The organism is Streptomyces sp. ASQP_92, assembly GCF_025399895.1.
Lineage (GTDB): Bacteria > Actinomycetota > Actinomycetes > Streptomycetales > Streptomycetaceae > Streptomyces.
This window is the reverse complement of the sequence record NZ_JAODUA010000018.1, coordinates 1-114,512: the sequence shown is the minus strand read 5'-3', so window position 1 is coordinate 114,512 and position 114,512 is coordinate 1. Positions and strand designations below refer to the sequence as shown.

The 114,512-nt window shown below is 72.3% G+C and carries 96 protein-coding genes and 1 tRNA gene (1 of these 97 running past the window's edge); 55 read left to right on the top strand and 42 right to left on the bottom strand.

Features of this window, described 5'->3' with window-relative positions; translation table 11 throughout:
- Positions 1-1,269: the 3' portion of a PAS domain-containing protein gene (locus N4G70_RS29930; protein ID WP_261715876.1), read on the top strand. Its footprint begins 114 nt before the window's first position; 1,269 of the gene's 1,383 nt are visible here — the last part of the coding sequence; the start codon falls outside the window, past its left edge; the stop codon is at positions 1,267-1,269.
- 641 nt (positions 1,270-1,910) lie between these two features.
- On the opposite strand, the gene N4G70_RS29925 is transcribed toward N4G70_RS29930, so the two are convergent.
- The gene (locus tag N4G70_RS29925) at positions 1,911-2,666 is read right to left on the bottom strand and encodes an SIS domain-containing protein (RefSeq protein ID WP_261715875.1); all 756 of its coding nucleotides are present in this window, start codon (positions 2,664-2,666) and stop codon (positions 1,911-1,913) included.
- 202 nt (positions 2,667-2,868) lie between these two features.
- On the opposite strand from N4G70_RS29925, the gene N4G70_RS29920 reads away from it, so the two are divergent.
- Both N4G70_RS29920 and N4G70_RS29915 read left to right on the top strand, forming a co-directional pair.
- The gene (locus tag N4G70_RS29920; RefSeq protein ID WP_100573958.1) at positions 2,869-3,561 is read left to right on the top strand and encodes a metal-dependent transcriptional regulator; all 693 of its coding nucleotides are present in this window, start codon (positions 2,869-2,871) and stop codon (positions 3,559-3,561) included.
- A gap of 690 nt (positions 3,562-4,251) precedes the next feature.
- Entirely contained in the window at positions 4,252-5,115 is an 864-nt protein-coding gene (locus tag N4G70_RS29915; RefSeq protein ID WP_261715874.1) for an alpha/beta fold hydrolase, read from the top strand.
- A gap of 505 nt (positions 5,116-5,620) precedes the next feature.
- On the opposite strand, the gene N4G70_RS29910 is transcribed toward N4G70_RS29915, so the two are convergent.
- From N4G70_RS29910 to N4G70_RS29900, 3 genes are all read right to left on the bottom strand, one after another.
- The gene (locus N4G70_RS29910) at positions 5,621-7,228 is read right to left on the bottom strand and encodes a transporter (RefSeq protein ID WP_261715873.1); all 1,608 of its coding nucleotides are present in this window, start codon (positions 7,226-7,228) and stop codon (positions 5,621-5,623) included.
- The gene (locus N4G70_RS29905; protein ID WP_261715872.1) at positions 7,225-8,049 is read right to left on the bottom strand and encodes an ABC transporter ATP-binding protein; all 825 of its coding nucleotides are present in this window, start codon (positions 8,047-8,049) and stop codon (positions 7,225-7,227) included. The genes N4G70_RS29910 and N4G70_RS29905 overlap by 4 nt, the downstream gene beginning before the upstream one ends.
- Positions 8,050-8,116: 67 nt before the next feature.
- Entirely contained in the window at positions 8,117-8,800 is a 684-nt protein-coding gene (locus N4G70_RS29900) for a bifunctional DNA primase/polymerase (protein WP_261715871.1), read from the bottom strand.
- A gap of 259 nt (positions 8,801-9,059) precedes the next feature.
- On the opposite strand from N4G70_RS29900, the gene N4G70_RS29895 reads away from it, so the two are divergent.
- Together N4G70_RS29895 and N4G70_RS29890 are read left to right on the top strand one after the other, a co-directional pair.
- Positions 9,060-10,442, top strand: a complete 1,383-nt coding sequence (locus N4G70_RS29895; protein WP_261715870.1) for a transcriptional regulator — start codon at positions 9,060-9,062, stop codon at positions 10,440-10,442.
- A 91-nt stretch (positions 10,443-10,533) separates the two neighbouring features.
- On the top strand, positions 10,534-12,126 hold the full coding sequence (locus N4G70_RS29890) for a hypothetical protein (RefSeq protein ID WP_261715869.1): 1,593 nt from the start codon (positions 10,534-10,536) through the stop codon (positions 12,124-12,126).
- Between the two features lie 54 nt (positions 12,127-12,180).
- Here N4G70_RS29890 and N4G70_RS29885 read toward each other — a convergent pair whose 3' ends face one another.
- The gene (locus N4G70_RS29885; protein WP_261715868.1) at positions 12,181-13,542 is read right to left on the bottom strand and encodes an ABC transporter substrate-binding protein; all 1,362 of its coding nucleotides are present in this window, start codon (positions 13,540-13,542) and stop codon (positions 12,181-12,183) included.
- Positions 13,543-13,715: 173 nt separating this feature from the next.
- Between N4G70_RS29885 and N4G70_RS29880 the strand changes: the two genes are divergently transcribed.
- Positions 13,716-14,162: an SCO4402 family protein gene (locus N4G70_RS29880; RefSeq protein WP_261715912.1), complete on the top strand. Its 447-nt coding sequence runs from the start codon at positions 13,716-13,718 to the stop codon at positions 14,160-14,162.
- Between the two features lie 56 nt (positions 14,163-14,218).
- Positions 14,219-15,070 (top strand): formyltetrahydrofolate deformylase, encoded by an 852-nt coding sequence (gene purU / locus N4G70_RS29875; RefSeq protein ID WP_261715867.1) that lies wholly within the window; start codon positions 14,219-14,221, stop codon positions 15,068-15,070.
- A 35-nt stretch (positions 15,071-15,105) separates the two neighbouring features.
- Here purU and N4G70_RS29870 read toward each other — a convergent pair whose 3' ends face one another.
- Positions 15,106-16,515 carry a zf-HC2 domain-containing protein gene (locus N4G70_RS29870; RefSeq protein WP_261715866.1) on the bottom strand — a complete coding sequence of 470 codons (1,410 nt, stop codon included), beginning with the start codon at positions 16,513-16,515 and terminating at the stop codon, positions 15,106-15,108.
- Complete coding sequence (locus N4G70_RS29865; RefSeq protein WP_261715865.1) at positions 16,512-17,093, bottom strand: sigma-70 family RNA polymerase sigma factor; 582 nt, start codon at positions 17,091-17,093, stop codon at positions 16,512-16,514. The genes N4G70_RS29870 and N4G70_RS29865 overlap by 4 nt, the downstream gene beginning before the upstream one ends.
- A gap of 211 nt (positions 17,094-17,304) precedes the next feature.
- Between N4G70_RS29865 and N4G70_RS29860 the strand changes: the two genes are divergently transcribed.
- Positions 17,305-17,679 carry an STAS domain-containing protein gene (locus N4G70_RS29860; RefSeq protein WP_120722821.1) on the top strand — a complete coding sequence of 125 codons (375 nt, stop codon included), beginning with the start codon at positions 17,305-17,307 and terminating at the stop codon, positions 17,677-17,679.
- A 78-nt stretch (positions 17,680-17,757) separates the two neighbouring features.
- Complete coding sequence (locus tag N4G70_RS29855) at positions 17,758-18,279, top strand: EF-hand domain-containing protein (protein WP_261715911.1); 522 nt, start codon at positions 17,758-17,760, stop codon at positions 18,277-18,279.
- Between the two features lie 18 nt (positions 18,280-18,297).
- Here N4G70_RS29855 and N4G70_RS29850 read toward each other — a convergent pair whose 3' ends face one another.
- A complete protein-coding gene (locus tag N4G70_RS29850) occupies positions 18,298-19,242 on the bottom strand; it encodes a phosphatidylinositol-specific phospholipase C (RefSeq protein ID WP_261715864.1) in 945 nt (314 codons plus the stop codon).
- Between the two features lie 37 nt (positions 19,243-19,279).
- On the bottom strand, positions 19,280-20,815 hold the full coding sequence (locus tag N4G70_RS29845; protein WP_261715863.1) for a class I adenylate-forming enzyme family protein: 1,536 nt from the start codon (positions 20,813-20,815) through the stop codon (positions 19,280-19,282).
- 125 nt (positions 20,816-20,940) lie between these two features.
- Here N4G70_RS29845 and N4G70_RS29840 point away from each other — a divergent pair, with 125 nt between their 5' ends.
- The 4 genes from N4G70_RS29840 (at position 20,941) to N4G70_RS29825 (ending at position 25,162) form a co-directional block, all read left to right on the top strand.
- A complete protein-coding gene (locus N4G70_RS29840; RefSeq protein WP_261715862.1) occupies positions 20,941-22,140 on the top strand; it encodes an amidohydrolase family protein in 1,200 nt (399 codons plus the stop codon).
- 28 nt (positions 22,141-22,168) lie between these two features.
- Positions 22,169-23,332: an acyl-CoA dehydrogenase family protein gene (locus N4G70_RS29835; protein WP_261715861.1), complete on the top strand. Its 1,164-nt coding sequence runs from the start codon at positions 22,169-22,171 to the stop codon at positions 23,330-23,332.
- Complete coding sequence (locus N4G70_RS29830; protein WP_261715860.1) at positions 23,332-24,192, top strand: acyl-CoA dehydrogenase family protein; 861 nt, start codon at positions 23,332-23,334, stop codon at positions 24,190-24,192. The genes N4G70_RS29835 and N4G70_RS29830 overlap by 1 nt, the downstream gene beginning before the upstream one ends.
- 448 nt (positions 24,193-24,640) lie before the next feature.
- Positions 24,641-25,162, top strand: coding sequence for an ATP-binding protein (locus N4G70_RS29825; protein ID WP_261715859.1), 522 nt, complete (start codon positions 24,641-24,643; stop codon positions 25,160-25,162).
- A gap of 252 nt (positions 25,163-25,414) precedes the next feature.
- Here the strand turns inward: N4G70_RS29825 and N4G70_RS29820 are convergent, their stop codons facing one another.
- Entirely contained in the window at positions 25,415-26,341 is a 927-nt protein-coding gene (locus N4G70_RS29820) for a cyclase family protein (RefSeq protein ID WP_261715858.1), read from the bottom strand.
- 87 nt (positions 26,342-26,428) lie between these two features.
- Here N4G70_RS29820 and N4G70_RS29815 point away from each other — a divergent pair, with 87 nt between their 5' ends.
- From N4G70_RS29815 to N4G70_RS29805, 3 genes are all read left to right on the top strand, one after another.
- Positions 26,429-27,340: an SDR family oxidoreductase gene (locus N4G70_RS29815; protein ID WP_261715857.1), complete on the top strand. Its 912-nt coding sequence runs from the start codon at positions 26,429-26,431 to the stop codon at positions 27,338-27,340.
- A 377-nt stretch (positions 27,341-27,717) separates the two neighbouring features.
- Entirely contained in the window at positions 27,718-28,857 is a 1,140-nt protein-coding gene (locus tag N4G70_RS29810; protein ID WP_261715856.1) for an acyl-CoA dehydrogenase family protein, read from the top strand.
- Positions 28,854-29,903 (top strand): Zn-dependent alcohol dehydrogenase, encoded by a 1,050-nt coding sequence (locus N4G70_RS29805; RefSeq protein ID WP_261715855.1) that lies wholly within the window; start codon positions 28,854-28,856, stop codon positions 29,901-29,903. Before N4G70_RS29810 ends, N4G70_RS29805 begins: the two co-directional genes overlap by 4 nt.
- Positions 29,904-29,931: 28 nt before the next feature.
- Here N4G70_RS29805 and N4G70_RS29800 read toward each other — a convergent pair whose 3' ends face one another.
- A complete protein-coding gene (locus N4G70_RS29800; protein ID WP_399037313.1) occupies positions 29,932-30,891 on the bottom strand; it encodes a GlxA family transcriptional regulator in 960 nt (319 codons plus the stop codon).
- Between the two features lie 169 nt (positions 30,892-31,060).
- Between N4G70_RS29800 and N4G70_RS29795 the strand changes: the two genes are divergently transcribed.
- From N4G70_RS29795 to N4G70_RS29785, 3 genes are all read left to right on the top strand, one after another.
- On the top strand, positions 31,061-32,389 hold the full coding sequence (locus tag N4G70_RS29795) for an MFS transporter (protein WP_261715854.1): 1,329 nt from the start codon (positions 31,061-31,063) through the stop codon (positions 32,387-32,389).
- Positions 32,390-32,533: 144 nt separating this feature from the next.
- On the top strand, positions 32,534-33,844 hold the full coding sequence (locus N4G70_RS29790) for an MFS transporter (RefSeq protein ID WP_399037362.1): 1,311 nt from the start codon (positions 32,534-32,536) through the stop codon (positions 33,842-33,844).
- 72 nt (positions 33,845-33,916) lie between these two features.
- Complete coding sequence (locus N4G70_RS29785) at positions 33,917-34,600, top strand: hypothetical protein (protein WP_261715852.1); 684 nt, start codon at positions 33,917-33,919, stop codon at positions 34,598-34,600.
- A 69-nt stretch (positions 34,601-34,669) separates the two neighbouring features.
- On the opposite strand, the gene N4G70_RS29780 is transcribed toward N4G70_RS29785, so the two are convergent.
- From N4G70_RS29780 to N4G70_RS29765, 4 genes are all read right to left on the bottom strand, one after another.
- Positions 34,670-35,260 carry a flavin reductase family protein gene (locus N4G70_RS29780; protein WP_261715909.1) on the bottom strand — a complete coding sequence of 197 codons (591 nt, stop codon included), beginning with the start codon at positions 35,258-35,260 and terminating at the stop codon, positions 34,670-34,672.
- An 86-nt stretch (positions 35,261-35,346) separates the two neighbouring features.
- A complete protein-coding gene (locus N4G70_RS29775) occupies positions 35,347-36,285 on the bottom strand; it encodes an enoyl-CoA hydratase/isomerase family protein (RefSeq protein WP_399037309.1) in 939 nt (312 codons plus the stop codon).
- Between the two features lie 67 nt (positions 36,286-36,352).
- Complete coding sequence (locus N4G70_RS29770) at positions 36,353-38,578, bottom strand: acetate--CoA ligase family protein (RefSeq protein WP_261715851.1); 2,226 nt, start codon at positions 38,576-38,578, stop codon at positions 36,353-36,355.
- Between the two features lie 648 nt (positions 38,579-39,226).
- Complete coding sequence (locus tag N4G70_RS29765) at positions 39,227-40,369, bottom strand: NAD(P)/FAD-dependent oxidoreductase (protein WP_261715850.1); 1,143 nt, start codon at positions 40,367-40,369, stop codon at positions 39,227-39,229.
- 223 nt (positions 40,370-40,592) lie between these two features.
- Between N4G70_RS29765 and N4G70_RS29760 the strand changes: the two genes are divergently transcribed.
- From N4G70_RS29760 to N4G70_RS29750, 3 genes are read left to right on the top strand one after another with little or no spacing between them, the layout of a single operon-like run.
- The gene (locus tag N4G70_RS29760) at positions 40,593-41,045 is read left to right on the top strand and encodes a DoxX family membrane protein (protein WP_261715849.1); all 453 of its coding nucleotides are present in this window, start codon (positions 40,593-40,595) and stop codon (positions 41,043-41,045) included.
- The gene (locus tag N4G70_RS29755; protein ID WP_261715848.1) at positions 41,042-41,563 is read left to right on the top strand and encodes a Zn-ribbon domain-containing OB-fold protein; all 522 of its coding nucleotides are present in this window, start codon (positions 41,042-41,044) and stop codon (positions 41,561-41,563) included. The genes N4G70_RS29760 and N4G70_RS29755 overlap by 4 nt, the downstream gene beginning before the upstream one ends.
- A 45-nt stretch (positions 41,564-41,608) precedes the next feature.
- Complete coding sequence (locus N4G70_RS29750) at positions 41,609-42,181, top strand: GNAT family N-acetyltransferase (RefSeq protein ID WP_261715847.1); 573 nt, start codon at positions 41,609-41,611, stop codon at positions 42,179-42,181.
- 125 nt (positions 42,182-42,306) lie between these two features.
- On the opposite strand, the gene N4G70_RS29745 is transcribed toward N4G70_RS29750, so the two are convergent.
- Both N4G70_RS29745 and N4G70_RS29740 read right to left on the bottom strand, forming a co-directional pair.
- The gene (locus tag N4G70_RS29745) at positions 42,307-42,957 is read right to left on the bottom strand and encodes a pyridoxal 5'-phosphate synthase (RefSeq protein ID WP_261715846.1); all 651 of its coding nucleotides are present in this window, start codon (positions 42,955-42,957) and stop codon (positions 42,307-42,309) included.
- 547 nt (positions 42,958-43,504) lie between these two features.
- The gene (locus N4G70_RS29740; protein ID WP_261715845.1) at positions 43,505-44,692 is read right to left on the bottom strand and encodes a thiolase C-terminal domain-containing protein; all 1,188 of its coding nucleotides are present in this window, start codon (positions 44,690-44,692) and stop codon (positions 43,505-43,507) included.
- A gap of 161 nt (positions 44,693-44,853) precedes the next feature.
- Here N4G70_RS29740 and N4G70_RS29735 point away from each other — a divergent pair, with 161 nt between their 5' ends.
- Both N4G70_RS29735 and N4G70_RS29730 read left to right on the top strand, forming a co-directional pair.
- Positions 44,854-46,041: an acyl-CoA dehydrogenase family protein gene (locus tag N4G70_RS29735; protein WP_261715844.1), complete on the top strand. Its 1,188-nt coding sequence runs from the start codon at positions 44,854-44,856 to the stop codon at positions 46,039-46,041.
- A gap of 137 nt (positions 46,042-46,178) precedes the next feature.
- Positions 46,179-46,634 carry a nitroreductase family deazaflavin-dependent oxidoreductase gene (locus tag N4G70_RS29730; protein WP_261715908.1) on the top strand — a complete coding sequence of 152 codons (456 nt, stop codon included), beginning with the start codon at positions 46,179-46,181 and terminating at the stop codon, positions 46,632-46,634.
- A gap of 121 nt (positions 46,635-46,755) precedes the next feature.
- Here N4G70_RS29730 and N4G70_RS29725 read toward each other — a convergent pair whose 3' ends face one another.
- The gene (locus tag N4G70_RS29725; RefSeq protein ID WP_261715843.1) at positions 46,756-47,403 is read right to left on the bottom strand and encodes a TetR/AcrR family transcriptional regulator; all 648 of its coding nucleotides are present in this window, start codon (positions 47,401-47,403) and stop codon (positions 46,756-46,758) included.
- A gap of 477 nt (positions 47,404-47,880) precedes the next feature.
- Between N4G70_RS29725 and N4G70_RS29720 the strand changes: the two genes are divergently transcribed.
- From N4G70_RS29720 to N4G70_RS29710, 3 genes are all read left to right on the top strand, one after another.
- Entirely contained in the window at positions 47,881-48,672 is a 792-nt protein-coding gene (locus tag N4G70_RS29720; RefSeq protein ID WP_261715842.1) for a VOC family protein, read from the top strand.
- A gap of 163 nt (positions 48,673-48,835) precedes the next feature.
- The gene (locus N4G70_RS29715) at positions 48,836-51,184 is read left to right on the top strand and encodes a PQQ-binding-like beta-propeller repeat protein (RefSeq protein WP_261715841.1); all 2,349 of its coding nucleotides are present in this window, start codon (positions 48,836-48,838) and stop codon (positions 51,182-51,184) included.
- A 228-nt stretch (positions 51,185-51,412) separates the two neighbouring features.
- Positions 51,413-52,237: a putative protein N(5)-glutamine methyltransferase gene (locus N4G70_RS29710; RefSeq protein ID WP_261715840.1), complete on the top strand. Its 825-nt coding sequence runs from the start codon at positions 51,413-51,415 to the stop codon at positions 52,235-52,237.
- Between the two features lie 202 nt (positions 52,238-52,439).
- Here the strand turns inward: N4G70_RS29710 and N4G70_RS29705 are convergent, their stop codons facing one another.
- Entirely contained in the window at positions 52,440-53,249 is an 810-nt protein-coding gene (locus N4G70_RS29705; RefSeq protein ID WP_261715839.1) for a hypothetical protein, read from the bottom strand.
- Between the two features lie 183 nt (positions 53,250-53,432).
- Between N4G70_RS29705 and N4G70_RS29700 the strand changes: the two genes are divergently transcribed.
- Positions 53,433-54,032, top strand: a complete 600-nt coding sequence (locus N4G70_RS29700; RefSeq protein WP_261715838.1) for a hypothetical protein — start codon at positions 53,433-53,435, stop codon at positions 54,030-54,032.
- A gap of 41 nt (positions 54,033-54,073) precedes the next feature.
- On the opposite strand, the gene N4G70_RS29695 is transcribed toward N4G70_RS29700, so the two are convergent.
- The 3 genes from N4G70_RS29695 to N4G70_RS29685 are packed head-to-tail and all read right to left on the bottom strand — an operon-like array spanning position 54,074 to position 56,427.
- Positions 54,074-54,847, bottom strand: a complete 774-nt coding sequence (locus N4G70_RS29695) for an enoyl-CoA hydratase/isomerase family protein (RefSeq protein WP_261715837.1) — start codon at positions 54,845-54,847, stop codon at positions 54,074-54,076.
- A complete protein-coding gene (locus tag N4G70_RS29690) occupies positions 54,844-55,275 on the bottom strand; it encodes a Zn-ribbon domain-containing OB-fold protein (protein ID WP_261715836.1) in 432 nt (143 codons plus the stop codon). The genes N4G70_RS29695 and N4G70_RS29690 overlap by 4 nt, the downstream gene beginning before the upstream one ends.
- 3 nt (positions 55,276-55,278) lie before the next feature.
- Entirely contained in the window at positions 55,279-56,427 is a 1,149-nt protein-coding gene (locus tag N4G70_RS29685; RefSeq protein ID WP_261715835.1) for a lipid-transfer protein, read from the bottom strand.
- Between the two features lie 91 nt (positions 56,428-56,518).
- On the opposite strand from N4G70_RS29685, the gene N4G70_RS29680 reads away from it, so the two are divergent.
- Positions 56,519-58,111, top strand: a complete 1,593-nt coding sequence (locus N4G70_RS29680) for a FadD3 family acyl-CoA ligase (RefSeq protein ID WP_261715834.1) — start codon at positions 56,519-56,521, stop codon at positions 58,109-58,111.
- Positions 58,112-58,113: 2 nt separating this feature from the next.
- On the opposite strand, the gene N4G70_RS29675 is transcribed toward N4G70_RS29680, so the two are convergent.
- The 4 genes from N4G70_RS29675 to N4G70_RS29660 form a co-directional block, all read right to left on the bottom strand.
- Positions 58,114-58,383 carry a hypothetical protein gene (locus N4G70_RS29675; protein ID WP_261715833.1) on the bottom strand — a complete coding sequence of 90 codons (270 nt, stop codon included), beginning with the start codon at positions 58,381-58,383 and terminating at the stop codon, positions 58,114-58,116.
- Positions 58,376-58,735 (bottom strand): hypothetical protein, encoded by a 360-nt coding sequence (locus N4G70_RS29670; RefSeq protein WP_261715832.1) that lies wholly within the window; start codon positions 58,733-58,735, stop codon positions 58,376-58,378. The genes N4G70_RS29675 and N4G70_RS29670 overlap by 8 nt, the downstream gene beginning before the upstream one ends.
- Before the next feature lie 219 nt (positions 58,736-58,954).
- A complete protein-coding gene (locus N4G70_RS29665) occupies positions 58,955-59,158 on the bottom strand; it encodes a hypothetical protein (protein WP_261715831.1) in 204 nt (67 codons plus the stop codon).
- Between the two features lie 207 nt (positions 59,159-59,365).
- Positions 59,366-62,374 (bottom strand): BTAD domain-containing putative transcriptional regulator, encoded by a 3,009-nt coding sequence (locus tag N4G70_RS29660; protein ID WP_315904306.1) that lies wholly within the window; start codon positions 62,372-62,374, stop codon positions 59,366-59,368.
- Between the two features lie 206 nt (positions 62,375-62,580).
- Here N4G70_RS29660 and N4G70_RS29655 point away from each other — a divergent pair, with 206 nt between their 5' ends.
- From N4G70_RS29655 to N4G70_RS29610, 10 genes are all read left to right on the top strand, one after another.
- Positions 62,581-63,801 carry an amidohydrolase family protein gene (locus N4G70_RS29655; RefSeq protein WP_261715830.1) on the top strand — a complete coding sequence of 407 codons (1,221 nt, stop codon included), beginning with the start codon at positions 62,581-62,583 and terminating at the stop codon, positions 63,799-63,801.
- A gap of 90 nt (positions 63,802-63,891) precedes the next feature.
- Positions 63,892-64,305 carry a PaaI family thioesterase gene (locus tag N4G70_RS29650; protein ID WP_261715829.1) on the top strand — a complete coding sequence of 138 codons (414 nt, stop codon included), beginning with the start codon at positions 63,892-63,894 and terminating at the stop codon, positions 64,303-64,305.
- 400 nt (positions 64,306-64,705) lie between these two features.
- On the top strand, positions 64,706-65,131 hold the full coding sequence (locus tag N4G70_RS29645; protein ID WP_261715828.1) for a hypothetical protein: 426 nt from the start codon (positions 64,706-64,708) through the stop codon (positions 65,129-65,131).
- A 155-nt stretch (positions 65,132-65,286) separates the two neighbouring features.
- A complete protein-coding gene (locus N4G70_RS29640; RefSeq protein ID WP_261715827.1) occupies positions 65,287-65,562 on the top strand; it encodes a hypothetical protein in 276 nt (91 codons plus the stop codon).
- Between the two features lie 404 nt (positions 65,563-65,966).
- A complete protein-coding gene (locus N4G70_RS29635; RefSeq protein ID WP_261715826.1) occupies positions 65,967-67,175 on the top strand; it encodes a S8 family peptidase in 1,209 nt (402 codons plus the stop codon).
- Between the two features lie 142 nt (positions 67,176-67,317).
- Positions 67,318-68,226, top strand: a complete 909-nt coding sequence (locus N4G70_RS29630) for an LLM class F420-dependent oxidoreductase (RefSeq protein WP_261715906.1) — start codon at positions 67,318-67,320, stop codon at positions 68,224-68,226.
- A 58-nt stretch (positions 68,227-68,284) separates the two neighbouring features.
- A complete protein-coding gene (locus N4G70_RS29625) occupies positions 68,285-69,067 on the top strand; it encodes an SDR family NAD(P)-dependent oxidoreductase (RefSeq protein ID WP_261715825.1) in 783 nt (260 codons plus the stop codon).
- Between the two features lie 138 nt (positions 69,068-69,205).
- Positions 69,206-70,333, top strand: a complete 1,128-nt coding sequence (locus N4G70_RS29620) for an LLM class flavin-dependent oxidoreductase (protein ID WP_261715824.1) — start codon at positions 69,206-69,208, stop codon at positions 70,331-70,333.
- A 914-nt stretch (positions 70,334-71,247) separates the two neighbouring features.
- Positions 71,248-72,987 (top strand): amidohydrolase family protein, encoded by a 1,740-nt coding sequence (locus tag N4G70_RS29615; RefSeq protein WP_261715823.1) that lies wholly within the window; start codon positions 71,248-71,250, stop codon positions 72,985-72,987.
- Positions 72,984-74,459: an aldehyde dehydrogenase family protein gene (locus N4G70_RS29610; RefSeq protein WP_261715822.1), complete on the top strand. Its 1,476-nt coding sequence runs from the start codon at positions 72,984-72,986 to the stop codon at positions 74,457-74,459. The genes N4G70_RS29615 and N4G70_RS29610 overlap by 4 nt, the downstream gene beginning before the upstream one ends.
- A 17-nt stretch (positions 74,460-74,476) precedes the next feature.
- Here N4G70_RS29610 and N4G70_RS29605 read toward each other — a convergent pair whose 3' ends face one another.
- From N4G70_RS29605 to N4G70_RS29595, 3 genes are all read right to left on the bottom strand, one after another.
- A complete protein-coding gene (locus N4G70_RS29605; RefSeq protein WP_261715821.1) occupies positions 74,477-74,800 on the bottom strand; it encodes a putative quinol monooxygenase in 324 nt (107 codons plus the stop codon).
- Positions 74,801-74,926: 126 nt separating this feature from the next.
- Positions 74,927-75,514 (bottom strand): Uma2 family endonuclease, encoded by a 588-nt coding sequence (locus N4G70_RS29600; protein ID WP_261715820.1) that lies wholly within the window; start codon positions 75,512-75,514, stop codon positions 74,927-74,929.
- Positions 75,515-75,624: 110 nt separating this feature from the next.
- Positions 75,625-77,166, bottom strand: a complete 1,542-nt coding sequence (locus tag N4G70_RS29595; protein ID WP_261715819.1) for a CehA/McbA family metallohydrolase — start codon at positions 77,164-77,166, stop codon at positions 75,625-75,627.
- 811 nt (positions 77,167-77,977) lie between these two features.
- Between N4G70_RS29595 and N4G70_RS29590 the strand changes: the two genes are divergently transcribed.
- Positions 77,978-78,808, top strand: coding sequence for an LLM class F420-dependent oxidoreductase (locus N4G70_RS29590; RefSeq protein WP_261715818.1), 831 nt, complete (start codon positions 77,978-77,980; stop codon positions 78,806-78,808).
- 85 nt (positions 78,809-78,893) lie between these two features.
- On the opposite strand, the gene N4G70_RS29585 is transcribed toward N4G70_RS29590, so the two are convergent.
- A complete protein-coding gene (locus tag N4G70_RS29585) occupies positions 78,894-80,582 on the bottom strand; it encodes a CocE/NonD family hydrolase (RefSeq protein WP_261715817.1) in 1,689 nt (562 codons plus the stop codon).
- A gap of 193 nt (positions 80,583-80,775) precedes the next feature.
- Here N4G70_RS29585 and N4G70_RS29580 point away from each other — a divergent pair, with 193 nt between their 5' ends.
- Positions 80,776-83,415, top strand: coding sequence for a bifunctional FO biosynthesis protein CofGH (locus tag N4G70_RS29580; RefSeq protein ID WP_261715816.1), 2,640 nt, complete (start codon positions 80,776-80,778; stop codon positions 83,413-83,415).
- Here N4G70_RS29580 and N4G70_RS29575 read toward each other — a convergent pair.
- Entirely contained in the window at positions 83,412-83,930 is a 519-nt protein-coding gene (locus N4G70_RS29575) for a cupin domain-containing protein (protein ID WP_261715815.1), read from the bottom strand. The genes N4G70_RS29580 and N4G70_RS29575 overlap by 4 nt on opposite strands.
- Before the next feature lie 119 nt (positions 83,931-84,049).
- Here N4G70_RS29575 and N4G70_RS29570 point away from each other — a divergent pair, with 119 nt between their 5' ends.
- The 4 genes from N4G70_RS29570 to N4G70_RS29555 all read left to right on the top strand — a co-directional run bounded on the left by N4G70_RS29570 (position 84,050) and on the right by N4G70_RS29555 (position 88,952).
- Positions 84,050-84,661 carry a TetR/AcrR family transcriptional regulator gene (locus N4G70_RS29570; protein ID WP_261715814.1) on the top strand — a complete coding sequence of 204 codons (612 nt, stop codon included), beginning with the start codon at positions 84,050-84,052 and terminating at the stop codon, positions 84,659-84,661.
- A gap of 34 nt (positions 84,662-84,695) precedes the next feature.
- On the top strand, positions 84,696-87,158 hold the full coding sequence (locus N4G70_RS29565) for a tetratricopeptide repeat protein (protein WP_315904305.1): 2,463 nt from the start codon (positions 84,696-84,698) through the stop codon (positions 87,156-87,158).
- Positions 87,159-87,310: 152 nt separating this feature from the next.
- Positions 87,311-88,435 carry an ADP-ribosylglycohydrolase family protein gene (locus tag N4G70_RS29560; protein ID WP_261715813.1) on the top strand — a complete coding sequence of 375 codons (1,125 nt, stop codon included), beginning with the start codon at positions 87,311-87,313 and terminating at the stop codon, positions 88,433-88,435.
- Positions 88,436-88,517: 82 nt separating this feature from the next.
- The gene (locus tag N4G70_RS29555) at positions 88,518-88,952 is read left to right on the top strand and encodes a hypothetical protein (protein ID WP_261715812.1); all 435 of its coding nucleotides are present in this window, start codon (positions 88,518-88,520) and stop codon (positions 88,950-88,952) included.
- An 88-nt stretch (positions 88,953-89,040) separates the two neighbouring features.
- On the opposite strand, the gene N4G70_RS29550 is transcribed toward N4G70_RS29555, so the two are convergent.
- Positions 89,041-90,615, bottom strand: a complete 1,575-nt coding sequence (locus N4G70_RS29550) for a sodium:solute symporter family protein (RefSeq protein WP_261715811.1) — start codon at positions 90,613-90,615, stop codon at positions 89,041-89,043.
- A gap of 437 nt (positions 90,616-91,052) precedes the next feature.
- Entirely contained in the window at positions 91,053-91,835 is a 783-nt protein-coding gene (locus tag N4G70_RS29545; RefSeq protein ID WP_261715810.1) for an SDR family oxidoreductase, read from the bottom strand.
- 81 nt (positions 91,836-91,916) lie between these two features.
- Between N4G70_RS29545 and N4G70_RS29540 the strand changes: the two genes are divergently transcribed.
- Positions 91,917-92,756 (top strand): hypothetical protein, encoded by an 840-nt coding sequence (locus N4G70_RS29540; RefSeq protein ID WP_261715809.1) that lies wholly within the window; start codon positions 91,917-91,919, stop codon positions 92,754-92,756.
- 136 nt (positions 92,757-92,892) lie between these two features.
- On the opposite strand, the gene N4G70_RS29535 is transcribed toward N4G70_RS29540, so the two are convergent.
- From N4G70_RS29535 to N4G70_RS29525, 3 genes are all read right to left on the bottom strand, one after another.
- A complete protein-coding gene (locus N4G70_RS29535; protein ID WP_261715808.1) occupies positions 92,893-93,096 on the bottom strand; it encodes a DUF397 domain-containing protein in 204 nt (67 codons plus the stop codon).
- A gap of 174 nt (positions 93,097-93,270) precedes the next feature.
- The gene (locus N4G70_RS29530; protein ID WP_261715807.1) at positions 93,271-94,140 is read right to left on the bottom strand and encodes a helix-turn-helix transcriptional regulator; all 870 of its coding nucleotides are present in this window, start codon (positions 94,138-94,140) and stop codon (positions 93,271-93,273) included.
- Between the two features lie 213 nt (positions 94,141-94,353).
- Positions 94,354-95,103: a GPP34 family phosphoprotein gene (locus N4G70_RS29525; protein WP_261715806.1), complete on the bottom strand. Its 750-nt coding sequence runs from the start codon at positions 95,101-95,103 to the stop codon at positions 94,354-94,356.
- A 145-nt stretch (positions 95,104-95,248) separates the two neighbouring features.
- Here N4G70_RS29525 and N4G70_RS29520 point away from each other — a divergent pair, with 145 nt between their 5' ends.
- On the top strand, positions 95,249-98,068 hold the full coding sequence (locus N4G70_RS29520) for a serine hydrolase (RefSeq protein ID WP_261715805.1): 2,820 nt from the start codon (positions 95,249-95,251) through the stop codon (positions 98,066-98,068).
- 287 nt (positions 98,069-98,355) lie between these two features.
- The gene (locus N4G70_RS29515) at positions 98,356-100,269 is read left to right on the top strand and encodes an MFS transporter (RefSeq protein ID WP_261715804.1); all 1,914 of its coding nucleotides are present in this window, start codon (positions 98,356-98,358) and stop codon (positions 100,267-100,269) included.
- A gap of 19 nt (positions 100,270-100,288) precedes the next feature.
- Here N4G70_RS29515 and N4G70_RS29510 read toward each other — a convergent pair whose 3' ends face one another.
- Positions 100,289-100,591: a deoxyxylulose-5-phosphate synthase gene (locus N4G70_RS29510; RefSeq protein WP_261715904.1), complete on the bottom strand. Its 303-nt coding sequence runs from the start codon at positions 100,589-100,591 to the stop codon at positions 100,289-100,291.
- Positions 100,592-100,657: 66 nt separating this feature from the next.
- Positions 100,658-100,733, bottom strand: a tRNA-Arg gene (locus N4G70_RS29505).
- Positions 100,734-101,100: 367 nt separating this feature from the next.
- Between N4G70_RS29505 and N4G70_RS29500 the strand changes: the two genes are divergently transcribed.
- Entirely contained in the window at positions 101,101-102,117 is a 1,017-nt protein-coding gene (locus N4G70_RS29500; RefSeq protein ID WP_261715803.1) for an LCP family protein, read from the top strand.
- A gap of 158 nt (positions 102,118-102,275) precedes the next feature.
- Entirely contained in the window at positions 102,276-104,048 is a 1,773-nt protein-coding gene (locus N4G70_RS29495) for a class I adenylate-forming enzyme family protein (RefSeq protein ID WP_399037355.1), read from the top strand.
- A 34-nt stretch (positions 104,049-104,082) separates the two neighbouring features.
- On the opposite strand, the gene N4G70_RS29490 is transcribed toward N4G70_RS29495, so the two are convergent.
- Complete coding sequence (locus N4G70_RS29490) at positions 104,083-105,387, bottom strand: M6 family metalloprotease domain-containing protein (protein ID WP_261715902.1); 1,305 nt, start codon at positions 105,385-105,387, stop codon at positions 104,083-104,085.
- 441 nt (positions 105,388-105,828) lie between these two features.
- Here N4G70_RS29490 and N4G70_RS29485 point away from each other — a divergent pair, with 441 nt between their 5' ends.
- Complete coding sequence (locus N4G70_RS29485; protein ID WP_261715802.1) at positions 105,829-106,485, top strand: TetR/AcrR family transcriptional regulator; 657 nt, start codon at positions 105,829-105,831, stop codon at positions 106,483-106,485.
- A gap of 134 nt (positions 106,486-106,619) precedes the next feature.
- Positions 106,620-108,164, top strand: coding sequence for an MFS transporter (locus N4G70_RS29480; protein WP_261715801.1), 1,545 nt, complete (start codon positions 106,620-106,622; stop codon positions 108,162-108,164).
- 46 nt (positions 108,165-108,210) lie between these two features.
- Here the strand turns inward: N4G70_RS29480 and N4G70_RS29475 are convergent, their stop codons facing one another.
- On the bottom strand, positions 108,211-108,702 hold the full coding sequence (locus tag N4G70_RS29475) for a MarR family winged helix-turn-helix transcriptional regulator (protein WP_261715800.1): 492 nt from the start codon (positions 108,700-108,702) through the stop codon (positions 108,211-108,213).
- Positions 108,703-108,838: 136 nt separating this feature from the next.
- Here N4G70_RS29475 and N4G70_RS29470 point away from each other — a divergent pair, with 136 nt between their 5' ends.
- Complete coding sequence (locus N4G70_RS29470) at positions 108,839-109,624, top strand: class III extradiol ring-cleavage dioxygenase (RefSeq protein WP_261715799.1); 786 nt, start codon at positions 108,839-108,841, stop codon at positions 109,622-109,624.
- 101 nt (positions 109,625-109,725) lie between these two features.
- On the opposite strand, the gene N4G70_RS29465 is transcribed toward N4G70_RS29470, so the two are convergent.
- Positions 109,726-110,265, bottom strand: coding sequence for a GNAT family N-acetyltransferase (locus tag N4G70_RS29465; protein ID WP_261715798.1), 540 nt, complete (start codon positions 110,263-110,265; stop codon positions 109,726-109,728).
- A gap of 147 nt (positions 110,266-110,412) precedes the next feature.
- Between N4G70_RS29465 and N4G70_RS29460 the strand changes: the two genes are divergently transcribed.
- On the top strand, positions 110,413-111,411 hold the full coding sequence (locus N4G70_RS29460; RefSeq protein WP_261715797.1) for an RNA polymerase sigma factor RpoD/SigA: 999 nt from the start codon (positions 110,413-110,415) through the stop codon (positions 111,409-111,411).
- A 116-nt stretch (positions 111,412-111,527) separates the two neighbouring features.
- Here N4G70_RS29460 and N4G70_RS29455 read toward each other — a convergent pair whose 3' ends face one another.
- Positions 111,528-112,511, bottom strand: coding sequence for a YafY family protein (locus tag N4G70_RS29455; protein ID WP_261715796.1), 984 nt, complete (start codon positions 112,509-112,511; stop codon positions 111,528-111,530).
- Between the two features lie 63 nt (positions 112,512-112,574).
- Between N4G70_RS29455 and N4G70_RS29450 the strand changes: the two genes are divergently transcribed.
- Complete coding sequence (locus N4G70_RS29450; RefSeq protein ID WP_261715795.1) at positions 112,575-114,104, top strand: MFS transporter; 1,530 nt, start codon at positions 112,575-112,577, stop codon at positions 114,102-114,104.
- Positions 114,105-114,512: the final 408 nt, after the last annotated feature.

The window sequence follows — 114,512 nt, the reverse complement described above, 5'->3', positions numbered from 1 at the left end:
GACGGGATGGACGCCGCGCTCTGCGCGTTCGACGCGGACGGCGTGGTCACCCACTGGAACCGCGAGGCCGAGCGGATCCTCGGCTGGCCGGCCGAGGAGGCCGTCGGCCGCCACGGATTCGCGGGCTGGGCGGTGCGGGCCGCCGACGCCGAGGAGATCCACGGACGTCTGATGGCGGTGATGGACGCGCCGGGCCGCCATGTGCACGAGTTCGCCCTGCTGCGCAAGGACGGCAGCCGCGTCCTGGTCCGTACGCAGTCGGCGGGCGTGCGGGGTGCGGGCGGGGCGCCGGGCGGGGTGTACTGCGCGTTCAGCGAGGTGCACGCGCAGATCGACCTGGAACGGTCCATCGCGCTCAGCGAGGCGCTGTCCGAGGACGGCACCTGGGGCGTGGTCCTGGTCGACGTCGACCTGCGGCCCACCGTCGTCAACTCCTACGCCGCCCGCGCCCTCGGCACCGGGCGCGCGACCCTGCTCGGCCGCCCGTTCGGCGAGTTGATCGTCCAGGGCGTCGAGGAACTGGAGGGCGCCCTCCAGCACGTCCTGGCCGAGGGCGCCCCGGCCGGCCCCGCCGAGATGTGGGTGACGCTGCGCACCCCGGAGGGCGAGCGGCGGCGCTGCTGGCGCAGCGGCTTCCTGCGGCTCTCGTCCCCGCTGGCCGAAGAGCCCGTGCCGCTCGGGGTGGGCTGGCTCTTCCAGGACGTGACCGACGCGAAGCTCGCCGAACAGGACGCGGACCGGCTCCGCTTCCGCTCCAACCAGCTGCACCGGGCCTCGCGCACCGCCGCGGAGTACGAGGACCCGATGGAGGCGGTCGCCTGCCACCTGGACTTCGCCCTGGCCGGCTTCGCCGACCACGCCCTGGTCGACCTGGCCGCCGGGGACCGCCTGGTCCGGGCCGTCGCCACGCCCACCGGCTCCCCGGGCCCGGCCGCGCCGGTGGCGGCCGGCGGCATCCCGGTGCGCTATCCGGCGGGCCACCCCGCTCTCCAGGCGGTGGACCGGATCGGCTCGGTACGGGCGAGCGCGGGCGCGGGCGCGGGCACGGGAGCGCGGGCCGAGGAATGGGCGGCCGAGCGCCAATGGCCCCCGGACGCGGCCCACGCCCTGTGCGCGGTACTCCGCAGCCGCGGCCGCACCCTGGGCGTGCTCACCTTCCTCCGCGGCCCGACCCGCCCGGCCTTCGAACGGCCGGACGCGGCGTATGCGGAGAGTGTGGCGGTGCGGGTGGGGGTGGTGCTTGACCTTGCGGGGGTGCTGGGGGGTTGACGGCACCCCCCTGCGGCCCCGGCCGCCGACCGACGTCACGGGCCGCGGCGGGTGGCCGTCTTTTGCGCGGTTCCCCGCGCCCCTGAGTGCCCTGGGGTCTGCGGGCTGTGGTCACCTTTTGCGCAGTTCCCCGCGCCCCTAACCCCGCTTGACCTGCGGATCGTGGTCGCTTCTTGCGCAGTTCCCCGCGCCCCTAAAACCTGCTTTCGTCCGCGGGCCGTGCGTGGCTGGTCGCGCAGTTCCCCGCGCCCCCAACCCCTCTCGACCCTGCGGATCGTGGGCGCTTTTCGCGCAGTTCCTCGCGCCCCTGAAAACTCGTTTTCGTCTGCGGGCCGCAGGTGGCTGGTCGCGCAGTTCCCCGCGCCCCTTAGCGGTACTGATGCTGGCCCGCATCGAGGCATTTCAGCCCGTCCGGCGTTTGAGGACGAGCGCCGTTCAGGCGCGATACGGGGTCTGGGGCGGAGCCCCAGGGAGGCCCGGAGCCAACCAACCCTGCGCTTACGGGCGGGTGGGTGGGCGAGGTGCCTCGGGGTCTGGGGCGGAGCCCCAGGGTCCCGGAACCGACCAACCCGCTGCACGGGTGGGTGGGTGGGAAAACGCCCTCGGGGTCTGGGGCGGAGCCCCGGCGGGTTCGGGGTGGCTCAGTGGCGGAAGAAGATGCGGTCGCCGTATTCCGCCATGACCCGCCCGTTCCACTCATGCCCCCCATCGACGTTCCCCGAACGCAACAGCGGCGGCTCGACCCCCCGAGCGACGAGCGACTCCGCCGCCGCCGCCATCGTCGCCTGCATCAACGCACTCGTGACCACCGTGGACGCGGGAGCGAAGGGCGCCTCGATGCCCTCGTGCGTCAGCTCCGCGTCACCCACCGCGATCTTGCTGTCGAGCACGATGTCGCAGTGGTCGCGCAGAAACGTCCCTGAGACATGGCGCGACCTGGTGTTCTCGGCGTACGCCACCGACGTGACGCCGATGACCTTGAGCCCGAGCGCCCGCGCGTTCATCGCCATCTCCACGGGCAGCGCGTTGCGCCCGGACAGCGAGATGATCACCAGGACGTCGCCGGGCCGGGCGGGGCTCGAATCGAGCACCGCGCCCGCGAGCCCGTCGACCCGCTCCAGGGCGGAGCCGAGCGTGGCGGGCATGACGTCCACACCGACCACCCCGGGCACCGCGAGCAGGTTCATCAGGGCGAAGCCGCCGGCCCGGTAGACCACGTCCTGGGCGGCCAGCGAGGAGTGCCCGGCGCCGAAGGCGAAGAGCCGGCCGCCCGACTCGACGGCGTCCGCGATCACGGCCCCCGCGGCCGCGATGTTCAGCGACTCCTCGTCCCGTACCCGTCCCAGAAGTCCGATCGCGGCGTCGAAGAACTGTCCGGCCAGCTTGCTCTCGCTCATCGCCGAGGACCCTTTCCGGGGTGGGGTAACGACCGTGCGCCGCTCACGGTGCGGTCTGGACCTTTGCCCTGTCAATACGGTGTCCACGGGCGCCCGGTCAAGATGGGCGGTGCTCGCCGCGGCACGGTTGTCGGTGCGATGCGTCAGAATTGGTCCAGGGCCAGCGGTACGACGTTTCATGTCACAGCATCGAGGGGCACGTATGTCCGGACTGATCGACACCACGGAGATGTATCTCCGCACCATCCTCGAGCTTGAGGAGGAGGGTGTGGTCCCCATGCGCGCCCGCATCGCCGAGCGCCTGGACCAGAGCGGCCCGACGGTGAGCCAGACGGTCGCGCGCATGGAGCGCGACGGCCTGGTGCAGGTGGCGGGCGACCGCCACCTGGAGCTGACCGACGAGGGGCGCCGCCTGGCGACGCGCGTGATGCGCAAGCACCGGCTCGCCGAGTGCCTGCTCGTCGACGTGATCGGCCTGGAGTGGGAGCAGGTGCACGCGGAGGCCTGCCGCTGGGAGCACGTCATGAGCGAGGCGGTGGAGCGCCGCGTCCTGGAGCTGCTGCGCCACCCCACCGAGTCCCCGTACGGCAACCCGATCCCGGGCCTGGAAGAGCTGGGCGAGAAGGCCGAGGCGGACGCTTTCCTGGAGGACGGCATCATCAGTCTGGGTGAGCTCGACCCGGGCCCCGAGGGCAAGACGGTGATCGTCCGCCGGATCGGCGAGCCCATCCAGACGGACGCCCAGCTGATGTACACGCTGCGACGGGCGGGCGTGCAGCCCGGCTCCGTGGTGAGCGTGACGCAGTCGCCCGGCGGAGTCCTGGTGGGCAGCAGCGGCGAGGCCGCCGAGCTCGGCGCGGACGTCGCCTCGCACGTCTTCGTCGCGAAGCGCTGAGGCGGAGCCGCTCCACCGAGCGGTGAGGAGGGGCGCCAAGCGGTGAGACGGGGCGCCGGCCGCGAGGTCGGGCGCCGGCCGTGAGGAGGGCGCCGAGCGCCGCCCGTAGAAGCGCCGCCGGTCGAGAGGGGCGCCCGGCCCGCCCCTCCCCCTTTCCTCCCCGTGACGGAGTGTCATCACCCTTCCCCCCTAAGGCAGTTGGGGCCGCCTCGTGAAAGGTGGGGGAAGCTTGCGGGGAAGGCCGGTTTCCGGGTGGAATGGCAGCGGCCGGGCGGATCGCGTGCGAGGCTGTGCCTTGAGGCATATGACCGCAGAGGCGTGCGGCAGGGGAGGGGGCGGCGGGATGACGCCGTTCGAACCACTTGCACCACCGTGGACACGCGGGGCTGCCCGGGCCCTGCCCCCCGTCCACTGGCTTCGGGAAGACCAGGGCCCCGGCGCCTCGCGGCGCCGGGGCCTCTCCTCCCCGGTCTCGACCCGGAGCCCCGAGCTCCCAGGGTCGATCCCCGCGGACCGTCTTCCCCGAGCGGCCCGCCTCCCGCAGAAGATCTCCCCTCGGCACGTTCCGCCAATCCTTGAGGGTGGTCACTCGAACGAGGGGTGTTGCCCGAGAGACGCGAGTTTTCGAATAGAGGTTCGATACTCTGCCGGGAACTGACCACTCGGGGGTTGAAGGGGGTGCCAGGGCACATGGTGCGGCGCATCGACGTGACGGGGACCGGCGGGGTCCGCCTCGCCGCCTGGGAGTTCGCGGACCGGCCCGAGGCCCGCGCGGAGACCGAACCGGCTCCGGGGGTCCTCCTGCTGCACGGGCTGATGGGCCGGGCCTCGCACTGGGCCTCCACGGCCCGCTGGCTCACGGAGAAGCACCGGGCGGTGGCCCTGGACCAGCGGGGTCACGGCCGCAGCGAGAAGCCGGCCGAGGGCCCCTTCACCCGCGAGGTGTACGTGGCCGATGCGGAGGCCGCCGTCGAGCAGCTCGGCCTCGCCCCGGTCACCCTGATCGGCCACTCCATGGGCGCCCTCACGGCATGGCAACTCGCCGCCAAGCGGCCCGATCTGGTCCGCGCGCTCGTCATCTGCGACATGCGGGCCTCGGCGCTCGGCGCGGCCTCGCAGCGGGAGTGGGAGGACTGGTTCACGTCCTGGCCGCTGCCGTTCGCGACGCTGGCCGACGTACGCAAGTGGTTCGGCGAGGACGACCCCTGGGTGGAGCGGCCCAGCCCCGCCCGGGGCGAGTTCTTCGCCGAGGTGATGGCGGAACGGGCGGACGGCTGGCGTCCGGTCTTCTCGCGCCGCCAGATGCTGAGGTCCCGCGAGACGTGGGTGTACGACGCGCACTGGGAGGAGCTGGCCCAGGTGAACTGCCCCGCGCTGGTGGTGCGGGGCCTGGACGGCGAGCTCGGCCGGGCGGAGGCGCAGGAGATGGTTCGGGTGCTGCCGCGGGGGCGGTATGCGGAGGTGGTGGATGCGGGGCATCTGGTCCACTACGACCAGCCGGAGGGATGGCGGGGTGCGATCGAGCCCTTCCTGAACGGCGCCCTCACCCCCTGACCCGCCCGTCCCCCACCCCGCGCAGTTCCCCGCGCCCCTCAACCCCCTCGATCGTGCCGACCGCGCCCGCGTCTTGCGCCGTTCCGCGCCCCTGAGAAACCGGCCTTCGCCTGCGGGCCGTGGTCGCGTCTTGCGCAGTTCCCCGCGCCCCCAAGAAACCCGCCTTCGCCTGCGGGCCGTGCCCGCTTCTCGCGCAGTTCCCCGCGCCCCTAACCCCTCTAGACCGTGCGGATCGTGGTCGCTTCTCGCGCAGTTCCCCGCGCCCCTTAACTACTCGGTGCTGGCCCGCACGGTGCACCTCAGCCCGTCCGGCGATTGAGGACGAGCGCCCTTAAGGCGCGATCGGGGTCTGGGGCGGAGCCCCAGGGGTCCCGGAACCCTCTGACCCTGCGCCTACGGGCGGGTGGGTGGGAAAACACCCCGGGGTCTGGGGCGGAGCCCCAGGGGGCCCGGAACCAGCCAACCCCGGTGCACGGGCGGGTGGGTGGGCAGCCCCCCCAAAAAATCATCCCGCACTGACCGCCCCCAGAATCTCCGGAAGCCGATCCGCCGCCCGAGCCGCCCCCACCCGAAGCCCCGCCCAGCACACCAGCCCCCCGTACACCGCCCCCAGCGGCAACAGGAGCCACAGCCCGGCGTGCGGCCCCGCCACGTGCAGCCAGACCGCCAGGGCGATCACCGGTGCGCACAGCACCGCGCTCACCACCATCCCGCCCAGGACGGAGAGCGCCGCGATACCACCCTGCCCGGGCGCCACATTGCGGCGGCTGTCCTGTGGAATCGAGTACGCCAGCGTCGCCGACGCCACCGAGCCCGTCGCCAGCATCGCGCCGAGCAGGGCCAGCGCGAGCCCGACGACCTCGGGCAGCTTGGCCCAGTCGCCGAGCATCCCGGCCGTGACCGCCGCCACGAGCAGCGTGTACGGCAGCGTCACGAGCAGCAGCGCGAACGCCCGGGCCCGCAGCTCCAGATAGGCGTCCCGGGTCGAGGAGATGCTCAGGAGCACCATCCAGAACGCGGAGGTGTCCTGCCCGAACTGGTTGTACATCTGCATGCCGAGCATGCCCGTCGCGAAGCACGCGAAGTAGACGGTGCCGGCGCCCTGGAGGGCGTTGGAGACCGGCACGATCAGGCCGATCGCGAGCGAGGTGATCCACGCCGCCTTGGTCTTGGGATCCCGCCAGACGTAGCGCAGCGTACGCAGCATGACGGTGCCGGTACGGCCTTCGGGCAGCAGCGAGGTGAGCCCGCGCCCCGAGGACTCCTTGCGGGAGGCGTCCGAGGCGCCGAGCGTGGAGCCGTCCGGGGTGGTCATCAGTTTCACGAGCGAGCGCTGCCAGGCGTGGAGAAGGAGCCCCAACGCGGCCGCGCAGAGCAGGAGTTGGGCCGCCGCGCGACCGTACGCGCCCTCGCTCGCCGAGTCGACCGCCCCGATCGCGGCCGACGGCGGCAGCCAGCGCACCACCGTCGCGACCGGGTCGAGCGCGGACAGGCCGCCGGCCTCGCCGAGCCGCTGGGCGCCGAAGTTCACGAACTGGAGCCCGATCGCGATGATCAGTCCGCTCAGCACCGCGAGGTCCCGGCCCTTGCGGGAGGTCAGCAGCCGGGTGTTGGCGGCGGCGACGGCACGGGCGAGCGCGACGCACACGAGCAGCGCGAGCGGCACCGCGAGGACGGCGACCAGCGCCGCGCCCGACCCGTGCGCCACCGCGATCGCCGAGCCGAGGATCAGGCAGAGCGTGAACAGCGGCCCGATGCCGACCAGGGAGGCGACGAGCAGCGCGCCGACCAGCGGCTGCGGCCGCAGTGGCAGCATCACGAGCCGGGTCGGGTCGAGGGTCTCGTCACCGCTGGGGAAGAACAGCGGCATCACGGCCCAGCCGATCGCCATCAGCGCGACCAGGAGCACGGTCAGGGTCCCCGCGTGCCCGTTGCCGCGCAGCGCGATCAGGCCGAGCAGTTGCAGCGCCGCGAAGAGCAGGGCGAGTACGGCCGAGGTGATGTACGCGGCCCTGCGGCCGCCGGACTGGCGCAGCCCGTTCCTCAGGAGCGACAGCTTGAGCCGGACGAAGACGGGCGTCAGGGCGGAGGCGGGGGGAGAAGGCGCGGTCATCGGGCACCGCCGCCGAGCCAGTCCAGGGCTTCCCCGGTGTCGCGGCCGTTGGCGCCGACGAGTTCGAGGAAGGCGCTCTGGAGCGAGGGGGCCGTGCCGCGCACCTCGGCCAGGGTGCCCTGGGCGCGGATGCGGCCCGCGGCCATCACGGCGACCCAGTCGCACAGCGACTCGACGAGTTCCATGACATGGCTGGAGAACACGACGGTGGCGCCGGAGGCGGTGTAGCGCTCCAGAACGCCCCGGATGGTCTGGGCGGACACCGGGTCGACGCCCTCGAACGGCTCGTCCAGGAACAGGACTTGGGGGTTGTGCAGCAGGGCCGCCGCGAGTCCGATCTTCTTGCGCATGCCGGTCGAGTAGTCGACCACCAGCTTGTGCTGGGAGCCCGCGAGGTCCAGTACGTCCAGGAGCTGGGCTGCCCTCTTGTCGACCTCGGCGCCGGGCAGTCCGCGCAACCGGCCCGAGTAGCCGAGGAGTTCGCGCCCCGAGAGCCGCTCGAACAGGCGCAGGCCCTCGGGCAGTACGCCGATGCGGGACTTCACGGCGACCGGGTCGCGCCACACGTCGTGCCCGCCGACCTCGACCCTGCCCTGGTCGGGCCTGAGCAGCCCGGTCACCATCGAGAGGGTGGTGGTCTTGCCCGCCCCGTTGGGGCCGACCAGGCCGATGAACTTGCCCGCGGGCAGCTCCAGATCGACCCCCGCGACCGCGATCTGTTCGCCGAAACGCTTCCACAACCCCTGTACGCGGACGGCGGGCGGCGCCGTACGCGCTCCGCCCGCCGTGTCCGACGACCCTTCGAATGCCTGGTCCGGCATGGTGGTGCCTTTCGTCCCCGTGTTGGTGTCTCCCGGGACACCATAGGATCCTCGGGCGCCACGGGCACTAGGTGCGGCGGCCCCTTGCCGCGGCGGCTTCCCGGCCGCAGGCGTAGGCGAGCGGGCTGATCAGCTCCTCCGCGTCCGGCAGCCAGCGGTTGGCGGGGGTGGGGCGGCGCGCCCACTGCACCGCGCCCGAGCCGCCGATCCGGGTCGGCGGCGCCGCCACGTAGTCGCCCTCGCCCCGGGTGATCAGGTCCACCGAGGTGGGCGACCACCCCAACTTCCGTACCAGATCCGGGACTTTGGCGCCCGCGCCCGGCAGCACGAAGAACAGCATCCGGCGGTCGGGGGTGCAGGTGACCGGGCCGAGCGTGAGCTCCATCCGCTCCATGCGGGCCAGCGCGAGGAAGCCGGCCGACTCCGGTACGTCGATGGCGTCGAAGGTGCGCCCGGTGGGAAGCAGGATCGAGGCCCGGGGATTCTTGGACCACAGCCGGCGGGCCGCGACCGCGCTGCCGGTGGCCTGGGTCGCCCAGTCGGGCCGGGCGGGGTGCGCACCCGGTTTCGGACACGTCGTGTCACCGCAGGAGCAGCGCTCGACCCCCTCGTCGGCCTCCAGGCAGGTGCCGGGGAAGACGTCCCAGTGCCGTTCCTCCGCGTACCGTACGGCGCTGTCCAGGAGTTGTTCGCCCCGCTGCTTGGGGATCTGTGCGGGTTCCGTGTCCGTGCCCGTGATGGTTTCTTCCACGCCGCACTCAACTGTGCCCACCACCGAGGGTTACGGGCTCGGCGACCGTCGGATCGGCGGTATCGGTCCTGCATATGGGGCGCATGGGTGCATGGGCGGGGGCGCGCGTGCGGCTGTGCCTCGGCGGCAGGGTAGCCATATGCGGGGGAAGCACACCGGAATTCTGGCAATGACGCCATATTTCCGATTCCCCTCGTTTCTCTGCATATTCGCAGGGCAATGATCAGGGTGCTGATCACTGCCGCTCCAGGGGGTTCACATGGCAGCCAGGCCTCTCGTCGCCCGCCAGCCCAACGAACGCTTGCAGGCGCTCATCCAGGAAGCCGGATGTTCCAACGCCGGGCTCGCCCGCCGGGTGAACATGGTCGGCGCGGAGCGGGGCCTCGACCTCCGCTACGACAAGACGTCCGTGGCGCGCTGGTTGCGCGGACAGCAGCCGAGGGGACGGGCGCCGGGGATCATCGCGGAGGCGCTCGGCCGCAAACTGGGGCGTACGGTCACGATCGACGAGATCGGCATGGCCAACGGCAAGAACCTCGCGTCGGGCGTGGGCCTCCAGTTCTCGCCCACCGTGCTCGGCGCGATCGAGCAGGTCTGTGAGCTGTGGCGCAGCGACGTGGGGCGCCGGGACTTCCTGTCCGGGTCCACCGTGGCGGCCTCGGCGCTCGTCGAGCCGAGCCGGGACTGGCTGATCACCGGTTCCGACGCGCAGGTCGCGCGCAGCGCCGGGCAGCGGGTGGGCGCCGCCGACGTCGAGGCCGTCAAGGCGATGACCGACGCTTTGGTGGGGCTCGACCACCAATTCGGGGCCGGTCATGTGCGGCCGGTCGTCGTCCACTACCTCAACAGCGTGGTGTCCGGGCTGCTGGCCGGGTCCTACCGGGAGTCCGTGGGGCGGCAGTTGTTCGCGGCGGTGGCCCGGCTCACCGAACTCGCCGGATACATGGCCGTCGACACCGGCCAGCCCGGCCTCGCCCAGCGCTACTACATCCAGGCCCTGCGGCTCGCCCAGGCCGCCGACGACCGCGGTTACGGCGGCTATGTGCTGGCCGCGTCCATGAGCCATCTCGCCGCCCAGCTCGGCAATCCGCGCGAGATCGCCCAACTGGCGCGGGCCGCGCAGGAAGGCGCCCGCGGCCGGGTCACCCCGCGCGCCGAGGCCATGTTCTACGCGGCCGAGGCGCGCGGGCACGCGCTGCTCGGCGACGCGCGCACCTGCCAGATCGTGGCGGGCCGCGCCCTGACGGCGCTGGAGGCCGCGGACCCCGAGTCCGGCGACGACCCGAACTGGATCGCGCACTTCGACCACGCCTATCTGGCGGACGAACTCGCCCACTGCCACCGCGACTTGGGCCAGTCCGAGGCCGCGGCCAGGCGGGCCGAGGAGTCGTTGGCCGGGCACCCCGAGAGCCGGGCCAGGCGCCGCGCCATCGGCCTGATCCTGCTCGCCACCGCCCAGGTCCAGCAGCGCGAGGTGGAGCAGGCGTGCGCCACCGGCACCCGCGCGGTGGAGCTCCTGGCCACCCTGCGCACCAACCGGGGCGCGGACTACCTGGAAGACCTCCAACAGCGCCTGGAGCCGTACGGGGACGAGCCCGCGGTACGGGAGTTCGGGGAGCGCCTCGAGGTCCAGGCGGCCTGAGCGGGGCGGGTTGAGGGAGGGCTTGGCAAGGGCGTGGGGGGACCCGGTAGCGTGAACCGACGATTCCGTAGGTCCACGTACAGGAGTTCCGGTGACGCAGAGCCGACAGGGTGACGAGCCGCAGCTTCCGGCTGTGCGGCCCGCGCACGAGGGTGTCGTGCTGCCCGCCGACGGAAGCGGCCCCCGCGCCGGGGAGCCGCTGCCCGCACCTCCTGGAGCCCAGCCCTGGGGTCAGCCCTGGGGCCCGCAGGGGCAGGCCTCCACCCCGCCCCCCGGTGCGCCGCCGCAGGGACCCGCGACGTTCGGCCGCCCGCTGCCGCCCGAGAACACCGGCCAGGACGCCGAGGCCACCCAGTTCATCGCTCCTGTGCCGGGCGGCCCGGGCGGCTCCGGCAATGAGGCCACGCAGTACCTCGCCGTGCCGGGCGGCCCCGGTGGCCCGGGCGAATCCGGCAGCGAGGCCACGCAGTACCTGGCGCCGGTGCCGGGCGGGAACGGCGGCGCGGACGCGGAGGCGACCCGGTTCATCGCGCCGGTGCCGGGCGGCGCCGGGAACTTCGGAGGGGCGGCCCCCCGGCCCGGCACCTTCGGCGGCGAGGCCGCCCGGGCGGGGAACTTCGGCAACGAGGCCACCCAGTACATCGCCCCGGTCGCGGGCGGGCCGGGCGCGCTGCCGCCCGAGCACGCCGGTGAGCCGACGCGCTTCCCGGGCGCCCCGGCGTCCGGCGCCGACGCCGACCCGACGCAGTTCCTGCCGCCGGTGCCCCCGGCTCCGCAGGACGCCCCGTACGGGATACGTCCGGGCACCCCGGGCGAGCGGCAGCCCCCCGCCGAGTTCGACAGCCTCTTCCGCGCGGACGGTCCGCCCCAACAGGGCGCCGAGGGCGCGCAGTTGCCCCGCTTCCAGCCGTCCGTACCGCTGAGCCGGCCCCAGCAGCAGCCGCCCTACCAGCCGCCGCAGGCCCCGGCTCCTCAGTTCCGGACTCCGCCCCCCTACCAGGAGCCGCCGCAGCACTCCGGGTACGAGCCGGAGCCGCCGCGGCGCAAGTCGCCGGTCGGGCTGATCGCCGCCGTGGTGGTCGGCTGCGCGGCGATCGGGCTCGGCGCGGGCGCGCTGCTCAGCGGCGGCGGTGACGACGGCAAGAAGGACGACAAGCAGCCCGCGGGCGTCAGTTCACCCGCCACCGGCGACAAGGGCGGCACGTCAGACGACGCCGCCGACCCCGCCAAGGCGCAGGCCGAGGCCCTGGACAAGGTGCTCGCCGACAGCGGCAGCAGCCGGGACGCGGTGATCGGCGCGGTCGCCGACATACGCCGCTGCGACAAGCTCGACCAGGCGGCGGCGAGCTTGCGCGACGCGGCCAAGCAGCGCGGCGACCTGGTGACCCGGCTCGGCGGCCTCTCCCTCGACAAGCTGCCCGACCACGACCGGCTCTCGGGCGCCCTCACCAAGGCCTGGCAGTCCTCGGCCTCGGCCGACAACCACTACGCGGCGTGGGCGGACGCGCTCGCCGGGGACAAGGGCAAGAACTGCAAGGACGGGCACGCCAAGCGCACCAAGGACGCCGGCCTCGGGGACAAGGCGAGCGGGGAGGCGACCAAGTCCAAGCAGGAGGCGTCGGGCCTGTGGAACGCGATCGCCACGAAGTACGGGCTGACCAAGCGCGTGGCCACCCAGCTCTGAGGGAGCGGCCGGATCCGGGGGACCGGGGCCGCCCGCGCGGGGACGGCGGGCGGATCAGCCGTTGGCCGCGGACGCCTCCAGGGTGGAACTCACGTCCGTGAAGCCCTTCTTGAGGGAGACCAGGCGTCCCTCGCGCACCACCTGGAAGGTGACCCGGCGGTTCACGATGCGCGGGAAGTCCGCCGCGCCGAGCATGTCCTCGAAACGCCAGCGCAGTTCGGGCGTCAGGCCCCCGGTGTCCACGGTGACGCCGGTGTTGAGCGCGCGCACCAGGTCCACGGCGCGGACCGAGTCCCGGCCGAGCGACTCGACGACCTTCTTCAGGGCCGTGTACGCGATCCAGGTGGTCTGCACCCCGGCGTCGGCCGCGTCGATCGCGTTGTCCCCGAAGGCCTGTTCGCGGATGACCTTCTTCATCGGGTCCCAGCGCGGATCGTCGGCCTCCGGGTACCAGCCGGTGACGTAGGCGCCCTCGAAGGGGCCCTCCTTGCCGCCGGTGCGGTCCAGGAGGGGCTGGCCGATGGAGCCGATGACGGAGGCCACCCGCACCTTCTGCCCCTCGCTCTCCACCCGCCGGAAGGAGTCGAAGAACGTCTCCGTGCGGTCGCCGAGCACGGCCGTCACGCACCCCCTGTGCGCCTTCTGCTCGGCCGCCTTCCGGCCGATCCGGCCCACCAGGGCGGGATCGGCCCCGGCCTGGGCGAGCGCGCGCCGGGCCTCGGCCGTGTAGTCGCCGGCGTCCTCGGCGGTGCGGATGTCGGTGGCGGGCGCGCGGTGCGCGTCGAGCAGCCCGGCGTCGAGCACGGTCGGCAGGACGTCGCCCGCGATGGTGTCGGGCCGCACCAGCGAGACCTGGTCGCAGTCCTGGGCCAGCTGGCGGCCGCTGCCCGCGATCAGCGCGGCCTGCCCGCCGTTGACCGGGTAGGAGAGCGCGTTGGTGAACTCCTGGTCCGATATGCCGTATCCGCCCAGATAGGGGATTCCGGCGACTTCGAGCGGGGGCATGAAGGCGCTGCCGTACTGGCTGTAGGAGCCGACGACGGCGACCGCCTTCTCCTTCACCGCCCGCCGCGCGCAGTCCGAGGCGCCGACCGGGGTGTTGTGGTCGTTGCAGGTCAGCACCGTGAGTTCATGCCCGCCGAGGCCGCCGTTGGCGTTGACCCAGCGCGCGAACGCCTTGGCGAGGGCGGGCATGCCGGGGGCGTTGGTGGCCGAGGTGCCGTCGGGTGCCCAGGTCATCACGGTGATGGGCTCCCTGGAGCCCCCCGCGACTCCAGGGAGCACCCCGCAACCGGTCAACAGGCTCGCGCCGACCGCCGTACACGCGGCGAACACGGTGGTCCTCGTGCGACACGAACTGATCCAGCGGCGGGGCCCGGTCGTGCCCCGGGTGCGCTGCCATCCGTAACCGGTCATGTCCCCGCACCCTTCCGCCCCGCGGGTAACGGAAGTGTGTGGGCGCCTCGACGCAGGGTGACGTCCCGGTGAATTGCGGGGGCCGGTCAGCCGGTGCCTTTGGGGAACGTACGATCGAAATCGTGCAGCAAGGTTCAGCAAGCCCTTCCCGTCGCGGCCGTCGCTCCTCCACCATGGGCGGCATGCCGTTGAATGACATGCCGTGGTGGCGCTGGCGTACGAACGTACGGTCCGCGCTGCACATGCTCTCCGACCCCGTCTTCCACCAGGAGACCTGGCTCGCCGGGCGCGAGGGGTTCGGGGACGTCACCGACGCCGTGTACCGGCTCGTCGAGGACACCTGGCTGGACAGCTGGTCGGCCGAGAAGTACGTCGGCACGATCTTCCGCGACTCGGGCGAGGCCGCCCTCGTCGATGTCGCCGTCCTGCGGGTGCTGCGCATCATGCACCAGGTCGGCGCCGACGCCCCGGTCTCCGCCTACCTCGCCCACCACGCCTGGCCCGAGGCCGTACGGGCGGCGCGCGAGGCCCATGTGCGGCTCGCGCAGAGCGACGGCGAGGACCCGGACGCGCCGCCGCGCTCCCTCGAAGTGCTGAGCATCCTGACCCGCTCGGCCTGAGGTCCGGATTCTGGGCCGGGGGCCGCCGCGAGGCCCGTCTGTGGCATCCTGCCTGGATGACCGACCAGTACGTCCTCACGCTTTCCTGCCCGGACAAACAGGGCATCGTGCATGCCGTGTCGAGCTATCTGTTCATCACGGGCTGCAACATCGAGGACAGTCAGCAGTTCGGCGACCGCGACACCGGTCTCTTCTTCATGCGGGTCCACTTCTCGGCCGAGTCCCCCGTCACGGTCGACAAGCTGCGCGCCAGCTTCGCGGCCGTCGGCGACGCCTTCCAGATGGACTGGCAGATCCACCGCCCCGAGGAGCGGATGCGGATCGTCCTGATGGTGTCGAAGTTCGGGCACTGCCTGAACGACCTGTTGTTCCGCGCCCAGTCCGGCGCGCTGCCGGTGGAGATCGCGGCGGTCGTCTCCAACCACACCGACTTCGCCGAGCTCGTCGCCTCCTACGGCGTGCCCTTCCACCACATCCCGGTCACCAAGGACACCAAGGCCGCCGCCGAGGCGCGCCTGGTGGAGCTGGTGCGCGAGGAGCGCGTCGAACTCGTGGTCCTCGCCCGCTACATGCAGGTGCTCTCGGACGACCTGTGCAAGCGGCTCAGCGGCCGGATCATCAACATCCACCACTCGTTCCTGCCGAGCTTCAAGGGCGCCAAGCCCTACCACCAGGCGCACGCGCGCGGGGTGAAGCTGATCGGCGCGACCGCCCACTATGTGACGGCCGACCTCGACGAGGGGCCGATCATCGAGCAGGAGGTGGAGCGCGTCGGCCACGACGTCACGCCCGCCCAGCTCGTCGCGATCGGCCGGGACGTCGAATGCCAGGCGCTCGCCCGGGCCGTCAAGTGGCACGCCGAGCACCGCATTCTGCTCAACGGCCGCCGTACGGTCGTCTTCGCCTAGGCCCCGCCGACCCTGCCCGCCCCCCGGGCCCGCTGTCAGAGCCGGCTCAGGGAGGCGGCCGCGAACAGGACGTCGCTGATGGCCTCGCGGTCGCCGAGCTGACCCACGGCCGCCTCCTGCGGCGGGATGTGGCCCGCGGCCAGCCGGCAGAACTCCACGCCGTCCAGGGCGACATGGGCCACCTCGTGCTCGGCGGAGGCGACGGCGGCCGGCGAGTCGAGCGCGATGAGCCAGTCGCCGCCGCCCGCCCCCTCGATCTCCAGACGCAGCGAACGCCCCGGCGAGCCCGCGGCGACCAGGCCCCGCGGCGGCGAGGCGAGACCCGCCCGGCGGCGGTCGGCCAGGGTCGCGGGCAGGATGCGGACCGCCAGGTCGATCATGGAGTGCAGATGCGCTCCGGACGGCGGGGCGTAGGGGTAGTCCACCGCGTCGGCGATGTCCCCGGCGTGGATCCAGCACTCGAAGGCCCGGTCGAGCATCGCGTCCCGCATCGGCAGCGCGAACTCCCCGTAGTCGACGGCCAGTTCGGCCACGCCCCGGCCCGCGAACGACACCGTGCGGATCAGCGTGTGGGCCTGCTCGCGCCAGGGTTCGCGGACCGTGCGGGTCAGTGGGTACTGCCCGGCCCGCCACAGGGCCTCGGTCCGCGCGGTGGGGCCGCCCGACGCGTCCTCGGGGTCGAGCGGCACCGGCTCGTCGAGCCCGAGCGAGGTCGCGACCAGGGCGTCGACCGCCATCAGATGTCCGATGACCCCGGCGACCGTGGTCCGGCGCCCGGTGGGGCGCTCCGCCTCGAACCACTTCAGACGCACCGGCGCATGCCATTCGGCGTCCCCGAAGTCGTTGAGCAGCGCGTCCAGGCGCGCCGCCTCGGCGTCGTACGGGCTCGCCCAGGCGGGCACCGGGATACGGGCCGGGCGCCGGCCCAGGCAGTTCTCCAGGACGCGGGCGCGCAGCATCGGGTCCAGGTCGAGACTGCGCTCGGCCTGGAGCAGGCCCACCGCGTCGCGCAGCCGCAGCGCCTCGTCGGCGCAGGGCGCGCATTCGGTGAGGTGGGCCTCGACGGCGTCGGTCTCCTCGGTCGAGCACGCGGCCAGCGCCCAGGCACCGAGCAGCGACTTGAGCACGGTGTGCGAGGGCGGCCCCGCGAGGGGCGCCGTCTCCTGCGGAACGGGTTCGGGCACCGGTACTTCCGGCTCTGCCGCCGAGGGCGGTTCGGGTTCGGGGCGGGAGGGGGGCCCGGCGGCGGGCTCCGGTTCGGGCACGCTCCGGCGGCCGGGGCCCGGCGGGCCCGAGCCGCCGGCCTCGCGGGGCGCGGGCACGAAGGTGGCGCCGCCGTCCCGCTCGCCGGCCGTCAGGTCGTCACCGGCCGCCCGCGGCGACGGTATGCGCGGGGCGTTCCCGTCGTCGGGCACCGGCCCGCCCTGTTCCAGGGGCCCGCTCACAGGGCCCGTCCGTAACCGGGCGGTGCGGCTCCTTCCGGCGGCCGGGTGTTGGCCGAGGAGAGCAGTTGCAGGCCGAGCCGCAGGCGGCGGCGCGCCTCGTCCTCGGTGATGCTGAGGTCGGCGGCGGCCTGGCGGTAGTCGCGCCGCTGGAAGTAGGCCAGTTCGAGGGCGGCGCGCAGCGGGGCCGGCATCGACGTCACGATGTAGTCGGCGCGGGCCGCGGCCGAGGCGCGGCGCACCTTCAGCTCCAGCTCCTCCGTGGAACCGCCGCCGTTCTCCGCGTACGAGGACGCCTCGGCCTGGCGCAGGCGCTGCACGGCCTCGCGCTGGGTGAGCTTGGCGACCCAGGAGCGCATCGAGCCCTGCTTGGGGTCGTAGGCGTCCGGGTTCTCCCACACATAGCCGAAGACCTCGCGGGTGATCTGGTCCGCCGCCCGCTCGTCGCTCAGCACCCGCTGGGCCAGACCGTGCACCAGGGAGGCGAACCGGTCGTAGAACTCGCCCAGGGCGGCGGCCTCGCCGCGCGCGAGCCGCTGCTGCATCCGGCGGTCCCACCGAGGTGGTGCGTCCTTCGGCATAGGCTTCCCCACCCTGTCGTTCCCCGCGTGTGCCCCTGTGCGCCCGTCTCTGCGTATCTACGAATGTAATGCGACGGGCTGACAATGCACGGAGGTTTGCGTCAAGTACGCCCCCGCGAAGCCCTCCGGTGGTAATGGCCGGGTTTCGCGGGTGCGGGCATGGGCAGCCGCGCATGGCGGGGGCACGGCAGCACAGAGAGGGACCGGTGGCGTGACGCTGAGGGTGGACGAGTCCGAGCAGGGCACGTGGACGGTGCTGCGGATCAGCGGAGAGCTGGATCTGGTCACCGCGCCGAGACTGCGCCGCCAGGTGCACGAGGCGGTCGCCGAGGGCCGCCGCGATCTGGTCCTGGACCTCTCGGGGGTGCAGTTCTGCGATTCGAGCGGGGTGGGCGTGCTCATCGCGGCCCGCCGGCTGATGCGTTCCTGCCAGGGCCGGCTCCGGCTCATCCTGCCCGCGCGCGGCGCCCTGGAGGGCAGCCATGTGAACAAGGTGCTGGCCGCGCTCGGTGTGCGCCGCCTCTTCGAGGTGTACGGAGACGTGGGTTCCGCCGCCGACGAGTCGGCCGAACCGCTCTCCGCCTGACGCGGGCCCCGGGACCCACTCCTCGGCGTAAGCCCCGCGCCGGGGCCGCGTGAGTCGTACGCTCCCGACATGGACAGCATGGACAGTCCCGAGAGTGCCGCGTACGAACGCAGGGTGGCCGCCCGGTTCGCCTCCTTCGACCAGGACGGCAACGGCTGGATCGACCGGGAGGACTTCTCCACGGCCGCGGCCGCGCTGCTCGCCGAGTTCGGTACGACCGCCCGCTGCGACAAGGGGCAGGCCCTGTACGGCGGCGCGGAGGCGCTGTGGCAGGGCCTGGCCGGGATCGCGGACGTGGACGGCGACCAGCGGGTGACCCGCCAGGAGTTCGTGGGCGGCGCGATGAAAAGGCTGCGCGACCGCACCACCGGGTTCACCGAGATCGCCCGGCCGTTCCTGCACGCCGCGTTCGCGGTCGCCGACACCTCCGGCTCCGGCACGGTGTCCGTCTCCGACGCCGAGCGCGCGCTGCGGGCGCTCGGCGTCTCGCCCGGGGTGGCGGGGGCCGTGGCCGCGGCCCTGGACCGGGACGGCGACGGGCGGGTCACCGAGGCGGAGGCGGTGGCCGCCTTCGCGGCCTACTTCACGACGATGCCGTGACCGCGGGACCGGCCGGGCTCAGTGCCCGTTCCAGTCGATCAGGGTGCGCAGGGTGTCCGCGTGGAAGTCGGGGAAGTCCATGGGGACGACGCCCAGATGGGTCCGCTCGCTCAGGCGCGCGTTCAGATAGCTCTGCACCCCGGGCATGATCGCGTCCGCGTTGACCTTGGGCCAGCCGCCGCCCGCGTAGCTGGTGAAGTTGATGTAGAGCTGGGCGGAGTCCTGGTCGTGGAAGGCGTTGTCGAACTGCTGGGTGACCTTGGCGGTCTTCCTCGACGGCCAGGACAGGCCCTGGTAGATGTCCTGGAGCCTGATGTACTGGTTGGAGAGGAAGCCGTTGTCGCCGCCGGGCCATTGCAGCACCGGCCAGTCGTTGTCGAACTGGGCGATCAGCACGATCTTTCCGCGCGCCTCGCCGAGCGTGGGGACCCGGTCGGTCAGCAGGAAGCGGGAGCGCCAGCCCTTCTGGTCGAGGTAGACGTTCAGGACGTTCTTGAAGTTCGCGCCGACGTCGTTGCTGGTCCCGTTCTCCTTCTTGAGGCGCATCAGCAGGACTTCGCCGGGGTGGCTGTCGAGGAAGGCGGTGCTCTGGTCCAGGACGTCGCCGAACGTCATGCCCTGGTAGAAGGCGCCGTGGTAGATCCCGAACGCGTCGCCGAGATGGCCCTGGAGCCCGTTGGCGCGGATGTCGAAGAAGCGGATCCCCTGGTGCAACTGCTGGGTCAGGCCCCAGTTCTGGGTGTGCGACCACTCGGTGCCGTTGTTCGGATCGGTGCAGCAGGAGTCGTGGGTGCCGGGGATCGTCATGCGCAGCAGGGAGAGGCTGTCGGGCAGCGCGGCCATCCAGCGGCCCGGGTCGGCGCTGAGGCGCGGCGCCGCGGCGGCGTGGGCCGTGCCCGGCAGGAGCGCGGTCGCCGAGATGGCGGCGGCGCCCAGTATGAGGTGTCTGCGGGTGAGTTCCATCGGTCCGTCCTCGTGGGGGAGTGGCAGGGCGCAGGGGTCATGCCCCGCCGAACCGCTCCCGCAACTTGTATTTCAGGACCTTCCGCAGCGCCTCGTTCCTCGGCAGCGCCTCCACGATCTCCAGGCGCTCGGGCAACTTGTGCACCGAGAGCCCCTGTTCGCGCAGAAAGGAGGTGAGCAGGGGAAGAGTCAACTCACCTGCCCCAGGCGACTGTTCGATGACGGCGCAGACCAACTCGCCGCGCTCGGCGTCGGGAAGGCCGACCACGGCGGCGTCCCCCACCGCCGGATGGGTGTGGAGCAGGTCCTCGATCTCCTTGGCGGAGATGTTCTCGCCCTTGCGGATGATGATGTCCTTGATCCGCCCGGTCAGGACGAGGTGTCCGGACTCCCTCACATGCCCCACGTCCCCGGTGACGAGGAAGCCGTCCGCGTCGAAGACGGCCTCGGCCTGTACGGGGTCGAGATAGCCCCGGCACACCGCCTCGCCGCGCAGCCGCACCTCGCCGTCGACGCCGGGCGCCACCGGCGCGGCCGCCTCGTCGGTGATGCGGATCTCCATGCCGGACGGCGGGCGGCCCTCGGTGGTGGCCAGGTTCTCGGCGGTGTCGTCGGGGGCGCCCATGGTGATCATGGGTACTTCCGTCATGCCGTATCCATGGGTGAGCTGGACGCCCATCTCGCGGACGACCGCGTGGTAGATCTCGGGTGGCTTCGGGGCGCCGCCGCCCGCGAGCAGCCGCAGGGTGGGGATGATCCTCTCGCCGGGCTGTTTGCGCTGTTCGGTCAGGAACATCGAGTAGAAGGCGGTCGACCCCCCGGCCACCGTCACCCCGTGGCGCCGGTACTCGGCCAGCGCGTCCGGCAGCGCGAAGTGCTCGAACATCACGGCGGGGAAGCCGTAGAGCAGCAGCATCACGGTGTAGTCGGGGCCGGCGATGTGGGCGAACGGGAAGGCCATCGAGCCCACGTCGGCGGCCGTCAGGCGCAGGGCGTGCGCGAGGCAGGAGCCGCCCGCGATCAGCGAGCGGTCGGTGTGCAGGACGCCCTTGGGGTCCGAGGTGGTGCCGGAGGTCCAGTAGATCCAGCGTACGGAGGTGCCGTCGGACGGGGGCGGCGGCAGCAACACCGGATCTCCGTCCGGCAGTTGGTCGTACGCCTCGAAGACGCCCCGGGCGCCGAGGCGGTGGGCAAGGGCGGTGTGGTCGTAGCCGCGCCAGGTCCCCGGCACCGCGAAGAACTCCGCCTTGGACTCGCGCAGCGCGAAGCCCACCTCGCGCTCGCGGTAGAAGGGGATCACCGGGGACTGGACCGCGCCGAGCCGGGCCAGGGCGAAGGAGAGCACCGCCGTCTCGATCCGGGTGGGCAACTGCCAGGCGACCACCGTGCCCGCCCGCACGCCCATGCCGTACAGGCCCGCCGCGACCCGCTCGCAGCGCTCACGCAGGGCTCCGAAGGTGAGGACGCGGTCGCCCTGGAGCAGGACCGGGCGGTCCGGGGTGAGCTCGGCGCGGCGCTCGATCAGCTCCCAGAGTGTGCGCGAGGAGCCCAGTGCGTGTGCGGTGCCGGTCATGGCGAACCCCCGAACTGACGGGCTGTCAGATATGGCGGAGAGCGTAGGCCCCCGCTCCTTGCTGGTCCAGAGGTGCGGGGCTAGCCTGCTTTCTGACGGGCCATCAGATATGCGGAGGGGACCTCATGACCGAACTGCCGCGGATCGTCAGCGTCGACGACCATGTGATCGAACCGGCCCACCTCTTCGACGTCTGGCTGCCGGCCAAGTACCGCGAGCGCGGGCCGAAGCCGCTGACCGCCGGCATCGGTGAACTGGCCTACGTGGCGGGGAAGTACCAGATCACCATGGACCCGGACGGGCCGCCCACCGACTGGTGGATCTATGAGGACCTGAAGTTCCCGTACAAGCGCAACATCGCCGCCGTGGGCTTCGACCGGGACGACATGACCCTCGAAGGCATCACCCGCGCCGAGATGCGGCGCGGCTGCTGGGACCCCAAGGCGCGCCTGGACGACATGGACCTCAACCACGTCGAGGCCTCCCTCTGCTTCCCCACCTTTCCGCGTTTTTGCGGCCAGACCTTCGCCGAGGCCCACGACAAGGAGGTCGCCCTCGCCTGTGTGCGGGCCTACAACGACTGGATGGTGGAGGAGTGGTGCGGCGACAGCGGGGGTCGGCTCATCCCGCTGTGCATCATCCCGCTGTGGGACATCGGCCTCGCCGTCGCCGAGATCCGGCGCAACGCCGCGCGCGGGGTGCGGGCCGTGACGTTCTCCGAGATCCCCACCCACCTCGGCCTGCCGTCCATCCACTCCGGCTACTGGGACCCGTTCTTCGCGGTGTGCCAGGAGACCGGCACCGTCGTCAACATGCACATCGGCAGCAGCTCCCAGATGCCCGCCGCCTCCCCCGACGCCCCGCCCGCCGTGCAGGCCTCGCTGAGCTTCAACAACGCGATGGCCTCGATGATGGACTTCCTCTTCTCAGGCGTCCTCGTCAAGTTCCCCGCCCTCAAACTCGCCTACAGCGAAGGGCAGATGGGCTGGATCCCGTACGCCCTGGAGCGGGCCGACGACGTCTGGGAGGAGCACCGCGCCTGGGGCGGGGTGCGCGATCTGATCCCCGAGCCGCCGTCCACGTACTACTACCGGCAGATCTTCTGCTGCTTCTTCCGCGACAAGCACGGCGTGGCGTCCCTGGACGTGGTGGGCCGCGACAACGCGACGTTCGAGACGGACTATCCGCACGTCGACTCGACCTTCCCGCACACCAAGGAGGTCGCCCTCGACCACATGAAGGGCCTGGACGAGGAGACGGTCTACAAGCTGATGCGCGGCAACGCCATCCGCATGCTCGGCCTCGACCTCGACCGGTCCCGCTGATGCGGGGCGCGCGGGGCGGGGAGCGCCGATGGACCTGACGTACACCGAGGAGGAAGAGGCCTTCCGGGCCGGGCTGCGCGACTGGCTGGCCCTCGCGCTGCCCGAACTGCCGCCCAGGCCGGTCCCGTCGGACTGGCCGGGACGCCGCGCCTACGACACCACCTGGCAGCGGATGCTGTACGACGCCGGGTACGCGGGGCTGCACTGGCCCGAGGCGGCCGGAGGCCGGGGCGCCACGCCCACCCAGCACCTCATCTTCCTGGAGGAGGCCGAGAAGGCGGGCGCGCCGTACGTGGGCGCCAACTTCGTCGGGCTGCTGCACGCCGGACCCACCATCGCCGCCGAAGGCACCCCCGAGCAGCGGGCCCGCTGGCTGCCGCCGGTGCTGCGCGGCGACGAGATCTGGTGCCAGGGCTTCAGCGAACCGGACGCCGGATCCGACCTCGCGGCGCTGCGCACCCGAGCGGTCCGCGACGGCGACGACTACGTCGTGACCGGATCCAAGATCTGGACCTCGCACGCCGAAGTCGCCGACTGGTGCGAGCTGTTGGTGCGCACCGAGCCCATAAGCGAGAGCGTCCCCAAGCACCGGGGGATCACCTGGCTGGCGATGCCGATGGACGCGCCCGGCATCACGGTCCGGCCGCTGCGGACGCTGGCCGGATCGGCCGAGTTCGCCGAGGTGTTCCTCGACGAGGTGCGCGTCCCGGTCACCTACCGGGTCGGCGCGGAGAACGACGGCTGGCGGGTCACCATGGTGACGCTGTCCTTCGAACGCGGCACCGCCTTCGTGGGCGAGGTGGTGGCCTGCCGCAGGACCCTCGCCGAACTGGCGGCGGCGGCCCGGGCGAACGGCCGCTGGGACGACGACGGGCTGCGCCGCCAACTGGGCAGACTCAACGCGGAGTTCACCGCCCTGTGGCGACTGACCCAGTGGAACGTGAGCGAGTCCGGACGCGAGGGCGGGGTGCCCGGCGTCGGCGGATCCGTCTTCAAGCTCCGCTATTCGCACGCCCGCCAGGAGCTGTACGACACCGCCGCCCGGGTCCTCGGCCCGGACGCGCTCGACCTCGACCGGGACTGGACCCTGGACCGCCTGTCGTCCCTGTCGTACACCATCGCCGCCGGCACCTCGCAGATCCAGCGGAACATCGTCGCCGAGCGGATCCTCGGCCTGCCCAAGGGGCGCTGATGGACTTCCAACTCACCGACGAACAGCGGGCGTTGAAGTCCGGCATGCGTGAACTGCTGGAGGCGCGGTTCGACCGGGACGCGCTGCGGGCGGCGGTGGAGCGGCCCGCGCTCGACCGCGCGCTGTGGCGGGCGCTGGGCGAGGCCGGCTTCTTCGCGCTGCGGCTGCCCGAACGCGAGGGCGGGGTGGGCCTCGGGCTGCCCGAGGCGGCGCTCCTGTTCGAGGAGGCGGGGCGGGCGCTGCTGCCGGGCCCGCTGGTGGCGACCCATCTCGCGGCCCGCGATGTGCCGGGGGCGGCGAGCGGTGAGACGGTGGTGACCCGCGTCGACGGAGGGCTCGTCGCCTGGCTCGACGAGGCCGACCTCGTCCAGGGAGACGCCCGCGACGCGACCTCGATGCGCTCGCTCGACCCGCTCACCCCGCTGCACCGCATCCACGCACCCCACGCGGACGCCCTGCCCGAGGCCGTCCTGCTGACCGCCGCGGAACAACTGGGCAGCGCGGCCTGCACCACCGAGCTCGCGGTCCAACACGCCCGGCAGCGCGCCCAGTTCGGGCGGCCGGTCGGATCCTTCCAGGCGGTCAAGCACCTGTGCGCCGACATGCTCGTACGCACCGAGGTGGCCCGGGCCGCGGTCTACGCGGCGGCCGTCACCGGGGACCGGGACGAGATCGCCGGGGCCAAACTGCTCGCCGACGAGGCGGCGGTGCGCTGTGCCCGGGACTGTCTCCAGGTGCACGGCGGCATGGGGTTCACCTGGGAGGCCGATGTGCATCTGCACCTCAAGCGGGCCTGGGTGCGGGCCGAGCAGTGGCAGTCGGCGGAGCAGGCCGCCGAGGCGCTCGCCGCCGCACTGTAGGCCCGCGGCCATGGGGCGAGGCGGGGGGCGGGACGCGTCGCGCGGCGTTGGCCGTGGCGTGGCGAACGGTCACGATGCGTCGCGATCGGCGGCCCGGCGCACCGGCCACGAGCCGGAGTCCGGGGCGCTCTCCGGTACTCTCCGTGGGATGCGAGTGGTGGTGTGGCGCGGCTTTCCCGGGGTTGCCAGTGCGGCGGCGCCGGGTCCGGGGCCGCGCCCCACCCGTACCGTACGGAGGCGTCATACGTGCTCCCGTTCGGTTACCCGCAAGGTGAGCCGCACAGTATGCACCACGCATACTCCTTCGCGCTGGAATATGCCCGAAGCGCTTGTTGCGGTGACTGTACGTCAACCATGCTGTCTCCCACGGGAATCACGTTCCGTGACCCCGATGGTGGTCCCTGTGAGGCGCGAGGCGATGTGTCCGCCGGTTCGGATGGTGTGAACGGTGCAGGTGCTTCAGGTTCAGTTGGAGGTCGGGCCGGATCCCGCCGAGGTGGGCCGGGCCCGGAAGTGGGCACGCTCGCGACTGGCGGGCTGTGGGATAGGGCTCGACGAACCGGTCGCCGAGACATTGATCCTGCTGATCTCGGAGCTCGTCACCAACGCCGTGGTGCACACGGGCTGTCCGGCGGTGCTGCGGATGCTGCTCGGCCCGGCCGAGGGCGGCACCGTACGGGTCGAGGTGGCCGACCGCAGCTGTTGTCCGCCCAAGCCCCGCCACGCTCTGGGTGACGACACCAATGGACGGGGCCTCGAACTCGTCGACGGGCTCGCCGACCGCTGGGGCTGGCGGGCCGAGGGCGTGGGCAAGTCCATCTGGTGCGAAGTGGACCGCGACGCGCCCGGAGGGGCCCCGGCACCGGAGCGTTCGGGGCACTCGGGGCTCAAGGAGTGTTCGGGGCGCACGGACGGGGCGTACGGAAACGGGGCGTACGATCCCCCGCGCGCTGTCACCAATACCGCATAAGCCACAAAATCCTCAGCCGGTGTTGACGCCCGGTGGCGTCCTGATCACCCTGGGATGAGCGATTCGTCGCGAGGGGACGCCGAGGACACTGCACGGCCTCGGCGAGTGCGGGTCGTGGCACCGCGTCAGCTTCAGCAGGGCGACGCTCCTCTCGGAGCACAGGAGGAGCGGAGCCGGTACGCCGGTGCCGGGGTGGCGGCGACGGTGCCGCGCTCGGGGCGCGCATGCGGCGCCGCCACCCGTGAACCCGCCCTACAGGACGGCCACCGGGGCGACCGGGGTGCCGGTCGCCCCCACGAACGGCTCCGGCATGGCGCTCAGCAGGAACGTGTGGCGCGAAGCCTCGGCGCAGGCGGTGGACAGGGCCTCCAGATTCCAGTTCTGGCCCTGGAGCATGCCCATCTCCACCAGGTCCAGGGCGTGGACGGGCAGCCACAGGTCCTCGATCTCGGGCGGGAAGATCTCGAAGGTGAGCGTGTCGTTGGCGACCGCCGCCACGTCCCGCGCGTGGAACCACTGCGGTGTGCGCACCGAGAGCCCCGGCGACGGATAGCCGTAGGCGTGCCTGTCCCCGGACAGATACACCTGGATCTGCCCGGTGCGGACGAGCACGATGTCCCCGGCGCGCACGGTGACACCCGCGAACTCCTCGGCCTCGTCGAGGTCCTGCGGGGTGACCGCGTGGCCGCCGGGAAGGCGGTCGAGCCCCTTGGCGCGGGCCACGTCCAGCAGGACCCCGCGCGAGAGGACGGGCCCCGTCGTGTCGATGCCGCTGAACCCGGCGCCGCCGTGCGCGGTGATGGTGTCGGCGGGCCGGCCGTTGTAGAGCCGTCCCGAGTGCGAGACATGGGTCAGGGCGTCCCAGTGGGTGGCGGCCTGGAGCCCGAAGGTCACCGCGTCGTCGCTGCACGCGACCGTGCCGGGCCCGAAGAGTTCCTGGTTGATCTGGACCATGGTGTGCAGCGGATTGATCCGGCCGGGAATCACCCCGGTCTGCACGCCGTCCTGCCGCAGGGGCAGCGCGAGCGGGACACGCAGCCCCGAGCGGACCTCGGCGACGGCCTCACGGACGGTGGCGTCGGTGATGTGGTTGAGCGTGCCGCGTTCGTCGTCGGAGCCCCAACGGCCCCAGTTGTTCACGCACTTGGCGATGGAGTGGAACTCGGGCGGCAGTGACATACGCGTTGCTCCCGGGGGCTTGTGGTGAGGCGCCTGACGCGCCATAGAATCTAACGGTCCGTCAGAAACCTCGGGAAGGGGCCGGACGTGGGGAACTTCTTGGCAGGCAGGGTCATCGCCGTGACGGGGGCCGGCCGGGGCATCGGCCGCGCCGTCGCGCTCGCCGCGGCCGCCGAGGGGGCGCGGGTCGTCGTCAACGACTACGGCGTCTCGATCGAGGGCGCCGAGCCGAGCAGCGAGATCGCCGACGCGGTGGTGAAGGAGATCCTCGCGGCAGGCGGCGAGGCGGTGGCCGTCGCCGACGACATCTCCACCATGGCGGGCGGGCAGCACGTCGTCGACACGGCACTCGCCCGGTACGGGCGGATCGACGGGGTGGTGTGCGTGGCCGGCATCCTGCGCGAGCGGATGCTGTTCAACATGTCCGAGCAGGAGTGGGACCCCGTCCTCGCCACGCATCTGAAGGGCACGTTCACGGTGTTCCGGGCGGCCTCGGCGGTCATGCGCAAGCAGGGCTCGGGCACGCTCATCGGCTTCACCAGCGGAAACCACCAGGGCAGCGTGGCGCAGGCGAACTACAGCGCGGCGAAGGGCGGGATCATCTCGCTGGTACGCAGCGCCGCGCTCGGCCTGCACAAGTACGGGGTGACCGCGAACGCGGTGGCGCCGGTCGCCCGCACCCGGATGTCGGCGAACGTCCCCATGGAGCTCAAGGAGATCGGCTCGCCGGAGGACGTCGCGGCGCTTGTGGTCTACCTGCTGTCCTCGCGCGCCCGGGACGAGGGCATCACCGGCCAGGTGTACACGATCGCGGGCCCCAAGATCGCGGTGTGGGCGCAGCCGCGGGAGCTTCGGGCGGGGTATGCGGAGGGGGCGTGGACGCCGGAGCGGATCGCGGACTTTCTGCCGGGGACGGTGGGGGTGGATCCCATGCCGATGCTGGCGCAGCTCGAGGCGATGGCCCGCGCGGCGTCGGAAGGCTCCCGCCCCAACACCTAGCCCCTACGGCTCCGCCCAGCCCCGGGGGGCGTTTTCCCACCCACCCACCCGCCCGTGCGGCGGGGTTGGTCGGTTCCGGCCCCTCCTGGGGCTCCGCCCCAGACCCCGAGGCACCTCGCCCACCCACCCGCCCGTGCAGCGGGGTCGGATGGCTCGGCCCCTCCTGGGGCTCCGCCCCAGACCCCGTTCGCGCCTGAACGGCGCTCGTCCTCAATCGCCGGACGGGCTGAAATGCCCGATGCGGGCCAGCGCCGAGTAGTTAAGGGGCGCGGGGAACTGCGCGCCCGGCCCGCGGCCCGCAGGTGGGGGGGGCGCCCCCGGAGGGTCTCGGGGAGGGGCGGGGTGGGGAAAGGACAAACCGACCGACAGGAGACACCGTGGAGTTCCACTTCCCCCCCGAAGACACCACCTTCCGCCAATCCGCCCGAACCTGGCTGACCACCCGCCTCACCCCTCAACCCCCCGACTGGGAAAGGGAGTTGGGCCGGGCCGGATGGATCGGCATCGGATGGCCGGACGGAACGTACGGGAACCGCACCGCCACCCTCACCCAGCAGGTCGTCTGGGCCGAGGAGTACGCCCGCGCCGCCGCCCCCACCCGCACCGGCCACATCGGCGAGAACCTGCTCGCCCCCACCCTCTTCGCCCACGGCACCCCCGCCCAGCGCGCCCGCTTCCTGCCGCCGATCGCGCGGGGCGAGGAGCTGTGGTGTCAGGGCTACAGCGAGCCCGGCGCGGGATCGGACCTGGCCGGCATCCGTACCGTCGCCCGCCGCGACGGCGACACGTACCGCGTCACCGGCCAGAAGATCTGGACCTCGCTGGCCCACGAGGCCGACTGGTGCTTCGTGCTGGCCCGTACCGAGGAGGGCTCGCGGCGCCACCACGGGCTCTCGTTCCTGCTCGTACCGATGGACCAGCCGGGCAGGATCGAGGTGCGTCCGATCCGGCAGCTCACGGGGACGAGCGAGTTCAACGAGGTGTTCTTCGACGACGCGCGCGCCCTGGCCGAACACGTCGTGGGTGGCGAGGGCAACGGCTGGGCGGTCGCCATGAGTCTGCTCGCGCTGGAGCGCGGCGTATCCACTCTGGCCCAACAGATCGGGTTCGCCGGCGAGTTGGAGCGGGTGGTGGCGCTGGCCGCGGCCGGTGGCGCGGTCGCCGATCCGGATCTGTGCGCACGGCTCGTGCGGCAGTGGGCCGAGCTGAAGGTGATGCGCTGGAACGCCCTGCGCACGCTGGGGAGTTCGGGGGACGCGGGCGCTCCGAGCGTGGCCAAACTGCTGTGGGGTGGGTGGCACCGGCGCCTCGGGGAGCTGGCGATGGCCGTGCGGGGCGCGGCCGCCACCGCCGGGCCCCGCGACTGGGCGCGGGACCACCCCTACGACCTCGACCCGCTCCAGCACCTGTTCCTGTTCACCAGGGCCGACACGATCTACGGCGGCTCGGACGAGATCCAGCGCACCATCATCGCCGAGCGGGTGCTCGGCCTGCCCAGGGAGGTCCGTGTTCCGTGAGAGGTGTCCTTTTCGACGGGAAGCAGAGCCAGGTCGTCGACGATCTGGAGATCAGGGATCCGGGGCCGGGCGAGGTGCTGGTGGCCGTCGCGGCGGCGGGCCTGTGCCATTCGGACCTGTCCGTCATCGACGGGACCATCCCGTTCCCGGTGCCGGTGGTTCTCGGGCATGAGGGCGCGGGCGTGGTCGAGGCGGTGGGCGCGGGGGTCGGTCATGTGGCGCCGGGCGACCACGTGGCGCTGTCCACGCTCGCCAACTGCGGGGCCTGCGCGGAGTGCGACCGGGGCCGTCCGACGATGTGCCGCAAGGCCATCGGCATGCCGGGCCGGCCGTTCTCGCGGGGCGGAGCCCCGATCCACCAGTTCGCCTCGAACTCGGCGTTCGCGGAACGCACCCTGGTCAAGGCCGTCCAGGCGGTGAAGATCCCCGAGGACGTGCCGCTGACGTCGGCGGCGCTGATCGGCTGCGGGGTACTGACCGGAGTGGGCGCGGTGCTGAACCGGGCCAGGGTGGACATCGGCGACACGGTCGTGGTCATCGGCACCGGCGGCATCGGCCTCAACGTCATCCAGGGCGCGCGCATCGCGGGCGCCTCGGTCATCGTCGCGGTGGACACCAACCCGGCGAAGGAGCCGCTGGCCCGCCAGTTCGGCGCGACGCATTTCCTGCCGTCGGCCGACGGCGCCCGCGACATCCTCCCCAACGGCGCCGACCACGCCTTCGAATGCGTGGGCCACCCCGGCCTGATCCGCGCCGCCGTCGACCTCCTGGACCGGCACGGCCAGGCGATCCTCCTCGGCATGACCGCCCCCACGGTGGAGGCGTCCTTCCTGCCCGCCGCCCTGTTCCTCGACAAGTCCATCCTGGGCTGCCGCTACGGAAGCTCCCGCCCCCAGCGCGACATCCCCCGCTACGCGGAGCTGTACCGCCAAGGGGCCCTCCTGCTCGACGAACTCGTCACCCGCACCTACCCCGTGGAGGACTTCACCAAGGCGGCCGACGATCTGCACCACGGGAGGGTGGCCCGGGGGGTGCTGACGTTCTAGCCCGTCCGGTCCGTACGGGCGGCCCCGTTCAGCCCGCCGCCCCCGCCCGGAAGGTGCGGCGGTAGGCGGTCGGCGGGACGCCCAGGGCCGTCTGGAGGTGTTGGCGCAGGGAGGTCGCGGTGCCGAAGCCCGCCGCCCGGGCTATCGCGTCCACCGGGAGGTCGGTGGATTCCAGGAGGTGGCGGGCGTGTTCCACGCGCTGCTGGGTCAGCCACTGGCCGGGACTCAGGCCCACCTCCTCGCGGAAGCGGCGGGTGAAGGTGCGGACCGACATGGCTTCCTGCTCGGCCAGGTCACGCAGCTGGATCGGCTCGTGCAGCCGGCCGAGGGCCCAGGCCCGCGCCGCCGTCGTACTGGCCAACTGCGGCTCCGGCAAGGGGCGTTGGATGTACTGGGACTGGCCTCCCGGCCGGTGCGGGGGAACGACCGTGCGGCGGGCCACCTCATTGGCGACGGCCGAGCCGTGGTCACGGCGCACGATGTGCAGGCACAGGTCGATCCCCGCGGCCACCCCAGCCGAGGTCAGCACGTCGCCGTCGTCGATGAACAGGACCTCCGGGTCCACCCGGACCGAGGGGAAGACGCGCTGGAAGTGCTCGGCGGAGGCCCAGTGCGTGGTGGCCGGACGGCCGTCCAGATATCCCCCCGCCGCCAGGACGTACCCGCCGGTGCAGATGGACACCATGCGCGTCCCGGGGCGTACGCGGGCGAGGGCGGCGGCCAGTTCGGGGGTGAGCACGCCCTCCTCGAAGACGGGGCCGAGCTCGTAGGAGGCCGGGATCACCACGGTGTCCGCGGTCGCCAGCGCCTTCGGGCCGTGCTCGGTGAGGATCGCGAAGTCGGCGTCCGTACGCACCGGGCCCGGCGCGCGGACCGAGCAGGTCAGCACCTCGTACAGCGGCGCGCCGTCGGCCGGGTTCTTCGCCCGTCCGAAGATCCGCTGGGGAATGCCGAGTTCGAAGGGGATGATGCCGTCGAGGGCGAGCACCACGACGCGGTGGGGGCGGGCGCCCGCCCCGTGCCCGCGGCCCCCTCCGTCTTCACGTCCGCCTCCGCGTCCGCGTCCGTGTTCGCGATCCGGGTTCATCCCGCTCTCCGATCCAGCCCTTGAGAATGGGGTGGTGGTATAGACCACTACCTGATACACCTGCCGTCTTGTGACGGACAAGTCTGCGATCGGCCAGGACATTCCCGAAGTCGCGCCCCCGGGACGCGACGCCGTACCCCCGGGGCGTGCATCCGCGCCTCCGGGGCGTGGTCCCGGGCCCGCGGCGGGGCCGGCGCCGACGCGGGCCGACCTCTGGAACCACGACTTCCGCCTCTTCTTCACCGCCCGCACCGTCGCGATGTTCGGCGACGGCATGGTGCCCGTCGCGCTCACGGCGGGGCTGCTCGGCGCCGGCCGGCCCGCCTCCTCCGTCGGCTACGCGCTCGGCGCCTGGATGGGGCCGCTCGCCGCGTTCGTCCTGTTCGGGGGCGTACTCGCGGACCGCTTCACGCCCCGCCGGATGATGGTGATCGCGGATGGGCTTCGGCTGGTCGGCGCGAGCGTGCTCGCCGTGTCGTTCCTGGTGCTCGACGGCGGTCCACCGCTCTGGGAGGTGTACGCCCTGAGCGCCCTCTCCGGCGTCGGCGCGGCCCTCTTCCAGCCCGGCGTCGCCTCGACCGTGCCGCGCATCGCCACCGACGTCCAGCGCGCCAACGCCGTACTCGGCGTCTCCGAGGCGCTCATGGGAATGGCGGGCCCCGCCTTCGCCGGCGTCGTGGCCGGGTTCTGGGGAGCCGGCGCGGTCTTCGCCGCGAACGCGGCGACCTTCGGCGTCAGCGGCGTCTGCCTGTTCCTGCTCAAGCTGCGCGGCGGCTCCGCGAGCGAGGTCCGACGCGGCGGATTCTTCGCCGAACTGGCGGGCGGCTGGCGGGAGTTCAAGGCGCGCAGCTGGCTGTGGGGCGTCATCACCATCTGGACGGTGTACGGACTGACCGTGCTCGGGCCCGCCACCCCGCTCGCCGCGGTCCTGGTGACCGAGGGCCACGGCGCGGGAACGTACGGGGCGCTGATGGCCGTGAACGGGGCCGGCAGCGTCGCCGGAGGCCTGCTCGCCCTGCGGCTGCGGCCCGCCCGGCCGCTCGCGGCGGGCGCCCTCGCCCTCCTCGGCGTCTCCGTCGCACTGCTCTCGCTCGGACTCGACCTGCCCGTACCCGCCCTGGGCGCCGGGCAGTTCGCGATCGGGGCGGCCTTCGCCTTCTGGCTGGTCATGTGGTCCACGACCGTCCAGACCCATGTTCCACCGGAGGCCCTGAACCGTCTGCACGCCTACGACGTGGCCGGATCGCTGCTGATGCTCGCGGCCGGCCGGGCCCTCGCGGGACCGGTCGCGGAGGCGGTCGGCGCGGAGAAGGTGCTGCTGGTGGGCGCGGGCCTGAACGTGGTCGCGGTCGCCGTCCTGCTCGCGGTCCCGGCGATCGGGCGGCTGCGCCGGATGTGAGCGGTCCCGGCGGGGCCCGGCCCCTGAGGCGGGCGTCCCCTCCGGGCCGCCACGGTGTCCCTGCCCGGCCGCGTGGCCCGATCCCTGCGATGCATGACCTTCGAGCCACTCGTATGGAAGTCCGCGTACGACCAGGCTGATGACGTGACCCAGACAACCCACCGGCCCGAGGCCGGTACCGCGCCGCAGCAGCACGAGGCCGCGCCCAGGATCCACCGTGCGTGGTTCGTGGCGGCCGTCGCCTTCGTCACGATCATCGGGGCGGCGGCCTTCCGCTCGCTGCCCGGACTCCTCATCGACCCGCTGCACAACGAGTTCCACTGGTCGCGCGGCACGATCGGCGCTGCGGTCTCGGTGAACCTCACGCTCTACGGACTGACCGCCCCGTTCGCCGCCGCCCTGATGGACCGCTTCGGCATCCGCAAGGTCGTCGCGGTCGCCCTGACCGTGATCGCGGTGGGCTCGGGGCTCACCGTCTTCATGCACTCCGCCTGGCAACTCCTGCTGTACTGGGGCCTGTTGGTGGGCCTGGGCAGCGGATCGATGGCGCTCGCGTTCGCGGCGACCGTCACCAACCGCTGGTTCACCGAGCGCCGGGGCCTGGTCACCGGCGTCCTGACCGCCGCCTCCGCCTCGGGCCAGCTCATCTTCCTGCCGCTGCTCTCCTGGATGGTCCAGGCGCACGGCTGGCGGCCGGCGGCCGTCACCGTGGCACTGGCCGCGCTCGCCGTCGTCCCCTTCGTCTGGCTGCTGCTGCGTGACCACCCGGCGGACGTGGGCCTCGCGCCGTACGGGGCGACCGCGTTCGTCCCCAAGCCCGCCCCCGTCCCGGGCGCCGCGCGCCGCACCCTCGGCGTCCTCGTCAAGGCGGCCCGCACCGGGCCGTTCTGGCTGCTCGCCGGCACCTTCGCGATCTGCGGCGCCTCCACCAACGGCCTCGTCCAGACCCACTTCGTGCCGTCCGCGCACGACCACGGCATGCCGGTCACGGCGGCCGCCGGGCTCCTCGCGGTCATCGGCGTCTTCGACGTCGTCGGCACGATCTTCTCCGGCTGGCTCACCGACCGCTTCGAATCCCGCCGCCTGCTCGCGACGTACTACGCGCTGCGCGGCATCTCGCTCCTGTTCCTGCCGATGCTGCTCGCGCCCACCGTCCACCCGCCGATGGTCTTCTTCATCGTCTTCTACGGACTCGACTGGGTGGCCACCGTGCCGCCGACCATCGCCCTGTGCCGCCGGCACTACGGCGAGGACAGCGCCATCGTCTTCGGCTGGGTGCTCGCATCCCACCAGGTGGGCGCGGCCGTCGTCGCCTTCCTCGGCGGGGTGGCCCGCGACGTCTTCGGCAGCTACGACGTCGTCTGGTACGCCTCGGGGGCGCTGTGCGCGGCGGCCGCCCTGATGGCCCTGGTCATCCGGCGCCGGGGCCCGGAGGCGGAACCGCTCGCGGCCTGACCCCCTCTTCGTGTACGGGGACGTGCCTCCCGGGGGCGTGCCTTACGGGGATGGGGGAGTGCCGTGAACGCCATGAGGCCGAGACGAGCGACGGGTGCCGTGTGGGCCACCGCGCTGCTGTGTGCCGCCATGACCGCCTGCGGAACGGCCCGGCCGGGCGACCCGGCGGCGGCCGCCCCGGCCGCGACGTCAGCCACCGGGGCCGCTGCCTGCGGTGACGGGACGAGTACGGGCGGGACGACCGGCGACGGGACGACGCGGGGCACGGCAGGGGAGCGGGGCGGCGCGGGCCCGGCCACGGAGGACGAGACGGGCACGCCGGGTCCGCCGACGGATGCGGATCCGGGTACTCCGGGTCCGCCGACCGATGCGGATCCGGGTACTCCGGGCCCGCCGACCGACGCGGACCCCGGCACTCCGGGCCCGCCCACGGATGGGGACGGGGGCGCGACGCACTGCCTTCCGGTGGGCTGGTTCGACATGACGCGGGACTTCGTCGACTACTACGCCCGGCACCGCACCAAGGCCGACGACGGGATGTGGCCTCCGGTGGCCACCGTGCGCGTCCACAAGGCGGGCGGGACCGAACAGGCCGTGGTGACGGTCACCTTCGATCCCCCCGCGGGCGGGAGCGACTGGGAGGGCCGCCGGGTGGCCGAGGTCTTCGCCGACTGGCGGCACGAGACGTACGACGACAAGGGCACGCTGCGCGTGCGGACCCGCGACGGAGATCTGGTCACCGAGGCATCCTGGTGAGCGACGGGCCCGGCTGAGCGGTGGGCGCGCCGGGAGTAGGGGGGCGGCGGTCGCCGAGCGCGGCCGGGGTCAGTCGGTGAAGCGCCCGAACCTGCCCCGGTGGAAGAGCAGCGGCTCCACGTCGTCGGTGGCGCCCAGCGCCTCGACGCGGCCGACCACGATGAGGTGGTCCCCGCCGGTGTGGACGGCGTGGACGCGGCAGTCGATCCACGCCGGTACGCCGTGCAGCCGGGGCGAGCCGGTCGCGGGCGCGGGGTCATGGCCGACCCCGGCGAACTTGTCGGCCCCGCTGACCGCGAACCCCCGGCAGAGCGCGCCCTGTTCGGCCCCGAGCACGTTCACGCAGAACGCCCCGGCGCGGGCGATGCGCGGCCAGGTCGTCGACGTACGGGCCACCATGAAGGCGACCAGGGGCGGGTCGAGGGAGAGCGAGGCGAAGGACTGGCAGGCGAAGCCGGTGGGGCCGGCCGCGTCCTGGGCGGTGATGACGGTGACCCCGCTCGCGAACCCCCCGAGCACCCGCCGGAACTCGCCGGGATCGACCGGTGCCCGCTCGTCGTCCCGGACGGCCCGAAGGTCCGGCCGGGGCAGGAAGTCGACGGGCTCGGCGACCGTGGCGGCGCCGACGGACCTGAGGTATCGGACGACGGTGGCCGCCATCCCTGCGTGTCCCATCACCTTCACATTGAACCTGACGGTACGTCAGATGGGAACCCCGGAACGACCGCCGAGACGCGCCAACACGCTTACAGACCACGGTATTTCGGGGTGCGTCGCGCCACGAAGCCGGCCACGCCCTCGTTCGCGTCCCGGGTGGTCATGTTGATCTCCTGGGCCCAGGACTCGGCGGCGAAGGCGGAGCTCCGGTCGGCGTCGAGGGAGGCGTTCACCAGGTGCTTGGTGAGGGCGAGCGCACGGGTCGGCCCGGCGGCGAGCCGCTCGGCCCACTCCTTGGCGGTGGCGCCCAGCTCGGCGTCCGCGACCACCCGGTTGACCAGGCCCATGCGCGCGGCGTCGGCGGCCCCCAACGCGTCCCCGAAGAACATCAGCTCCTTCGCCCGCTGCGGGCCCACCAGGCGCGGCAGCAGATAGGCGCCGCCGCCGTCGGGCACCAGGCCCCGGCGTACGAACACCTCGATGAACCGGGCTGATTCGGCGGCCAGGACGAGATCGCAGGCGAGCGCGAGATGGGCGCCGAGACCGGCGGCGGTGCCGTTGACGGCCGCGATCACCGGCTTCTCGCAGTCGAGTACGGCGCTGATGAGCCGCTGGGCACCCCGGCGGATGGTGCGGGCGACATCGCCGGCGACGCGCTCGTCGGTGGCCGGGGACGACGCGGGCGCCGACGCGGGTGCGGGTGCGGGTGCGGGTGCGGATGCGCCGCGCAGATCGGCGCCCGCGCAGAACCCCTTGCCGACGGCGGTGATCACGACGGCCCGTACGGCGGGGTCGGCGGAGGCCGCGTCGAGCAGCGAGATGATCCGTTCCCGCTGGTCGGGGGTGATGGCGTTCATGGCTTCCGGCCGGTTGAGTGTGATCCACGAGACGCCGTTGTCAGTGGCTTGCTGTACCCATGAGTGGGAGGGATCCGTGGGGCCCGTCGGGGTGGCCGAAACGGGGCCGACGGGATTCGTCGGGGCCGTCGGGTCGGTCGGGGCCGGTTCGGTCGGGTCCGTCGAGTCCATGAAGGGCTCCAAGCGGGAGGGGCGGGTGAGGGACGTGAGAGATATGAGGGACATGAGGGGCCGGGGATCAGCGGCAGACGGCGAGGGCGTCGAGCGCGACGGCGCCCTGCCCGCGCGGAAGCACCACGAGCGGGTTGATGTCCAACTCGCAGAGCTCGGCCCCGAGTTCGAGAGCCATGCGCTGGACGCGCAGGACGACCTCGACGAGCGCGTCCACGTCCAGCGGCGGCCCGCCGCGCACGCCGTCCAGGAGCGCCCGCCCCCGCAGCTCGCCGAGCATGTCCCGCGCCTGCTCCTCGCCGAACGGGGGGACGCGCACCGCCGAATCGCCGAGCACCTCCACCAGTACGCCGCCGAGCCCCACGGTCACGGTGGGCCCGAACAGTGCGTCGTGCGTGACGCCGACGACCATCTCGACACCGCGCTCGACCATCTGGCAGACCAGGATGCCGTCCAGGTCCACGCCTTCGTACCGGGCGATGTCGGTGAGTTCGCGATAGGCGTCCCTGATCTGGCTGGCCGAGGTCAACCCGACCTTGACCAGGCCGAGTTCGCTCTTGTGGGCGAGGCGGGTGCCGGAGGCCTTCATGACGACGGGGTAGCCGACGAGCCCCGCCGCCCGTACGGCGGCCGCCGCGCTGGTGACGAGCTGCTCGCGCGGCACCCGGATCCCGTACGCCCGCAGCAGTTGCTTCGCGGCGTGCTCGCTGAGCTGCTGGCCCGGGCGCATCAGGGCCTGGGCCTTGCGGAAGGACGGGGACGGCACGCGGGGCGCCTCGTCGAAGGGGGAGCGGTAGCCGGTGGTGAACCGGTGGTGGGAGAGGTACGCCCGTACGGCGCCGATGCAGTTGGCGAACGTACGGAACGTGGCGACCCGGTCCGAGCCGAGCAGCGTCTCGCGATAGGCGGCCTCGGTGCCGAGCGGCGAGCCCCACACCACGCACACCAGCTTGTCCGTCTGTTCCGCCGCGTCCACCAGATCCTGCGCCAGCTTGTCGCTCATGGGCGGGAAGGGGCCGGTGATCGGGCAGATCAGCACGCCGACGGACGGGTCGGCGAGAATCGCGTCGATGATCTTCCGCCCGCGCCAGTCGCCGACCGGGTGACCCCCGTTGTCCACGGGGTTGGCGACGTCGAGGTAGGGCGGTATCCACTCATGCAGCTCGGCCTGTTTGGCGGGGGAGAGAGTCGGCAGATGGAGGCCGGCGGCGGTGGCGAGGTCGGAGAAGTGCGCCCCCGTGCCGCCGGAGATCGAATAGACGACGACGCCGTCCGCGAGGGGTCTGCGGGCGCGCGCCAACAGGGCGGCGGTGTCCTGGAGTTGATCGAGTCCGTCGACGCGGATGACGCCGTACTGGCGCATGGCCGCGTCCACGACGTCGTCGGCGCCGGTCAGCTTGCCGGTGTGTGAGGCGGCCATGCGCGCGCCGGTCTCGGTGCGGCCGACCTTGACCGCCACGACGGGCACGCCGGCGCGGGCCGCGCGGTCGGCCGCGAGCAGGAAGGAGCGGCCGTCCTTGAGCCCCTCGACGTAACAGGCGATGGCGCCGACCTCGGGCCGCTCGGCGAAGTAGGAGATGAAGTCGGCGGTTTCGAGGTCGGCCTCGTTGCCGGTGGGTGCCCAGTGCGAGAGCCGCACGCCGAGTTCCTGCATCGTGAAGACGGGGCGGCCCTGGTGGCCGGACTGGGTGATGAGGGCGATGGCCGGCCCGTCGAGGTCGTCCCGGAACCGCTCGAACGCGTTGAGGTTGGTGTTGGGTCCAAGGAGCCGCAGCCCGGACCGCTTGACGGCCGCGGCCAGCCGTTCCTGGGCGGCGGCGCCCCGCTCGCCGGTCTCGGCGAACCCGGAGGCGAAGGCGACGGCGAACTTCACCTTGGCCTCGGCGAGTTCCTCGACGACGGGGAGCGGGTCGCCGACGAGGAGCACGGCGAGGTCGACCTGTTCCGGCAGCTCCGCCACGGAGGCGACACAGGGCAGCCCGAAGACGGTGGTACGGGTGGGGTGGACGGGGTGGATGCGGGCGCCGACGCGCTCGGCCCAGTCGATGAGTTGGCGGGTGATCCCGGTGTTGGGGCGGCCCTCCGCGTCGGAGGCGCCGACGACGGCGACGGACTCGGGCCGGAAGAACCGGTCCAGGTCCGGTACGTCGGCGTACAGGGGGCGGCCGCTGACGTCCAGGTCTCCCTCGCCCGCGGCCCTGCCGTGGACGGCGCCGGGGGCGGGCTGCTCGCCGCAGGCGACCACCCTCGCGCGGAGGTCGGTGGTGAGGGTGCCGTGAGTCGATCCAAGCATCGTTCCGCCCGCTCCTGGTCGATGGCCAATAGGACTGAGCCGTGCCGGTGGTAACTGACGCATAGTCAGATTACAGAACTGACGGGCTGTCAGGAACCGGTGTGCGGGCAAAGGCTCTGCCCTGCGGGGCGGGCCCGGGGGAGCCAGGGTCGGTAGCGCTGGGCTTCCCCCAACCCCCCCTCCCCCCAAACCCCCACCCCCTCTTTCCAGCCGCCGCCCCCTCCTGGGGCTCCGCCCCAGACCCCGAGGCACCTCGCCCACCCACCCGCCCGTGCAGCGGGGTTGGATGGTTCCGGGACCCCTGGGGCTCCGCCCCAGACCCCGTATCGCGCCTTAAGGGCGCTCGTCCTCAATCGCCGGACGGGCTGAAGGTGCCCCAGCACCGAGTAGTTAAGGGGCGCGGGGAACTGCGCGAGAAGCGACCACGGTCCGCAGCCGACCGAGGGTTTTTTTGGGGCGCGGGGAACTGCGCGACCAGCCACGCACGGCCCGCAGACCGAAGGGCATCCAGAGGTGCGGGGAACTGCGCGAAAAGCGAGCACGGTCCGCACGGTCGAGAGGGGTCAGGGGCGCGGGGAACTGCGCGAGAAGCGGGCACGGTCGGCAGTCGGCAGGGGGGTTTGGGGCGGAGCCCCGAGGGGCCCGGGGTCAGCGGGCCAGGGCCTTGGCGATTCGGGTCGCGTCCAGGGCCAGCTCACGCAGCATCCCGCTGATCGGATTCGTGAACCCCGTGAAGTACACCCCCCCGACCCCCGGCACCGTACGCCCCCCACCCACCCGCGGCCGCCCCCGCGAGTCGAGCACCCCGAGATGCCCCACGAGCCCTTCGAGCCCCCGCCGGTACCCGGTTGCCGCGATGACCACCTCCGGCGACACCCGCGTCCCGTCCGCCAGGAGGACCTTGGATCCGTCGAAGGAGTCGACCGCCGCGACCGGCTCCACCCGCCCGGCCCGGACCGCGTCGATCAGCCCCACGTCCTGTACGGGGATGGCCCCCTCCCGGACCCGCGAGTACAGCCCCCCGGCCGGCCGCGGCAGCCCGTACGCGGAGAGGTCCGGCACGGAGAGCCGTTCGGTCACCGAGGCGGCCCGGTCCACGAGGCGTACGGGAAGCCGGCGCACCAGGATGCCGGTGGCCTGCGCGGGCCACCCCGCGGTGGACCGGCGCAGGATGTGCGGAGGCGTCCGCACCGCGAGCCGTACCCGCCCCGCCCCGCCCTTGGCGAGGTCGGCCGCGATCTCCGCCCCGGTGTTGCCGGCCCCGACCACCAGCACGTCCCGCCCCGCGTAGGGGGCCGGGTCGCGGTACCGGCCCGCGTGCAGCAGCTCGCCGGTGTACGTGTCGGCGCCGGCCCAGTCGGGAACGTAGGGCGTGTGGTTGTACCCGGTGGCCACCACCACCGCGTGCGTCGCCAACCGCCGTCCGCCGGTCGCGTACAGGACCCAGCCCTCGCCCTCGGGGCCCCGCTCGATCCGCTCCACCTCGACCCCGGTGACGATCTCCAGCTCGTGGACGTCGGTGTACTTCTCCAGGTACCGCACCAGGTCGTCACGCGACACCCAGCGCCCGAACCGGCGCGGAATCCGCAGGCCCGGCAGCGAGGACAGTCGGCGTGTGGTGTGCAGGTGGAGCCGGTCGTAGTGGCGTCGCCAGGACGAGGCCACGGCGTCGGACTTCTCGAGGACGACGGCCCGTACGCCCCGGGCGCCCAGCGCGGCGGCGACGGCGAGACCGCCGGGCCCGGCGCCGATCACATAGACGGGGCTCGCGGGAGAGGTGGTGTCGGCCATGAACGCTGAGCGTAATGGCGCGAATACTTGATGGGTCTCGGTCAAGACCGGAATCGGTTGCGATCTGATCACGCAGCCCGGCGGTCGCGCAGTCCCGCAGCCCCGCAGGGATGGGTACCCCGTCCGTCCCGCCCTACGTGTCCACCCCTTGCGCGCACGGCCCGGATCCGCTGAACTGACGTACCGTCAGAAATGCGCGACCGTACCGGAAGGGAAGGCCAGGGTGGACTCGATCTGGCTCAGCGGTGCCGAGTGGCTCGCCGTCCTGCGCATAGGACTCGGCCTGTGGTGGCTGGAGAGCTGGCGGCACAAGGACAAGAAGGGCTGGTTCGAGCGCGGCACGGGCATCGCCTGGGCGTCCGACGTCGCCGCCAAGCACCGGTGGAGCGCCGTCCGCGGCGGCTTCGACGCCGTGGTCAGACCCCGTCCGAAGGTCATGGCGTACGTGGTCGTCTACGCCGAACTCGCGCTCGGCCTCGGCCTGGTGACCGGCTTCCTGACCCCGATCGCCCTCGTATGCGGCCTGCTCCTCAACCTTCTCTATCTGGTCCTGATGATCCACGACTGGGCGGAGCAGGGGCAGAACGCGATGATGGCGCTCATCTCGCTCGTCGCCCTCGGCGCCATGGCGTGGCAGACCTGGTCCCTGGACGACGCCTTGGGACTGTTCCGATGACGGGGAGCGGGAGTGGGGGCGGGGGCGGGGGCGCCAGGGGGAGTGCAGGCGGGAACGCGGCGACGCCCGATGTGGACGCGTTCACCCGTCCGTACTGGGAGGCCGCCGCCGAGGGGCGTCTGCTCCTGCGGCACTGCGCGGCCTGCGGCCGCCCGCACCACTACCCCCGGGAGTTCTGCCCGTACTGCTGGAGCGAGGACGTCCACTGGCACCCGGCGAGCGGTCGGGCCACGCTCTACACCTGGTCCGTCGTGCACCGCAACGACCTGCCTCCGTTCGGCGAGCGCGTCCCGTATGTCGCCGCCGTCGTCGATCTGACCGAGGGCCCCCGGATGATGACCGAGATCGTCGGCTGCCCCGAGGCCGAGCTGCGGATCGGGATGGAACTGCACGTGAGGTTCCGGGCGGGTGCCGGTAGCGGGGACGGCATCGCGGTGCCGGTGTTCGGCCCGGCTCCCACCACCACTCGGGCACCGGAACCGGAACCAGGACCGGGTCCAGGACCGGCTTCGGCTTGACGGACCCGCCTCGATGGGGCGCCGGGGCAGGGGTTCAATGGCGGTATGGAACTCCAGCTCATACCCGCCGACTTGCGCGGCCACGGTCTGCGCCTGCGTGTCTGGCGCGACGACGATGTGCAGCCCCTGCTGCGGGGGATCACCGACCCCGAGTACCTGCGCTGGAACACCCACAACGCCCCCGTCGAGGACGAGGCGGCCGCCGCGGAACTGCTGCGGCTGCGGGCGCTGGGATGGGCGCGGGGCGAGTTCGCGACGTACTGCGTCACCGATGAGTCCAGCGGTACGGTGCTCGGTCACGTCGGGCTCAACTCCGTTGACTGGCCGCTGCGTTGTGCCCGCGTCGGATACTGGACGCTGCCCGAGGCGCGGGGGCGCGGAGTGGCCGGGCACGCCCTGGAGCTGATCACCCGCTGGGCCTTCGAAACGGTCGGCCTGCACCGCGTCGAGCTGGGGCACGCGGTGGGTCATCACGTGTCGTGCCGCGTGGCCGAGCGGTGTGGCTACCGGGCGGAGGGGACACTGCGGGACGCCATGTTCGAGGCGCGGCGCCGGGACGCCTTCCGTGACCTGCATCTGCATGCGCGTCTCGCGACGGACCAAGCCCCGCGGGGGTGAGCCTGCCTGTGGCGGCCCGGGTCGGCCCCGTCGAGCCGAGCCCGTGCGGGCCGAGCCCATGTGAGCCGAGCCCGTGTGAGCCGAGCCCGTGTGGGCCGAGGTCCGTCGGCCGGGGGTCTTGCCGGTTACGGCCAGAGGAGTTCGCGGGTCCAGGCGGAGCCCTCGCGGCGGTAGCGCAGCCGTACGTGTCGTCGCCGGGCGTCGCCCTGGAAGAACTCGACCTCGGTGGGGTCCAGTACGTACCGGGTCCAGGTGGCCACGGAGGTGAGCGGTTCGGCCTCCGCGCGCTGCCAGGCGGCGGCGGACGCGGCCTCCAACTCCTCGTAGGTGTCCAATACTTCACTCATCCGGCCGACCAGCGCGGCCGCCAGCGCTCCCGTCGAGCGGGCGTGCAGGTCGGCCTGGGCGATGGCCGGGTCCGCCGGGGTCACGGGTCCCCGCACCCGGACCTGACGGCCCACGGCGGGCCAGTAGAAGCCGAGCGCGGCGACGGGGTGCGCGGCGAGCTGTCGCCCCTTCGCGCTGGTGGAGTGCGAGGCGAAGTGCCAGCCGGTGTCGTCGGCGTCGTGGAGGGTGAGGGTACGGATGTCGGGGTTGCCGTCGGTGTCGACGGTGGCGAGCGACATGGTGTGCGGTTCGGCCTGGCCGGCCGTGGCGGCGTGCGTCATCCATTGCTGGAAGAGGGGGAGGGGGGTGGGGGGTGTGGTGTGGGGGTCGAAGCGGGGGAGGTCTGTGTCCCAGACGCGGAGGGTGTGCAGAAATTGGCGGAATTCCATACGGCCATTTTGCCTCTCGGGGGGGGCGCCCCTGGGGGGTGCCCGGCACCCCGCGCCCCGGGGGGTGGCCCGCCCGGGACCCTCGCCCCTGCGGGCCGCGCCTTGCGCAGTTCCCCGCGCCCCTCAACCCTGCCGGTCCTGCGGGCCGTGCCTGCGTGTTGCGCAGTTCCCCGCGCCCCTGAACCCGCTTTCGGCCGCGGGCCGTGCGTGGCTGGTCGCGCAGTTCCCCGCGCCCCTTAGCGGTACTGGTGCTGGCCGGCATCGGGCATTTCAGCCCGTCCGGCGTTTGAGGACGAGCGCCGTTCAGGCGCGATATGGGGTCTGGGGCGGAGCCCCAGGAGGGACCGGAACCAACCAACCCCGCTGCACGGGCGGGCGGGTGGGCGAGGTGCCTGGGGTCTGGGGCGGAGCCCCAGGAAGGCCCGAACCAACCAACCCCGCTGCACGGGCGGGTGGGTGGGAGAACGCCCGGGGTCTGGGGCGGTGCCCCAGGGTGCCGGAGCCAACCAACCCCGGTGCACGGGCGGGTGGGTGGGAAAACGTCCCCCTAACCCCGGCCCAGAACCAACGTTCCGGAGGAACAGAACCACCCCCCCGTGCCGGAGGCAACCGCCACCTCCGGTAGCCTCCCCCCGCCCCGCCGAACCTGCCCCACCCCCGCCTCCCCCCGAAGCTGCCGCACCGCCTCCACCACGAGGAACAGGCCCCGCATCCCGGGATGGCAGGCCGAGAGGCCACCCCCGTCGGTGTTGACCGGCAGTTCACCGTCCCGCAGCAGGCGGCCCTTCTCCACGAACGCCCCGCCCTCCCCCTTCGCGCAGAACCCGAGGTCTTCGAGCGTCACCAGCGTCATGTAGGTGAACGCGTCGTAGATCTGGGCCACGTCGACGTCGGCCGGAGTCACCCCCGCCCGTTCGAAGGCGAGCCGGCCCGAGACCGCCGCGGGGGACACCGTGAAGTCCTCCCACTCCGACATCGTCGTGTGCGACACCGCCATGCCCGAACCCAGCACCCAGACCGGCGACTTGGCCGTGTCCGGCACATACTCCTCCGCCACGAGCAGTACCGCGCAGCCGCCGTCGGAGCGTATGCAGCAGTGCAGTTTGGTGAAGGGGTCCGCGATCATCGGTCCGGACAGGACGTCGTCGACGGTGATGGGGTCGCGGAACATCGCGTCCGGGTTGGTCGCGGCGTTGGCCCGGGCCTGGACCGCGACGGACGCCAACTGCTCGATGCTCGTGCCGTATTGGTGCATGTGGCGCCGCGCGGCCATCGCATACTTGGAGATCAGGGTGTGGCCGTACGGCACCTCGAACTGGAGCGGGCCCCGTGACCCGAACGACAGGTTCGCGGTGCGCCGCCCCGCCCTGATGTCCGCCCGCGCCGTCGACCCATACACGAGGAGTACCGCGTTGGCGTGCCCGGCTGCGATCGCGTCGGCGGCGTGCGCGGCCATGACCTCCCAGGTGGCGCCCCCGACGGTGGTGGAGTCGACCCAGGTGGGCCGGAGCCCGAGGTACTCGGCCACCTCCACCGGCGCGAGCGCGCCGAGCCCGGCCGAGCCGAACCCGTCGATGACGCCGCGATCGAGTCCCGAGTCGGCGAGGGCGCGCCGGGCGGCCTGGGCGTGCAGGGCGTAGGGGGTGGCGTCGTCCACGCGCCCGGTGTCCGAGAGTGCGACACCTACGACCGCTACCTTGCGCCGCCGTGTGGTTGAGGGCTGCTGCCTTGGCATGAATCTGACGGTACATCAGATGGCGCACCCGGGGCAGTGGTTCGGTGGTGGCCCTCCCAGTCCATCCCCCTGCCTCCCGCCCCTGGGCATCTGTGGCGCCCACCTCTAACATGACGCCCCGTCAGTTCAGGGGCTCATGCCTCTGGGGGAGGAGCCCGTCGATGGATGCCACCTTCACCGCGGAACAGGACGCGATCCGCCGCACCCTGCACGAACTGCTCGTCAAACACTGCGGTCCGCAGGACGTCAAGAACGCGGTGCGCGCCCCGGCCGGGTACGACGAGGGGCTCTGGGGCCGGCTCGCCTCCGAGCTCGGGCTGCCCGGGCTCGCGCTTCCCGAGGCGTACGGAGGGGCGGGGTGCACGGTCGCCGAACTCGCCCTGGCCTGCGAGGAGATCGGACGTTCGCTGCTGCCGTCGCCGCTGTTCGCCACCGGCGTCCTCGCCGCCCCGCTCATCGCCGCCCTCGGCACCGACGCCCAGAAGGGCGCCCTGCTTCCGCTCGTCGCCCGCGGCGAGTGCGGCGCCACCCTCGCCGTGCCGGGCCCGAGCCTCGCGCTCGCCCTCGGGCTCACCGGCGCGAACACGGACGGCGACTGGGCCGGGGGAGGCCGGGCCGGAGGTGTACAGGCCGCGCGGGCACCGGAAGGGGGTTGGCGGTTGTACGGGGAGGCCGACCAGGTCCTGGACGGGCACAGCGCTCGGCTGTTGCTGGTCGCCGCGCATACCGGCGGCTTCGCTCGGGGCCGCACCCTCCTCTTCCTCGTGCACGCGGGCGCCGAGGGCCTTGGCCGCACCCGGCGCACCGCCCTCGACGAGACCCGCACCCAGGCGCGCGTACAACTACGCGATGTGGAAGCCGAGTTGCTGGGCGACGACGACTCCGTACCCGTGGGTGAGGCACTTGCCGCCGTCGGGCGCACCGCGGCCGCCTGTCTGGCCGCCGAGGCGGTGGGGGCCGCGAGTGAGGCGCTGGAGAGGACCGTCGCGTACGTCAAGGAGCGCGAGCAGTTCGGGCGGGCGATCGGCTCCTTCCAGTCGGTCAAGCACCGTCTCGCGGACCTGTATGTGCAGGTGCAGGCGGCCAGGTCGGCGGCGTACTACGCGGCCTGGGACCCCGGCGCGGGAGCCCTGGCGCTCGCCCAGGGGCTCGACGCGCTGCGCGCCGCTGCCTCGGAGGCCATCCAGTTGCACGGTGGCATCGGGTTCACCTGGGAGCACGAGGCGCACCTCTACTTCAAGCGGGCCACGGCCGACGAGCTGCTCTTCGGGCCCGTGCACCGGCTGCGCGCGCACGCCGCCGAGCAGGCCGGACTGTTCGACCCGACGGCCGGCGAGGTGACGGTGTGAGCGCCCGGCTCCGCCGGAACGGCGACCGCCCGCGAGGTGATGGCATGAGCGCCCCGGTCCGGCAGGACGGCGGCGCCCATTCGCGAGGTGAGGGTGCGAGTGCCGGATCCGCCAGGACGGCGCCCGGGGTGCGGCTCATGCAGAAGGTGTCCTCGACCCGGGCGTTCGCGCGGATCGCCCCCCACTTCGTCCCCGCGATGGACCGCGCCGTCCACCGCCTCACCCGCGGCCGGGTCATCCTCAGCGCGCGCATGCTGCCCGGGGTGGTGCTCACCGCGCGCGGCGCCAGGTCGGGTCTGGCGCGCACCACTCCGCTGGCCTGCATGCCGGAGGCGGATGGCGACAGCTGGGTGCTGATCGGATCCAACTTCGGGCGGCCCGGGCACCCCGCCTGGACCGGGAATCTGCTCGCGCACCCGGATGCGTCGATCAGCTGGAAGGGCCGCGACATCCCGGTGCGGGCCCGGCTGCTCGAAGGGGAGGAGCGCGCCTCCGCCTGGCGGGCCGCCCTCAACTTCTGGCCCCCGTACGCCACTTACCAGTCCAGGATCGATCGCGAGATCCGGCTCTTCCGTCTGGAGCGCAGAGCCTGAGGCGCGGTGCGCGGGCGCGGCCGGTGCAGACGGGAACGCCGACGGCGGTCTCCTCCTCGCGGAGGTGAACCGCCGTCGGCGCGACAGGACGGGACGTGGATATCGGCCGCCGGTCCGACGGCTACTTCGTCGGCTTCTTGCCGGTGATGCCCAGGTGGACCAACAGGGCGAGGTTCGGCCGGAGTTCGGCCTGCTTGACGCCCCAGGTCTGGAAACCCTTCTGATGCGAGGCCACCGAGGCGAGCATCGCGACGAGCGAGCCTGCCATGGCGGCCGGGCTGACGTCCTTGTCGACCTTGTTCTTGGCCTGGAGCTCGGTGACCGCGTCCGTAAGGGAGTTGGTGACCGAGTTCAGGACCTTCATACGGATCTTGTAGAAGCGCTTGTCGCCCTCGGCCGCGCCCAGATCGACGACCCTGAGGATCGCGTCGTTCTTGCGCCAGAAGTCGAGGAAGCCCTCCACGAGCTCCTCCGCCGTCTGCCAGCCCGCCCTGCCGGCCCAGGAGCGCCCCTCGACCAGAGCGGTCAACCCGGCGCCCTCCTTGGCCATTTCCTCCGCGATCTCCAGGACGGCGCCCTCGACGTCGGGGAAGTACTGGTAGAAGGTCGCGGGTGAAGTGCCCGCCTTCCGGGCCACGTCGATGACTTTGACGTCCCGGTACGGCGACGAGCTGAGCATCTCACTGAGGCAGTCGAGCAGCTTCTGCCGTGTCGCCTGCCCGCGTCGGCCGGCCACGCGGCCGTCGACGGTGCGTACTTGTCCTGTCATGCCGTCAGCTTACCGAGGGGTGATCGGAGCGCGATTCGGCCGAGTGCAAATGGGGGCCCGGGGGCGATACGTCCCGATGGGTGGGGTGATGGGCATGGAGAATCGGTCGCCGCGAGGGGTGGTGGTCGTTGATTGGCGGGCTGCGGGCGGAGGCAGGTTGCCGATGGTGGGCTGCGGGCTGCGGGCTGCGGGCGGAGGCCGGTAGCCGGTGGTGGGCTGCGGCCGGTGGTCGGTGGCGGGTGGTCGTGAGCGCTCGTCCGGTGCGAGGTTCGGGCCCGGCCACTCGAATGGTGTTATCAACACCCTGTGGACAACTTTGGTGGACAAGCCGTGCGGGACTTGGCCCGTAGCCTTTTCGGCCACCGAAATCACGCCATATGTTCGAATTGTCCGGCCGCCGGGGGCGTGATGGGTCGTTAGCTTGGCCCCGATGCGGCTCCACGACGGGGGCGGTGCGGTCAGGAAGGAATCAGGCGCATGGGCGGATATCCGGAAGGCGCGCCGTGCTGGGCCGATGTCTCGCTGTCCGATCCGGCGGCCGGCAAGAGGTTCTACGGGGAGCTCCTCGGCTGGACCTTCGACGAGGACGGCGACGACAGGCAGGGGCGCTACACCCGCGCCTACAAGGACGGGCGGCGCGTCGCGGCCCTCCAGCCCAAGCGCGACGGCCGGATGCCCACCACCTGGACCGTCTACTTCGCCACCCCCGACGTCCGGGCCCTCGCCGCCCGTATCCGAGAGGCAGGCGGCCAGCTCATCACCGAGCCGATGCCGGTGCCCCCGCACGGCACCCTCGCGGTCGCCGCCGACCCGGGCGGCGCCGTCTTCGGCCTCTGGCAGGGCGATGCGCACACCGGGTTCGAGCTGACCCGCGTGCCCGGCTCCTTCTGCTGGACCGAGGTCTACACCCGCGACAAGGGCCAGGCCGACGCGTTCTACGAGTCCGTCTTCGGCTACCAGGGCGTGAGCGCGGGCAGCGCCGACGAGCTGGGCGCGGACATCCGCACCTGGTCGCTGCCCGGCACCGAACCCGGCCCCGACACGGCCGTGGGCGCCCGCAGCCTGATGTCGGACGCCTTCCCCGCCGCCCTGCCCGACCACTTCCTCGTGTACTTCCTCGTCGAGGACTGCGACGCCACGGCCGCCGCCTGCGCGCGGCTCGGCGGCCGGGTCACCGCCCAGCCGTTCGACATCCGATACGGGCGGATGGCCGTCCTCAACGACAACCAGGGCGCCACCTTCGCCGTTCTCCAGGGTTCAGGCGCCTAGCGCACGCGCGGACATGCCCGGGTTGTCCCGGATCGGACGGGGACATCCCGATCTCGACCCGGGTTGGCCACCGGTCGCCTCCGGCAGGGAGAATCGGGGTGCCGCGTGAGACGCTGCACGGGGCCGCGTTCATGCATGGCCCGTACGGGGAGGTGGCAGGCAAGTGGAGCAGCTGACGCAGCACGACCCGAGGCGGATCGGCCCCTTCGAGGTGCTGGGACGGCTCGGTGCCGGCGGCATGGGGCTTGTCTATCTGGCGCGCTCGGCGTCCGGCCGCCGCGTCGCCATCAAGACGGTGCGCACCGAGCTCGCCGAGGACCAGCTCTTCCGGGTCCGCTTCACCCGCGAGGTGGAGGCGGCCCGCGCGGTCAGCGGCTTCTACACCGCCGCCGTCGTCGACGCCGACCCACGCGCCCCCGTCCCATGGCTGGCCACCGCCTATGTGCCGGCGCCCTCCCTCGAAGAAATAGTGAATGAGTGCGGGCCGCTCCCGGCCCAAGCCGTGCGCTGGCTGGCGGCCGGAATCGCCGAGGCCCTCCAGTCCATCCACGGCGCGGGCCTGGTCCACCGCGACCTGAAGCCGTCCAATGTGCTGGTCGTCGAGGACGGCCCCCGAGTGATCGACTTCGGTATCGCGTCCGGGGTCTCCAACACCCGCCTGACCATGACCAACGTGGCCGTGGGCACCCCCGCCTACATGTCGCCCGAGCAGGCCAAGGACTCGCGCAGCGTCACCGGCGCCTCCGACGTGTTCTCGCTCGGCTCGACCCTCGTCTTCGCGGCGACCGGGCACGCGCCCTTCCACGGCGCGAACCCGGTCGAGACGGTGTTCATGCTGCTGCGCGAGGGCCCGGACATCACCGGCCTGCCCGACGAACTGCGCCCGCTGATCGAGTCCTGCATGCAGATGGAGCACCCCAACCGCCCCACCCCCGAGGACCTCCAGGCCCAGCTCGCGCCCCACCTGTTCGCCTCGGGATCGGACGACAGCGGCACCGCGTCGGCCTGGCTGCCGCCCCGCTCCGTCGCCATGATCGAGCAGCGCAGAGGCGGCGGCCGCATGCTCGTCGTCCCGCCCGCCGACCCCGCGCCGAGCTCCGTGCGCTCCAACCGCTCGCTGCCCGCGCCCCCGCCCCGGCCCCCGGAGCCCCCGTACGCGGCCCGGCACGCCGGTTCCTCCGTGACCTATCCGCCGGTCCACGCCGACGAGCCCGTACGCCTTCCGGGCGCGAAGGTGCCCATCGGCCCCGGGCCCCGCGCCGCCGACGCGTCGCGGGTGGCCGTCGACGCGGGTCCCGCCACCGGCTGGGTGCGCAGGCCCGGCGAGGGCGGCGCCCCGGCCGCGCCCGTGCCGCCGCCGGCCCAGCCGCCCGAGGTCCCGGGCCGCTGGCGCCCCTGGCGTTTTCGCATGTCGAACGATGTGTGGGGGACCCCGGCCGTCGCCGGTGACCTGCTGTACGTGACGTCCTTCGAGGTGCACGCCCTGGACGTGGGCACGGGCCGGCGCCAGTTCAAGACCCGTGACGTGGCGTGGGCGATGGCCGTCGAGGGCGGCCGCATCCACGCCTCCGACGGCCCCACCCTGTACGCCCTGGACGCGGCCGACGGCGGCGAGCTGTGGCGCGGCCCCGCGGATGCCTGGGTGTACTCCCTGAAGGCAGACCGCGGCACCGTCGTCACCGGCACCCGGGGCGGCGGCGTGCAGGCCTGGGAGGCGGCCAACGGCGAGAAGCTGTGGGAGACGACCGGCGCCCAGACCGACTTCGAGACCCCCGAGGCCGGCCCCGCGATCCACGACGGCACCATCTACCTCTGGAAGGACGCTCGGCTGCGCGCCCTGGACGCCCGCACCGGCACCGAGCGCTGGTCCTACCCGGTCGGCGACGCGGCCTCCTGCGGCGGCGTCCCCATCCGGGTGGCGCCCGCGCAGGACGGCTATGTCTACGTCTCGGCGGGCACCCGCGTCCTCGCCGTGGACATCTCATCCGGACACGTCCGCTGGCACTTCGAGGCGCCCGCGGTCTTCCTCTCCCCGCCGGCGTTCGCGCCGGGCCCGGCGGTGGCCGGCGGCGGTGTGTACCTCGCCGACTACCTCGGCACGGTGTACGCCCTGGACGCCGCGACCGGCAAGGACCGCTGGCGCATCGCCACGGAGTCCCGCAACTCCGTCGAGCCGGTCCTGGTGGCCGACGGCAACGTCCACGTCGGCAGCGGCAACGCGCTCTACACCCTGGACGCGGTCACCTCCACCCCCAAGTGGCGCTTCGCCGCGGGCGGCGAGGTGGTCGGCGCCCCCGTCGTCGCCGACGGCCGCATCCACTTCGGCTCGGCCGACCACTGTCTCTACACCCTGGACGCGGCCGGCGGCCAACTGCGCTGGAAGCTCGCGACGGGCGGCGAGATCACCGGCTCGCCCGTCGTGCGCGCCGGGGTCGTGTACGCGTGCAGCAAGGACCGCTGCGTCTACGCGCTGGACGCGGTGAAGGGAACGGCCACGTCCGGAGCGCGCTAGGCGCGGGGGCCGGGAGGCCGGGGCGTGCCGCCCCGCGCCGTGCCGTCCGCGCCTGCCGCGCCGTGCCATCCGTGCCGCGCCGTGCCATCCGTGCCGCGCCGCGCCGTGCCATCCGTGCCATGTCGTGCCGCCGTCCGCGTGCCCGGTCTCGCCCACGCGGCGGAGCCGGGCCGGGCGCGCGGACCCCGAGGGATTTTCCCTAACACGTACCGAAAGGGCTTGTCCTGTATGTCAGTTGAGCCGCTCGCGGCGCCGGACGTCATCGCCAGACTGCGTGCCGCCGGATGCGTATTCGCCGAGGACGAAGCCGAGTTGATACTCGCCACCGCCGACGGGCCCGCCCAGGTCGCCTCGATGGTCGAGCGCAGGGCCTCGGGCCTTCCTCTCGAACACGTCCTGGGCTGGGCCGAGTTCCACGGGCTCAAAGTGTCCGTCGACCCCGGGGTGTTCGTGCCGAGGCGCCGTACCGAGTTCCTGGTGAGCCGGGCCCTCGCCGCCGCCGACCCTTCCCGGCCGGCCGTCGTCGTGGACCTGTGCTGCGGCTCGGGCGCGCTCGGCGCGGCCCTCGCCGCCGCGCTGCCGGGGGCCGAACTGCACGCCGCCGACATCGAACCCGCCGCCGTGCGCTGCGCCCGGCGCAATGTCGCCGCGTTCGGCGGCCACGTCTACGAGGGCGATCTCTTCGACCCGCTCCCGACCGCCCTGCGCGGCCGGATCGACATCCTCACGGCCAACGTCCCCTACGTCCCCTCCGGCGAGGTCGGCCTGCTGCCCCCGGAGGCCCGCGAGCACGAGCCGCTGGTCGCCCTGGACGGCGGCTCGGACGGCCTCGACGTCATGCGCCGCGTCGCTCTCGCCGCCCCACGGTGGCTGGCCCCGGGCGGCACGCTGCTGGTGGAGACGAGCGAGCGGCAGGTGCCGGGCGCCCTCGCGGCGATGGCGGCGGGCGGCCTCACGGCGCGCCTGTTCACATCGCCGGAGCTGTACGCGCATGTCGTGACCGGCGTACGTACGGGAGTGAGCGAGGGCTCGGCCCTGCCGCCGGGGCGGTGAGGCGGACCCGGGACGCGGGACGCGGGACGCGGGCCCTGTGACGCGGGACGCGGGCCCTGTGACGCGGGACCTGTGACGCGGGCCCTGTGACGCGGGGCCTGTGACGCGGGGCCTGTGACGCCGGACCCCTGACGCGCAAGACCCCGGACGCAGGATCCGCGGACCCGCGACCCGGTCGCTCAGTCCCTTCGGCCGGGACCGCTCAGTCTCGTCGCGGAGGCTGCTGCGGCCCGCCCTCGCCGGGCTGCCGGTAGGGATTCACGGGCGGCGGCCCGCCGTACGGGTGCCGGGGCGGAGGCTCCTGCGAGTGCCGGGTGGGCGCCTCGTGCGGGTCCTCGCGGGGCGGCGCCGCGTCGCGCTCGTAGTCCCCGGGCGCAGCTTCTCGGGTCGTACGGTGCGGGTCCTCGGCGCCCGGCTCGCGCCGCCCCGCGCCGGGTGCCTCGTGCGGGTCCTCGACCGGCGGCTCGTGCCGCCCCACGCCGGGTGCCCCGTACGGGTGATGCCGCTCCGCCGGAGTCTCAGGGGTGCGCTCCGCCGACGGCTCGTACGGGGCGCCCACGGTAGCGGCGTCGACGCGGCCGGCGGACTCCGGCCCGGCCCGGCGGCGCGGGGGAGTCAGGGCCGCCGCGATCAGCAGCAATAGTCCGCCGCCCAGGGCGATCCCGACGCCCTGGCCGAGCCCGTTCCCGGAGGAGTCGACGGTCAGATGGCCCGCCGCCTGGCCCTGTCGCACCATCCACAGGATGGTGAACCCGAGCACGACGAGACCGGCCACCACGAGCAGGGCTCGGGATCGCAGCACCAGACCGACCAGGGTCACGAGGGCCGCGAAGGCGAAGGGCAGCAGCAGCGAGCCGGCCACCACCGCCTTGTCGGCGGAGATGCCCGAGAACAGGTCGTCGATGCGGTAGGTGCTGCCGTGACGGCCGTCGTACCAGGCACGGAAGGGGCTCCAGACGGCGGCCGTCGCTCCGGCGAGAGCGAGGACCGAGCCGAGGACGTTGCGGACCATCTCTTCGGCCCTCCTCAATGAGAGCGGCTCTCGCTGCCGACGCTACGCCCGGCATGCGCCCACCGCTACCCGGCGCCCGGAACCCCGCGGGAGTCCGGCTGCCGCACCGCGCCACTGTTAGGGTGTCGGCCGGTCTTCGGAGGGGGTGCGACGGTGATACGTCGTGGAATGAAATGCGCGGCCATGGCGCTTGGGCTGGGGCTCGCGCTGACCGGATTCTCCAGTCACGGCAGCCACGGCAAGAGCCACAGCTCCGGCGGCGGCTGCTCCAACTCCCACAAGAGCAACGGGAGTTCGGACAGCAGTGGCGGTAGCGGTAGCAGTAGCAGCAGCGGGGGCGGCAGTAGTAGCAGCGCTACGAGCGACACCGGCTCCAGCGGCAGCGGTACCAGCTCCGGCAGTACCAGCGGCAGTGGCTATACCAGCGGCTACACGAGCGGCTACAACGGCAACCGCTACAACAACACCACCGGCACGAGCACCACGGGTACCACGGGCGGCTCTGGCGCCGCGCCCAGTGTCACCGCGACCGTCACGGTCTGTGCGTCGCCGTCCGACAAGCAGGACGTCTCTTCCGTGCGGGTGAGTACCGGCTCCGGCCGCGGCAGCCACCGCTATCTGGTGCGGGTCACCTTCTACGACGCGCTCGGCAAGACCGTCGATGAGGGATCCGCCCCGGTGACCATGGGCCCCAGCGCCACCCAGACCGTCAAGGTGCCGATGAGTCACCCCTCCATGGTCACCCAGGTGAACCACTGCGAGGCGCAGGCGTCGGCCAACTAGCCCCGGTCCGGCCGCGCCCGGCCCCACGCCGCCGCGCCTTCTCACCGCACCCGGAAGTCCTTGGAGCGGCGCCCGCCGAACAGTTCCGCCTGCCGTTCGGGTGGCAGGTTTCCGAGGGCGACGAAGGCGGGGGCGCGGGAGTGGGCCTGGGCCAGGGTGGCCTCCTTCGCGGCCCACAGCGAGCGGACCGTGCCCTGTACGGCCTCGGTCGGGAACGAGGCGATCGTCTCCGCGCAGCGCAGTGCGGACGTCAACTCCTCGCCGGGCGCGGCGAGTTCGCTCACGAAGCCGATCTCGTACGCCCGCCGCGCCGACATCCGCTCGGCCGTGCCCATCAGCGCGAGCCGGGCCGCCTCGCCGTGCGGCATGCGCAGCGCGAGGTACATGGACTCGTACGCGCTGACCATTCCGTACGTCGTGTGCGGGTCGAAGAACGTGGCGTCCTCGGCGGCGATGAGGAACTCGGCCTCGCCCAGCAGGTAGAACGCCCCGCCGCAGGCCATCCCGCGCACGGCGGCGACGACCGGCTTCCACAGGTCGTTGGCCTTGGGTCCGATCGCGATCAGGGGATCGTCGGTCGAGTACGGGGACGAGGGCTGGGTCACCTCGGCCGAGCGGTCGATCCCGGTGCAGAACGCCCGCTCCCCGGCGCCCGTCAGGACGACCGCGCGGACCATGTCGTCGAAGCGCAACTCCCGCCAGACGTGGTCCAGTTGGCGTGCGGTGTCCAGGTCGATGGCGTTGAGGCGTTCGGGCCGGTTCAGGGTGACGACCGCGACGCCGGTCTCCTTGTCGCGGGTCACCAGGACGCTCACGCGCGCTCCGGGAGCCAGCGCGGCACGCTCACCCCGTCGACCTCGGTGAACGCGACCTGTACGCGTGCGCCGATCCTCAGCCGGGCCGGGTCGACGGAGTCGAGCGCGGCGTCCGGCTCGGCCACCACGTTGCCGACGAGCCGGATCAGCGGATCCTCGGCGAGCTCGACGATCACCGCGTTGTAGGGGGCCTGTGCCGCGTAGTCGGGGAGCAGGGGCGGGTGGGGCAGGACGTAGGACCAGATGCGGCCGCGGCCCGACATCCTGCGCCACTCGCTGTCGAAGGAGTGGCAGTGCGGGCAGCACGGGCGGGGCGGGAAGCGGAGGCGGCCGCAGTCGGGTGCGGCGCAGGCCTGGACGCGGAGTTCACCTGCGGCGGCGTACTCCCAGAAGGGTGCGCCGTCGTCGTCCACAACGGGTGACAGCATCGCTCAACTCCTCAGCAGAAGGGCGGAGGTGGGGACTCCCTCACCCGCGGTGACCAGGCAGGTGGCGGCGTTCGGGACCTGGGCGGTGCTGCTGCCGCGCAGTTGTTTGACGCCTTCGTTGATGAGGTTGAACCCGTGCACATAGGCCTCGCTCAGGCCACCGCCGCCGGTGTTGAGGGGCAGTCGGCCGCCGATCTCCAGGGCGCCGCCCTCGGTGAAGGCGGCGCCCTCGCCGCGCCCGCAGAAGCCGTAGCCCTCCAGGGAGAGCGGGATGAGCGGGGTGAACGCGTCGTAGATCTGGGCCACGTCGATCTCGTCCGGGCCGAAGTCGGCCTGTTTCCACAGGTGTCGGGCGGCGGTCCAGGCGGGCCCGGTGAGCGGGTCGTCGTTCCAGTAGTTGACCATGCCGTGGTGCTGGGCGGGCAGACCCTGGGCCGCCGAGTGCACGTACACCGGCTTCCGCCGACAGTCCCGGGCGCGCTCGGCGGAAACGACCACGCACGCCAACGCCCCGTCTGTCTCCAGGCAGTTGTCGAAGAGGCAGAGCGGATCGCTGATCCAGCGGGAGGTCATGTACATCTCGCGGGTCAGCGGGCGCTCGTACATCATCGCGGCCGGGTTCTGGTTGGCGCGGTTGCGGCAGGCGAGGGCGACGTTGAAGAGGTGGTCGCGGGTGGCGCCGTACTCGTGCAGATAGCGGCGGGCCAGCATGCCGATCTCGTCGGCGGGCCGCAACAGGCCGAAGGGGCGCGTCCACTGGGCGGGGGTGGGGAGCTGAACGGACGTGTTCTTCCAGGGCCTTGGGCCGCTGCCCCGCTTTCGGGACCGCCAGGCCACCCCCACGCTCGCCTGCCCGGCCGCGATCGCGGTGGCCAGATGCCCGACGGTGGCGCAGGAGCCCCCGCCGCCGAAGCCGATCCTGCTGAAGAAGGTCACGTCCCCCGCGCCGATGGACTTGGCGACCTCGACCTCGTCGGTTTCCTCCATCGTGTACGAGGCGAACGCGTCCACCTCCGAAGGGCTGATGCCCGCGTCGTCGAGGGCGGCGAGGATCGCGCGGCACGCCAAGGTCTTCTCGGATTCGGGCAGTTGCTTGGCGAAGGGCGTCTGCCCTATCCCGACGATGGCTGTCGCGTCCTTCAGGGTGGCCATGGCCCCACCTCCACGAGCGTCACCAGTGCTGACAGCGGAGGAGGCTACAGCTAATCTGACGGTTAGTCAGCTACTGGCGGAGGGGCTTTCGATGGGGCATGCGGTGCGCGGGGACCTTCAGTGGGGCACGATCGCCAAGCTGGTGCGCGACGCGGCCGCCCGGTACGGCGAGCGCGAGGCCGTCGTCGAGGGCCGCGGCCGTGTCTCGTACGCGGAGCTGGGTGAGCGGGTGGAGCGGGCGGCCGCCGCGTGCCTGGCGGCCGGGGTCGAACCCGGTGACCGGGTCGCCATCTGGGCGCCCAACACCGGTGACTGGATCGTCTCGGCGCTCGGCGCGGTGAGCGCGGGCGCGGTGCTCGTACCGCTGAACACCCGGTTCAAGGGCGCCGAGGCGGCGTACGTCCTCGACAGCAGCCGCGCCAAGCTGCTGTTCATCACCGGCACGTTCCTCGGCACCTCCTACGTCGCCTCGCTGCGCCGGGCGACCGCCGAGGGCCCCGGGACCGGCCCCCTCCCCTCCCTCCCGCACCTGGAGCAGGTGGTCGTCCTGTCCGACGACGCCCCCGAGTCCTTCCGCACCTGGAAGGACTTCCTGGCCGGCGGCGAGGCCGTGTCCGGGGCGGAGGTCCGGGCCAGGGCGGACGCCATCGCGCCGGACGCGCCGTCCGACATCGTCTACACCTCGGGCACCACCGGCCGCCCCAAGGGAGCGGTGATTACCCACGCGCAGACGCTGCGCGGCTATGCGATCTGGGCCGAGCTCGCGGGGCTGCGCGAGGGGGACCGCTATCTGATCGTGAACCCGTTCTTCCACACCTTCGGCTACAAGGCCGGCATCATCGCCTCGCTGATGCGGGGCGCCACGATGGTGCCGCAGCCGGTGTTCAACATCGACACCGCGCTCGCCAACATCGCCGCCGAACGCATCTCGGTCCTGCCGGGCCCGCCCACCCTGCACCAGTCCCTCCTGGACCACCCCGCACGCGATCAGCACGACCTGAGCGCGCTGCGCCTGGTGGTGACCGGGGCGGCGGTGGTGCCGCTGCGGCTGGTCGAACGGCTGCGGGGCGAGCTGGGCGTGGACACCGTCCTGACCGCGTACGGCCTGTCCGAGGCGAGCGGCATCGTCACGATGTGCCGACGCGGCGACCCGGCGGAGGTCATCGCCTCGACCTCGGGCCGCGCGATACCCGGCACCGAGGTCCGTGTCCTGGCCGACCCCGGTGAGCCCGGCGAGATCCTGGTCCGCGGCTTCAACGTGATGCGGGGCTACTTCGAGGACGCGGCGGAGACGGCCCGCGCCATCGACGCGGGGGGCTGGCTGCACACGGGCGACGTCGGCGTCCTGGACGAGGAAGGCAACCTCCGCATCACCGACCGGATCAAGGACATGTTCATCGTCGGCGGCTTCAACGCCTACCCGGCGGAGATCGAGCAACTCCTGTGCCTGCACCCCGAGGTGGCCGACGCGGCCGTCATCGGCATCCCCGACCCCCGCCTGGGCGAAGTGGGCCGCGCCTACGTCGTGCGCCGCCCCGGCTCCCCCCTGACGGCGGACGACCTGATCGCCTGGTCCCGCCGCGAGATGGCCAACTACAAGGTGCCGAGGGAGGTCGAATTCGTCCCGGAGCTGCCGCGCAACGCGAGCGGGAAGGTGGTGAAGGGGGAGTTGCGGGGGAGATGAGCTCAGATGGGCGATGCCGTCACTTGGAGGACGTACACGCACTGGTGCCGCACGATGGTCAGATAGAGGAACATTCCGCCGGGCACGAAGGCGGTCTGGACTCCGTCCCCCACCCCTTGGTAGCGCGTGCCGTCCAGATGCAGGGCAGCCGCGGCTCGGGCGATCTCGGCGGCGCGCCGCTCCACCTCCGCGACGAGATCGGAGGGTGGAGGCGTCTCTCCACCCACCACGTGTGTCTTGTTCGGCTCGTACTCCCAGCGCCACTCACTCATGCGCGAGCGACTCCCGGGCCCGCAGGTACACGGTGCGGATCTCCTCCATGGCCGTTTGCCACGCGGGATCCTCGCGGTCGAGGACCTGGGCGGCGTATTCGGCGGAGCGCAGGCGGGCGGCGACGGCGGGGAAACGCGCGATCTCGATGACAACGGCCCAGGACTCCAGGAACTGCACGATCGGGCCGAGCGAATCGGTTCGCGCGGCCAAGGCGATCGCCTCGTCCTTCTGCTGCTCCATCTCGGGCAGCCGATGCGGCGCCACCTGGGCCAGTGCGATGCGCAGAGCCGCGGGGCCGCGTTCCGGGCGCGGGATGAGGGGCCCGCCGGGGTCGGTGTGCTGTGCGCTCATCCTGGTCCTTTCCGAGGTGCCAGGGCCACAGTACGGCAGGTGCGCGGAGGCCGCGGGCACACCGGGGGACAGGGGTGAGGAAGCTGCCCGGCCGCGCCGGAACGCGCACAGAACCGCGGCGCGTCCCCGCCCCCCAGCGGGTCCGCACCGCGGTCGTGTCCCCCCGGCCGCGGCGGCTCCCCTCCTGTGCCGCCGCGGCCGTCCCCCGCTCGGATGGGCTTACTGGGCCGTCGGCTTGAACGGCTCCGAGGTGGCGTGCTGGTCGAGTGTGGTGATGGCCGGCTCGTCCGTGGCGTGCTGGTCGAGGGTGGCGATCGGGGTGCCCGTGGCGTGCTGGTCCAGGGTGGCGATGGCGGGCTGGTCCGTGGCGTGCTGGTCCTGCGGCGTGACGATCGGCGGCTCGTTCTTCTTCACGTCGGCCATGGTTCTCATCTCCCGTTGATGACGCTGCCTGATGGAATCGGCGAAACCGTCCGGCCACTCCCCCGAGGGTGGCCGGACGGACTTGCCAGGGCCGACAGAGTACGTTCGGCCTTCCCGTCGGCTTGCGCGCCCCCCGACGCGGCGGGCCGACACGGAAGACAATGACGGGTGCCGATAAACGTTCAATGAACGCGCTGACCAGGGGCGTTATGCGGCCGCCAGGGGGCTGAGCAGAGCCCGGACCTGGACCGCCTCGGGGGAGCCCAGCTCCTCGAAGATGACCAGTGCGTCACGCCAGCAGACCTGGGCCCGGCCCGCGTGCCCTATGCCCGCCAGGGCCTGGCCGAGCACCGTCAGGACATTGCCGCGCCGCCACTCCCCGCCGATGCCGCGCAGCACCGTGAGCGCCATCTCGGCGTTGGCCGCGGCCTGCGCGGGCCGCCCGCCCGCGAGGTCGACCTCCGCGAGCCGGAACAGGGTCATGCCCTCCCACAGGCGTTGCCTGCTGTCCCGGAAGACCGCCAGCGCCTCGTCGAGCCGGCCCGCCGCCGCGGACAACTGGCCGCTCTTGGTGAGCGCCAGGCCCAGCGCGTACCGGGCGTTGGCGCCGCGCAGCTCGTGACCCATCGAGTCGTAGATGTCGATGCCCTCCTGCGCGAGGGTGACCGCGCTCGCGGTACGCCCCATCGCCAGGTGGATACGGGACAGGTTGCACAGCGCGCTGGCCTCGCCGGGCCGGTTGTCGTCCGCGCGGAACGCCTCGATGGCGCGCGTCAGATGGGTCTCGCCGTCGGTGTGCCGGTTCTGGTAGAGCGCGATGATGCCGCGCGCGTTGGAGGCCCAGCACAGCGGCAGCGGGTCCCGGGTGGCGCCGGCGAGCCGCATCGCCTCCTGGGCCTCGCGGTCGGCGGGCTCGAAGCGGCCTGCCAGCTGGTGCACGTTGGCCAGCGTCATCACCGCCCGTCCCTCGGCCTGGGTGTCGCCCCGGGTGCGGGCCGCCTCGCGGACGGCCTGCGCGGTCGCCTCGTACTGCCGGGAGTTGGCACCGGACTCGCCGAGGTCGAGCGCCGCGTACAGCAGGTCGACGGCGCGGCGCAGGGTGCCCGGCCCCGACAGTTGGCGTACGCAGGCGAGCAGCGGGTCGGCCTCGGTGTACAGCCAGTCCTGCGCCGAGTGGCGGTCGGCGAAGGAGAGACCCCGGTAGGTGGTCGGCTCCAGGTGGTCCACGAGCCGGTCGCCCGGGCGCTCCAGGGCGTACACCCCGGCCGCCGTCGCCAGATAGAAGTCGAGCAGCCGCGACATCGCCGACTCGCGCTCGGCCGGCGCCAGATCATCGCGCTCGGCGCACGAACGCGCGTAGAGGCGTACCAGGTCGTGATAGCGGTAGCGCCCCGGCGCGGCCGACTCCACCAGGGACGTGTCCACCAGGGATTCCAGGAGGTCCTCGGTCTCCTGCTGGGGCAGGTCGAGGACGGCGGCGGCCGCGGCCAGCGAGATGTCGGGCCCGTCGGGAAGCCCGAGCAGCCGGAAGGCACGCGACTGGGCGGGCTCCAGCTGGCCGTAGCCGAGCTCGAAGGTCGCCTTGACCGCGAGGTCCCCGGCCTGGAGCTCGTCGAGGCGACGGCGCTCGTCCGCGAGCTTGGCGGCGAGGACCGAGACCGTCCAGGTGCGGCGGGAGGCCAGGCGGGAGGCGGCGATGCGGATGGCGAGCGGCAGGAAACCACAGGCGGCGACCACGTCCAGGGCCGCCTCGCGCTCGGCGGACACCCGCTCCTCGCCGACGATCCTGGTGAAGAGCTGGAGCGCCTCGTCGGGGGACATCACGTCCAGGTCGACGAGGTGCGCGCCGGCCAGGTCGACCATGCGGATACGGCTGGTGACGAGCGCCGCGCAGCCCGCCGTGCCGGGCAGCAGCGGACGGATCTGGGCCGCGTCGCGCGCGTTGTCGAGCAGCACCAGGACCCGCCGGCCGTCCAGCGTGGAGCGGAACAGGGCGGCGCGCTCCTCCATCGACTCGGGGATCGCCGAGTCCGGGGTGCCGAGCGCGCGCAGGAACGCGCCGAGGACGGTGTCCGGCTCGGCCGCGTGCTGGCCCGCGCCCTGGAGGTCCACGTACAACTGGCCGTCGGGGAAGTGGGGGCGGGCGCTGTGGGCGACGTGCACGGCCAGGGTGGTCTTGCCGACGCCGCCGATGCCGGCGAGCGCGGAGACCGCCATCACCGTCGACTTCGCGTTCGCGAGGCGTGAGGTGAGCTCGCGCACGAAGGACGCGCGGCCCGTGAAGTCCGGTACGGAAGCGGGAAGTTGGGCCGGGCGCACCGGCGCGGCGACGGTGGCGGGGGCGCTGGCGGGAGGGCGGGCCAGATCCTGGTCGGCCCGCAGGATGCGCTGCTGAAGACGGGCCAGTTCGGGCCGCGGGTCGACGCCGAGCTCGTCGGCGAGCAGCCGCCGGGTGTCCGCGTACACCGCGAGCGCCTCGGCCTGGCGGCCGCTGCGGTACAGGGCCACCATCAAAAGCTCGCGCAGCCGCTCGCGCAGCGGATGGGCGGCGGTCAGCGCGGTCAGCTCGGAGACGGCCTCGGCGTGGCAGCCCGCCTCCAGGTCCATGTCCAGGCGTACCTCGGTGAGTTGCAGGCGCCACTCGGCGAGCCGGGTGCGCTGGTTCTCGGCGTACGGGCCCGGCACGTTGGCCAGCGGTTCGCCGTCCCAGTGCGCGAGCGCGGCGTTCAGGAGCTCGCGCGCGCGGCCCTTCTCGCCGCCGGCCCGCGCCTTCTCGGCGGATGCCGCCAGTTCCTGGGCGACGGCCAGGTCGAGGGTGGCGGCCCCGGCCCGGATCGCGTAGCCGCCGGATTCACTGACCAGGACCCCGGGGTCGAGGATCTTGCGCAGCCGTGAGGCGTACGTACGGAGCGCGGCCAGGGCCTGCGAGGGGGGCTCGTCCCCCCAGATGGCGTCGATGAGTTCGGCCGCGGTGGCGGTGTGGCCGTCGCGCAGCAGCAGGGCGGCGAGCAGGGCGCGCTGCTGCGGGGAGCCGGACGGCAGGGGCTCCTCGCCCCGCCAGGCCCGCACGGGTCCGAGTACGCCGAAGCGAAGCCCGGCGCCGGGCATCTGCGGTGCTGCTCCGGGCCTCCCCTGGTCGAGCCGCTCCGTCGCGCGCTGGGGCGGCGGTACCGGAGCGCGCTGCTCCGGTACGCGCGGCCCGCCGTCACGGTCCATAGCTGCCCCCTGTACCCCCGTACTCCTGGTGTGCTCCCCGCCAGTCTGCCCTGTCCGGAGGGGTCGCGTCAGCAACGGGTGACGCTCTGCACAAGGCTTCGACACATGCCCTGCACACTCAACGCGGGCTCCGGCCGCCCGGAGCGGGCCAGGACGGCGCCGCCAACTAGCTGACGGATCGTCAGATCAGGTCTACCGTTAACGACATGGAGACCTTCCCGAAGATCATCTCGGTGGACGACCACACGGTGGAGCCCTCTCACGTCTGGCGCGACCGCCTCCCGTCGAAATACCGCGACATCGGACCCCGCGTCGTGCGGGCCCCCCTGAAGGAAATGACCTTCCTGGGCGGCAAGTTCGCGCCCGTCATGGGCGCGAAGGGGGACGAGGGGCCGATCGGCGACTGGTGGGTGTACGAGGACCTGCACCGCCCGCTGACCCGCCTCGACACGGCGGTCGGCTACGACAGGGACGAGATAAAGCTGGAGGTCATCACGTACGAGCAGATGCGCCCGGGCTCCTACGACGTTCCCGCCCGCCTCGCCGACATGGACGTCAACCACGTCCAGTCCGCGCTCTGCTTCCCCACCTTCCCCCGCTTCTGCGGCCAGACCTTCACCGAGGCGAGCGACCGCGAACTCGCCCTGCTCGGGGTGCGCGCGTACAACGACTGGATGGTGGAGGAGTGGTGCGGCCCCGAAGCGCACGGCCGCCTGATCCCGCTCACCCTGATTCCGCTCTGGGACGCCGAACTCGCCGCCGCCGAGGTGCGCCGCAACGCCGCGCGCGGGGTGCGCGCGGTGGCCTTCTCCGAGATACCCCCGCACCTGGGCCTGCCCTCCATCCACACCGACGACTGGGATCCCTTCCTCGCGGCGTGCGACGAGACCGGCACGGTGATCGCGATGCACATCGGCTCGTCCAGCAGGATGCCCTCCACCTCGCCGGACGCCCCGCCCGCGGTCGGCTCGACCATCACCTTCGCCAACTGCTGCTTCTCGATGGTCGACTGGCTGATGAGCGGCAAGTTCGAGCGCTTCCCGCGTTTGAGGATCATGTACGCCGAGGGTCAGATCGGCTGGATCCCGTACATCCTGGAACGCGCGGACGTGGTCTGGGAGGAGAACCGGGGCTGGGGCGGCGTGGCCGACAAGGTCCACCGCCCGCCGTCGGAGCTCTTCGCCGAGCACGTGTACGGCTGCTTCTTCGACGACGCCTTCGGGCTGCGGAACCTGGACGCGGTGGGTGTCGCCAACGTCCTGTACGAGACGGACTACCCGCACTCCGACTCGACCTGGCCCAAGTCCAAGGAGGTCGGCGCCTCCCAGATGGGCCATCTGTCGCCCGAGGTGGTGGAGCGGATCGTCCGGGGCAACGCGATCGAGTTGCTGGGGCTCACGGGGGAGGGGTTGTGGGCGGGGCGGTAGGGATCCGCTTCAACTCCCGGCCCGCAACGACTGCTTGGCGTCGGTGCACCCGTCCATGACATCCGTCGTCCCGGACGCCACCATGGGGGCATGGCGCTGACCCGTGATGACGCAGAGAAGATCCTGGCCGACAACTTCGCCCCCTGGGTGCTCGACCTCGGGCTCGTGGTGGAGGAGGTCGGGGACGGGCGGGCCCTGCTGCGGCTGCCCTGGTCCGGGCGGCTGGCGCGGGACGGCGGCGGGCTCAGCGGGCAGGCCCTGCTGGCCGCCGCCGACACCGCCACCGTCATCGCGGTGGCCTGTGCGCGCGGTGCGTACGGGCCGATGACGACGGTCCAGCAGTCCACCACCTTCCAGCGTCCGGTGACCGGAGCCGACGTGCTCCTGGACGCGCGCGTCACCAAACTGGGGCGCCGGACGGCGTTCGCCGACATCACCATGACCGCGGCAGGCGCCGACGAGCCGGCCGCCCACGCCTCCACGGTGTACGCCCTGCTCGGCTGAGACGACCTCGGCCGAGGCGCCCTCGGCCGCGGCTCCCCCCACCGCTCGCGCGGCCCCGCCCCGCCCCGGCCCGCACGCGCCGGAAGCGGCACAACTGGTCTCGACCGCCGCGTAGTTGCCCTTGACCAACACATTGCCAGTGCTATATCAGCCGCCGACCAACCGGGGTTGGAAATCGTCGGCCGCCATCGGTGGCCAACTGATCGTTTGGCGTGTTACGTTCAGTCGTGCCTGGCACCGAAAGGCCGGGTGTCGGTCGTCGCGCTCCTCCTTGACCACGGGGACGCGAGGGCCGGGTAATCGGGGGAATGAAGTCCGGGGGGACCTTTCGGTTTCCACGCCTGTTCGGGTTGCCCTTATGGGCTTATTCCCCCTTGCGACGACGCAAGGGAAGAATCGAATGAACCGCAACTCTCTGCGCATGGCCGCCGTTTCCGCCATCGCCGCCGTCACCCTCGGCGGGGCCGCCGGCCTCGCCCAGGCCTCCGAGGCCCGGGTCGCCGCGCCGCAGGCCGTTTCCGTCACCCAGCAGGCCGAGGCCCAGCAGGCCGCGCACGCCCTCCTGGCGAGCCCGCTGGCGGCCCAGCTCACCCCGGCCGAGCAGGCCGAGATGAAGCAGATCGCCAGCGGCGAGTTCACCGCGGCCAGCAAGTGGTCCGCCATCCGCGCCGCCTTCAGCAAGGTGGGCGGCTTCGCCAAGGCCATCGCGGGCAAGTACAGCGACTTCAAGAAGTGGTACGACGGCCTGTCCTGGTGGGTGAAGGCCCCGCTCGCGGCCGTCAGCCCCGGCCTGACGATTCTCGACATCTACAACGCCCTGCACTGATGACGGCGGGGGGACCGGCCCGTTGACGGTCCCCCCGGCCAGTCGCATCCGGGGTGCACGCGACATCTCCCCGGAGTGTTCAGCGCGCGGTGTCGGCCGGGTCCGTCCGGACGGACCCGGCCGACACCGCCCTACGCCGAGACGGAGCGTTCTGGATGAACGACACCAAGTCCCCTCGCGCTCAAGGCGCGTGGGCCCTGCCGCTGTTGGCCCTCGCACCGCTGGCGGTCATCGGGATCCTCGCGGACCGGACCGCGCCCCTGTGGAGTTCGCTCTCCTGGGGGCTGTGGGCCCTGTCCGTCGTTCTGGTGGCGGTCGAGTGGGCGTGGGTCCTGCGCCACTCCACGCGCCGGTCGGCGCACTGGGGTATGTGCATTCTCGTCCACGCCATACTGGTCTGGCAGTTGATCGCCCTGGTGCTGCGGCCATGAAAGCTGCCGTGAAAGCAGCCATGCAATACAGCCGTGCATGACAGCCATGCAATAGTGCCGTGCACTAAGGCCGGGCAATACAGCCATGAAAGCACCCTGGATGAATGCATAGGTGCGACGCGCATTCCGCGATTTGTTTTGCGTCGTGAAGAGATGTGCTGTCCGGCCCTGAAGAGGTAATCGGGGACTTGGCGACGGCGAAGACGTCATCGGGGGAAGAAGCTCGCGAACGGCCTTTCGGTTTCCACGCCTGTTCAGACTGCCCGTGAAGACTTCCTCCCCCTTGCGATAACGCACGTCGCACCCTACCCGAGCCCCGCGCAGGCGAGCGGCTACCGGGCTCGCTCCGAGGCCCCGCGGCGCATCCACTGCATTCCACCCCTGATCGAGGAGATACCCCTGCCATGTCATGGGCGCGAAGCATCGCCGTGGGTCTGACGGCCCTCGGCGTGATCACCGCGGGCCTGTCGTCCGGCCCCGCGACCGGAGCGTCCGCCGCCCCGGCCGAACAGGGCCGCACCGCGCGGACCGGCGTGGCCGACGCCGTCTCCGGCAGCTACATCGTCACCCTCAAGGACGCGGTCGCCCGTGCCGACTCCGCCGCGGGACGGGCCGTCGCCCGGAAGTACGGCGTGACCGTGAAGCGCACCTACCGGCAGGCCGTCAACGGCTACGCGGTCCGGGCCTCCGAGGCGCAGGCCGAGCGGCTCGCCCGCGACCCCGCGGTCGCGTCGGTCTCGGCGGACCGCACCTTCCACGTCACCGCCTCCCAGCCCCGGCCGCCGTCCTGGGGGCTCGACAGGATCGACCAGCCGAAGCTGCCGCTGGACCGGAGGTACACCTACCCGGCCGGCGCCGGGTCCGGCGTGACCGCGTACATCATCGACAGCGGGGTGCGCATCACCCACCAGGACTTCGGCGGCCGGGCCTCCCACGGCTACGACGCCATCGACGACGACCTCGTGGCCCAGGACGGAAGCGGTCACGGCACCCATGTCGCGGCCATCGCCGCGGGCAGCCGCTACGGCGTCGCCAAGAAGGCGAAGATCGTCGCGGTGCGGGTGCTCGACGACGCGGGCTCCGGCACCACCGAGCAGATCGTCGCGGGCATCGACTGGGTGACGCGGCACGCGGCCAAGCCCGCCGTCGCCAACCTGTCGCTCAGCGGCGGGGTGGACGCGGTGGTCGACCAGGCGGTCCGCAGGTCCATCGCCTCCGGTGTGACGTACACCGTCGCGGCGGGCAACGACAGTCAGGACGCGTCCCTGCACTCCCCGGCCCGGGTCCGCGAAGCCATCACCGTGGGGGCCACCACCGAGCGGGACTCCCGCGACAGCCTCTCCAACTACGGCGGCGCGCTGGACCTGTTCGCGCCGGGGGAGTCCATCGCCTCGGCCTGGAACGCGAGCGACACCGCCACCGTCACCGACTCCGGTACGTCCATGGCGGCCCCGCACGCGGCCGGGGCCGCGGCCCTCTACCTGGCCGACCACCCCACGGCGCGGCCCGCCCAGGTGGCCGCCGCGCTGACCGCCGCGGCCACGACCGGCGTCGTCACGAGGCCCGGCGCCGGATCCCCGAACCGGCTTCTCGCCATCAAGGTGCCGCGCTGACCCCACCGCCGCCCGCACACCCCTTGCCTGACGATGCGTCAGCTATGACCATGGGGCCACCAACTCGGGTGACGGATCGTCAGATCAGGGTGGAGGCGGGCGCACGGTGCCGATACTGCCGAACGGGCGACTGGTGTACGGGATGCAGCTCCCGGTCCAGTCGCAGAGCACCATCTACGCGGAGCCGTGGGAGGCCGACGCCGGGCCAAAGGATCTGGCAGAGATCGCCCGCGCCGCCGAGCGGTCCGGCTTCGCCTACCTCGCGAGCTGCGACCACGTGGCCATCCCGCGCCGGCTCGCGGGCGCGATGAGCACCGTCTGGTACGACCCGGTCGCCACCCTCTCCTTCCTGGCGGGGGTCACCGACCGGGTCCTGCTGATGAGCCATGTGGCGGTGGCCGGGCTCCGGCACCCGCTGGTCACCGCGAAGCAGTACGCGACCCTGGACCACCTCAGCGGCGGCCGGCTGATCCTGGGCGTCGGCGCGGGCCACGTACGGGAGGAGTTCGAGGCGGTCGGCGCGGACTTCGAGCGGCGGGGGCCCGTCCTCGACGAGACCATCGACGCGCTGCGGGCCGCGCTCGGCCCCGAGGAGTACCCCTCCTTCCAGGGCCGGCGCTTCGCCTTCGAGGGGCTCGGCCAGCGGCCCCGGCCCGCCCAGCGGCAGGTGCCGATCTGGGTGGGCGGCTCGTCCCCCGCCGCCGTGCGCAGAGCCGCCCTGCGCGGCGACGGCTGGCTCCCGCAGGGCGACCCGCGCGGTGAACTTCCCGCGCAGATAGCCAAGTTGAAGTCACTTCGCGAACAGGCCGGGGTCGTCGACCCGATCACCGTCGGCGCGATCACCGAGGCGCTGTACGTCGGTGAACCCGGCTGGGACACCGGGCGACGCACCCTCACCGGCAAGCCCGAGGCCCTCGCCGAGTCGCTGCGCGCGTACCGCGAGATGGGCGTGGACCAGATCCAGGTGCGGTTCCGTTCGCGTACGCGGTCCGAACTCATCGACCAGATGGGCATGTTCGGGTCAGAGGTCGGCCCGCACCTCAATGACTGAATCGACTGAACAGTCTCCTCACGCACGGCCAGTACACCTCGACGAACAGGAGGACCGCATGGGCAAGCTCGATGGGCGGGTCGTCTTCATCACCGGTGCCGCACGGGGCCAGGGCGAACAGGAGGCGCGGCTCTTCGTGGCCGAGGGGGCCGGGGTCGTCATCGCCGATGTGCTCGACGAGCAGGGCGAGGCGCTGGCCAAGGAACTGGGGGAAGCCGCCCGCTACGTCCATCTCGATGTGAGCCGGGAGGAGGAGTGGGCGGCCGCGGTGGCGGCGGCGAAGGACGCCTTCGGGAAGATCGACGGCCTGGTCAACAACGCCGGGATCCTGCGCTTCAACGCGCTCGTCGACACGCCGCTGGACGAGTTCATGCGGGTGGTGCGGGTCAACCAGGTCGGCTGCTTCCTCGGCATCAAGACCGTGGCCCCCGAGATCGGCGCGGCGGGCGGCGGCACCATCGTCAACACCGCCTCGTACACGGCCATGACCGGTATGAGCGCGGTCGGCGCCTACGCGGCCACCAAGCACGCCATCCTCGGGCTCACCCGGGTCGCCGCGATGGAGCTCGCGCATCTGAAGATCCGGGTCAACGCGGTGTGCCCGGGCGCCATCGACACCGCGATGTCCAACCCTGCCCAGCTGGACCCGACGGCGGACCACGCGGAGACCTCGGCCGCCCTGGACGACCTCTACCGCAAGCTCGTGCCGCTCGGCCGGGTGGGCAGGCCCGAGGAGGTGGCCGCGCTCGCGCTCTTCCTGTCCGCCGGGGACTCCTCGTACATCACCGGCCAGCCGTTCGTGATCGACGGGGGCTGGCTCGCCGGCGTCTCGCTGTTCTGAGGCGGCGCGAGGCCGCCCGGAGACCAGTGCCTGACTGCGCGTCAGGTATTGACGGTCCTCGCGGCCGGTGGAACAGTCGAGCTCGTCACAATCTGACGGTGCGTCAGAAACAAGTGATTCCCATGAAGGAGAAGTCCCTTGGAATTCGGACTCTTTGTGCAGGGATACGTGCCGGCAGCACGGTCCGCGGTCGACCCCATGGCGGAGCACAAGGCGCTGATGGAGGAGACGAAGTACGTCATCCAGGCCGACAAGTCCGGCTTCAAGTACGCCTGGGCCTCCGAGCACCACTTCCTGGAGGAGTACTCGCACCTCTCGGCCAACGAGGTCTTCCTCGGCTACCTCGCGCACGCCACCGAGCGCATCCACCTCGGCTCGGGCATCTTCAACCCGCTGGCCCAGGTCAACCACCCGGTGAAGGTCGCCGAGAAGGTGGCCATGCTCGACCACCTCTCCGAGGGGCGCTTCGAGTTCGGCAGCGGACGCGGTGCCGGTTCGCACGAGATCCTGGGGTTCATACCGGGCGTCACCGATATGAACTACACCAAGGAGATCTGGGAAGAGACCATCGCGGAGTTCCCCAAGATGTGGCTCCAGGAGGAGTACCCGGGGTTCCAGGGCAAGCACTGGTCGCTGCCGCCCCGCAAGATCTTCCCCAAGCCGTACGGGAAGTCGCACCCGGCCATGTGGTACGCCGCCGGGTCGCCGCCCTCGTACGCCATGGCGGCGCGCAAGGGACTCGGGGTGCTCGGGTTCTCCGTGCAGAAGGTCTCCGACATGGAGTGGGTCCTGGAGCAGTACAAGACGGCCATCCAGGAGGCCGAACCCATCGGTGACTTCGTCAACGACAACGTCATGGTGACGTCCACGGCGATCTGTGCGCCCACGCACGACGAGGCGGTACGGATCGCCGTCGGCGGCGGGCTGAACCGGCTCCAGTCGCTGGTGTTCCGCTACCACGACACGTTCCCCCGTCCCGAGGGGATTCCGGAGTGGCCCGAGCTCCTGCCCGAGTACAACGCGGAGATCATCGAGTTGCTCATCGCGGAGGAGCTGATGATCTGCGGGGATCCGGACGAGGTGACGGCGCAGTGCAAGCGGTGGGAGCAGGCGGGGGCGGATCAGTTGTCGTTCGGGCTGCCGATCGGGGTGTCCTACGAGGACACGCTCCAGACGATTCGGCTCATCGGGGAGCATGTGATTCCGAAGATCGACACGGATCCGGTTCACCGGACGTCGCGCTTCCGCTCGGCCGCGGGGGGCTGAACGGCCGGGGGCTCCGCCGCGCCCCGGGCCCCCTGGGGCTCCGCCCCAGACCCCGGGCCCTTCGCCCACCCGCCCGCCCGTGCAGGGGGTTGGATGGTTCCGGCCCTCCTGGGGCTCCGCCCCAGACCCCGGGCCCTTCGCCCACCCGCCCGCCCGTGCAGGGGGTTGGATGGTGCGGGGCCTCCTGGGGCTCTGCCCCAGACCCCGAGGCACCTTTGCCCACCCACCCGCCTGTGACGGGGGTTGGTTGGCTCCGGGCCCTCTGGGGCTCTGCCCCAGACCCCGTTCGCGCCTTAAGGGCGCTCGTCCTCAATCGCCGGACGGGCTGAAGGTGCCCCAGCACCGAGTAGTTAAGGGGCGCGGGGAACTGCGCGACCAGCCACGCACGGCCCGCAGACCGAAGGGCCTTCAGGGGCGCGGGGAACTGCGCGAGAAGCGACCACGGTCCGCAGCCGACCGAGGGTTTTTGGGGGCGCGGGGAACTGCGCGACCAGCCCCGCGCGGTCCGCAGTCGAGAGGGGGTTCGGGGGGCGCGGGGAACTGCGCGAGCCACCCGTACGGTCCGCGGCCGAACCCACCCCCGGAGGGTTTCGGGAAGGGGCGGGGTGGGGGATCGCCGGGGCCCGGGGCCGAGCCCCGTACAGACGCGGGGCGGTGTCTTCCCGGACCGCCGTCCCGTCACCGCCCCCGGCCGGAGGCCATTCGCGGCGCCCCCGGCCGGGGGCGAACCCCCGCACCCGATGACCCCGCCGGGGCGCCCCCGCCCCCGATCACCCCGCCGAAGGCGCGACCCCGTACCCGCAACCGGCCTCCCAACCGGGGAGACCGCAACCAGCCCCCGCCCAAGGGAAGCCGCCCCCCCCGCCAAGGGAGAACACAACCAGGCCCCCCAGGCCAAGGGAGAAAGGGACCCCATGCTCGACCACCTGATCAAGGGCGCCACCCTCGTGGACGGCACCGGCGCCCCGGCGCGGGTCGCGGATGTCGGGATTCGGGGTGGGCGGATCGCCGTCGTCGCGCCGCCCGGCACCGTCACCGAGGAGGCCGCGAGCAGCGAGGACGCCTCCGGTCTCGTGCTGGCTCCCGGGTTCGTCGACCCGCACACCCACTACGACGCCCAGCTGTTCTGGGACCCGTACGCCACGCCGTCCATGAACCACGGCGTCACCACCGTCGCCGGCGGCAACTGCGGGTTCACCCTCGCCCCACTCCACCCGGACCGTCCCGAGGACGCCGACTACACCCGCCGGATGATGTCCAAGGTGGAGGGGATGTCCCTCAAGGCCCTTGAGGAGGGGGTGAGTTGGGGGTGGGCCAGCTTCGGTGACTATCTCGCCGCGCTGGACGGACGCATCGCCGTGAACGCCGGGTTCATGGTGGGCCACTGCGCCCTGCGCCGCCATGTCATGGGCCCGGACGCGGTCGGCGGGCAGCCCACCCCCGAGCAGCTCGACGCCATGCTCGCGCTGCTCCACGACGCGATGGACGCGGGGGCCTGGGGTCTTTCCACCACCCAGTCCTCCACCCACTCCGACGGCGACGGCAGGCCCGTCGCGTCCCGGCACGCTCTGCCCGCCGAGCTCCTCGCGCTGAGCGAGGCCGTCGGGCAGCACGAGGGGACGCAGCTCGAAGCGATCGTCGCCGGGTGCCTCGACCAGTTCGCGGACGAGGAGATCGACCTGCTGGTGGAGATGAGCGCCGCCGCGGGGCGTCCGCTCAACTGGAACGTGCTGACCATCGACGCCGCCGTACCCGAACGCGTACCGCGTCAGCTGGTGCCAAGTGAGCGTGCCCGCAAGGCCGGTGGGAGGATCGTCGCCCTCACGATGCCGATCCTCACGCCCATGAACATGTCGCTCGGCACGTTCTGCGCCCTCAACCTCATCCCCGGCTGGGGCGACATCCTCGCCCTGCCCGTCCCCGAACGCATCGACCGGCTGCGCGACGCCGAGGTGCGGGCCGAGATGCTGCGCCGCGCCGACAGCAAGGAAGCCGGGATCTTCCGCCGGCTCGCCAACTTCGGGCGGTACGTCATCGGCGACACCTACAGTCCCGAGAACGTGGGCCTGTCGGGGCGGGTCGTCGGTGACATCGCCGCCGAGCGGGGACTCGACCCCTTCCACTGCCTCGTCGAAATCTGCGCCAACGACCGCCTGCGGACGGTGCTTTGGCCCATGCCCACCGACAACGACCCCGCCACCTGGGCGCTGCGGCGCGAGACGTGGGAGCACGAGGACGTGCTGCTCGGCGGGTCCGACGCGGGGGCGCACCTCGACCGGATGTGCGGGGCGCCGTACACCACGCGTTTCCTCGGGGACTGTCTGCGCGGGCGCAAGCTCGTCCCCTTGGAGCGGGCCGTGCAGATGCTCACCGACGACCCCGCCCGGCTGTTCGGGCTGCGTGAGCGGGGGCGGATCGAGGAGGGGTTCCATGCCGACCTCGTCCTGTTCGACCCGGAGCGGATCGAGGCCGGGCCCGCCACTCTCGTGCACGACCTGCCGGGCGACAGCCCCCGGCTCGACTCCAAGGCGATCGGCGTCGTCTCGGTCCGGGTCAACGGCGTCGAGACCCTCCGCGACGACCGGGTGACGGGGGCCGTGCCCGGCACGGTCCTGCGTTCCGGACGCGACACCAGGACGGTGAGCACCAAGTGAGTCGAGTGCAACGCGGGCCCGCTGAAAGGAAGTTGTTCCTCGGCGGCGAGTGGGTCGAGCCCGACGGGGGGCACTACCCCGTGCTGGATCCCGCCACCGAGGAGGTCGTCGGGTACGCGCCCGAGGCCTCCCGCGAGCAGGTGTACCGGGCGGCCGCCGCCGCGCGGGAGGCGTTCGACGGGTGGTCGCGGACGCGTCCCGAGGAGCGGGCCGCGATCCTGGAGCGGGCGGCCGACCTCATGCAGCGCGACGCGGGGGTGAACACCGAGCTCGCCCGTGCCGAGACCGGCGCCACCACCGCCACCGCGCGCGGTATGCAGGTCGGGGTGGGGGTGTCGCGGTTCCGGCGGTATGCGAAGGGCGCCCTGGAGCCGGTGGAGCGGGCGCTCGTGCCGCAGATCAACGAGGCGGGGCCGATGGGGAGGGCCGGGGTGTTCGGGGCGCTCGCGGTGCGCCAGCCGGTGGGGGTGGTCACCTGCGTCACCTCGTACAACAACCCGTGGGCGAACCCGGCGGGCAAGGTCGCGCCCGCGCTCGCCATGGGCAACACGGTCGTGGTGAAGCCGGCCCCGCAGGACCCGCTGTCGGTGTTCCGCATGGCCGAGGCGCTGGAGGAGGCGGGGGTGCCGCGCGGGGTGGTGAACGTGGTCACCGGGTCCGCGCCGGCGGTCGGCGAGGCGGCCGTCGACTCGCCCGACGTCGACATGGTCTCCTTCACCGGCTCCACCGCCGTGGGGCAGCGCATCGCCGAGGTGTGCGGACGCCATATGAAACGGCAGTTGATGGAGTTGGGCGGCAAGGGGGCCGCGGTCGTCTTCGACGACGCCGACCTCGGCTCGGCGGTCGGCGGCATCGGCACCACGTTCTCGTTCTACAGCGGGCAGATCTGCACCGCGCCGACCCGGGTCCTGGTGCAGCGCGGTGTCCACGACCAACTGGTCGACAAACTCCGGGAGTACGCCGGATTCCTGAAGGTCGGCGACCCCACGGCGCCGGACACCGTGCTCGGCCCGGTGATCTCGGCGGCCCACCGCGACCGGGTCGAGTCATATGTGGAGCTGGGCCGCAAGGAGGGCGCGACGGTGGTCGCGGGCGGCGAACGCCCACCACTGGAGCGCGGGTTCTATGTGGCGCCGACCCTCCTCGCGGAGTGCACCAACGACATGCGGGTGGCCCGCGAGGAGATCTTCGGCCCGGTCGTCGTGGTCATCCCGTTCGACGACGAGGAGGAGGCCGTGGCGCTGGCCAACGACAGCGAGTACGGCCTGCTCGACTATGTGTGGTCCGGCGACGTGGCCCGCGCCTTCCGGGTCGCGCGGCGGCTGCGCGCGGGCGGGGTCGGCGTGAACACCATCGGCCGGAACATGGAGGCGCCGTTCGGCGGCTTCAAGAAGAGCGGGGTGGGCCGCGACGTCGGCTCGTACGCGCTGCACGCGTACAGCGAACTCCAGTCGATCGTCTGGCCCGGCTGACCGCCGCCCCGTCCCGCCTACTTCGGCTGGAGCTCGGCCATCTTGTTCCAGCCCTGGCCGGGCACCTCGACGTTGATGATCTCCGGGGTCTCGGCGATGGCCCCGGCCATCGACTCCATGCCGGCCCGGAAGTGGTCGGAGTCGACGTGTGCCTCTCCCGCGGCGGAGTCGGCGAAGGCTTCGAGCAGGGTGTACTGGTTCGGGTCGTCCACGCTCCGCGACCAGTCGTAGAACAGGTTGCCCGGCTCGGCGCGGGTGGCCCGGGTGAAGTCGTCGACGATGGTGAGCCAGTTGTCGGCGTGCTCGGGACGGACGGTGAACCGTACGGCGATGAAGATCATGCCTCCACTGTGCCAGCCCCACCCGAGCCCCGCGAAACCGGCCATACCGGGCGTCGATGGCCCGGGGGCCGGGGTCCGCCTGCCGGTCCCCGGCTGTGCGGACGCCGTCGGCGCATGTACGTGGAGCTAGTCGCGGGCGAAGTCGTCGGTCCGGAGGACCAGGCCGACGACGGTTCCCTCGAGGTCGATGGGGGCGCCGAAGTCGAGGGTGAGCTCGCTGCGGTACTTGCCGTCCTTGGGCAGGGTGTGGAGGTGCCACTCGCCGGCGTAGGGGTCGACGATCAGGTACACCGGGACGCCGGCCGTGGCGTACGCCTCCTTCTTCGGGCCGTAGTCGTTGGCCGCGGTGCTCCGGGAGATCACCTCCGCGACGCACTCGATGTCCTGGTAGCGCCAGAGCCCTTTGTCATTCTTCTCCGCGTCGCCAGCCAGCGCCGTGACGTCGGTCGCGAACCCGTTGAGGTGTCCGGGGAAGTCGATGCGCACGTCGGACTTGAGGCGTCGGCGCGGATACCTGGCCCGGAGCTGTTCGAGGAGGTTCGCTGTGATGTCCCAGTGGACATCGCGCTGCGGCGACATGTAGATGGCCCCCTTGACGACCTCGACCTTGTATCCCTCGGGGACGCGCATGTGCTCGATCAGCTCGAACATCAAGTCGAGCGTGAGCTCGTCGCTCTGGTCGGCCATCCTGATCCTGTCGTCGACAGCAGTCACCGTGGCGCTCCTCCCCGCCGCGTGTGGTCACAGGCGGCCGCGCAGTACAACGATACGCACGGTGACGACGTCACGCCGGGCCGCGTCAGCCGTCAGAACAGGGACCCGCGTCAGCCGCCCAGGAACACCGGGTTCGTGAACGCCGCCAGGGGGCCCGGCAGGCCCGGGGTCGTGGCGGGGTGGCGGACCTCGGCGCGGATGTAGGTGGCGTACGCCGGGGTGGTCTCCCAGGTCGTGGTGGCGGGGGAGGTCGCGAGGGTGGTCGTGTGCAGGGTGCCCTGGTCGGTGACGAAGGAGGCCGTGCAGCCGGGAGCGCCGGTCACCTCCAGGCGGGCCGTCACGGGCTCGTCGGGTGCGGCGCGCAGGCGTTCGCCGATGCCCGCGTGCTGGCCGTGGCCGCCGGAGACGGTGAAGGACAGGGAGAGCGCGGCCGACTCCGCCACATAGGAGCGGCCCGCTCTCAGGCCCGCCTGGATCGCCCGGGTCGTCAGGTCGTCGGCCAGCACCACCGTCTGCGGGCCGCCGATGCGGTCCGGGTCGCGGTGGGCGTCGCTGTTGCCCATCGCCGGAAGCCACGGCCTGCCCGAACGGGCGGACAGGGCAAGGGAGTTGTCCCATTCGGCGAGGGAGACCTCGTCGTCCGGGGTGTAGGTGCCGTTCCACACCTCCACCGCGTCCGCATCGCCGAAGCCGAACTTCCAGTTGCAGCCGACGCAGGTGGCATGCGGGTGGGCGGGGACGACCAGGCCGCCCGCCGCGCGGACCTGGCGCGCGAAGTGGCCGAAACGGTTGTCCCGGGCCCGGTAGCGCCAGTCGATGAACCGGCCGGGCTCGGTGCCGAGGGCCAGCACGTGGCCGTTGCGCGTGGTGATCTCCTCGCCCGTCATGATCAGCAGGTCGTCGCCCCACAGGCCCTGCCAGGCCCGGTGGCCCGAGGTGGTGTTGTGCTCGGAGGTGTTGATGAAGTCGAGGCCCGCCGCCCGCGCCAGCGCCGCGATCTCGGCCGGGGTGCGGCCGCCGTCGGAGTGCACCGAGTGCAGGTGGCAGTCCCCCCGGTACCAGGCCCGGCCGCGCCCCTTGGCCCGGGGCGGCGGATAGACCGGCGCCGGTACCGTGCCCGCCTCGCCGTACTTCAGGGTGATCGTCACCGTGTACGGCAGGCCGTGCGGGGCCACCGTGTACGGGCCCAGCGCGATGTGCCAGGTCCCGGCGCGCACGGGGCCGCGTAGATAGCCCGGGGTCGCGTCGTCGGCCCGGATGAAGAACGCCGTGCGCGCCCCGCCCGACCAGCCCCGGAACCCGGCCCCGCCGAGTGCCGTGCGGCGCTCGTCGAAGATGCCGATGTCGAGCGCGTTGTTCTGGGTGCCGGGCGGCACGTTCGCCTTCTCGTACGCGTACGAGACCGCCAACTCCCGCACGCCGTACGGGACTTCCACGGGCAGGTAGACGAAGTCGGGGGAGCCGGGCGGGAGGGTGCCGTGCACCACCCGGGTCTCGTCGGGGCGACCAGGGCGGCCGGGGTGGGTGCCCCCGGGGCCGCCGTCGCCCGGTGCGGCGTGCGCGAAGGTCACGGTTCCCAAGGTGAGGGCGGTGGCCGCGCCCGACGCGATGAGTCCTCGCCTGCCGATGGATCCGGATCCGTTCTCGGTCATGAGCTGGGCTCCCAATGAGTCGAGAGGGTGGGGGCGGTGGGGCTTCTGGATGCCTGCCCACTCTCGTACCCTCGGGTGAACGCGGGGAGTCCCACGGGTTGTTGGGCCGTGCCGATCCGGCCGACTGCGCGGCCCCGCGTCCCCGAGCGCGCCGGCTCCCCGAGCCTTCGCGCCCCCTGCGGGCCGCGCTCCCCTCTTGCGCAGTTCCCCGCGCCCCTGAACCCGCTCGAACCTGCGGGCCGTGTTCGCTTCTTGCGCAGTTCCCCGCGCCCCTAAAACCTGCTTTCGTCCGCAGGCCGTGGTCGCTTCTCGCGCAGTTCCCCGCGCCCCTAACTACTCGGCGCTGGCCAGCATGGCCACCTCAGCCCGTCCGGCGTTTGAGGACGAGCGCCCTTTAGGCGCGATACGGGGTCTGGGGCGGAGCCCCAGGGCGTCTGCGGGCTGCGGGTGGTTGCTCGCGCAGTTCCCCGCGCCCCTTAGGTGCTTGGTGCGGGCCAGTGCGGGCATACCCAGCCCGTCCGGCGTTTGAGGACGAGCGCCGTTCAGGCGCGAACGGGGTCTGGGGCGGAGCCCCAGGGGGCTTTTGGCTGCGGGCCGTGCGTGGCTGGTCGCGCAGTTCCCCGCGCCCCTGGGGGCTGGTGCTGGGCCACGTGGGCCGCTTCGGCCGGTCCGGGTGTGCCCGGGCGGTGCCGGGGCCGCCCGGTGCCGGGCATTCAGCCCGGCCGGCGATTGAGGACGGGGTGGCCTTGCGGGGCGGCGGGGCGGGGGATAGGAAGTGAGCCCCATCGCGGACCGACCGGAAGGTATGCCGATGCGCATCGCCGTCACCGTCTTCCTGACCGACCAGACGATCACCCCCGTCCGCCTCGCCCGGGAACTGGAGGCGCGCGGATTCTCCGGGCTGTATCTGCCCGAGCACACCCACATCCCGGTGGAGCGGACCACCCCCTACCCGGCGGGGGGTGAGCTGCCGGCGGAGTACGGGCGCACCCTCGACCCCTTCGTGGCGCTCGGCCAGGTCGCGGCGGTGACCGAGAACCTGCACCTCGGTACCGGCATCACGCTGGTCGCCCAGCGCGACCCGATCGACCTCGCCAAGCAGATCGCGACCCTCGACCACCTCAGCGGCGGCCGCTTCACGCTCGGGCTCGGTTTCGGCTGGAACAAGGAGGAGGCCGCCGACCACGGGGTGGAGTGGGGCACCCGGCGCGAACTGGTCCGCGACCGCATGGCCCTGATGCGCGCCCTGTGGGCGGCCGAACCGACCGCGTACGAGGGCGAGTTCGGGTCGGTACGTGCCTCCTACGCCCACCCCAAGCCGTACCGCGACGGCGCGCCCCGCATCCTGGTCGGGGGCGCCGCCGGGCCCAAGCTGTTCGCGCACATCGCCGAGTACGCCAACGGCTGGCTGCCCATCGGCGGGCGCGGTTTGAGCGAATCGCTGCCGGTGCTGCGCCAGGTGTGGCAGGACGCCGGGCGCGCGGCGAGCGACCTGGAGGTCGTCCCGTACGCGGTCCTGCCGGCCCCCGGCAAGCTCGCCCACTACGCGGAGCTCGGCATCGAGGAGGTCGTCCTGCAACTGCCGTCGGCCGACGAGACGGGCGTGCTGAAGGTGCTGGACGAGTACGCCCCGTATCTGTAGGCGACACCGGGCGGGCGCACCCCGCACCGGGGAGCGGGCGCGAGAAAGGGGGCGGCCGTGGTGGCCGCCCCCGGAAGTGGGTGCCTCAGCTCAGCGGGAGTTCCAGATACGAGGGCTCCTCGTCGGGCGAGGTGATGGTGACGGTGCCCGGGTTGGCGTTGGCGTCGCCGTAGAACGGGTCCACCGAGTCCAGGACCAGCATCAGACGGTGCCCGGCCCGCACGTCGTACCCGGTGACCTGGAGCGCGATGTCGGCGGTGGCCGGTGTATGGGGGGTGGCGCCCAGCACGGTGTACGGGGCGTGCGTGATGATGCGGCCGAACCCGAGCGCGTTGACGTCGAAGAGGTACGCGACGAACGTGGCGTCCGGCTCGCTCGGCGCCACGGTCACCCGCAACCGCGGCACCCCGCGCAGCTGGTGGCGGGAGGGCAGCGGCGCGCTCGTCCACACCCCGGCCGCCGCCCGGTCGATGCGGCCCGTCCGGTACACCTTGGGGAGCCCGGCGAGTTCCGCGTAGCCGGTGAGCAGGATCTGGTCGGCGACGGTGGCCGGGGTGTCGGTCCCGGTGGTGAACGTGGTGTGCCAGCCGTTGGTGGGCTTGTCCAGGAGGCCGCCGTCCTTGCCGTCCTCGGCCGGCCCGGTGAGGTAGAAGCGCTCGGGGGTGCCGGCCGCCGCGTGCCAGGTCGGCCGGGACTCCAGGGCGCGGCCCCACATGACCTCGCTGACGACCTGGTCCCGGTCGCCGGACTCGGAGTCGAAGGCGGCGGCCGCGGCCTCGTCGTCGTCGGTCTCCAGCAGATGCTGGTCGAACCAGCGGTGTGCTTCCTCCCAGACGCGGTTGGGCAGGCCCAGGATGCCGCTCATCTCGGGGCCCGAGTGGTCGCCGATCGACCAGAGCAGCCGCTTGGGGCCGCTGAGCGCGTTGAACGTCTTCAGCGTCTGGTTGCCGGGGAACAGCGTCTCGTGCCAGGCCTGTGCGAAGAGCACCGGCACCGCACGGGAGTTGAGCTTGTCGACGCGGTGGTAGGGCGAGCGCTCGGCCGCCCACACCAGCGTCTCCTCGACGTTCTCGTTGGCCAGGACGTCGTCGAAGGCCCGCTGGGTGCGCTCGCTGAGCCGGGCCGTCGAGGCGGCGTTCAGGAGCGTCTTCACGGCGGCCACGTGGCGGGTGTTGTTCTCGTAGAACGCCTCGCCCAGATCGCCCCAGGTGCTGAGCGCGACCACAGCGTTCACCCGGGGCTCCTCGGCGGCGACCAGCTGGCTGATGCCGGAGCCGTAGGAGTCGCCGAGGAAGCCGATCCTGCCGACCGCGTCCGGGCCGCCGGCCTGGGAGACGAGGTGGTCGAGCGCCGCGATCCCGTCCGCGACGTCCTTCTCCCCGGCCACCTCGACCTCGCCGCCGGACTCGCCGAAGCCCCGCGCGGTGTAGGCCAGTACGTGGTAGCCGCGCCGGGCGAAGCGCATGGCCTGGATGGCGTAGACGAGCCAGCCCTGCTTGGCCCACGGGGAGGGCATCACGATCAGCGGGTGCGGTCCCTCGCCGTTGTGCAGCCATAACGCGGCGTCGAGCTCCACCCCTTCGCCGGCCGGCACCCGCACCCCGTCCAGGAAGGTCGCGGCCTCTCGTGTGCCGGCGACCTCGGCCGCCCGGGCGGGGCCGAGCGTCGAGGTGTCTCCGGTGCGCAGCGCCTGGACGACCTGTCCCAGCGCCCCTTCGTCCAGTTCCGGGTAGAGGCTCAGCACGGTGTCCGGTCGCGTTCCGTCGGAAGTCACGTTGTCCCACCCCTGGTTCGTCGACGTGCATGGGTTGTCGCCCGGGCCCGGGGCGACTCCCAGTATCGAGTCGAACGCGCTGGGTAGTGCGCGGTTTGCGAGGATCGGCCGGAAACGTTCCCCGGGCGGTACCGGGAGGGGCGCGAGTGACGCCCGGCGCCCCGCGGCGAACCCCCGCTCGTATCCTCGAAGGATGACTTCCAGCGCGCAGCCCCCGCAGGCCGAAGGGCCGGGCCCCGTTCCGCGGCCCGGTGCCGCACCGACCGCCAACTCGATGCGGCGCGCGCTGAAACGCGCCAGGGACGGCGTGGCGCTCGACGTCGCCGAGGCGGCCGTGCTGCTCCAGGCCCGCGGCGACGACCTCGACGACCTGACCCGCTCCGCCGCCCGGGTCCGCGACGCGGGCCTCGAAGCCGCGGGCAGGCCAGGGGTCATCACGTACTCCAAGAGCGTCTTCATCCCGCTCACCCGGCTGTGCCGGGACAAGTGCCACTACTGCACCTTCGTCACCGTGCCCGGCAAGCTCCGCCGGGACGGCCACTCCATGTTCATGTCCCCCGACGAGGTGCTCGACGTCGCCCGCAGGGGGGCCGAACTAGGCTGCAAGGAAGCCCTGATCACCCTCGGCGACAAGCCCGAGGACCGCTGGCCCGAGGCCCGCGAGTGGCTGGACGCGCACGGCTACGACGACACGATCGCCTATGTACGCGCCATGGCGATCCGCATCCTGGAGGAGACCGGGCTGCTTCCGCACCTCAACCCCGGGGTGCTGTCGTGGACCGACTTCCAGCGCCTCAAGCCGGTCGCGCCCTCGATGGGGATGATGCTGGAGACCACCGCGACCCGGCTGTGGTCCGAGCCGGGCGGCCCGCATTACGGCTCCCCGGACAAGGAACCGGCCGTACGGCTGCGGGTGTTGGAGGACGCGGGCCGCTCCTCGGTGCCGTTCACCAGCGGGCTGCTGATCGGCATCGGCGAGACGTACGAGGAGCGCGCCGACTCGCTGTTCGCGCTGCGCCGTATCGCCCGCTCCTACCATGGCATCCAGGAGCTGATCATCCAGAACTTCCGCGCCAAGCCGGACACGGCGATGCGCGGCATGCCGGACGCCGAACTCGACGACCTGGTCGCCACCGTCGCCGTCGCCCGGCACATCATGGGCCCGGCGGCCTGCCTCCAGGCGCCGCCCAACCTGGTGGCGGGCGAGTACGGGCGGCTGATCGGCGCGGGCATCGACGACTGGGGCGGCGTCTCGCCGGTCACCATCGACCACGTCAACCCCGAGCGGCCCTGGCCGCGCATCGAGGAGCTGGCGCACAAGTCCGCGGCGGAGGGCTTCGTCCTGCGCGAACGGCTGTGCATCTACCCGGAGTTCGTCCAGCGCGGCGAGCCGTGGCTCGACCCCCGGCTGCTGCCGCACGTGCGCGCGCTCGCCGATCCGGAGACGGGCCTGGCCGACGAGACGGCCGAGGTGCGCGGCCTGCCCTGGCAGGAACCGGACGAGGGCTTCACCGCCACCGGCCGCACCGATCTGCACCGCACCATCGACACCGAGGGCCGCACCGGCGACCGCCGTGAGGACTTCGACTCCGTGTACGGCGACTGGGGCGCGCTGCGCGAGGCGGCCGCCCCGGGCATGGTGCCCTCCCGCATCGACGCCGACGTACGCCAGGCGCTCGCGGTCGCCGCCGACGACCCGACGAAGCTGACCGACGCCGAGGCGCTGGCCCTGCTGCACGCGGACGGCGAGGCGCTCGACGCGCTGTGCCGGATCGCGGACGACGTCCGCAGGTCGATGGTGGGCGACGACGTGACGTACATCGTCACGCGGAACATCAACTTCACCAACGTCTGCTACACGGGCTGCCGCTTCTGCGCCTTCGCGCAGCGCCGCACGGACGCGGACGCGTACACCCTCTCGCTCTCCCAGGTCGCCGACCGGGCCGAACAGGCCTGGCAGGTGGGCGCGGTCGAGGTCTGCATGCAGGGCGGCATCCACCCCGACCTGCCCGGCACGGCCTACTTCGACATCGCGCGCGCGGTCAAGGAGCGGGTGCCGGGGATGCACGTCCACGCGTTCTCACCGATGGAGGTCGTCAACGGCGCCACCCGCACGGGGATGTCGATCCGCGAGTGGCTGACCGAGGCGAAGGCGGCCGGTCTGGACTCGATCCCCGGCACGGCGGCGGAGATCCTGGACGACGAGGTCCGCTGGATCCTCACCAAGGGAAAGCTGCCGACGGCCACCTGGATCGAGGTCGTACGCACCGCCCACGAGCTGGGCATCCGCTCCTCCTCCACGATGATGTACGGCCATGTCGACCAGCCCCGCCACTGGCTCGGCCACTTCCGCACCCTGTCCCGCATCCAGCAGGACGCTCTCGCCAACAACGTGGCCGGCTTCACCGAGTTCGTGACGCTGCCCTTCATCCACACCAACGCCCCGGTGTATCTGGCGGGCATCGCCCGCCCCGGCCCCACCGCCCGCGACAACCGCGCGGTGACCGCGATGGCCCGCCTGCTGCTGCACCCGCACATCCCCAACATCCAGACGAGCTGGGTGAAGCTGGGCCAGGAGGGCGCGGCCGAGATGCTGCGTTCCGGCGCGAACGACCTGGGCGGCACGCTGATGGAGGAGACCATCTCCCGTATGGCGGGCTCCAGTTACGGCTCCTACCGCTCCATCAAGGACCTGGTGGCCATCGCGGAGGCGGCGGGCCGCCCGTCCCGTCCGCGCACCACCCTGTACGGGGAGGTGGCGGACGAGCGGATGACGGCCGCCCACGCCTCGGACGGCCATCTGCCCGAGCTGCTGCCGGTGGTGGGGGACTAGGCCCCCGTGGTGGCGGGGGGCTCGGGCCGGTCCAGTGCCAGCGTGCCGGGCGTGTAGCGCATCCCGTACGGCTCCCCGAGGGCGTTGACCTTGGCCAGGTCCATCGTGCCCTCGGGGGTGCGCGCGGCGGGGCCCGCCACGAAGAGGTCCTCCAGGAAGCGGTCCCAGCCGCCGGGCGTGGAGATCTGCAAGGTGCGGACGGGGGGCTGGGAGGCGTTGCGCATGGCGTGCGGGACGCCGTGGGGGAGCAGGGCGCACATGCCGGCGGTCAGCCGGTGGGTCGCGCCCCGGTAGTCGATCTCCATCTCGCCCTCCAGGACGTAGACGAACTCGTCCATCAACGCGTGGACGTGCGGCGGGACATCGACGTCGAGCCGGTTCTCCAGGACGACGAGGCGGCCCTCGCTGTCGGTGGTGGTGACCTTGACGCCGAATCCGGGCGGCAGCGGAACGCGGGTGGGGCGCGTCTCGCCGGGTGCGAGCACGACGAAGCGGTCCTCGGGGGTCGTGGACATGGCGGTGCCTTCCTGTACGGCGGACGGCCCGTCGCTCACGGGCCGATGGCGGACGGGATCACCGTACGCCTCAAGTGGAGGAAAAGCTCCAGATAATTCGGGCGCCTAGCATGTTCCGCATGACAGGACTGCGTGCCGACGCCCGGCGGAACCGGGAGAAGATCCTGGCTGCGGCCCGGGACCTGTTCCGCGAACAGGGCACCGCCGTCGCCCTCGACGACATCGCGCGCCGCGCGGAGGTCGGCATCGGCACGCTCTACCGGCGCTTCCCCGACCGGGACGCGCTGATCACCGACGTCGCTCTGGAGGGGTTCGAGACGGGCCTCGCGGCGGTCGAGGCGGCCCGCGCGGCCGGCGGCGGCACGGTCGAGGTCCTGGCCGAGATGTTCCGCCGGGTCGTCGCCCAGCGCGACCGTCTGGTCATGCCGCTCATCGGCGGCCCCGTGGTGCGCGACCCCCGCGTGCGGGAGCTTCAGCGCGCGATCCTGGACGCGCTGGAGGAGGTGCTCGCCGAGGGGCGGGCCGAAGGGGTCCTGCGGACCGACGTCACCGCGTTCGACCTGATCGGGGCGGCCGCGATGGCCTGCCGTCCCATGCCGCACCTGCCGTCCGGGGTGGCCGCCGCGCTCGCCGCGCGCCATGTCGCGGTCTACCTCCACGGCCTGCGGCCCGAAGGCGCCCTGGCGCTCCCCGCTATGGTCGAGGTCGGGGAGCATCTCGGGCTCGCGTGACCGCGATCCCGACCGACGGGGAGTGGTGGGGGGCGTGCAGCCTTCGATGCAGGAGCTCATCCGGCGTCGCAAGCGGGCCGGATTCGTGGGTCGCAGGGACGAACTCGCCGTCTACCGGCGCAACTTCGACATCCCCGTCGACGACGAGCGGCACCGGTTCGTGTTCCGGGTGTACGGCAACGCGGGCGTCGGAAAGACCGTCTTGGTAAGGGAGTTGGAGCAGGCGGCCCTGGAGCGCGGGGCGCTGACCGCCTACACCGACGAGAGCGTGGACGGCGTCCCCGAGGCGATGGCCGCGATCAGCGCGGGCTTCGCCCGCCAGGGCCGGCCCCTCAAGGCGCTCGACAAGATCCTGGCCACCTACCGCCAGCGCCGCCACGAGGCCGAGGCCGGACTCGGCTCCGGGCCCGGGGCGGGCCCTTCGGCGGGGTCGGTGGTCGCCGCGCAGGCGGGGCTCGCCGGGATGAGCCTGGTGCCCGGCGTCGGCCCGCTCGCCGGAGCCGTCGACCCGGTCCAACTCGCCCAGGGCGCCGAGCGGTTGAGGGCGACGCTCAGCGCCCGGCTCGGCCGCCCGGAGGACGTGCAACTCGTCCTGGAACCGCTGCGGGTGCTCACGCCGGTGTTCGTGGAGGAGCTGGGCCGGGTGGCCGCCCAGGTGCCGTGGCTGGCCGTCTTCTTCGACACGTACGAGCGCACCGGCGCGTTCCTGGACGACTGGCTGCGCGATCTGGTCACCACCGACCGCTACGGCGGGCTGCCCGCCAACACCGTCCTCACCCTGTCCGGCCAGGGCCGCCCCGACCCCCTGCACTGGCCGGCCGCCGCGGACTACGCCGCCGACCTCCCCCTGGAACCCTTCACCGAGGACGAGGCCCGCCAACTCCTCGCCGCACAAGGCGTGGTGGAGGAGGAGGTGGTACGGGACGTGCTGCGGCTCTCCGGCCGGCTCCCGGTCCTGGTGAGCACGCTCGCGGGCAGCCGGCCCGCCACCCCGGCCGACATCGGCGACCCGAGCGCCACCGCGGTGGAGCGCTTCCTGAAGTGGGAGCCCGACCCCGTCCGCAGGTCCGCCGCGCTCGAAGGCGCCCTGCCCCGAAGGCTCGACGAGGACGTCTTCCGCGCGGCCGTGACCGGGGACGCGGCGGGCCTCTTCGACTGGCTGCGCTCGCTGCCGTTCGTGCGGGACCAGGGCGGCCGGATCAAGTACCACGACGTCGTCCGCGCCCCGATGCACCGCCTCCAGCGCACCGCGTCCCCGCAGCGCTGGCGGGCCGGCCACGAACGGCTCGCCGCCTGGTACGCCCGGGAGCGGGCCGCCGCCGAGGACGCGGCGGGCCGGCGCTGGCGCGACGAGGCCTGGCGCGAGCCGCGCCTGGAGGAGCTCTACCACCGGCTGTGCGCCGACCCCGCGGGCGCGTTCGCCCAGGTGCTGCGCGACGGCATCGAGGCCTGCCGGCAGGGCACGGTCACCGCGCGCCGCTGGGCGCGGGTGATCGCCGAGGCCGGAGAGGACGGCAACCGGGAGGCGCTGCGCAAGTGGGGCGCGGCCTGTCTGACCGCCCTGGAGTCCGAGCGCCGCCACTGCGTGGACGTCCTCGGCATGATGCTGGCCCGGCCCGAGCTCACCGACGAGGACCGGGTCGCCGTGCACATCGCCCGCGCCTGGGGCCACTTCCGGTCCGACGCGTTCGAGGAGTCCCTCGCGGACTACCGGCGCGCGCTCACCCTGGACGCCTCCAGTGCGGACGCCCACCACGGGCGGGCCGTGGTGCACCGGGCCGTCGGCGACTACGCGGCGGCCCTCGCCGACCTCGACCGGCTCGAAGAGCTGGAGCCGGACCAGGCGCGCGCACCGCGCGAACGCGGCGAGACCCACCGGCGCGCGGGCCGCTACGCGGAGGCCGTCGCCGAACTGGGCCGCGCCCTCGCGCTCGACCCCGGCGACGCGCTCACCCTGGGCAGCCGCGGCCAGGCGTACGCCCAACTCGGCGATCCCGAAAGGGCGTTGGAGGACTTCGACCGAGCGCTCCTCATCGACCCCGACTACGGCTGGGCGCTGGTGCGCCGGGCCCATGTGCGGGGGCTGCGCGGCGACACCGGGGGCGCCCTCACCGACCTCGACCGGGCCGAGGGGCTCTCGCCGTCCTGGGCGTGGGTGCTGGGCGAGCGCGGCGACGTGTACCGGTTCGCGGGCCGCCACGAGGAGGCCGTCGCGGCGTACGGCCGGGCCCTCGCGCTCGATCCCGGCTACGCCTGGGCCCTGGGCAGCCGCGCGGTGGCCCTGGCCGAACTGGGCCGCACCGCCGAGGCCCTGTCCGATCTGGACCGGGCGATCGCCCTGGTCCCCGGCTACAGCTGGGCCTACCAGCAACGCGCCCGCCTGCACCGCCTGGCAGGCCGGGAGGAGGAGGCCCTGGCCGACGAAACCCGAGCCACCGAGGCCTCCGCCTCCCAGGGCATCCCCCGGGGGCCGGTGCCGCCGGAGGGGGTGGGGTGAGGTGCGGGGTGGGCCCGGGAACTGGGGCGCGACGGCCCGCGGGGCGCATCCGGAGGCTGACGCCCCGGCCGTCTCCCCGTGCCCCCACTCGTCCACGATCGGTCACTTTGCCCTCTTAAACGGGCGCACCCGTTCAGGTACCGTGCTGCCGCATGAGCGCAGCAGCCGGAGCCACCGCACCCGTCTGGGGTCGGGCCGAACAGCAGGACTTCCGTAGCCGGGTGCGGGGTTGTCTGCTGGGCGGGGCGATCGGGGACGCGCTCGGGGCGGGGGTCGCGGGGCTCACGCTCGCGGAGATGCGCGAGCGGCACGGCACGGACGCGCTGGGCGACCTCGTGCCCGCGTACGGCAGGCCCGGCGCGGTGAGCGCGGCCACCCAGCTCACCCTGTTCACCGTCGACGGGCTGATACGCGCCCAGGTGCGCCGCGACACCGGCGCCTGGCATCCGCCCACCGATGTGCACCGGGCGCATCTGCGCTGGGCCGCCACCCAGCGCGACTGGGGGCCCGACGAGCGCCGCGAGGACAACGGCTGGCTGGCCCGCGAGGAGTGGCTCTACGCCCGGCGCGACCCCGCCAAGACCTGTCTGGTGGGGTTCGGCGACGACGTCATGGGCACCCTGGAGCAGCCCAAGAACCCGGGCGCCGACGACCCGGCCGCGCTCACCCGCTCCGCGCCGTTCGGGCTCCTGGTGGGCTGGGAGCCGCAGTTGGTGCTCCAGCTCGCCGTGGAGTGCGCGGCGCAGACCCACGGCGACCCGGCGGGCTATCTGTCGGCGGGCGCGCTCGCCGTCATCGTGCACGGGCTCGCCCGGGGCGAGTCCATGGACGGCGCCGTCCAGCGGGCCCTGGCGCAGCTCGCGGTGCGCCCCGGGCACCAGCGGGTCACCGAGGCCCTCAAGCACGCGCTGGGCGCCGTACGGCAGGGCATGCCGAGCCCCGCCCTCATCGCCACGCTCGGCACCGGCCACAGCGCGCCGGAGGCCCTCGCGATCGGCGTGTACTGCGCGCTGGTCGGCGAGGACATCCGGCACGGGCTGCTGCTCGCGGTCAACCACGACGGGCCCTCCGACGCCACCGGCACCGTCTGCGGCAGCCTGCTGGGCGCCATGCACGGTGAGACCGCGCTGCCGCCCGCCTGGCTCGCCCAGCTCGAAGGCCGCCCCACGCTGCTCGAACTCGCCGACGACTTCGCGATGGAGATGACCCAGGGCCCCGCCCTGCACGGACCCGCCGTCAACACGGCGGGCTGGCTGCTGCGCTATCCGAGGGGCTGAAACCACCCGTGCGGGCGAAGGATTGCCCCAAAAGCCGCGTGTCCCTCGCGCGCCCGCACGCGTCTTCGCCAGGGTCGTGGTCATGACCCCGCCTCCCACCGCTCGCACCACGCACGCCCGCCGCGCCCTGTCGGCCCGCTGGTTCACGGCCCCGCTGGTCGCCCTCGCGCTGCTCGGCACCGGCGCGGGCACCTCCTCCGCCGCCGTCCCCGCCGACGACGCCGAACACTTCCAGTACGTCCAGAGCGAGAGCGAGCCCGCCTTCACCGACCCCTCGGCCCGCGCGGACGAACTCCCGCCCTACGACGCCCGGGACGCCCAGCAGGCCGTCGACGAGATGGTCATGGACGAGGAGGAGGACGCCGACGGCCAGCACTGCCCGCCCACCGGCGACGAGGACCCACAGGGCCGTTACGAGCGCTGGGGCCCGCACCGCGACGGCGCCTACCCGGCCGCCGGCGGCGACGGTCAGGACGCCCCGGCGAGTGAGCAGGGCGATCAGGAGAACACCGGCTGACCCCGCCCCGTGCGGGCGCGGCCGGTCCCCGGCCGCGACCCATTCGCCGCACGGCCCCGCCCACCCGCCGGGCCCGTACCGCCGAAGATCATTCCGCCGTCACCACCGTGGCCTCCCCGGCGCCGGCCTGGGTCGGCAGGGGCGCCGCCGCGTGAGCCGAACCCGGGCCGTCGTCATCGGAGTTGATGCGCGCCAGCAGCGCGTCCCGCTCCGGGGTGTCCTCCGGCTTGAGCAGTCCGATCACGATGTAGAGGACGAGTGAGATCGCCAGCGGCACCGACACCTGCCACTGGAGGGCCACGCCGGTCTTCTGCGAGCCGTCCAGGTCGTAGTTGACGAAGAAGAACGCGAGCAGCCCGGCCGCCCAGCTCGTGAGCGCCGCCGTCGGGCCGGACCTGCGGAACGTCCTGAGCAGGCCCAGCATGAACGGGATCGCGATCGGGCCCATGAGTCCGGCCACCCACTTGATCACCACGGTGATGATGTCCTTGAACGCGGGCGAGTTGACCTGGGTGGCGATCGTCATCGACAGGCCGAGGAAGACCAGCGTGGACAGGCGCGCGGCGACGAGCCCCGCGCGCGAGGTCCAGCCGCGGGCCGACTTCGACAGGACGGGCATGATGTCGCGAGTGAAGACGGCTGAGATGGCGTTGGCGTCCGAGGAGCACATGGCCATGGTGTGCGAGAAGAACCCGACGACGACCAGGCCGAGCATGCCGTGCGGCAGCAGCGTCTCGGTCATCAGGGCGTAACTGTCCGACCCGTCCGGCTTGTTGGCGTGCACGAGCAGCGGCGCGCACCACATCGGGAAGAAGAGCACGGTCGGCCAGACCGCCCACAGGATCGCCGAGAGCCACGCGGAACGCGTCGCCGAGCGCGCCGAGTCGGTGGCCATGTAGCGCTGGGCCTGGTTCCACATGCCGCCGTTGTACTCGAAGGTCTTGATGAACAGGAACGCCATCAGGAAGGTGACGGTGTACGGACCCGCCGTGGCGTCCGCGTGGCCGCTGGGCAGCTTGTCCCACACCGTCCACAGGGTGGAGAAGCCGTCCAGCTTGCCCATGACGGCGATCAGCATCGCGAGCCCGGCGAACAACTGGATGACGAACTGGCCGAGTTCGGTCAGCGCGTCCGCCCACAGCCCGCCGACCGTGCAGTAGACGGCGGTGATGCAGCCCGTGATGAAGATGCCCTGGGTGAGGGTGATCCCGGTGAACACGGACAACAGGGTCGCGATGGCCGCCCACTTGGCGCCCACGTCGACGATCTTCAGCAGGAGCCCGGACCAGGCGAGGGCCTGCTGGGTGGAGACGTTGTAGCGGTTCTTGAGGTACTCCAGCGGGGAAGCCACGAGGAGCTTGGAGCGCAGCCGGTTGAGCCGGGACGCGAAGAGCTTGGCTCCGATGCCGATGCCGACCGCGATGGGGAAGGACCAGGTCACGAAGGAGGTGACCCCGTACTTGTAGGCGATGCCCGCGTAGCCGGTGAACATCACCGCGCTGTAGCCGGACATGTGGTGCGAGATGCCGGACAGCCACCACGGCATCTTGCCGCCGGCGGTGAAGAAGTCGGAGACATTGTCGACCCGCTTGTGGGACCAGATGCCGATCGCGACCATCACACCGAAGTAGCCGATGAGCACGGCCCAGTCGAGACTGTTCATGTGCCCCCTCCAAGGGGTCCGCCTTGTGAACGTCACTGAAAGACGTCGAGGACCGACGTCGTGGAACGCGGATGCTCTTCGTCAGCACGTCCGGCCCAGCGGCGCCCCGTGCGGGAGCGGGGACTTCCGGGATTGAACCCCTTGGCGGAGGGGGTGGTCAAGACAATCGACGGTCATGGATATGAACCAGGATCACAAAGTCGAACGATTTTGCTTCGGCTTTGCCCTTGGGGGTGTTGTCGTGCCCGTGACGGGGGCCACACGATGAGCGGGCACTTCGTCAGACTCCGTCCACCGGAGCGCCTACAGACGCGAACGACCGCACGGGATGCGGGTCCCGTGCGGCCGAGAAAGCAGGGCTCAACCACCTTCATTCACACGGCAGTTGCCGCGCCTCACCACTGGCGCGCCGCACTGCCATGTCAAAGCTCAGCGCGTCACCGCATCAGCTCGCCGGCGTTCACCAGGAGCGACTGGCCGGTGATCGCGCGGGCCCGGTCCGAGGCGAGGAAGACCACCGCGTCCGCCACATCGCTGTCGGTGGCCAGCTCCGGCAGGGCCATCCGTTCGGTGAGCCGGCCGAGCACCTCTTCCTCGGGCACGCCCTCGGTGTGCGCGGTGAACTGGACGTACGCCTGCACGGGCGGCCCCCACATCCAGCCCGGCAGCACCGTGTTCACCCGGATTCGGTCGGGGCCGAGCTCGCGCGCCAACGAGTACATCGCCGAGGTCAGCGCACCTTTGGACGCCGCGTACGCCGCCTGCCACACCTGCGAGGGCGCCGCCACCGCCGACTGCGTACCGATGACGACGACCGAGCCGCCGTGCGCCTTGAGCGCGGGCAGGCAGGCCCGCGTCATGCGCAGCGTGCCCAGCAGGTTCACGTCGATGACCTGCTGCCAGGTGGCGAAGTCCGCGTCCTGAAGCCCGCCGAAGTAGCTGTCCCAGGCGGCGACATGGACCACGGCGTCGATGGCCCCGAACCGCTCCACGGCGAGCGCCGCGAGCGCCTCGCAGCGGGACTCGTCGGTGATGTCGGTCGACAGGTACGCGGTGTGGGCGCCGTCCGGGTCGATGCCTGCCGCGGTCTTCGCGAGGGCGGCCTCGGTGCGCGCGCCGAGCACCGCGTTGCCCCCGTCGCGCACGACGGCCGCCGCGACCTGGTGCCCGAGCCCGGCCCCCACCCCGGAGACGATCACGGTCTTCCCACTCAGCAACATCCGGTCGCCTCCCGGCTCTGGCACATCTTCTGACGGGGCGTCAGAGTAAGTCCGTCCAGTGGTGGAGGGAAGGGATGCGGCATGACGGAGGACACGCGGCCCGAGGCGTACGCGGAACTGGCGTCGGTGGGCCCCTACGGGGTGCGCCCCGGCCACGCGCTGATCACCATGGTGGAGCCGCACCCGGGCCATGAGTACGCCTACAACCGCTGGTACGAGGACGACCACTACTACGCCGGCGCGATGGCCATGCCCTGGATGTACGCGGGCCGCCGCTGGGTCGCCACCCGCGAGCTCCAGGAGCTGCGCTACCCGGAGAAGTCCGCGATCGCCCAGCCGGTCGGCGCGGGCTGCTACCTCTCGACGTACTGGATCACCGACGGCCGCTACGACGAGCACATGAAGTGGACCGTCGGCATCAACAAGCGGCTCAACCGCGACGGCCGCGTCCATCAGGAACGCACCCATGTCTTCACCGCGTTCCAGGACCACGAGGCGACCGTCTACCGGGACGGCGCCGCGGGCCCGCGCGACTACCACGCGCTCGACCACCCGTACGCGGGCCTCGTCCTGGAGGTCGTCGACGCCGAAAGCCCGGACGTCCGGGCCGAGTTGCTGGAGTGGCTGCGCTCGCGCCATCTGCCGGAGCGCCTGGCCGGCGGGCCCGCCGCGATGGTGACGGTCTTCGCACCGACACCGCTGCCGGGCGACCGCATGACGTATGTGAAGCAGGTCGAGGGCGTCGGCACCCGGCTCACACTGCTGTGGTTCCTGGAGCGGGACCCGAGGGAGGTCTGGGCGGACCGCTTCACCGGACTGGACGCGATGGTGGGCGAAACCGGCCTGGGTCGGGTCGAGTTGGTGGCCCCGTTCATCCCCACCGTGCCCGGCACCGACCGCTACGTGGACGAACTCCGCTAGCGGGAGGGGCGCGAGGCTCGGACCCGGCGGAGGGCCGCGCGACGCGGACATGGCCGAGCCCCCTCGGCCGGGACGGCGGACCAGTCGAGAGGGCTCATGTCGGTAACGCGGATATCACGAGGGCTGCTTGCGGTGGTCAGCTGAGGGAATCCCGGGTCACCTCGGCCACGAACGCGTTCCACGCGCCGGGGGCGAAGGAGATCGAGGGGCCGGCGGTGACTTTCGAGTCCCGCACGGCGATGGCGTGCATCTCGGGGGACTTGACTTCGACACATGCGCCGTTTCCGGTGGAGTACGAAGACTTGGTCCACGTGTCCGTGGCGCCCTGAAGAATGGCCATGTTCGTTTCCGTTCCTGCCAGTTGGTCGTTCTCGGCCAACGTTCTTCGTTGGCGTGATCGACGCTACTCGCAGGTTCCGGGATGCGCGGGGGCCATTCACTCGACCGGATGGCATATTCCGGCCGGGTCTTCCATCGGAGGATGCGCGGGGTGTACGGTGCCGCGCTTCAGCGATCAGCCGGCCGTGCCACGGGCGTAGTCCTTCGCGATCGCGGTAATGAATTCCCGGGTCTGGTCCACATTCAGGGCCTGCGCCCGCAAATGCTCGTACATCACGCTGTATTTCTGGACATCATTCGCCTTTTCCAGGTACAGATCGCTGGTGACGCCCTCGATGTAGACGACGCTGGAGTCCGAGGCGTCCGGGAATTCCAGAATCGCGTACTGGCCGTTGATTCCCGGATGGGCGCCCATGCTGAACGGCAGTACCTGCACGGTGACATGGGGAAGCTGGGACTGCTCGATGAGGAATTCCAGCTGGTCGATCATGAGCTGCTTGTCGCCGACCCTGCGACGCAGCGCCGCCTCGTCGATGACCACCCAAAGGCGCAGGGGGTTCTCCAGCGCCCGTACCCGCTCCTGCCGTCGCAGCCGGACGTTCACCCGTTTCTCGACATCGGTCGGGGCGGTCTCCGGGAGCGCCCCCGCGATCAGGGCCTCCGCGTACTGCGGGGTCTGGAGCAGCCCGGGAACGACCTGGGGATCGTAGACGCGCAGGCTGGCCGCGTCCGTCTCCAGACCGATGTAGACGCTGTACGGGATGTCGCCGAAGGCGTGCCACCAGCCCTGCTGGCGGGAGTCCTTGGCCATCTGCATCAGCGAATCGACGATGCGGTGGTCCTCGACCTCGTACACCCCGCACAGGTCGCGCACATCGCGCTGGCTGATGGAACGGCGGCCGTTCTCCAGGCGACTGATCTTCGACTGGGACACCAGCAGGCGCTCGGCGACCTCTTCGGCCGTCATGCCCTTCAGCTCACGGAGTCTGCGCAGCTCCTGGCCCAGTCGGCGCCGCCTTACGGTGGGATTGACATTGGACGCCACGGGTAACGCACCTCCGGCTCACGGCTCTTCTGTTCGTCTGCTCAGCAGACTGCCACCAACATCCCGGCGCGCGCTGGAAAACGGCCACACACAGCGACAACGCGAACGCGCGGGGCTGCCGTGACAGCCCCGCGCGTACTGGGTGCGGCTCCCGGACCGGGTCGATTGGGGACGTCGGTGCGGCGGGTGGTGCGATTGGTGGTGCGGGGTCCCTCAGTGGTGCACCACGGCCCTGGCCAGCGCCCCGTGATGGGACTGCATCGGAACGCCGGCCGCCGCCGCGTGGCGGCTCCCGTTGTCCGGCGCGGTGCTGCTCTGGCCGTTGCGGCGTGGCTGAGCGGCCACACCGTTCTGGACGTCCATCACGGCGTGCGCGACGAGACCGCCCATGGGGTCGTGCCTGATCAGGTCCCTGAGACGGGAGCGCGATGACCGCCCCTCGTTGCCGGGGTACAGGTGCTTGCCGAGCCCGACTGCGTGGGCCAGCGCGGCGAGCGCCGCGGTCCGCGGGTCCGGCGGTACGCCGGTGCGGATCGCACTGTCCAGCCGGGCCCTGATGTCCCGGCTGATCGCTGTCTCCGTCGCTTGGTAGCGAGTCGTCGGCAGCACCCCGCACATCTGGCCGGCCACGGCATGAACCATGCCGCACCGCTCCAGGTGCGCGAGGTAAATCTGGCGGAGCCCGAGGCGGGGCCCGCCGATCCAGTGGACCGCCCGTACCGGGCTGCCGCGCCTGCGCAGCAGTTCCAGTGCGGAGTCCAGTGTCGGATCTCCTGTCGGCCGTGCCATCACCACGGCGATACGATCCCCGTCTGGGGCTATCCGTCCTGCCAGAGCCAGCTCCACTAGCTGAGCTCCGGCGAGGCCGAGGTCGAGCGACTGCGGCTGCGCTGTGGTACCCGTGGCCGGGTCCAGAGCGAGCAGCAACAGCTCTTCCGGAATAGTTCTGCGGCTCCTGCCCATCCATGCCTCCCCGCGTGGATGAATGACAGGGTGACCCCTCTCACATTCATCTGTCGAGAGCGCCTGGGCGGTTCGTACGGGAACCGACAGGTATGTCGTTCTCGTCTAGCCAGGGGGTCCTACCCGGCACACGGGACACTGGTACATGGTTCGGACAGTTTCGGATGACGCCACCCGGCGTCTGGAGGAGGCATCGGTGGCGGGCGAGTCCCCCGACAAGTCGGAGCAGAAGCAGTCGTCGGGGGAGACGACTACAAGCGAACGCGACCCGCGCCTGGCGGTCTCCCGCGGGCCGTCCCCCTCCCGCGAGGGTGTGGACGACCGGCGGGCGGCGAACGGTTCCGGCGAGGATTCGCGTTCCGGGTCCGGGTCCGGTTCCGCGTCCGGTTCCGCCGGTACGGATGGCTCGGGTTCCGGGTCCGGTACGGATGGCGCGGCTGCGGGTTCGGACGGCGGGGCCACGGGTGGCTCGGCGGCGGGTCCCGTGGACCAGGCGACCGCGGTGTTCCGCGCGCCCCGCCCGGAGGACGGCGACTCCCGGCTCCGCGCGGCGGTCGCGGCGTGGGTCGACCAGGAGGACGCCCCTGAGGGTGATGGGGCCGCGCCCACGAAGGCTGCCGAGCCCGGCAACGCGTCGGGTGCGAAGCCTGCCTCCGACGGGCCGGATGCGGGCGCGGTGGACGCGGAATCCGCTTCCGCGGGGGCGGACCTGAAGCCGACCGGTTCCGACAGTGCCACGTCGCCCGTTGCCGCCAACTCCCCGTCCGCACATGCAAATTCGGGCCTCCCGAGCGCGAAGGCGACGACCGCTGATGCGGGATCGGCGTCCGACGACGCGGGGTCGGACGCGGTTGAGAAGCGAACGGCCACCCCCTCGAAGTCGGCCGGTGACGCGACCCCGGCAGACGCGAAGCCCACCCGGGCCGACACGAACGCCACCGCGGCAGGTTCCGGGAAGTCGACCCCGGCAGGGGCCGAGCCGACCTCGGCAGGTGCTGGGGAGCCGACCCGGGCTGTCGCCAAGCTCTCCTCGGCGGACGCCGGGGAGGCGAACCCGGCAGGCGCCAAGCCGACCTCAGCAGGCGCCGCCCAGCCGACCCGGGCCGACGCCAAGCCTTCCTCGGCAGACACCGGGGAGGCGACCCCGGCAGGCGCCAAGCCGACCTCGGCAGGCGCCGCCCAGCCGACCCCCACGGACGCGAAGCCCGCGCCCGTCGACCCGGCGCCCACCCCCTCCGACCAGCCCAAGTCCTCGCCTTCCCGAACTCCGGACCGCGGCCCGGGGGTTGACCAGCCCACCGCCGTGTTCAAGGCGGTCAAGCCTCCGACCGCCGACGAGACCCGGGCCGCCAAGGCGCCCGCCGAGGGGCAGCCGGCCGTCACTCCGCCCCCGCCCGCCGCCAAGGCGCCCGCCGCCAAGGCGCCCGTCGACCAGCCGACCGCGATGCTCAAGCTGCCCGCGCCTCAGCGGGAGTCCGCGGGTGAGCGGGTCAGCCAGTTCGTGCCCCTGCGGTCCGACGACGCCGGTACGCGGGGCGGCGCCCGCTCCGACGCCTCCGTCAGACGGCCCGAGGGTCCCAAGGTGACCCCGCCTCCGGCCGCACCGGCGGGCCCCGCCGGCCCCACCCCGCCCGTTCCCGAGCGCGCCGAGCGGACCCGGCAGCAGCCGCTGCCGCCGAAGCCGCCGCTCGATCTGCTGGCCGAGCTGACGAACACTCCGCCCCCGGCGCAGACCGCGGTCCGCTCCACCGTGCGGCGCTTCAAGATCTGGACCCCGCTGGTCCTGCTGCTCATCATCGTGTTCGCGGTCGTACAGCTGATGCGTCCGCTTCCCGATCCGAAGCTCGCCCTCACTTCGTCGGCGACGTACACCTTCGACGGCAGCGCGCTCGATCTGCCGTGGCCCTCCGAGGGGCAGTCGGCGGTCTCCGTGGACGGCGTGGGCAGCCTCGGCACGCACGGGGAGCAGAAGCCCGCGCCGCTGGCGAGCGTGGCCAAGACGATGACGGCGTACGTGATCCTCAAGGGCCACCCGATCAGCGGGAAGCAGGAGGGCGAGAAGATCACGGTCGACCAGCAGGCCGAGGACGACGCGAAGAAGCCCGACGAGTCGACGGCGCCGATCCGCAAGGACCAGCAGTTCACCGAGAAGCAGATGCTCGAACTGCTGATGATCCCGTCCGGCAACAACGCGGCCCGCCTGCTGGCCCGTTGGGACGCCGGGTCCGAGGAGGCGTTCATCGCGAAGATGAACGACGCCGCCAAGGCGCTCGGCATGACCAGCACCACCTACACCGACCCGAGCGGCCTGAAGGAGACCACGGTCTCCACGCCGACCGACCAGCTCAAGCTGGCGCAGGCCGTCATGCAGAACGACGTGTTCCGCGGGATCGTCAACACGCCCCAGATCAAGATCCCGGGCATCGACACGATGATCTACAACAACAACACGATCCTGCTCAAGCCCGGTGTGAGCGGCATCAAGACCGGCTCATCGACGCCGGCCGGCGGCAACCTGCTGTGGGCGGCCGACACGGTCGTCGACGGCAAGAACCAGCGGATCTACGGCATCGTCATGGGCCAGCGCACCGGCACCACGCTCGACAACAAGCTGAAGTCCGCGATCAACAACAGCTACACGCTGATCCAGGCCGTGCAGAAGGCCGTCACCTCGGCGACGGTCGTCAAGAAGGGTGACGTCGTCGGGTACGTGGACGACGGGCTCGGCGGCAAGACCCCGCTCGTCGCCGCCAAGGACCTCAAGGCGGTCGGCTGGCCGGGCCTGAAGGTCGACATCACGCTGGGCGGCGCGGGCGGCAAGCCCGTCCCGCACGCGGCGAAGGCCGGCGAGGTGGTGGGCGAACTGTCCATCGGCTCCGGCAACGGCAGGCTCAGCGCGCCGGTCGAGCTGAAGAAGGCGCTCGCCGAGCCGGGCACGGGCGACAAGCTCACCCGACTGGGCTGACGCCCCCGAAGCCGTCGAGGGCGCCCCGACCTGCGGGGCGCCCCGCGTGCTAGCTTCGGGCAACTGGGGACGCGGGGACGGCGTCCTCATGTCTGGGGGAGAATCCCGGGACAGGACGAAGGAGCCCCCGGCTCCTTCCGAAGCCCCCGCCAAGGGCCTTCGGGATCCCTTCCGGGTCCTTTTCGGACACAGCAGTACGGGCCGACCGGACGGCCCCCGCGCGGACCGTGCGCAGATGTACGGCGCCGCGCATGCCAGGTGAGACAGCGTGAGGCGGGAGAGCCGCAGTGACCACCGCTGAGCCGACGCCCACCCGCGCCGACAGCACCCCGAGTACCAGCACGACGCGTACCAGCACGACGCGTACGACCGACGAGCCGGGCGCCCCGACGGAGGCCGGTACGCCGGCCGAACCCGGTCCCGCGACCGGTACCGGCGCTTTTGGTGCCGGGACGCGCGGCGGGCGGCGGCTCGCGCGAATACTGGGACCGGAGTCCTGGCCGAGGCGGCATCCCGTCGCGTTCGTGACGGCGGTCGCGGCCGTCGTCCACATCCTCTGGTTCTTCCTCTTCGCCAACAGCGGTGGCGACCTCGCGGCCCAGGACGCCTGGACCGAGTTCGTCGGCCGTCACCCGGAGTCCGCGTACAACCTGGCCTGGTACGGCGGGATGCACCCGGTCTCGTACAGCGTGGTGTCGCCCTATCTGATGTCGGTGCTCGGCGTCCGTACGACGATGATGATCGCCGGGACCGTCTCGGCCGGCCTGACCGCGCTGATCCTGGTGCGGGTCAAGGCGGTCCGCAACCCGCTGGCCTGCTCCTTCGCCGCCCTCTTCGCGTTCCTGTGCAACGCCATGTCGGGCCGGGTGACGTTCGGGCTCGGCATGATGTTCGCGCTCGGCGCGGTGGCCGCGGTGTTCTGCTGGCCGCACAACAAGCGGGAGAACCGCTGGCCGAAGGCGGCCGTGGCCGCGCCGTGTGCCGCGCTCGCCACCGCGAGCAGTCCGGTCGCCGGACTGTTCCTCGGCATCGTCGCGGCCGCGCTGTTCCTGAACAAGCGCCGCCCGGGCGCGTACGCGATCGGCCTGCCGCCGGTCGTGGTGGTCGCCCTGTCGGCGTGGCTGTTCCCGTTCTCGGGCACCCAGCCGATGTCGCTGGCCACCACCTCGGGGCCGTTCCTCTTCGCGGTGCTGATCCTGTTCCTGGTGCCCAAGGACTGGCGGACGGTCCGTACGGCCGCGCTGGTGTACGGGGTCGGGGTGCTGCTGTGCTTCGCGATCCACTCGCAGATCGGCTCGAACATCACGCGGCTCGCGATGCTGTTCGCGGGCGTCGTCTTCCTGGCCGCGCTGCCGTACGCGGTGCCCAGGTCGCGCAAGTGGTACGTCCTGGTGCTCGCGTTCGCCGGCCTCAACGGGTGGATCGGCTTCAAGTCGGTCGACGACATCGTGCACACCGCGCCCGCGGCGACCTGGGCGCGCGATCTGGCGCCGCTGGTGGACCAGTTGCAGGGGCTGGATGCCGCGACCGGCCGGGTCGAGGTGGTCCCCGCCTCCAGCCACCGCGAGGCCTCCGCGTTCACCCCGTACGTGAACCTGGCCCGCGGCTGGAACCGCCAGGCGGACATGCAGCGCAACCCGCTGTTCTACGACGACACCCTGAACGCGGACAACTACCACGCCTGGCTCGACCGCTGGGCGGTGCGGTACGTGGTGCTGCCGCTGGGCCCGGCCGACCGCAACGGCGCGGTGCAGGAGGGCAAGCTGATCGAGCAGGGCCTGCCGTATCTGAAGCAGCTCTGGTCGAACGAGCACTGGCGGCTGTTCGCGGTCGAGAACCCCACCCCGCTCGCGGACCCGCCCGCCACGGTCAAGCACGCGGGGGAGGGCGAGGTCACGGTCGACGTCCGCTCACCGGGCACGGTCCTGATCCGCATCCCGTACTCGCCGTGGCTGAAACTGGTCGACGAGAAGGGCAAGGGCGTCGCGCCGCCGCAGGAGACGCGCGACTCCAAGCTCAAGGGCCACGACCCCAAGACGTACACGAACCTCAACGGCTGCCTGCGCAAGTCGGCCCTGACCGACGCGGGCGACGAGTGGACCGAACTGGTCGCCCCCAAACCGGGCACGTACCGCGTGGCCGCCCCGTACAGCATCCCCCGCGGCACGGGGTGCCCGGAGGGGACGCTCATCAATCCGTGAGGCGCGGGTGCGGGGTGCCCTACAGGTCCCGGCGGACCAGCGCCCGGGCGAACGGCTCGCCGGTGGCCCGGGCGTAGGCCATCCGCTCGCGCACTTCGCGCAGGGTGCGGGGCCGGTATCCGGGGCCCCCGCAACAGCTCTTGCCGAACCGGACCCCGGCATGCAGCAGCACGGAGAGCGTGCGCCAGGCAGCGACGTCCCGCCGCTTGGGCGCCGCGAAGGCGGAGCCGACGTGGATCAGCGGTTCGGCACAGCGCGGACAGACCCGACCGGGCTCGGGACGGCCGGGGTAGGGCTGCTTGTACGAAGCCCGGCAGGGCAGGCAGACGAACGACCGCCGTGGATGTCAAAAGGCCCCGGACCATGATCGGTTCGGGGCCTTTCGCGCTGGTGCCCCCGGCAGGATTCGAACCTGCGACACCCGCTTTAGGAGAGCGGTGCTCTATCCCCTGAGCTACGGAGGCGTGCTGCCGATGGCAGACCTGGACAGGGTAGCGGATGCGGGAGTGCGCCCGCTGGTGGGGACGGGTGGGGGTGGCTCGGGCGTGGACCGGGGGTTGGTCGGCTCGGCGTCGGTCGTCCGGGTCCCGGAGGGACACCCGTTCGTTCTGCGGGACCAGGTGGCGTTCTGTAGTGTGCGGTAACGCCCTGTTTGTCCGCATATGGAGTCTGGTCGTTCGCACGTAAGGGAAGTTCTGGGTCGCCGACGGACGGAGTCGAGGGATGAGGTACGGACCGCGTTGGGGGCGCATACCCCGGAGGGGCCGCACCCCCCGCCCGCAGTTCGGTCGCCCGCGCCCCGCCCGTCCGCGTTCCCCGCGCCTTCGCCTCGTGCTCGGCTCCCTCGCCGTCGTCCTGCTGCTGGCCGTGGGCGGCGCGGCCGCCTACACCTGGCACCGGCTGAACCACAACATCAGCAGCGTCGAGCTGGGATCGCTGCTCACGCCGGAGGCGTCCGCCACCTCCGACCTCAACATCCTGGTCGTCGGCTCCGATTCGCGGGCCGGGAAGAACGCCTCGCGGGCGGGCGGCGGCGTCGACATCGGGCGCTCCGACACCACCCTGCTGCTGCACGTCTACGACGGCCGCAGGAAGGCGGCGTTCGTCAGCATCCCGCGCGACACCATCGTCGACCGCCCGGCCTGCACCACCGCTTCCGGCCAGAAGCTGCCCGCGCGCGAGGGCGTCATGTTCAACTCCGTGTACGAGACGGGCGGCGCCCCCTGCACGGTGGCCGCGGTCGAGGCGCTGAGCGGCGGGCTGCGCGTCAACCACTACGTCGAGGTGGGCTTCAACGGCTTCGCGGAGCTGATGGACGCGGTCGGCGGCACCGACGTCACCCTGGCCAAGGCCATCGACGACAAGGACAGCGGGCTCCATCTGCCGCCCGGCAAGCACCACTTGAGCGGCCAGCAGTCCCTGAACCTCGTGCGCACCCGGCACGGTGTCGGCAACGGCAGCGACCTCGGGCGGATCCAGCTCCAGCACCAGTTCCTGACGGCGCTGCTCGGCAAGCTGGCCGGCCAGAACCTGCTCGCCGACCCGGGCAGACTCTTCACGGTCGCCGACGCCGCGACGAAGTCCCTCACCACCGACTCCTCCCTTGCCCGCGTCGACAGCCTCGCCTCGCTCGCGTACTCGATGAAGGGGCTCGGGGCGCGCGACGTCCAGATGGTCACCCTGCCGGCCCAGCTGGAGCAGGGGGACGAGGACCGCCTGGTGCCGGACGCCGTCAAGGTCGCCAAGGTCTGGGCCGCCCTCAGGGCCGACCGCCCGGTCCCGGAGGACGCCCTCATCGGTACGGCGTCCGGACCGAACGGAATCGGCCAGATCGTGCAGCCCGGCTGACCCCCAAAGCGGTTGTGTTCTACACCGACCTTGACCGGGGCGGGGCAGCGGCATAGCGTCGTGGACCACTGGGACTGAGCAGGCGCTTAGGAGGGCTTCCCGTGGCGGCGACGACACAGGCGCGAGACGGCGCGGCGGACGATGCCGCGGACGATGCGGTGGGGCCGGACGCGGCGGCGCGCCCCTCGGACGACCCCGGCCCCTCGGGGCCCCGTGCCTCGGATGGCGCCCCGTCGTCGGGCGACCCGTACGCCGAGTCCGCCCGGGCGGCCGAGGCGCTGCTCACCGCGCCCGGGGCCCCCTTCGCCGTGGTGCGCGGCGAGAGCGGCACGCTCCAGTACGCCACCGGGCCGCGCACCCTGCGCGAGTTCGTCGAGACGGTCTGGGCCTTCGGGGATCGGCCGTTCCTGATCGCCGAGTCCGGCACGTACTCCTACGCCGAGTTCTTCGCCGCCGCCTGCGCTCTGGCCCGCCGCCTCACCGATGTCCACGGGCTGCGTCCCGGCGACCGCGCCGTCATCGGCATGCGCAACCATCCCGAGTGGCAAGTGGCGTTCTGGGCGGCCCAGTTGGCGGGTCTGGTCGCGGTGCCGCTGAACGCGTGGTGGACCGGCGAGGAGTTCGCGTACGCCCTCGACGACTGCGCCCCGCGCGTGCTGCTCGTCGACGGCGAGCGCCTCGACCGGGTGGCCGGCTGGGCCCGTACGCGGGGTGTGCGCGGCATGGTCTTCCACCACGCGGGGCCGCTGCCCGAAGGCTTCGAGCGGTACGCCGACCTCGACGAGCTCACCGCGCCCGACCCGGCGGCCGGCCCGCCCGACGTCGATGTCCCGCCGGACGCGGACGCCACCATCATCTACACCTCCGGCACCACGGGCCGCTCCAAGGGGGCCGTCGCGACCCAACTCGCCCAGGTGGGTGCCGTGTTGAACCCGCGGTTCCAGGCGGCCATGTCCATGCTCGGGCGTGGTGTCGTCCCGGGGCAGGGGCCCGCTCCCGTCACGCTGATGACGTTTCCCTTCTTCCATGTCGCCGCGTTCACCTCGGTGTACGCGGCGATGGCGGCGGGCGGCACGCTCGTTCTGATGCGGAAGTGGGATGCGGGGCGCGCCCTCGATCTCATCCGCGAGCACCGGGTCACGCACTATGCGGGGGTGCCGGCCACCGCTCTCCAACTCCTGGCCGCCGCCGAGGAGTCCGGGTCCGAGGGGGCCGCGCTGGAGAGCCTGACCGCGCTCAACACCGGGGGTGCGGCGGCCCCGCCCGGGCTGGTCACCGGGCTCACCGCGCGGTACGGCTCGCGCATCGAGCCGCGCAACGGGTACGGGCTGACCGAGACGAGCGGGGGAGTGCTGGCCAACGTCGGTGCGGAGTACCGGAGTTGGCCGCAGGGCGCGGGGCGGGCCACGCCGGTGACCGAGGTACGGATCGCCGGGCCCGACGGGTCGGGGCTCGCGGACGGCGAGATCGGCGAGCTGTGGCTGCGCGGGCAGTCCTTGGTGCGGGGCTACTGGAACGACCCGGAGGCCACCCGGCTCGCCTTCCAGGACGGGTGGTTCAGGACGGGTGACCTCGCGGTGCTGGACTCGGGCCGGGTCACGATCGTCGACCGGATCAAGGACATGGTGATCCGGGGCGGCGAGAACGTGTACTGCGTCGAGGTCGAGGGAGTGCTGCACGACCACCCTGCGGTTCTCGACGCGGCGGTGCTTGGGGTGCCCCATCCGGTGCTGGGGGAGGAGGTCGCGGCGGTGGTGCAGGTACGCGCGGACGCGGAGGTGTCCGAGGAGGAGCTCCGGGCCCATGTCGGGGCGGTGCTGGCGGGGTTCAAGGTGCCGGCCCGGGTGGTGGTGCGGCGGGGGGCGTTGCCGCGGAACGCGGCGGGGAAGGTGGTGAAGGGCGAGTTGCGGGGGGAGCTGGGAGCCGGCTGATCCTCCCCGCCCCTGCCTCGCCCTCAGGGCTCCCTCAAGGCCTCTCCACCCGCACGTGGTAGTTGCCCATCCCGTCCACCCCCGTCACCGCCACCCGCACGCCGCTCGCGCGGTCCACGAAGGTCTCTCCCGTGGTGTAGGGGGCGTCCGAGAGTTCCGCGTTGACGTTGGGGCGGCGGGTGCAGCCTCCGGTGTTGGGGGTGCTGTCGGAGACGTTGACCGGGCCGCGGCCCGTGTCCACGGTGGCCTCCACGTGGTAGACCAGCACCCCTGGTTTGCAGACGGCGCCGTCGTTGCCGGCCTGGGTGCGGACCTCCACCGCGTACCCGCTGTCCTTCGTCACCGGCACGAAGAGCAGCTTCGGGCCGCCCTCCGTGGCCAGCGGGCTCAGGACGTACTGGCCCACCCCGGAGCCGGTCACGCACGACACCTGGCTGTTGTCGAGCCAGCCCAGCTTCCACTTGTGCCAGCCCAGCATGTCGTTGTTGGCACCCCAGTCCTCGGACATGATGTCCCAGTGCCCGACGGCGCCGCCGCCCTGCGCGGTGTACAGGTCGGGCAGTCCGAAGACATGGCCGTTCTCGTGCGGCAGCACCCGGTAGCCCGTCTCCCCGTACGAGCCGGAGCCGTCGTCCTGGCGGCTGTAGACGAACGAGGTGTTGGACAGCGGCACTCCGTCCGCGTACGGCGCCTCCTCGTTGCCGGAGAAGGTCACCGACAGGACCGTGTCCAGCGCGGACGGACCCGCGTTCGGGGTCACCAGCACGTTCACCAGGTCGTACTTCGAGAAGTTCACCCGGCTCCCGGCCGCCGCGACCATGTCCTGCACCAGGCGGTGGTAGCCCGGCTCGTAGGGGGAGCCGCGCTCGATCCCGTACGCCGAGAACGCCTTGGGCATCCTGAGCCACTGCGGGATGGGCGCTTCGGGGCGGTAGTCGAGGCGGCCGTAGGAGGCGTTGCGGAACCAGTCGCTGGTCTGCGGGAAGAACTCCTTGTACCGGCTGAGCGCGGTGCCCGAACCCACCGCGTCCGGAAAGTCGATCATGAGGGTGAGGGCCCGGACGATGCCGGTGGAGTGCGCGTACCCGGGCGGGGTCGGCAGGCCCTCCGACATCTGGACGCCGAGGCCGGCGGGGATGCGGCAGGCGGCGAGCGAGGAGTCGCCGGGGACGGCCGCCGGGCCCGCGGAGGCGCGGGTGGCGATCGACAGGGTGGTGGAACCGGTGGTCAGCGCCGCCAGGGCGAGCGAGGCGAGGGTGGCGCCGAGGAAGGTGTGCCGGCGGCCGCATATCCGGCGTCCTGGCGCCCGGGCCGGGCGGGACTGGCTGACGTCCTGCATGCGCACGCGCTCGCCTTCGGGGACGCGACAGTCGGCCGGTTCCGGACTGCGCTCGTCTGATCACCCTGTGTCCGGCGTGTCGGCCGCGCTCGCCGGGTGGCCCGAATGTGGGTTTTTCCGGATATCGGGTGTGCGTAGGACCGGGCGCCTCTGCCCGGCGGGAGCCGCACCGGTGCGTGTGTGGCGCAGGTCACATCCCGCCCGGGAAATAACCGGGGAAGGTTTCCCCGTTTGAACCTTCGTCCCCGCGAAACGGGGAAGGTTTCCCCGCTTGGGTCGGACCCTCGGGGGTCGGACCCGGTCACCATCGGGTCCCGGTCACCGTCGGCCCGATCGCCCCGTAGAGAAGACGTCCTCAAAGCGCCCACAAAGCGCCCTCGGTACGCCTTCAGAACACCTTCAGAACACCTTCAGAACGCCTTCCAGAGGAGGAGTAGAGCCGTGCAGACCGCCACCGCCCCCGTCGCCGCCGGGCCGCGCCGCGCCCCGCGTCCGCGGGCCGACGCCCTGCGCAACCGGGAGCGGATCATCGCCGCCGCGCGCGAGATGTTCGTCGAGTACGGGGCCGAGCGCCCGCTCGACGAGATCGCCCGGCGGGCCGGTGTCGGCAACGCCACGATCTACCGCCACTTCGCCGACCGCGGCGAGCTCATCACCAGCGTGGTGCTCTCCGTCATGGACCGCGTCTCGGCCCAGGCCGAGGCGGCCGCCGCCGAGGAGGCCGACCCCTTCGACGCGCTGCGCCGCTTCGTGCACGCGGCCGCGGACGAGCGGATCGGGGCCCTGTGCCCGATGCTGTCCGACACCTTCGACCAGGACCAGGCCGAGCTGAACGCGGCCCGTGAGCGCCTCGAACGCGACGTCGAGGGGCTCATGCGGCGGGCCCGCGAGGCCGGCCGGCTCCGCGCCGACGTCGCCGTGGGGGACCTGATGGTCGCCCTCTCCCAACTGACCAGGCCGCTGCCGGGCACGCCCTGCCCGAACATCGACCAGTTCGTCCACCGTCATCTGCAACTCTTCCTCGACGGGCTCCAGGCCCCGGCGCGGTCCGAGCTGCCGGGCTGTGCGGCGACCCTCGACGATCTCCGGAAGAGCTGATCGCCTTCATCGACGAGACCCGGGGCACTCCACGCCCGCCGGAAGGGCTGATCGCCTTCCTCCCTCAACTCCCCGTTCATTCACCGTAGTTACAACATCTTCTCGGTAATCCGCGTCCCAAGGTGGCTACCTCCATGTCAAAAACAGTCGGTCTGGACAAGACGGACCAGCTCTCCCTCGCCCCCGATCCCAGTCGCTGGAAGGCGCTCGCCTTCATAGCCCTGGCCCAGTTGATGGTCGTGCTCGACGCGACGATCGTGAACATCGCGCTGCCGTCCGCGCAGCACGCGCTGCACATCAGTGACGCCAACAAGCAGTGGGTCATCACGGCGTACGCGCTCGCCTTCGGCGGACTGCTCCTGTTCGGCGGACGCATCGCCGACCTGTGGGGCCGCAAGCGCACCTTCGTCGTCGGCCTGCTCGGCTTCGCCGCGGCCTCCGCGCTCGGTGGCGCCGCCACCGGCGAGGCGATGCTGCTCGGCTCCCGCGCGCTCCAGGGCGCCTTCGGTGCGCTGCTCGCGCCGGCCGCCCTGTCGCTGCTCGCGGTGATGTTCACCGACGCCAAGGAGCGCGCCAAGGCCTTCGGCATCTACGGTGCGATCGCCGGTGGCGGTGGCGCGGTGGGCCTGATCCTGGGTGGTTTCCTCACCGAGTACCTGAACTGGCGCTGGACCTTCTTCGTGAACATCCCGTTCGCGATCGTGGCCGCGCTCGGTGCCTACCTCGTCATCCGTGAGCCCTCGGGCACCCGCAACCGCTCGCCGCTCGACGTGCCCGGCGTGGTCCTGTCCACCACCGGTCTGGTCGCGCTCGTCTACGGCTTCACCCGCGCCGAGTCGGCCGGCTGGTCGGACGCGCTCACCATCGCGATGTTCATCGCCTCCGCGGTGCTGCTGAGCGCCTTCGTCGCCGTCGAGTCCAGGGTGCGCCACCCGCTGCTGCCCCTGCGCGTCATCACCAACCGCAACCGCGGCGGCGTCTACCTCTCGCTCGGCCTCGCGATCATCGCGATGTTCGGCCTCTTCCTGTTCCTCACCTACTACCTCCAGGTCGTCAAGGGCTTCTCGCCGGTCAAGACGGGCTTCGCGTTCCTGCCCATGATCGCGGGCATGATCACCGGATCCACCCAGATCGGCGCCCGGCTGATGACCCGGGTCGCGCCGCGCCTGCTGATGGGCCCCGGCTTCCTGACCGCCGCCGTCGGCATGCTCCTGCTGACCCAGCTGGACATCGACACCTCGTACGCCGGTGTCATCCTGCCCGCGCAGATCCTGCTCGGCCTCGGCATGGGCACCGCCTTCATGCCCGCCATGTCGCTCGCCACCATCGGCGTCGAGCCGCGTGACGCGGGTGTCGCCTCCGCGATGGTCAACACCTCGCAGCAGGTCGGCGGCGCCATCGGCACGGCCCTGCTCAACACCATCGCCGCCTCGGCGACCACGGCCTACGCCACCGGTCACCTGGCGCTGGGCGCCACCAACCCCGAGCTGCTCAAGCTCCAGGCCATGGTGCACGGCTTCGCCGCCGCCATCTGGTGGGCCGTCGGCATCCTGGCGGCCGCCTCCGTCATCGCCGTCACCCTCATCAACACCGGCCGCCCCGGCAACGGTCCGGTCGCCCGGTCGGGCAGCGACGACGACGTCCAGGACGAGGTGCGTATCCCGGTGGTCGCGCACTGACCCCCCGGTAGCACCCCGGACGCGCCCTGCCCTGGTTCCGCTGTTCTCAGCGGAGCCAGGGCAGGTCCGCTTTGGCGTCGGTGGGCTGGAGCCCCTGCGCCATCACGCGCATGATCTCGCCGAGCTGGTCCACCTGGGCCGGGGTCAGCCGGTCGAACATCGCCTGCCGCACGGCGGCCACATGCCCGGGCGCGGTCCGCTCCAGGACCTCGTACCCGGCGTCCGTGAGGATCGCGAGCTGGCCCCGCTTGTCGGAGGGGCAGTCCTCGCGCCTGATCCACCCGTTGTTCTCCAGGCGCGCCACCGCGTGCGAGAGCCGGGAGCGGGTGATCTTCGAGTTCTTGGCCAGCTCGGTCATCCGCATCCGGCGCCGAGGGGCCTGGGAGAGCTGGACGAGCAGCCCGTAATAGATGTGCGGCATCCCGGCATCGCGCTGGAGCTGACGGTCGAGGTGGTCTTCGAGGAGCCGGGTGGCGTGGAGGTAGGCGCGCCAGGTGCGCTGCTCCTCGTCGCTGAGCCAGTTAGGTGCCGAGGTCATACATCTACTGTACGGACGCTTCTTGAAAGTTGAACTATGTAGGGTTAGGCTGGGCTCAGACGCTTGAGACTTCAAGCAGTTTCTGCCGGGCCGCCCAGCCGGCCGGGCAGCCCGTGAGTGAGCCGGAGAGTCCGCCATGACCGTCGTCCGCCCCGAGCGCATGCCCGCCCTGTACCTCTCCCACGGCGCCCCGCCGCTCGCCGACGATCCGCTGTGGCCCGCCGAGCTGGCGGCCTGGTCCGCCCAACTGCCCCGGCCCACCTCCATCCTGATGGTCTCCGCGCACTGGGAGGAGGCGCCCCTCGCGCTCGGCGCCACCGAGACCATGCCGCTGGTGTACGACTTCTGGGGCTTCCCCGAGCGCTACTACCAGGTGCGCTACGCCGCCCCCGGCGCGCCCGAACTCGCCGATTCCGTACGCAAGTTGCTGCGTGCGCCCGGGATGCCGGTGCAGGACATCGCGGACCGGGGGCTCGACCACGGCGCCTATGTCCCGCTGGTGGAGATGTTCCCCGCCGCCGACATCCCGGTCCTCCAGATCTCCCTGCCGACCCTGGACCCGCGCCGCCTCTACGACATCGGCCGCACCCTGGCCCCGCTGCGCGACGAGGGCGTACTGATCGTCGGCAGCGGATTCTTCACCCACAACCTGGCCGCCCTGCGCCATCCCGGCGGCCAAGTCCCCACCTGGTCCGCCGAGTTCGACGACTGGGGCGCGCGGGCGCTGGCCGCCGCCGATGTCGATGCCCTGCTCGACTTCGAGCACAAGGCCCCGGCGGGCCGGCTCGCCCACCCCCGCACCGAGCACTTCGCCCCGCTGTTCGTGACGATGGGCGCGAGCGAGGGCGAGCTGGGCGGCGCGCGCAGTGTCATCGACGGGTTCTGGATGGGCCTCGCCAAGCGGTCCGTGCAGTACGGCTGACGGGCGGTACGGCTGACCGGGCTTACGCCTCGACCCGCGAGGGCGGCGTGAACGGGCGCGTGGCGGGCGCGCGTTGGGGCCCTGCGCGCAGGCCGGGCCGCCTACGCGCCGCCGCCCAGCTCCTTCTCGTACCAGGCCACGTCCCAGTAGCGGCCGAACTTGCGGCCCACCTCGCGGTAGGTGCCGACGTGCGCGAAGCCGAAGCGCGCGTGCAGCCGCAGGGAGGCCTCGTTCGGCAGGGCGATCCCCGCGTAGGCGCGATGCACGTCCTGGCCCGCCAGGGCCTCGAAGAGGGCGTCGTACAGGAGCGTGCCCACGCCCCGCCCGGTCGCCTCCGGCGCGCAGTACACACTCACCTCGACGGAGGTCGCGTACGCGGGCTTGGCGCGGAACGGGCTGCTCGTCGCATAACCCAGCACGCGATCCTGCCCGACAAAACGGGCATCGTGAGCAACCAGAAGGCGGTACGGGCCGTCTTCAGGGTGGGAGTGCAGCCACGGACGGCGCTGTTCGGTGGTGAAGGGGTCCGTGTCGAATGTGACGGCGGTCTCACGGATGAAGTGGTTGTAAAGATGCGTGAGCGCCGCCAGATCGGCCTCCACACCCGCCCTGACCTGCACCTCTGTACGTTTCTGCGGCACCTGTCCCCCCTCTCGTGGCGCGACAGGGTACTGCATGATCACGAAATCGATGGGCGGGTCGGGAATTCTGTCCGGATTCCAGCCGTTGTTTCCATCGGATGCAGGGCACCCGGGAGGGTGTCGCGACCACTCAGTAAGGGAGCACGCATGGCAACCCGCGCCGTCGCCCGCCGACAGTCCGCCTCTGGCGGCTCGGACTCTGGAAGCAGGGTCCGCGCAATCAGCGGTGAGATCGCCGACCGCGACCTGGTCGGTATGTACCTCGACGAAATCGCGCGTACGCCGCTGCTCGACGCCGCCAAGGAGGTCGAGCTCTCGCAGACCATCGAAGCCGGTGTATACGCACGCCAGATCCTCGACGGGGAGGTGGAGAGCGAGGCAGCGGGCGCCACGCCCGAGGAGCTTGAGGCGTTGTACGCCGCCGGTGAGCGCGCCAAGGACCTCTTCATCCGCTCCAACCTCCGCCTGGTCGTAGCCGTCGCCCGCCGCTACCCGAGGGCCGGCCTGCCCCTGCTCGACCTCATCCAGGAGGGCAACGCCGGCCTGGTGCGCGCGGTCGAGAAGTTCGACTACGCCAAGGGCTTCAAGTTCTCCACGTACGCCACCTGGTGGATCCGCCAGGCCATCACCCGCTCCATCGCCGACCAGTCCCGCACCATTCGCCTGCCCGTCCACCTGGTGGAGGAGCTCGGCCGCATCCGCCGGGTCCAGCGCGAATTCAACCGGGAGAACGGCCGCGATCCCGAGCACACGGAGATCGCCGCCGAGCTGGGCTCCACGCCCGAGCGCGTCGGTGACGTCCTGGACTGGGCGCGTGACCCGGTCTCCCTCAACATGCCGGTCGACGACCAGGGCGAGACCCAATTCGGCGACCTGCTGGAAGACACCTCCGCCGTGTCGCCCGAACAGTCCGTGCTCACCCTGCTGCGCAGCGAGGAGCTCGACGACCTGATCGGCAAGCTCGACCAGCGAACCGCCTCGATCATCAAGATGCGTTACGGCATCGACGACGGCAGGGAGCGTACGCTGACAGAGGTGGGCAAGGAACACGGTCTGACCCGCGAGAGGATCCGTCAGATCGAGAAGCACGCCTTGCTCGAACTGAAGAAGATGGCCCGCGACACGGGCTTCGACGCGGCGGCCTAGGCCCCGCCCCCCCCAGACGAGCTCCGGCACCCTCCCCCCCCTGGTGCTGGGGCTCCCGGCCCCGGCACCTTCCCCCCCTGGTGTCGGGGCCCCTCTCTTGTCCCCGGGCCTCCCCCTCACTCCTCGTGCCGGGGCGCGGTCGCGCGGGTCAGCCGCTCGCCCAGCTCGTGCAGATAGGCGGTCATCGACGGCGGCCCGTGGACGGTGAACTCGCAGTCCACCAGGGCGAGCCGCAGCGCCACCCACTCCAGGGAATCGGTGCACGAGGCGCGCAGCCGGCAGCGGCCCGCCCCCAGGGGCTCGGGCGACCCGAGCGAGCTGGGCAGGCGGGCGGTCACGAAGTCGGCCGGAGCCTCGAAGGTGACGTCGACGTCCAGGACCGGCTGGAGCCGGTTCATCGAGGTGCGCACGAACTCCGCCGCGTTGGCCTCCGGCAGCTCCCTCGGCGCGAAGCGCGCCCCGGTCGCCAGCGGATCGGCGACCCGGTCGACCCGGAACGTACGCCAGTCGCCGCGCTCCACGTCGTACGCCACCAGGTACCAACGGCGGCCCGTCGACACCAGCCGGTACGGCTCGACCAGGCGCTTGGTGGCCGTGCCGTCGCCCGAGACATAGCCGAAGCGCAGCCGCTCCTCGCCGGTGACGGCCGAGGCCAGCGTGGTCAGGGTGCGCGGATCGACCGTCGCGCCGTCCCCGCGCCAGGGGCCGGCCAGCGGCATCGTCGCCGCCTGGAGGCTCGCCACGCGGTGGCGCAGCCGGGAGGGCAGCACCTGCTCGAGCTTGGCCAGGGCCCGCACCGAGGCCTCGTCCACGCCGTCCACCGCATGGCCCGCGCCGGCCCGCAGCCCGACCGCGATCGCCACCGCCTCCTCGTCGTCCAGGACCAGCGGCGGCATCGCCTTGCCCGCCACCAGGCGATAGCCGCCGTCCGCGCCTCGCGCCGCCTGCACGGGATAGCCGAGTTCGCGCAGCCGGTCGATGTCGCGCCGCACCGTGCGCCGGGAGACCCCGAGGCGGTCGGCGAGTTCGCCGCCGGGCCACTCGCGCGGGGTCTGAAGCAGGGAGAGCAGTTGCAGCAGCCGTGCCGGGGTGTCGGTCATGTCTCCAGGATGCCCGCGCAATGAGGACACACCCTGACCTATAGGGGGTCTAACTTTCCTCTCATGACCTCCACCACGACCAGCATCACCCCAGAATCCGCGGCGCTGGCCGCGGCAGACCGCCGCCGGTGGTTCGCCCTGGCCATCGTCATGACCGCGGCCTTCATGGACCTGGTCGACGTCACGATCGTCAACATCGCCATCCCGTCCATCCAGCAGGACACCGGGGCGAGCTTCTCCTCGATCCAGTGGATAACCGCCGGCTACGCGCTCGCGTTCGCCGCCGGCCTGATCACCGGCGGCCGCCTCGGCGACATCCACGGCCGCAAGAAGCTCTTCCTCATCGGCATCGCCGGCTTCACGCTCGCCTCCGCGCTGTGCGGCTTCGCCGCCAACCCGGAGATGCTGGTCGCCTCCCGCATCCTGCAGGGCGCGATGGCCGCCATGATGGTGCCGCAGGTCCTCTCCATCGTGCACGCCACCTTCCCCGCCCACGAGCGCGGCAAGGTCTTCGGCCTGTTCGGCGCGGTCGTCGGACTCGGCGCGGTCTCGGGACCGCTGCTCGGCGCGCTGCTCACCGAGTGGAACCTGTTCGGGCTCGAATGGCGCCCGATCTTCCTGATCAACCTGCCGGTCGGCGTCGCGGGCCTGATCCTCGGCACCAAGTTCATCACCGAGTCCAAGGCGCCCAAGGCCCTCAAGCTCGACCTCGTCGGCGTGGTCCTGGTGACGCTCGGCCTGCTCATGCTGCTCTACCCGCTGACCCGCGGCCGCGAACTCGGCTGGCCGCTGTGGGGCTACCTCTCGATGGCCGGCAGCGTCCTGGTCTTCGGCGTCCTCATCGCGTACGAGCGCATGAAGGCGGCCCGCGACGGCTCCCCGCTGATCGAGCTGTCGCTGTTCAGGGTGAAGAGCTTCGCGGCGGGCATCGCCGTCCAGGCCACCTTCGGCGTCGGCCTCGGCATCTTCTTCCTCGTGTGGACGCTCTACATGCAGATGGGTCTCGGCTGGAGCGCCCTGCGCGCGGGCCTGACCGGAGTGCCGTTCTCCATCGCGGTCTCGGTGGCGGCTGGCCTGTCCGTGCAGAAGCTCGTCCCGCGCTTCGGCCGCAAGGTCCTCCAGGCGGGCGCCCTGACGATGGCGGCCGGGCTGCTGCTCTACATCTGGGAGGCCGGCCGCTACGGCCTGGACATCGCGCCCTGGCAGATGGCGCTGCCGCTGGTCGTCATGGGCCTCGGCATGGGCCTCATCGTCGCCCCGCTCACCGACGCGGTGCTCTCCGAGGTGCCCAAGGAGCACTCGGGTTCCGCCTCCGGGCTCATCAACACCGTGCAGCAGATGGGCAACGCGCTCGGCCTCGGCCTGGTCTCGGTCGTCTTCTTCGGCTCGATCGGCGACGACCTCGCGCCGCCGAGGCTGGGGCAGGCGTTCGTGGACGGCTTCCAGCACTCGCTCTGGTACGTGGCCGGGGTGCTCGGGGTGATCTTCCTGGTGATGTTCGCGTTGCCGGTGCGGGGGGTGCGGCAGGGTGAGGCCGAGGTTGGGGAGGCCGAGCTGCTCGACCTCCCCCGGCAACGCGAGCCGGCCGCCTAACCCGGCCCCGCTTCGGCCCGGCCCGGCTCTGCCCGCCCCCGCCCCGCTTCGGCTCGGCCCCGCGCGGCCCGGGCCCGGCTCCGGCCCCGGCCTCGGCTCGGCCCGATGGCCCCGCACCTTTCGAGGTACGGGGCTATCGGCCTATGCGGGCCCGGCGTAGGGGGTCCCGGCCCCCGGCCCCCTGAAACCCGCTTCCGGCTTGCACGCCGGCCTGTTTTTTGCGCAGTTCCCCGCGCCCCTCAACCCCCTTGCGTCTGCGGCCCGTGCTCGCTTTTCGCGCAGTTCCCCGCGCCCCTGAAACCCGTGTACGTCCGCGAGCCGTGGTCGCTTCTCGCGCAGTTCCCCGCGCCCCTAAGCCCTCTTGAATCTGCGGACCGTGCCCGCTTCTCGCGCAGTTCCTCGCGCCCC

Excerpts from the sequence above, each read along its gene's own strand:
- N4G70_RS29560 (WP_261715813.1), top strand. The coding sequence starts at position 87,311 with ATGAGCGCAGCAGCCGGAGCCACCGCACCCGTCTGGGGTCGGGCCGAA.
- N4G70_RS29680 (WP_261715834.1), top strand. The coding sequence starts at position 56,519 with ATGGGGCATGCGGTGCGCGGGGACCTTCAGTGGGGCACGATCGCCAAG.
- N4G70_RS29570 (WP_261715814.1), top strand. The coding sequence starts at position 84,050 with ATGACAGGACTGCGTGCCGACGCCCGGCGGAACCGGGAGAAGATCCTG.
- N4G70_RS29545 (WP_261715810.1), bottom strand. The coding sequence starts at position 91,835 with ATGTTGCTGAGTGGGAAGACCGTGATCGTCTCCGGGGTGGGGGCCGGG.
- N4G70_RS29690 (WP_261715836.1), bottom strand. The coding sequence starts at position 55,275 with ATGCTGTCACCCGTTGTGGACGACGACGGCGCACCCTTCTGGGAGTAC.
- N4G70_RS29910 (WP_261715873.1), bottom strand. The coding sequence starts at position 7,228 with ATGACCGCGCCTTCTCCCCCCGCCTCCGCCCTGACGCCCGTCTTCGTC.
- N4G70_RS29710 (WP_261715840.1), top strand. The coding sequence starts at position 51,413 with ATGTCAGTTGAGCCGCTCGCGGCGCCGGACGTCATCGCCAGACTGCGT.
- N4G70_RS29745 (WP_261715846.1), bottom strand. The coding sequence starts at position 42,957 with ATGGAATTCCGCCAATTTCTGCACACCCTCCGCGTCTGGGACACAGAC.
- N4G70_RS29645 (WP_261715828.1), top strand. The coding sequence starts at position 64,706 with ATGAACCGCAACTCTCTGCGCATGGCCGCCGTTTCCGCCATCGCCGCC.
- N4G70_RS29835 (WP_261715861.1), top strand. The coding sequence starts at position 22,169 with ATGGACCTGACGTACACCGAGGAGGAAGAGGCCTTCCGGGCCGGGCTG.
- N4G70_RS29780 (WP_261715909.1), bottom strand. The coding sequence starts at position 35,260 with ATGGCGGCCACCGTCGTCCGATACCTCAGGTCCGTCGGCGCCGCCACG.
- N4G70_RS29595 (WP_261715819.1), bottom strand. The coding sequence starts at position 77,166 with ATGACCGAGAACGGATCCGGATCCATCGGCAGGCGAGGACTCATCGCG.
- N4G70_RS29555 (WP_261715812.1), top strand. The coding sequence starts at position 88,518 with ATGACCCCGCCTCCCACCGCTCGCACCACGCACGCCCGCCGCGCCCTG.
- N4G70_RS29665 (WP_261715831.1), bottom strand. The coding sequence starts at position 59,158 with ATGGCCGACGTGAAGAAGAACGAGCCGCCGATCGTCACGCCGCAGGAC.
- N4G70_RS29520 (WP_261715805.1), top strand. The coding sequence starts at position 95,249 with ATGGTTCGGACAGTTTCGGATGACGCCACCCGGCGTCTGGAGGAGGCA.
- N4G70_RS29525 (WP_261715806.1), bottom strand. The coding sequence starts at position 95,103 with ATGGGCAGGAGCCGCAGAACTATTCCGGAAGAGCTGTTGCTGCTCGCT.
- N4G70_RS29675 (WP_261715833.1), bottom strand. The coding sequence starts at position 58,383 with ATGAGTGAGTGGCGCTGGGAGTACGAGCCGAACAAGACACACGTGGTG.
- N4G70_RS29895 (WP_261715870.1), top strand. The coding sequence starts at position 9,060 with ATGGCAGCCAGGCCTCTCGTCGCCCGCCAGCCCAACGAACGCTTGCAG.
- N4G70_RS29535 (WP_261715808.1), bottom strand. The coding sequence starts at position 93,096 with ATGGCCATTCTTCAGGGCGCCACGGACACGTGGACCAAGTCTTCGTAC.
- N4G70_RS29615 (WP_261715823.1), top strand. The coding sequence starts at position 71,248 with ATGCTCGACCACCTGATCAAGGGCGCCACCCTCGTGGACGGCACCGGC.
- N4G70_RS29660 (WP_315904306.1), bottom strand. The coding sequence starts at position 62,374 with ATGGACCGTGACGGCGGGCCGCGCGTACCGGAGCAGCGCGCTCCGGTA.
- N4G70_RS29925 (WP_261715875.1), bottom strand. The coding sequence starts at position 2,666 with ATGAGCGAGAGCAAGCTGGCCGGACAGTTCTTCGACGCCGCGATCGGA.
- N4G70_RS29455 (WP_261715796.1), bottom strand. The coding sequence starts at position 112,511 with ATGACCGACACCCCGGCACGGCTGCTGCAACTGCTCTCCCTGCTTCAG.
- N4G70_RS29725 (WP_261715843.1), bottom strand. The coding sequence starts at position 47,403 with ATGACAGGACAAGTACGCACCGTCGACGGCCGCGTGGCCGGCCGACGC.
- N4G70_RS29580 (WP_261715816.1), top strand. The coding sequence starts at position 80,776 with ATGACTTCCAGCGCGCAGCCCCCGCAGGCCGAAGGGCCGGGCCCCGTT.
- N4G70_RS29855 (WP_261715911.1), top strand. The coding sequence starts at position 17,758 with ATGGACAGTCCCGAGAGTGCCGCGTACGAACGCAGGGTGGCCGCCCGG.
- N4G70_RS29920 (WP_100573958.1), top strand. The coding sequence starts at position 2,869 with ATGTCCGGACTGATCGACACCACGGAGATGTATCTCCGCACCATCCTC.
- purU (WP_261715867.1), top strand. The coding sequence starts at position 14,219 with ATGACCGACCAGTACGTCCTCACGCTTTCCTGCCCGGACAAACAGGGC.
- N4G70_RS29770 (WP_261715851.1), bottom strand. The coding sequence starts at position 38,578 with ATGCTTGGATCGACTCACGGCACCCTCACCACCGACCTCCGCGCGAGG.
- N4G70_RS29490 (WP_261715902.1), bottom strand. The coding sequence starts at position 105,387 with ATGCAGGACGTCAGCCAGTCCCGCCCGGCCCGGGCGCCAGGACGCCGG.
- N4G70_RS29885 (WP_261715868.1), bottom strand. The coding sequence starts at position 13,542 with ATGACCGGTTACGGATGGCAGCGCACCCGGGGCACGACCGGGCCCCGC.
- N4G70_RS29655 (WP_261715830.1), top strand. The coding sequence starts at position 62,581 with ATGGAGACCTTCCCGAAGATCATCTCGGTGGACGACCACACGGTGGAG.
- N4G70_RS29850 (WP_261715864.1), bottom strand. The coding sequence starts at position 19,242 with ATGGAACTCACCCGCAGACACCTCATACTGGGCGCCGCCGCCATCTCG.
- N4G70_RS29905 (WP_261715872.1), bottom strand. The coding sequence starts at position 8,049 with ATGCCGGACCAGGCATTCGAAGGGTCGTCGGACACGGCGGGCGGAGCG.
- N4G70_RS29670 (WP_261715832.1), bottom strand. The coding sequence starts at position 58,735 with ATGAGCGCACAGCACACCGACCCCGGCGGGCCCCTCATCCCGCGCCCG.
- N4G70_RS29650 (WP_261715829.1), top strand. The coding sequence starts at position 63,892 with ATGGCGCTGACCCGTGATGACGCAGAGAAGATCCTGGCCGACAACTTC.
- N4G70_RS29640 (WP_261715827.1), top strand. The coding sequence starts at position 65,287 with ATGAACGACACCAAGTCCCCTCGCGCTCAAGGCGCGTGGGCCCTGCCG.
- N4G70_RS29630 (WP_261715906.1), top strand. The coding sequence starts at position 67,318 with ATGCAGCTCCCGGTCCAGTCGCAGAGCACCATCTACGCGGAGCCGTGG.
- N4G70_RS29830 (WP_261715860.1), top strand. The coding sequence starts at position 23,332 with ATGGACTTCCAACTCACCGACGAACAGCGGGCGTTGAAGTCCGGCATG.
- N4G70_RS29685 (WP_261715835.1), bottom strand. The coding sequence starts at position 56,427 with ATGGCCACCCTGAAGGACGCGACAGCCATCGTCGGGATAGGGCAGACG.
- N4G70_RS29450 (WP_261715795.1), top strand. The coding sequence starts at position 112,575 with ATGACCTCCACCACGACCAGCATCACCCCAGAATCCGCGGCGCTGGCC.
- N4G70_RS29480 (WP_261715801.1), top strand. The coding sequence starts at position 106,620 with ATGTCAAAAACAGTCGGTCTGGACAAGACGGACCAGCTCTCCCTCGCC.
- N4G70_RS29700 (WP_261715838.1), top strand. The coding sequence starts at position 53,433 with ATGGCGCTTGGGCTGGGGCTCGCGCTGACCGGATTCTCCAGTCACGGC.
- N4G70_RS29750 (WP_261715847.1), top strand. The coding sequence starts at position 41,609 with ATGGAACTCCAGCTCATACCCGCCGACTTGCGCGGCCACGGTCTGCGC.
- N4G70_RS29705 (WP_261715839.1), bottom strand. The coding sequence starts at position 53,249 with ATGGTCCGCAACGTCCTCGGCTCGGTCCTCGCTCTCGCCGGAGCGACG.
- N4G70_RS29820 (WP_261715858.1), bottom strand. The coding sequence starts at position 26,341 with ATGTCACTGCCGCCCGAGTTCCACTCCATCGCCAAGTGCGTGAACAAC.
- N4G70_RS29735 (WP_261715844.1), top strand. The coding sequence starts at position 44,854 with ATGGATGCCACCTTCACCGCGGAACAGGACGCGATCCGCCGCACCCTG.
- N4G70_RS29575 (WP_261715815.1), bottom strand. The coding sequence starts at position 83,930 with ATGTCCACGACCCCCGAGGACCGCTTCGTCGTGCTCGCACCCGGCGAG.
- N4G70_RS29845 (WP_261715863.1), bottom strand. The coding sequence starts at position 20,815 with ATGACCGGCACCGCACACGCACTGGGCTCCTCGCGCACACTCTGGGAG.
- N4G70_RS29475 (WP_261715800.1), bottom strand. The coding sequence starts at position 108,702 with ATGACCTCGGCACCTAACTGGCTCAGCGACGAGGAGCAGCGCACCTGG.
- N4G70_RS29755 (WP_261715848.1), top strand. The coding sequence starts at position 41,042 with ATGACGGGGAGCGGGAGTGGGGGCGGGGGCGGGGGCGCCAGGGGGAGT.
- N4G70_RS29625 (WP_261715825.1), top strand. The coding sequence starts at position 68,285 with ATGGGCAAGCTCGATGGGCGGGTCGTCTTCATCACCGGTGCCGCACGG.
- N4G70_RS29865 (WP_261715865.1), bottom strand. The coding sequence starts at position 17,093 with ATGCCGAAGGACGCACCACCTCGGTGGGACCGCCGGATGCAGCAGCGG.
- N4G70_RS29605 (WP_261715821.1), bottom strand. The coding sequence starts at position 74,800 with ATGATCTTCATCGCCGTACGGTTCACCGTCCGTCCCGAGCACGCCGAC.
- N4G70_RS29590 (WP_261715818.1), top strand. The coding sequence starts at position 77,978 with ATGCGCATCGCCGTCACCGTCTTCCTGACCGACCAGACGATCACCCCC.
- N4G70_RS29470 (WP_261715799.1), top strand. The coding sequence starts at position 108,839 with ATGACCGTCGTCCGCCCCGAGCGCATGCCCGCCCTGTACCTCTCCCAC.
- N4G70_RS29550 (WP_261715811.1), bottom strand. The coding sequence starts at position 90,615 with ATGAACAGTCTCGACTGGGCCGTGCTCATCGGCTACTTCGGTGTGATG.
- N4G70_RS29785 (WP_261715852.1), top strand. The coding sequence starts at position 33,917 with ATGAGGCCGAGACGAGCGACGGGTGCCGTGTGGGCCACCGCGCTGCTG.
- N4G70_RS29915 (WP_261715874.1), top strand. The coding sequence starts at position 4,252 with ATGGTGCGGCGCATCGACGTGACGGGGACCGGCGGGGTCCGCCTCGCC.
- N4G70_RS29540 (WP_261715809.1), top strand. The coding sequence starts at position 91,917 with ATGACGGAGGACACGCGGCCCGAGGCGTACGCGGAACTGGCGTCGGTG.
- N4G70_RS29880 (WP_261715912.1), top strand. The coding sequence starts at position 13,716 with ATGGGCGGCATGCCGTTGAATGACATGCCGTGGTGGCGCTGGCGTACG.
- N4G70_RS29635 (WP_261715826.1), top strand. The coding sequence starts at position 65,967 with ATGTCATGGGCGCGAAGCATCGCCGTGGGTCTGACGGCCCTCGGCGTG.
- N4G70_RS29730 (WP_261715908.1), top strand. The coding sequence starts at position 46,179 with ATGCAGAAGGTGTCCTCGACCCGGGCGTTCGCGCGGATCGCCCCCCAC.
- N4G70_RS29765 (WP_261715850.1), bottom strand. The coding sequence starts at position 40,369 with ATGGCCGACACCACCTCTCCCGCGAGCCCCGTCTATGTGATCGGCGCC.
- N4G70_RS29840 (WP_261715862.1), top strand. The coding sequence starts at position 20,941 with ATGACCGAACTGCCGCGGATCGTCAGCGTCGACGACCATGTGATCGAA.
- N4G70_RS29720 (WP_261715842.1), top strand. The coding sequence starts at position 47,881 with ATGGGCGGATATCCGGAAGGCGCGCCGTGCTGGGCCGATGTCTCGCTG.
- N4G70_RS29740 (WP_261715845.1), bottom strand. The coding sequence starts at position 44,692 with ATGCCAAGGCAGCAGCCCTCAACCACACGGCGGCGCAAGGTAGCGGTC.
- N4G70_RS29775 (WP_399037309.1), bottom strand. The coding sequence starts at position 36,285 with ATGGACTCGACGGACCCGACCGAACCGGCCCCGACCGACCCGACGGCC.
- N4G70_RS29460 (WP_261715797.1), top strand. The coding sequence starts at position 110,413 with ATGGCAACCCGCGCCGTCGCCCGCCGACAGTCCGCCTCTGGCGGCTCG.